General features: G+C 40.0%; 108 protein-coding genes, 4 tRNA genes, 1 rRNA gene, 1 pseudogene and 1 other annotated feature (1 of these 115 running past the window's edge). Of the genes and pseudogenes, 19 read left to right on the forward strand and 95 right to left on the reverse strand.

From position 1 onward, the window contains the following. A 16S ribosomal RNA gene (locus EDD58_RS06130) occupies window positions 1-97 on the reverse strand; the annotation flags it as partial. A gap of 697 nt (window positions 98-794) precedes the next feature. On the opposite strand from EDD58_RS06130, the gene EDD58_RS06135 reads away from it, so the two are divergent. Continuing rightward, on the forward strand, window positions 795-1,685 hold the full coding sequence (locus EDD58_RS06135) for a DUF3153 domain-containing protein (RefSeq protein ID WP_131923986.1): 891 nt from the start codon (window positions 795-797) through the stop codon (window positions 1,683-1,685). 55 nt (window positions 1,686-1,740) lie between these two features. Here the strand turns inward: EDD58_RS06135 and dapF are convergent, their stop codons facing one another. Together dapF and EDD58_RS06145 are read right to left on the reverse strand one after the other, a co-directional pair. Then, the gene (gene dapF, locus EDD58_RS06140; protein WP_131923987.1) at window positions 1,741-2,592 is read right to left on the reverse strand and encodes a diaminopimelate epimerase; all 852 of its coding nucleotides are present in this window, start codon (window positions 2,590-2,592) and stop codon (window positions 1,741-1,743) included. A 25-nt stretch (window positions 2,593-2,617) separates the two neighbouring features. Beyond that, complete coding sequence (locus tag EDD58_RS06145; protein ID WP_131923988.1) at window positions 2,618-5,362, reverse strand: calcium-transporting P-type ATPase, PMR1-type; 2,745 nt, start codon at window positions 5,360-5,362, stop codon at window positions 2,618-2,620. A 333-nt stretch (window positions 5,363-5,695) separates the two neighbouring features. On the opposite strand from EDD58_RS06145, the gene EDD58_RS06150 reads away from it, so the two are divergent. The 3 genes from EDD58_RS06150 (at window position 5,696) to EDD58_RS06160 (ending at window position 8,797) form a co-directional block, all read left to right on the forward strand. After that, a complete protein-coding gene (locus EDD58_RS06150) occupies window positions 5,696-7,417 on the forward strand; it encodes an Rqc2 family fibronectin-binding protein (RefSeq protein ID WP_131923989.1) in 1,722 nt (573 codons plus the stop codon). Window positions 7,418-7,776: 359 nt separating this feature from the next. Next, window positions 7,777-8,271, forward strand: a complete 495-nt coding sequence (locus tag EDD58_RS06155) for a DinB family protein (RefSeq protein WP_165875836.1) — start codon at window positions 7,777-7,779, stop codon at window positions 8,269-8,271. A 322-nt stretch (window positions 8,272-8,593) separates the two neighbouring features. Then, on the forward strand, window positions 8,594-8,797 hold the full coding sequence (locus EDD58_RS06160; RefSeq protein WP_131923991.1) for a hypothetical protein: 204 nt from the start codon (window positions 8,594-8,596) through the stop codon (window positions 8,795-8,797). 52 nt (window positions 8,798-8,849) lie between these two features. Here EDD58_RS06160 and pyrE read toward each other — a convergent pair whose 3' ends face one another. The 11 genes from pyrE to EDD58_RS06215 all read right to left on the reverse strand — a co-directional run bounded on the left by pyrE (window position 8,850) and on the right by EDD58_RS06215 (window position 21,245). Next, entirely contained in the window at window positions 8,850-9,440 is a 591-nt protein-coding gene (gene pyrE, locus EDD58_RS06165; RefSeq protein WP_131923992.1) for an orotate phosphoribosyltransferase, read from the reverse strand. Window positions 9,441-9,442: 2 nt separating this feature from the next. Further along, window positions 9,443-10,177: an orotidine-5'-phosphate decarboxylase gene (gene pyrF, locus EDD58_RS06170; RefSeq protein ID WP_131923993.1), complete on the reverse strand. Its 735-nt coding sequence runs from the start codon at window positions 10,175-10,177 to the stop codon at window positions 9,443-9,445. Between the two features lie 19 nt (window positions 10,178-10,196). Next, entirely contained in the window at window positions 10,197-13,415 is a 3,219-nt protein-coding gene (carB, locus tag EDD58_RS06175) for a carbamoyl-phosphate synthase large subunit (protein WP_131923994.1), read from the reverse strand. Further along, a complete protein-coding gene (locus tag EDD58_RS06180; protein ID WP_131923995.1) occupies window positions 13,408-14,496 on the reverse strand; it encodes a carbamoyl phosphate synthase small subunit in 1,089 nt (362 codons plus the stop codon). The genes carB and EDD58_RS06180 overlap by 8 nt, the downstream gene beginning before the upstream one ends. Next, window positions 14,496-15,815, reverse strand: coding sequence for a dihydroorotase (locus EDD58_RS06185; protein WP_131923996.1), 1,320 nt, complete (start codon window positions 15,813-15,815; stop codon window positions 14,496-14,498). The genes EDD58_RS06180 and EDD58_RS06185 overlap by 1 nt, the downstream gene beginning before the upstream one ends. After that, window positions 15,808-16,713, reverse strand: coding sequence for an aspartate carbamoyltransferase catalytic subunit (locus tag EDD58_RS06190; RefSeq protein WP_131923997.1), 906 nt, complete (start codon window positions 16,711-16,713; stop codon window positions 15,808-15,810). Before EDD58_RS06190 ends, EDD58_RS06185 begins: the two co-directional genes overlap by 8 nt. 23 nt (window positions 16,714-16,736) lie before the next feature. Beyond that, window positions 16,737-18,110, reverse strand: a complete 1,374-nt coding sequence (gene uraA / locus EDD58_RS06195; RefSeq protein ID WP_131923998.1) for a uracil permease — start codon at window positions 18,108-18,110, stop codon at window positions 16,737-16,739. Between the two features lie 147 nt (window positions 18,111-18,257). Further along, window positions 18,258-18,785 (reverse strand): bifunctional pyr operon transcriptional regulator/uracil phosphoribosyltransferase PyrR, encoded by a 528-nt coding sequence (gene pyrR, locus EDD58_RS06200; protein WP_131923999.1) that lies wholly within the window; start codon window positions 18,783-18,785, stop codon window positions 18,258-18,260. 220 nt (window positions 18,786-19,005) lie between these two features. Next, entirely contained in the window at window positions 19,006-19,947 is a 942-nt protein-coding gene (locus tag EDD58_RS06205) for an RluA family pseudouridine synthase (protein WP_131924000.1), read from the reverse strand. Then, complete coding sequence (gene lspA, locus EDD58_RS06210) at window positions 19,947-20,438, reverse strand: signal peptidase II (protein ID WP_131924001.1); 492 nt, start codon at window positions 20,436-20,438, stop codon at window positions 19,947-19,949. Before lspA ends, EDD58_RS06205 begins: the two co-directional genes overlap by 1 nt. Before the next feature lie 81 nt (window positions 20,439-20,519). Beyond that, entirely contained in the window at window positions 20,520-21,245 is a 726-nt protein-coding gene (locus EDD58_RS06215; protein WP_131924002.1) for a TraR/DksA C4-type zinc finger protein, read from the reverse strand. 382 nt (window positions 21,246-21,627) lie between these two features. Here EDD58_RS06215 and rsgA point away from each other — a divergent pair, with 382 nt between their 5' ends. Further along, window positions 21,628-22,698: a ribosome small subunit-dependent GTPase A gene (rsgA, locus tag EDD58_RS06220; RefSeq protein ID WP_131924003.1), complete on the forward strand. Its 1,071-nt coding sequence runs from the start codon at window positions 21,628-21,630 to the stop codon at window positions 22,696-22,698. A gap of 120 nt (window positions 22,699-22,818) precedes the next feature. Here the strand turns inward: rsgA and ileS are convergent, their stop codons facing one another. The 38 genes and pseudogenes from ileS to EDD58_RS06410 form a co-directional block, all read right to left on the reverse strand. Continuing rightward, window positions 22,819-25,599, reverse strand: coding sequence for an isoleucine--tRNA ligase (ileS, locus tag EDD58_RS06225; RefSeq protein WP_131924004.1), 2,781 nt, complete (start codon window positions 25,597-25,599; stop codon window positions 22,819-22,821). Between the two features lie 126 nt (window positions 25,600-25,725). Further along, window positions 25,726-25,954, reverse strand: a binding site (T-box leader). 62 nt (window positions 25,955-26,016) lie between these two features. Continuing rightward, complete coding sequence (locus EDD58_RS06230) at window positions 26,017-26,796, reverse strand: DivIVA domain-containing protein (protein ID WP_131924463.1); 780 nt, start codon at window positions 26,794-26,796, stop codon at window positions 26,017-26,019. After that, window positions 26,797-26,976: pseudogene (locus EDD58_RS06235) on the reverse strand (DivIVA domain-containing protein); the annotation flags it as partial. A gap of 101 nt (window positions 26,977-27,077) precedes the next feature. Beyond that, window positions 27,078-27,863, reverse strand: a complete 786-nt coding sequence (locus EDD58_RS06240; protein ID WP_131924005.1) for a YlmH family RNA-binding protein — start codon at window positions 27,861-27,863, stop codon at window positions 27,078-27,080. After that, on the reverse strand, window positions 27,860-28,135 hold the full coding sequence (locus tag EDD58_RS06245; RefSeq protein ID WP_131924006.1) for a YggT family protein: 276 nt from the start codon (window positions 28,133-28,135) through the stop codon (window positions 27,860-27,862). The genes EDD58_RS06240 and EDD58_RS06245 overlap by 4 nt, the downstream gene beginning before the upstream one ends. A gap of 27 nt (window positions 28,136-28,162) precedes the next feature. Next, window positions 28,163-28,564: a cell division protein SepF gene (locus EDD58_RS06250; RefSeq protein ID WP_131924007.1), complete on the reverse strand. Its 402-nt coding sequence runs from the start codon at window positions 28,562-28,564 to the stop codon at window positions 28,163-28,165. A gap of 21 nt (window positions 28,565-28,585) precedes the next feature. Beyond that, window positions 28,586-29,284 (reverse strand): YggS family pyridoxal phosphate-dependent enzyme, encoded by a 699-nt coding sequence (locus EDD58_RS06255; RefSeq protein ID WP_131924008.1) that lies wholly within the window; start codon window positions 29,282-29,284, stop codon window positions 28,586-28,588. Further along, window positions 29,284-30,117 (reverse strand): peptidoglycan editing factor PgeF, encoded by an 834-nt coding sequence (gene pgeF, locus EDD58_RS06260; RefSeq protein WP_165875837.1) that lies wholly within the window; start codon window positions 30,115-30,117, stop codon window positions 29,284-29,286. The genes EDD58_RS06255 and pgeF overlap by 1 nt, the downstream gene beginning before the upstream one ends. Before the next feature lie 51 nt (window positions 30,118-30,168). Next, window positions 30,169-30,453 carry a YlmC/YmxH family sporulation protein gene (locus EDD58_RS06265; protein ID WP_131924010.1) on the reverse strand — a complete coding sequence of 95 codons (285 nt, stop codon included), beginning with the start codon at window positions 30,451-30,453 and terminating at the stop codon, window positions 30,169-30,171. A gap of 185 nt (window positions 30,454-30,638) precedes the next feature. Next, window positions 30,639-31,940 carry a VWA domain-containing protein gene (locus EDD58_RS06270; protein WP_165875838.1) on the reverse strand — a complete coding sequence of 434 codons (1,302 nt, stop codon included), beginning with the start codon at window positions 31,938-31,940 and terminating at the stop codon, window positions 30,639-30,641. Between the two features lie 463 nt (window positions 31,941-32,403). Next, a complete protein-coding gene (gene sigG, locus EDD58_RS06275; protein ID WP_131924012.1) occupies window positions 32,404-33,180 on the reverse strand; it encodes an RNA polymerase sporulation sigma factor SigG in 777 nt (258 codons plus the stop codon). A gap of 70 nt (window positions 33,181-33,250) precedes the next feature. After that, window positions 33,251-33,973 carry an RNA polymerase sporulation sigma factor SigE gene (gene sigE, locus EDD58_RS06280; protein WP_131924013.1) on the reverse strand — a complete coding sequence of 241 codons (723 nt, stop codon included), beginning with the start codon at window positions 33,971-33,973 and terminating at the stop codon, window positions 33,251-33,253. 22 nt (window positions 33,974-33,995) lie between these two features. Beyond that, complete coding sequence (gene spoIIGA, locus EDD58_RS06285; RefSeq protein ID WP_131924014.1) at window positions 33,996-34,901, reverse strand: sigma-E processing peptidase SpoIIGA; 906 nt, start codon at window positions 34,899-34,901, stop codon at window positions 33,996-33,998. 393 nt (window positions 34,902-35,294) lie between these two features. Continuing rightward, complete coding sequence (gene ftsZ / locus EDD58_RS06290) at window positions 35,295-36,437, reverse strand: cell division protein FtsZ (RefSeq protein WP_131924015.1); 1,143 nt, start codon at window positions 36,435-36,437, stop codon at window positions 35,295-35,297. Window positions 36,438-36,494: 57 nt separating this feature from the next. Beyond that, on the reverse strand, window positions 36,495-37,733 hold the full coding sequence (gene ftsA, locus EDD58_RS06295; protein ID WP_131924016.1) for a cell division protein FtsA: 1,239 nt from the start codon (window positions 37,731-37,733) through the stop codon (window positions 36,495-36,497). 296 nt (window positions 37,734-38,029) lie between these two features. After that, entirely contained in the window at window positions 38,030-38,755 is a 726-nt protein-coding gene (locus tag EDD58_RS06300) for a cell division protein FtsQ/DivIB (protein ID WP_131924017.1), read from the reverse strand. A gap of 146 nt (window positions 38,756-38,901) precedes the next feature. Beyond that, complete coding sequence (gene murA, locus EDD58_RS06305) at window positions 38,902-40,158, reverse strand: UDP-N-acetylglucosamine 1-carboxyvinyltransferase (protein ID WP_131924018.1); 1,257 nt, start codon at window positions 40,156-40,158, stop codon at window positions 38,902-38,904. A 14-nt stretch (window positions 40,159-40,172) separates the two neighbouring features. Then, a complete protein-coding gene (murB, locus tag EDD58_RS06310; protein ID WP_131924019.1) occupies window positions 40,173-41,084 on the reverse strand; it encodes a UDP-N-acetylmuramate dehydrogenase in 912 nt (303 codons plus the stop codon). Between the two features lie 122 nt (window positions 41,085-41,206). Continuing rightward, window positions 41,207-42,313: an undecaprenyldiphospho-muramoylpentapeptide beta-N-acetylglucosaminyltransferase gene (murG, locus tag EDD58_RS06315; protein WP_131924020.1), complete on the reverse strand. Its 1,107-nt coding sequence runs from the start codon at window positions 42,311-42,313 to the stop codon at window positions 41,207-41,209. A gap of 21 nt (window positions 42,314-42,334) precedes the next feature. After that, window positions 42,335-43,435, reverse strand: a complete 1,101-nt coding sequence (spoVE, locus tag EDD58_RS06320) for a stage V sporulation protein E (RefSeq protein ID WP_131924021.1) — start codon at window positions 43,433-43,435, stop codon at window positions 42,335-42,337. Window positions 43,436-43,471: 36 nt separating this feature from the next. Beyond that, on the reverse strand, window positions 43,472-44,842 hold the full coding sequence (gene murD, locus EDD58_RS06325; protein ID WP_131924022.1) for a UDP-N-acetylmuramoyl-L-alanine--D-glutamate ligase: 1,371 nt from the start codon (window positions 44,840-44,842) through the stop codon (window positions 43,472-43,474). A 17-nt stretch (window positions 44,843-44,859) separates the two neighbouring features. Further along, window positions 44,860-45,876, reverse strand: a complete 1,017-nt coding sequence (gene mraY / locus EDD58_RS06330) for a phospho-N-acetylmuramoyl-pentapeptide-transferase (RefSeq protein WP_424321655.1) — start codon at window positions 45,874-45,876, stop codon at window positions 44,860-44,862. Between the two features lie 10 nt (window positions 45,877-45,886). Beyond that, window positions 45,887-47,275, reverse strand: coding sequence for a UDP-N-acetylmuramoyl-tripeptide--D-alanyl-D-alanine ligase (locus EDD58_RS06335; RefSeq protein WP_165875839.1), 1,389 nt, complete (start codon window positions 47,273-47,275; stop codon window positions 45,887-45,889). A 13-nt stretch (window positions 47,276-47,288) separates the two neighbouring features. Next, window positions 47,289-48,773, reverse strand: coding sequence for a UDP-N-acetylmuramoyl-L-alanyl-D-glutamate--2,6-diaminopimelate ligase (locus EDD58_RS06340; RefSeq protein WP_131924024.1), 1,485 nt, complete (start codon window positions 48,771-48,773; stop codon window positions 47,289-47,291). A gap of 129 nt (window positions 48,774-48,902) precedes the next feature. After that, window positions 48,903-50,819 (reverse strand): stage V sporulation protein D, encoded by a 1,917-nt coding sequence (locus tag EDD58_RS06345; protein WP_131924025.1) that lies wholly within the window; start codon window positions 50,817-50,819, stop codon window positions 48,903-48,905. Between the two features lie 98 nt (window positions 50,820-50,917). Continuing rightward, entirely contained in the window at window positions 50,918-52,684 is a 1,767-nt protein-coding gene (locus EDD58_RS06350; RefSeq protein WP_165875840.1) for a peptidoglycan D,D-transpeptidase FtsI family protein, read from the reverse strand. Between the two features lie 237 nt (window positions 52,685-52,921). Next, complete coding sequence (gene ftsL, locus EDD58_RS06355; RefSeq protein WP_131924027.1) at window positions 52,922-53,284, reverse strand: cell division protein FtsL; 363 nt, start codon at window positions 53,282-53,284, stop codon at window positions 52,922-52,924. Between the two features lie 189 nt (window positions 53,285-53,473). Then, entirely contained in the window at window positions 53,474-54,415 is a 942-nt protein-coding gene (gene rsmH / locus EDD58_RS06360; RefSeq protein ID WP_131924028.1) for a 16S rRNA (cytosine(1402)-N(4))-methyltransferase RsmH, read from the reverse strand. Window positions 54,416-54,422: 7 nt separating this feature from the next. Next, window positions 54,423-54,854 carry a division/cell wall cluster transcriptional repressor MraZ gene (gene mraZ, locus EDD58_RS06365; protein ID WP_131924029.1) on the reverse strand — a complete coding sequence of 144 codons (432 nt, stop codon included), beginning with the start codon at window positions 54,852-54,854 and terminating at the stop codon, window positions 54,423-54,425. 143 nt (window positions 54,855-54,997) lie between these two features. After that, the gene (locus EDD58_RS06370; RefSeq protein ID WP_131924030.1) at window positions 54,998-56,257 is read right to left on the reverse strand and encodes an adenosylhomocysteinase; all 1,260 of its coding nucleotides are present in this window, start codon (window positions 56,255-56,257) and stop codon (window positions 54,998-55,000) included. 159 nt (window positions 56,258-56,416) lie between these two features. Continuing rightward, window positions 56,417-58,057 carry a bacillithiol biosynthesis cysteine-adding enzyme BshC gene (gene bshC / locus EDD58_RS06375; protein WP_131924031.1) on the reverse strand — a complete coding sequence of 547 codons (1,641 nt, stop codon included), beginning with the start codon at window positions 58,055-58,057 and terminating at the stop codon, window positions 56,417-56,419. 91 nt (window positions 58,058-58,148) lie between these two features. Then, entirely contained in the window at window positions 58,149-59,507 is a 1,359-nt protein-coding gene (locus tag EDD58_RS06380) for an MFS transporter (protein WP_131924032.1), read from the reverse strand. An 80-nt stretch (window positions 59,508-59,587) separates the two neighbouring features. After that, complete coding sequence (locus tag EDD58_RS06385; RefSeq protein WP_165875841.1) at window positions 59,588-60,535, reverse strand: ketopantoate reductase family protein; 948 nt, start codon at window positions 60,533-60,535, stop codon at window positions 59,588-59,590. A gap of 109 nt (window positions 60,536-60,644) precedes the next feature. Next, a complete protein-coding gene (locus EDD58_RS06390; protein ID WP_131924034.1) occupies window positions 60,645-62,180 on the reverse strand; it encodes an acyl-CoA carboxylase subunit beta in 1,536 nt (511 codons plus the stop codon). A gap of 12 nt (window positions 62,181-62,192) precedes the next feature. Beyond that, window positions 62,193-62,969 carry an enoyl-CoA hydratase-related protein gene (locus EDD58_RS06395; protein WP_131924035.1) on the reverse strand — a complete coding sequence of 259 codons (777 nt, stop codon included), beginning with the start codon at window positions 62,967-62,969 and terminating at the stop codon, window positions 62,193-62,195. Between the two features lie 6 nt (window positions 62,970-62,975). Next, entirely contained in the window at window positions 62,976-63,878 is a 903-nt protein-coding gene (locus EDD58_RS06400) for a hydroxymethylglutaryl-CoA lyase (RefSeq protein ID WP_131924036.1), read from the reverse strand. 17 nt (window positions 63,879-63,895) lie between these two features. Continuing rightward, on the reverse strand, window positions 63,896-64,108 hold the full coding sequence (locus EDD58_RS06405) for an acetyl-CoA carboxylase biotin carboxyl carrier protein subunit (RefSeq protein WP_131924037.1): 213 nt from the start codon (window positions 64,106-64,108) through the stop codon (window positions 63,896-63,898). An 11-nt stretch (window positions 64,109-64,119) separates the two neighbouring features. Continuing rightward, a complete protein-coding gene (locus EDD58_RS06410) occupies window positions 64,120-65,451 on the reverse strand; it encodes an acetyl-CoA carboxylase biotin carboxylase subunit (protein ID WP_131924465.1) in 1,332 nt (443 codons plus the stop codon). Between the two features lie 273 nt (window positions 65,452-65,724). Here EDD58_RS06410 and EDD58_RS06415 point away from each other — a divergent pair, with 273 nt between their 5' ends. Next, on the forward strand, window positions 65,725-66,198 hold the full coding sequence (locus tag EDD58_RS06415) for an N-acetyltransferase (protein WP_131924038.1): 474 nt from the start codon (window positions 65,725-65,727) through the stop codon (window positions 66,196-66,198). A gap of 48 nt (window positions 66,199-66,246) precedes the next feature. On the opposite strand, the gene EDD58_RS06420 is transcribed toward EDD58_RS06415, so the two are convergent. Both EDD58_RS06420 and EDD58_RS06425 read right to left on the reverse strand, forming a co-directional pair. Beyond that, window positions 66,247-66,870 (reverse strand): RsfA family transcriptional regulator, encoded by a 624-nt coding sequence (locus tag EDD58_RS06420; protein WP_131924039.1) that lies wholly within the window; start codon window positions 66,868-66,870, stop codon window positions 66,247-66,249. Between the two features lie 343 nt (window positions 66,871-67,213). Continuing rightward, window positions 67,214-67,984 (reverse strand): enoyl-CoA hydratase/isomerase family protein, encoded by a 771-nt coding sequence (locus EDD58_RS06425; RefSeq protein WP_165875842.1) that lies wholly within the window; start codon window positions 67,982-67,984, stop codon window positions 67,214-67,216. A gap of 120 nt (window positions 67,985-68,104) precedes the next feature. Here EDD58_RS06425 and EDD58_RS06430 point away from each other — a divergent pair, with 120 nt between their 5' ends. Further along, window positions 68,105-68,329 (forward strand): DUF2626 family protein, encoded by a 225-nt coding sequence (locus EDD58_RS06430; RefSeq protein ID WP_131924041.1) that lies wholly within the window; start codon window positions 68,105-68,107, stop codon window positions 68,327-68,329. Window positions 68,330-68,435: 106 nt separating this feature from the next. On the opposite strand, the gene fabV is transcribed toward EDD58_RS06430, so the two are convergent. The 6 genes from fabV to EDD58_RS06460 form a co-directional block, all read right to left on the reverse strand. Then, window positions 68,436-69,635 carry an enoyl-ACP reductase FabV gene (gene fabV / locus EDD58_RS06435; protein ID WP_131924042.1) on the reverse strand — a complete coding sequence of 400 codons (1,200 nt, stop codon included), beginning with the start codon at window positions 69,633-69,635 and terminating at the stop codon, window positions 68,436-68,438. Between the two features lie 32 nt (window positions 69,636-69,667). Next, a complete protein-coding gene (locus EDD58_RS06440; protein ID WP_131924043.1) occupies window positions 69,668-70,777 on the reverse strand; it encodes a class I SAM-dependent methyltransferase in 1,110 nt (369 codons plus the stop codon). Window positions 70,778-70,824: 47 nt separating this feature from the next. Continuing rightward, on the reverse strand, window positions 70,825-71,697 hold the full coding sequence (gene resA, locus EDD58_RS15010; protein WP_131924044.1) for a thiol-disulfide oxidoreductase ResA: 873 nt from the start codon (window positions 71,695-71,697) through the stop codon (window positions 70,825-70,827). A 138-nt stretch (window positions 71,698-71,835) separates the two neighbouring features. Continuing rightward, a complete protein-coding gene (locus tag EDD58_RS06450) occupies window positions 71,836-72,549 on the reverse strand; it encodes a cytochrome c biogenesis CcdA family protein (protein ID WP_131924045.1) in 714 nt (237 codons plus the stop codon). Window positions 72,550-72,568: 19 nt separating this feature from the next. Next, entirely contained in the window at window positions 72,569-73,147 is a 579-nt protein-coding gene (locus EDD58_RS06455; RefSeq protein ID WP_131924046.1) for a TlpA family protein disulfide reductase, read from the reverse strand. A 352-nt stretch (window positions 73,148-73,499) separates the two neighbouring features. Then, the gene (locus tag EDD58_RS06460; protein WP_131924047.1) at window positions 73,500-74,126 is read right to left on the reverse strand and encodes an MBL fold metallo-hydrolase; all 627 of its coding nucleotides are present in this window, start codon (window positions 74,124-74,126) and stop codon (window positions 73,500-73,502) included. Between the two features lie 126 nt (window positions 74,127-74,252). Between EDD58_RS06460 and EDD58_RS06465 the strand changes: the two genes are divergently transcribed. Together EDD58_RS06465 and EDD58_RS15335 are read left to right on the forward strand one after the other, a co-directional pair. Continuing rightward, window positions 74,253-74,804, forward strand: coding sequence for a YhcN/YlaJ family sporulation lipoprotein (locus EDD58_RS06465; protein WP_243648665.1), 552 nt, complete (start codon window positions 74,253-74,255; stop codon window positions 74,802-74,804). Between the two features lie 291 nt (window positions 74,805-75,095). Continuing rightward, a complete protein-coding gene (locus EDD58_RS15335) occupies window positions 75,096-75,305 on the forward strand; it encodes a DUF2197 domain-containing protein (protein WP_131924049.1) in 210 nt (69 codons plus the stop codon). On the opposite strand, the gene EDD58_RS06475 is transcribed toward EDD58_RS15335, so the two are convergent. From EDD58_RS06475 to EDD58_RS06505, 7 genes are all read right to left on the reverse strand, one after another. Continuing rightward, window positions 75,290-75,577 (reverse strand): hypothetical protein, encoded by a 288-nt coding sequence (locus EDD58_RS06475; protein ID WP_131924050.1) that lies wholly within the window; start codon window positions 75,575-75,577, stop codon window positions 75,290-75,292. The genes EDD58_RS15335 and EDD58_RS06475 overlap by 16 nt on opposite strands. A gap of 35 nt (window positions 75,578-75,612) precedes the next feature. After that, on the reverse strand, window positions 75,613-75,900 hold the full coding sequence (locus tag EDD58_RS06480) for a YlaH-like family protein (protein WP_243648666.1): 288 nt from the start codon (window positions 75,898-75,900) through the stop codon (window positions 75,613-75,615). A gap of 20 nt (window positions 75,901-75,920) precedes the next feature. Then, window positions 75,921-76,754 (reverse strand): deoxyribonuclease IV, encoded by an 834-nt coding sequence (locus EDD58_RS06485; protein ID WP_131924051.1) that lies wholly within the window; start codon window positions 76,752-76,754, stop codon window positions 75,921-75,923. A gap of 73 nt (window positions 76,755-76,827) precedes the next feature. Continuing rightward, the gene (locus EDD58_RS06490; protein WP_131924052.1) at window positions 76,828-77,574 is read right to left on the reverse strand and encodes a glycerophosphodiester phosphodiesterase; all 747 of its coding nucleotides are present in this window, start codon (window positions 77,572-77,574) and stop codon (window positions 76,828-76,830) included. 11 nt (window positions 77,575-77,585) lie between these two features. Next, the gene (locus EDD58_RS06495) at window positions 77,586-77,897 is read right to left on the reverse strand and encodes an iron-sulfur cluster biosynthesis family protein (RefSeq protein ID WP_131924053.1); all 312 of its coding nucleotides are present in this window, start codon (window positions 77,895-77,897) and stop codon (window positions 77,586-77,588) included. A gap of 50 nt (window positions 77,898-77,947) precedes the next feature. Continuing rightward, window positions 77,948-79,438, reverse strand: a complete 1,491-nt coding sequence (locus tag EDD58_RS06500) for a leucyl aminopeptidase (RefSeq protein ID WP_165875843.1) — start codon at window positions 79,436-79,438, stop codon at window positions 77,948-77,950. Between the two features lie 488 nt (window positions 79,439-79,926). Then, window positions 79,927-80,118, reverse strand: coding sequence for a hypothetical protein (locus EDD58_RS06505; RefSeq protein WP_131924055.1), 192 nt, complete (start codon window positions 80,116-80,118; stop codon window positions 79,927-79,929). A gap of 429 nt (window positions 80,119-80,547) precedes the next feature. Between EDD58_RS06505 and EDD58_RS06510 the strand changes: the two genes are divergently transcribed. After that, window positions 80,548-81,174, forward strand: coding sequence for a YktB family protein (locus EDD58_RS06510; RefSeq protein ID WP_165875844.1), 627 nt, complete (start codon window positions 80,548-80,550; stop codon window positions 81,172-81,174). Between the two features lie 176 nt (window positions 81,175-81,350). Next, entirely contained in the window at window positions 81,351-82,811 is a 1,461-nt protein-coding gene (locus EDD58_RS06515; RefSeq protein ID WP_131924057.1) for an aminotransferase class I/II-fold pyridoxal phosphate-dependent enzyme, read from the forward strand. A 161-nt stretch (window positions 82,812-82,972) separates the two neighbouring features. Here the strand turns inward: EDD58_RS06515 and EDD58_RS06520 are convergent, their stop codons facing one another. From EDD58_RS06520 to EDD58_RS06530, 3 genes are all read right to left on the reverse strand, one after another. After that, window positions 82,973-83,101, reverse strand: coding sequence for a GapA-binding peptide SR1P (locus EDD58_RS06520; protein ID WP_424321657.1), 129 nt, complete (start codon window positions 83,099-83,101; stop codon window positions 82,973-82,975). A 296-nt stretch (window positions 83,102-83,397) separates the two neighbouring features. Continuing rightward, a complete protein-coding gene (locus EDD58_RS06525; RefSeq protein ID WP_131924059.1) occupies window positions 83,398-83,697 on the reverse strand; it encodes a DUF3055 domain-containing protein in 300 nt (99 codons plus the stop codon). A gap of 134 nt (window positions 83,698-83,831) precedes the next feature. After that, entirely contained in the window at window positions 83,832-84,266 is a 435-nt protein-coding gene (locus tag EDD58_RS06530; protein WP_131924060.1) for a GAF domain-containing protein, read from the reverse strand. A gap of 180 nt (window positions 84,267-84,446) precedes the next feature. On the opposite strand from EDD58_RS06530, the gene EDD58_RS06535 reads away from it, so the two are divergent. Further along, window positions 84,447-84,866: a DUF1885 family protein gene (locus EDD58_RS06535; protein ID WP_131924061.1), complete on the forward strand. Its 420-nt coding sequence runs from the start codon at window positions 84,447-84,449 to the stop codon at window positions 84,864-84,866. 194 nt (window positions 84,867-85,060) lie between these two features. Here the strand turns inward: EDD58_RS06535 and EDD58_RS06540 are convergent, their stop codons facing one another. Next, entirely contained in the window at window positions 85,061-86,380 is a 1,320-nt protein-coding gene (locus tag EDD58_RS06540) for a helix-turn-helix transcriptional regulator (protein ID WP_131924062.1), read from the reverse strand. 317 nt (window positions 86,381-86,697) lie between these two features. Between EDD58_RS06540 and EDD58_RS06545 the strand changes: the two genes are divergently transcribed. Beyond that, window positions 86,698-86,997, forward strand: coding sequence for a DUF3970 family protein (locus EDD58_RS06545; RefSeq protein ID WP_131924063.1), 300 nt, complete (start codon window positions 86,698-86,700; stop codon window positions 86,995-86,997). A gap of 206 nt (window positions 86,998-87,203) precedes the next feature. On the opposite strand, the gene EDD58_RS06550 is transcribed toward EDD58_RS06545, so the two are convergent. Next, entirely contained in the window at window positions 87,204-87,737 is a 534-nt protein-coding gene (locus EDD58_RS06550) for a phosphatase PAP2 family protein (protein ID WP_165875846.1), read from the reverse strand. A 120-nt stretch (window positions 87,738-87,857) separates the two neighbouring features. Next, complete coding sequence (locus tag EDD58_RS06555; protein ID WP_131924065.1) at window positions 87,858-89,039, reverse strand: M23 family metallopeptidase; 1,182 nt, start codon at window positions 89,037-89,039, stop codon at window positions 87,858-87,860. Between the two features lie 273 nt (window positions 89,040-89,312). Between EDD58_RS06555 and EDD58_RS06560 the strand changes: the two genes are divergently transcribed. Next, window positions 89,313-89,852 carry a hypothetical protein gene (locus tag EDD58_RS06560; protein ID WP_131924066.1) on the forward strand — a complete coding sequence of 180 codons (540 nt, stop codon included), beginning with the start codon at window positions 89,313-89,315 and terminating at the stop codon, window positions 89,850-89,852. A 101-nt stretch (window positions 89,853-89,953) separates the two neighbouring features. On the opposite strand, the gene EDD58_RS06565 is transcribed toward EDD58_RS06560, so the two are convergent. From EDD58_RS06565 to EDD58_RS14805, 14 genes are all read right to left on the reverse strand, one after another. Further along, window positions 89,954-93,634: a dynamin family protein gene (locus tag EDD58_RS06565; protein ID WP_131924067.1), complete on the reverse strand. Its 3,681-nt coding sequence runs from the start codon at window positions 93,632-93,634 to the stop codon at window positions 89,954-89,956. Between the two features lie 223 nt (window positions 93,635-93,857). After that, window positions 93,858-94,874, reverse strand: coding sequence for a hypothetical protein (locus tag EDD58_RS06570; RefSeq protein ID WP_131924068.1), 1,017 nt, complete (start codon window positions 94,872-94,874; stop codon window positions 93,858-93,860). Between the two features lie 181 nt (window positions 94,875-95,055). Then, entirely contained in the window at window positions 95,056-96,072 is a 1,017-nt protein-coding gene (locus tag EDD58_RS06575) for a hypothetical protein (RefSeq protein ID WP_131924069.1), read from the reverse strand. A gap of 182 nt (window positions 96,073-96,254) precedes the next feature. Further along, entirely contained in the window at window positions 96,255-97,271 is a 1,017-nt protein-coding gene (locus EDD58_RS06580; RefSeq protein ID WP_131924070.1) for a hypothetical protein, read from the reverse strand. Window positions 97,272-97,452: 181 nt separating this feature from the next. Then, window positions 97,453-98,472, reverse strand: a complete 1,020-nt coding sequence (locus tag EDD58_RS06585) for a hypothetical protein (RefSeq protein ID WP_131924071.1) — start codon at window positions 98,470-98,472, stop codon at window positions 97,453-97,455. A gap of 33 nt (window positions 98,473-98,505) precedes the next feature. Next, window positions 98,506-99,948 (reverse strand): Tle-like phospholipase domain-containing protein, encoded by a 1,443-nt coding sequence (locus tag EDD58_RS06590; protein WP_131924072.1) that lies wholly within the window; start codon window positions 99,946-99,948, stop codon window positions 98,506-98,508. Window positions 99,949-99,965: 17 nt separating this feature from the next. Next, window positions 99,966-100,580 carry a YIP1 family protein gene (locus tag EDD58_RS06595; protein ID WP_165875847.1) on the reverse strand — a complete coding sequence of 205 codons (615 nt, stop codon included), beginning with the start codon at window positions 100,578-100,580 and terminating at the stop codon, window positions 99,966-99,968. A gap of 30 nt (window positions 100,581-100,610) precedes the next feature. Next, window positions 100,611-101,069: a signal peptidase I gene (gene lepB / locus EDD58_RS06600; RefSeq protein ID WP_131924074.1), complete on the reverse strand. Its 459-nt coding sequence runs from the start codon at window positions 101,067-101,069 to the stop codon at window positions 100,611-100,613. A gap of 429 nt (window positions 101,070-101,498) precedes the next feature. Further along, window positions 101,499-102,512, reverse strand: a complete 1,014-nt coding sequence (locus EDD58_RS06605; RefSeq protein ID WP_131924075.1) for a S66 family peptidase — start codon at window positions 102,510-102,512, stop codon at window positions 101,499-101,501. 203 nt (window positions 102,513-102,715) lie between these two features. Next, window positions 102,716-102,790, reverse strand: a tRNA-Val gene (locus EDD58_RS06610). A 14-nt stretch (window positions 102,791-102,804) separates the two neighbouring features. Further along, window positions 102,805-102,880 (reverse strand) — tRNA-Ile (locus EDD58_RS06615). Between the two features lie 19 nt (window positions 102,881-102,899). Further along, window positions 102,900-102,976, reverse strand: a tRNA-Asp gene (locus EDD58_RS06620). 4 nt (window positions 102,977-102,980) lie between these two features. Next, window positions 102,981-103,056 (reverse strand) — tRNA-Met (locus EDD58_RS06625). Between the two features lie 71 nt (window positions 103,057-103,127). Further along, a complete protein-coding gene (locus EDD58_RS14805; RefSeq protein WP_165875848.1) occupies window positions 103,128-103,304 on the reverse strand; it encodes a hypothetical protein in 177 nt (58 codons plus the stop codon). A gap of 334 nt (window positions 103,305-103,638) precedes the next feature. Between EDD58_RS14805 and EDD58_RS06630 the strand changes: the two genes are divergently transcribed. Both EDD58_RS06630 and EDD58_RS06635 read left to right on the forward strand, forming a co-directional pair. Further along, the gene (locus EDD58_RS06630) at window positions 103,639-104,151 is read left to right on the forward strand and encodes a 2'-5' RNA ligase family protein (RefSeq protein ID WP_131924076.1); all 513 of its coding nucleotides are present in this window, start codon (window positions 103,639-103,641) and stop codon (window positions 104,149-104,151) included. Between the two features lie 17 nt (window positions 104,152-104,168). After that, window positions 104,169-104,606, forward strand: a complete 438-nt coding sequence (locus EDD58_RS06635; RefSeq protein ID WP_131924077.1) for a GNAT family N-acetyltransferase — start codon at window positions 104,169-104,171, stop codon at window positions 104,604-104,606. On the opposite strand, the gene EDD58_RS06640 is transcribed toward EDD58_RS06635, so the two are convergent. Then, window positions 104,603-105,442, reverse strand: a complete 840-nt coding sequence (locus tag EDD58_RS06640; RefSeq protein ID WP_131924078.1) for a PHP domain-containing protein — start codon at window positions 105,440-105,442, stop codon at window positions 104,603-104,605. The genes EDD58_RS06635 and EDD58_RS06640 overlap by 4 nt on opposite strands. A gap of 370 nt (window positions 105,443-105,812) precedes the next feature. Between EDD58_RS06640 and EDD58_RS06645 the strand changes: the two genes are divergently transcribed. Then, window positions 105,813-106,142: a hypothetical protein gene (locus EDD58_RS06645; RefSeq protein WP_131924079.1), complete on the forward strand. Its 330-nt coding sequence runs from the start codon at window positions 105,813-105,815 to the stop codon at window positions 106,140-106,142. A gap of 89 nt (window positions 106,143-106,231) precedes the next feature. On the opposite strand, the gene EDD58_RS06650 is transcribed toward EDD58_RS06645, so the two are convergent. The 7 genes from EDD58_RS06650 to EDD58_RS06680 form a co-directional block, all read right to left on the reverse strand. Then, a complete protein-coding gene (locus tag EDD58_RS06650; RefSeq protein WP_131924080.1) occupies window positions 106,232-106,954 on the reverse strand; it encodes an amino acid ABC transporter ATP-binding protein in 723 nt (240 codons plus the stop codon). Beyond that, window positions 106,951-107,616: an amino acid ABC transporter permease gene (locus EDD58_RS06655; protein ID WP_131924081.1), complete on the reverse strand. Its 666-nt coding sequence runs from the start codon at window positions 107,614-107,616 to the stop codon at window positions 106,951-106,953. Before EDD58_RS06655 ends, EDD58_RS06650 begins: the two co-directional genes overlap by 4 nt. A gap of 41 nt (window positions 107,617-107,657) precedes the next feature. Beyond that, complete coding sequence (locus tag EDD58_RS06660) at window positions 107,658-108,437, reverse strand: ABC transporter substrate-binding protein (protein WP_131924082.1); 780 nt, start codon at window positions 108,435-108,437, stop codon at window positions 107,658-107,660. Window positions 108,438-108,749: 312 nt separating this feature from the next. Continuing rightward, window positions 108,750-108,935, reverse strand: coding sequence for a hypothetical protein (locus tag EDD58_RS06665; protein ID WP_131924083.1), 186 nt, complete (start codon window positions 108,933-108,935; stop codon window positions 108,750-108,752). A 116-nt stretch (window positions 108,936-109,051) separates the two neighbouring features. Next, window positions 109,052-110,485: an SEC-C metal-binding domain-containing protein gene (locus EDD58_RS06670; protein WP_131924084.1), complete on the reverse strand. Its 1,434-nt coding sequence runs from the start codon at window positions 110,483-110,485 to the stop codon at window positions 109,052-109,054. Window positions 110,486-110,980: 495 nt separating this feature from the next. After that, the gene (locus EDD58_RS06675) at window positions 110,981-111,970 is read right to left on the reverse strand and encodes a 3D domain-containing protein (RefSeq protein WP_131924085.1); all 990 of its coding nucleotides are present in this window, start codon (window positions 111,968-111,970) and stop codon (window positions 110,981-110,983) included. Between the two features lie 407 nt (window positions 111,971-112,377). Further along, the gene (locus tag EDD58_RS06680; protein ID WP_165875849.1) at window positions 112,378-113,313 is read right to left on the reverse strand and encodes a VanW family protein; all 936 of its coding nucleotides are present in this window, start codon (window positions 113,311-113,313) and stop codon (window positions 112,378-112,380) included. 297 nt (window positions 113,314-113,610) lie between these two features. Here EDD58_RS06680 and EDD58_RS06685 point away from each other — a divergent pair, with 297 nt between their 5' ends. Both EDD58_RS06685 and EDD58_RS06690 read left to right on the forward strand, forming a co-directional pair. After that, window positions 113,611-114,954, forward strand: a complete 1,344-nt coding sequence (locus EDD58_RS06685) for a cytochrome ubiquinol oxidase subunit I (RefSeq protein WP_131924087.1) — start codon at window positions 113,611-113,613, stop codon at window positions 114,952-114,954. Then, on the forward strand, window positions 114,954-115,343 hold the beginning of the coding sequence (locus tag EDD58_RS06690) for a cytochrome d ubiquinol oxidase subunit II (RefSeq protein WP_131924088.1). 624 nt of this gene lie beyond the right edge of the window; only the first 390 of its 1,014 coding nucleotides appear in the window; it begins with the start codon at window positions 114,954-114,956; its stop codon lies beyond the right edge, outside the window. The genes EDD58_RS06685 and EDD58_RS06690 overlap by 1 nt, the downstream gene beginning before the upstream one ends.

The raw sequence follows: 115,343 nt of genomic DNA on the forward strand, positions 1-115,343 counted from the left end.
CCCGTTCGCCGCTAGGAGCCGAAGCTCCCCGCTCGACTTGCATGTATTAGGCACGCCGCCAGCGTTCGTCCTGAGCCAGGATCAAACTCTCCAAGCATAGTACTTCTTAGCGACCAGCTTAGAAGTACTTGCCCTCTATGAGGGAATGGTTGTTTGATTCTATGCTCTCAAAAAATTAACAGGTCATGGTTTCACTCTTTAGTTTTCAAGGAACACTTTTATATGAATCTCTTTTTTCATCACCATTTCGTGGCGACAAATAGAATAATATCATTATATCAAATCGAAGTCAATGGTGTTTTTACAAAAATCCAAGAAAAAAATACATATATATATATTATATGATAGTAGTATTGGAATACCCAACTGTTAGGAGTGCATCGATCAGCTAACCACATACCTACAATTTTATCTTTTACACCTATCCCTATTATGATAGAATAAATAAATAATTTTCTAGAAAAGGGGAAAGCAAGAAGATTTACACTTTTACAATGATCAAGCTATATCACTATTGAAATTGTATCGATTCCGTTTTCTCTAGCATAAAACTATGACCATAATTCAAGAGTAATTGCTCTATACATAGACTAAACCCCTTGTAAAGATCATTACACAGTCCGATTATTTCCTACTAGAAACCTATCATACCATTCAACTATCAATTCACTTCGATGATCTGCGCCACTCTAAGCACCTATAAATCATATAAAAAAAGTATATTTACCTATACTTTTATTTTGTAAAAGTTAGTGCATTCAATAAACTAAATATATCCTAAAGGAGACGCTGAAATGTTTAAATGGAAAAAGGCTAAAGTCATCTTGTTGTCTTTATTTATCGTAATGTTATTAAGTGGATGTGTTGATGCACATATGCATGTGAAGGTCAACTGGGATGGGTCTGGAGAATATGAAGTCAAGGTTTTAGCAAATGAAATGGTCCTATCTCAGTTCAATGAAATGAAACAAGAGCTGTTACAAGAGAATTACGAAGTCAAACCCGTTGATGAAGATGGAAAAACGGGTTGGATTGCGGTCAAAAAAGTAGATAATGTAATGAAAGAGCCACCTATGGAAGACTTTCAAAAAACGACTAACTCTGCAATCCAATGGTTTGAATCACGAGTAGCTTCATCTAGTGAAACTACTTATGTTAATGAACATCAAGCTCTAAAAGGGTTAACTGATGATTATAAGATTGAAGAAGGTTTGTTTTTTACCACAGTTACAATTGATACAGAGGCTGATCTATCTGACTTACTAAATCAAGGCGATTCATTCAATCAGCAGTTTGGTCAAATGATACTAGATCAGATCAATCTCAACTTCATGCTCACCCTCCCCATTGAAGCAGATGAACATAATGCGACCAAAGTCTCTGAGGATGGAAAAACCTTAACATGGAAGATTAAACCCGGTGAGAAAAACCCAATTCACTTGGTACTCTCCGTTCCTAACTTCATTACTTGGGGCATTATCATTATCGTAGCAGTCCTATTCTTCATTGTCCTGTTTGTCGTTATACTCATTTTAATGATTAGAAGAAAAAAGAAGAAAAACCAACTGAAAAATCATATGAACTTAAATTCCCAGATAAATTCACCGCAAGATTCAACGGAATCTACACCTTCTCCTTCCACAACATCAGAATCTAATGATTCTTTCCACTGGAATGATAAATAAATTAGAAAAGCAACAAGCTCACTTAATCAAGAGCTTGTTGCTTTTTTCTATGAACCTATCTCAATCCTTCAATCCATTCACCAGAAAAGACAAAGGCAGCGGGTCCAGTCATATATACATGATCATCCTCAACATTCCATTCAATTTCAAGTTCTCCTCCAGCTAAATGGAGAATCGCACGTCGATCACTTTTACCCGTTAATACTCCAGCGACTAAAGTGGCACAAGCTCCTGAACCACAAGCAAGCGTCTCTCCTACCCCACGCTCCCAGACACGCATAGTAATTTCGTTTGGAGTATGATAAGTAGCAAATTCCACATTGGTCTTTTGAGGAAAATACGAGTGAGTTTCTAGTAAAGGTCCCCATTTCTGTACAGGAAACGCTTTAGCATCAGAAACAGGAATCACAATATGCGGATTTCCCATCGAAACACCTGTAAATTGAAAGGACATATCCTTAATGGTAATGGACTGTGAGACAACAGGTTCTCCTTGTGATTCGATTAGAACTGGAATCTCAGCCGCTTTAAGCTTAGGAACTCCCATATCTACTCGGATTTGCTGAACAACTCCGTTTTCAGTGTGTAGCCAAACAGGCTGAATCCCCACTTTAGTTTCAATTAAAATCGTCTCTTTTTCCTTGGAAATACGTTCATAATAATATTTGGCAACACAACGAATCGCATTTCCACACTGTTCAGCTAGCGTCCCATCTGCGTTAAAAATTCGCATCGCAATATCAGCATCCGATGTAGGATACAAAAAGACTAATCCATCAGCACCAATTCCTTGATGGCGATTACACCACTGAATCGCCATTTTTGAAGCTACTTTGACCTCTGGTGGGTGATCTTGAGTAATCAGAATAAAGTCATTTCCTAGACCATGCATTTTTGTGAATTTCATAGATGATAAAACTCCTTTGTTGTCATCAGTTTCCTGTGAGTGGTTTTTTCAAACCCTCTTGATTCGGTTGTAAACGGTCAACCAATCCTGCAATCAGTACAGGGAACGTAGAAGTTACGATAATTAAAATCCACTCCCGCATTCCCACTGAAACTGTATGGAAAATCGGTTGAAGTGGTGGATAGTAAATAACCACAAGTAACAGCAAAGCAGAAATTAAGACCGCAAGGACCAGTGGCATATTTTCTATCGGAGACCGACTAAAAATCGAGCCATTACAACGACAATCAAAAACATATATGAGTTGGGCAAAGACTAGTGTAGCAAAAGCAACAGTTTGTGCTCGAACTAAATCATCAGGGGCTTCACTATAAGTCACCCAAAAAGCAGCTAAAGAGCAAAGACCAATCAGAAGTCCACGTGTAACAATTTTCCAACCTACACCACGGGCAAACACACTTTCCCGGCTATTCCGTGGCGGGCGATGCATCGAATTTTCTTCAGCAGGATCAACTCCCAAAGCCATAGCAGGAAGTCCATCTGTCACTAAGTTAACCCATAAGATTTGTATAGGGACTAATGGCAACGGTAAACCTGCTAACATCGCCAAAAACATAATTAAAATTTCGCCCACATTACTAGCCAATAAATAGCTTATAAACTTACGAATGTTATCATATATGCTTCGTCCTTCTTCAATGGCTGAGACGATGGTGGCAAAGTTATCATTGGCTAGGACAAGTGAAGAGGCTTCTTTGGAGACATCGGTTCCAGTAATCCCCATGGCAATCCCAATATCGGCTGCTTTAATTGCCGGTGCATCATTCACACCATCCCCAGTCATAGCGACGACATGACCTTCTTTTTGTAAAGTTTTAACAATCCGAAGCTTATGTTCGGGAGACACACGAGCATATACATCGATTTCATTTACTTTTTTCTGAAATTCTTCATCGCTCATATTGTAAAAATCTTGACCCGTGACTGTCAAACCATTTACACGTTTGATCCCTAACTCTGAGGCGATTGCAACTGCTGTCGCTTGATGATCTCCTGTAATCATTACAGTCTTGATGCCAGCTTGATGACAAGTTTTGATTGCACCTTTGACCTCTTCTCTTGGAGGATCAATCATACCAGCTAGTCCTACAAAAACAAGCTGACGCTCTAGTGTATCCTCATGATAGGAAGGTCGATGATCTAACTCTCGAAACGCAAAAGCTAGGTTTCGTAATGCTTCCCCTGCGAGTTCATCATTGACTCTCAATATTTCCTTCTTTTTCGCATCTGTCAGAGTTTGAATCCTACCATGGAGAGAAATCTGTGTACACCTTTGTAAAAGGACATCAGGAGCTCCTTTACTAAACAAAAGCCGCTTCCCATTAGGTTGTTCAACAATAACAGACATCATCTTTCTCTCTGAATCAAAAGGAACTTCTTTGATTCTTTGAAATGTCTGGGCAAGTGATTGAGTTGTTAATCCTGCTTTAGCAGCAGCTACTAGCAGTGCGCCTTCGGTAGGATCACCATCCATCGTCCACTGAACTTGTTTTTTCTTCAGACCACTCGATCCTTCTGAGGACTTTAATTGAGCGTTATTACAAAGCGCACATATTTCTAACAAGCGATGCAAAGTAGGTTCTTGATTAGGTTGAATCTCCTTTTCATTCAGACGAAATCGACCTTCAGGAGTGTAGCCTGTCCCCGATACTTGTATCAGATCTCCTTGTGCCCACACATGCGTGACTGTCATTTTATTTTGTGTCAACGTCCCTGTTTTATCTGAACAGATCACTGTGGCACAGCCTAACGTTTCTACAGAGGGTAATTTTCGTACTATCGCTTTTCGTTTAATCATTCGTTGTACACCAAGTGCGAGAGCTACTGTGACAATAGCTGGTAATCCTTCTGGAATCGCTGCCACCGCTAAACTAACTCCAGCCAAAAACATGTTATAGGCATCCTGTCCATGCAAAATTCCCGTTACAACCACGACAGCAGTCAAGATCAAAGCAACCACTATTAATATTTTCCCCAGTTGTTCCAATCTTCGTTGGAGAGGGGTTTCCATCGTCTCTGTGCTTTGAATGAGATGAGCAATCCGTCCCATCTCTGTAGCCATTCCAGTATGTACGACAATGCCGATTCCTGAACCTCTCACAACCATCGTTCCCATATAACCCATATTCTTACGATCACCTAAGGAAACTTGCGAGTATGGTAATGCATGACTCGTTTTGTTAACAGGTAATGATTCTCCTGTTAATGCAGATTCTTCTATATATAAACTCTCAGCTTTGATAAATCGAACATCCGCGGGGATTCGATCTCCACTCTCAATGAAAACAATATCACCAGGAACCACTTGATCAGCCGTCATGCGATTCCAATTTCCTTCCCGTAATACTTTAGCAGTAGGTGCTGACAATTTTTTTAATGCACTTAAGGAACGCTCAGCTCTCACTTCCTGCACAAACCCTAATATGGCATTGAGCAAAACAATGGCGATAATAGCAATCGCATCTGTATATTCGCCAAGTATGCCTGAGATCAAAGTAGCTACCAACAAAACAAGTACCATAAAATCTTTAAACTGGTCCACAAAAACAAAAAAAAGGGAATTCTTCTTGCCTTCCGATAACTGATTGGGTCCAGTTTTCTTAAATCGTTCAGAGGCTTCTCGTTCACCTAAGCCAGTAGTAGGATCTACATTCAAATGAGAAGCAACTTTTTCTCCTTCCCAATTGACCCAACGAGCTGAATCTCCCAATCTTCTTCCTCCTTTATCACATCTCTTTAGCCAATGTATTCAGACAGGCTATCAAACATGCGAGATTCATGGATTTTCGTACAGGAATCTCATAAAGATTGATGAGATGCTACTGACTGATGGAGGATAGAACCTATTAAACTCCAACACTCTAGGAACTAAGGTTTCATTGCCTGATCGACATCACTAACGATGCGTTTTATTATATTTAGGCAGTGGGCTATTTTTAAGGTAATATGGTAAAAGAGAGAATGAAGACGTATTTTTGTTTTTAATGATTACTAGTATGTTCACTTGGAATTTACTGTTGATAGAAAAGGATGAAAAAACCTTATGTCATTTGATGGAATTGTTACTCGAGCCATTGTTCACGAATTGAATCAAACCTTAGTGGGAGGTCGGATCACAAAAATTTATCAATTGAGTGATGCCGAACTGTTATTTCATATCCGTGCTCAAGGAACCAATCATAAATTATTGTTATCAGCCCATCCTGCTTATCCAAGGATACATTTGACTGATCTTCTCCAAGATAATCCGAAAGAGCCGCCTATGTTTTGTATGTTAATGCGAAAACACGGTGAAGGCGCCATTATCCAATCCATTGAACAAGTAGGTTTGGAACGGGTCATTCACTTTAACTTTCGAACCCGCAATGACTTGGGCGATGAGGTAAGTAGACGTTTAATTGTGGAAATTATGGGACGTCACAGTAATCTGATCCTCGTCGATCCTGAGTCAGGTACGATCTACGATGGAATTCGCCGTGTAAGCTATGCAGTGAGCCAATATCGACAGGTTTTACCTGGAGTTCGTTATATAGAACCACCAGCTCAAAATAAACAAAATCCTTTAGAAATGGAGTCCACAAAATTTATTGGTGGGTTTGACTATAATCAGGGGCAACTGGAGAAACAGTTAATGAACCGTTTCGTCGGGATCGGTCCATTACATGCGAAAGAGATCATCAGCCATGCAGGCTTAGGTGATCGGGATCAGTTATGGCTCTCATTTCACAATTTTATGCAACAAATTCAACAACACCAGTATCAACCTACTATTACTCAAACAAAAAATAAAAGTTATTTTTCGGCATTTCCTCTCACACATATCAATGGGGAAAGCCGGTCGTTTGTATCCATGAGTGAATGCTTGGAAACTTACTTTCAAGGAAAAGCGGAAAGAGATCGTGTTCGACAACAAACTCATGACTTGATCAAAAAGTTGAAAAATGAGATCGATAAAAATGAAAAAAAAGTAGAGATTCTACGCAAAGAATTAAGCAATGCCTCCAAAGCAGATCAATACCGAATCAAAGGAGAACTTTTAACTGCTTACTTGCATCAAGTTAAGCGGGGGGATCAACAAGTCAGTGTGGTGAACTATTATGAGCCTGAATCTCCAGAGCTTATCATCACACTAGACCCACTTCTCACGCCTTCAGACAATGCACAGCGTTATTTCAAGAAATATAACAAACTGAAAGCAGCAAAAAAGTGGAATAAAGAGCAGATAGACAAAGCCCTTCATGAAATTCAATATTTAGAATCCGTTCTCGTGCAATTAGAAAACTCCTCGTTACGTGAAGTGGAACAAATTCGTGATGAGTTAGAAGAGGAAGGTTGGCTCCGTCCTTCTTCTAAAAAGCAAAAGCGAAGAAAAGCAGAGAAACCCTTACCTACCAAACTACTCTCTTCGGATGGTACACCCATCTGGGTAGGAAGAAATAATAAACAAAATGACTACTTGACTCACCAACTGGCTTCTTCTCAAGATACTTGGCTACATACCAAAGAAATCCCTGGTTCACATGTAGTGATTCGTAGCCAAGCCTATAGCGAACAAACACTCATGGAAGCTGCGATGCTAGCCGCCTATTTTAGTAAAGCACGAGAATCTAGCCAAGTTCCGGTCGATTATACTTTGATCAAACAAGTGAAAAAACCATCAGGAGCTCGACCCGGTTTTGTGATTTATGAACAACAAAAAACCGTTTATGTTACTCCAGATGAATCGCAAATCCAACTTTTATTGCGATCCACAGATAAAAGTTAGTCGACAATAAAGAACCATCTCCCGATAGTTCTATCAAAAGGTGGTTTACTTCCTAATTACTGTTTTATACACCCGGATTATGGGAAATGGAGGGTGTAGAGTACATTATACTACGATACAAAAAAATCGAATCAGGAAAAATTTTAAGCATTCGCCAATGCAGAACCCTCACCTAATGTAGGCAAAATTCTTACAAAACGCCTGTTAAATGGATCCATAACCTCATTGAATGCCATCTATGAGAGAAGGAAGTTTATCATCCATAGAGAATAGGTAGATAGAAAATATGGCGTTTTCTTCATTGAAGAATGTCACTGGAACACAAATGACAAGGACATCAAAGGGAGGATTTTGATATGATGGATCTCGATCAAGTTCGCCAAGATATATGGGAAATTATTTTACCACTAAGTGATGAAATGATTAATCAATCAGTTGGGCACGATCAATGGACCATTGCTCAAGTGTTAGATCATCTTTATCTTGTTGAACAAGCGATCGTTGGTCAACTATCTAATGAGGATTATGAAGAGGTGGATGCTTCTTTCGTTCCAAAGCCACTTGATTTTATTTTGGATCGCTCCATCAAGGTTCCTGCAGGAGATACCTTTGTGTCTAAATTTGAATTTCAATCATTAAACTCCTTAAAATCTAAGTTAGATCAATCTCGCCAACAATTACTAGAGATTGCCCATCGTTTAGGTCCCGAACAGATACAGAAAAAAGCTCAACGCCATCAGGCTTTTGGACTACTTACCTTAAGTCAATGGATTGAGTTCATTGCCTTACATGAACAACGTCATCTTGAACAAATTAAAGAGATCTCTCAAAAACTCCAAGCAAAGGATCATTAAAGTCTCATTAGGTTTGCTTCTCTAGATCAACTTTCCATTTATTCACTATAAAAACTAAGATTTCTTTATAAATGGAATGATAATCTGTTTTGTTGATGAGAGATTGATTACCTACTTTCAGAGATCTAAAGCTCGATCTTCGCCCTTCTTGAGCTTTTCCCTTCCGAAGAAGAGAAGATCCAACATCCACCTTTAGGACTTAAAATTAGACATTTTTTTGTAATGGAAACGGGTAACGGCTCATATAAAGTTATGTTATTCTTATAATGTAAAACCTTTCCTCTCTATATTCACACGAACTAAGCAAGGAGGGAAATCAATCATGAGCCATCCCCACCATGCAGAAAATCTACTGATCCCGATCACTAAAGTAGAACCTTGTGCATATTGCGGTAAAGAAGCACACTATGTGGAGATTAGTTTTGAAACTCCCATCTGCTCCCCCGAATGCGCAAAACAGATCTGGAAAGAGTATGTTGATACACAACTATCCCGTAAATTTAAGCCTGTTCATCCTGACAAATAAAAGAGTCCCCCTTTGATCCATGATGAAAGGGGGACTTATTTATGAATAACTTTTACTTTCCAGCCACACTTTTACGACTTCCAGGCTTTACGAGCGGCTTTCCTTCATGACATAATAGACATTCCGTGGCAGGGTAACTAATAATATCCATGGGTATTAAAGCGCGATAGGGAACTTGAAATGGATGATTTCCCCCACTGCGATCCACGATTGAACCTACCCCAACGATATTTTTTGCACCTTCCTGTTCTAATAAACGGATCACTTCTAGCACAGAGCCACCCGTTGTGACTACATCTTCAACGACTAAAATTCGTTCATGAGGTTCGACGGAGAAACCACGTCGCAACTCCATCTTCCCATCCTTACGTTCCGCAAAAATATTACGAACCCCCAAAGCCCGTGCAACTTCATAAGCGATAATCACTCCGCCCAATGCTGGACCGACAACCACATCGATAGATTCATCTTGGAACAAAGCAGCTACTGCTTTTCCTGCTTCTTCTGCTTCTTGGGGATGTTGTAATAATTGTGCACATTGCATATATTGTCTGCTATGACGCCCTGAGGACAAGAGAAAATGACCTTCCTTTAAAACACAAGTTCTCTCTAACGCTTCTAAGATATTCCAAGACTGTGTCATATCTATTGTTCTCTCCTCGCATGTCTGATTTCATTTAAAATGTTTTCATAGGCTTGTCTTGGGTCTTTCTGTTGAGTAATCGGTCGACCCATGACCAAATAGTCAGCTCCTGCTTCGATGGCTGATCGGGGGGTTACGACCCGTTTCTGATCTTGCGTGTCGCTACCAATCAGACGAATCCCTGGAGTCACAGCTAGAAATGACGGAGCAGTTGATTGTTTAACCATCTTTACTTCCTGCCCTGAACAGATGACTCCATGAACTCCCGATTGATAGGCTAATTGTGCGTATCGAATGACTGTCTCTTCCATGCTTCCTTGAATGCCGATTTCCTTATTGAGAACTTGTTGATCTGTACTGGTGAGCTGGGTGACACCTAAGATTTTCATCGGAGATCCTGCTGAAGGAATCGCCGCTTCAACCGCTTTTTGCATCATTGCCTGACCCCCACCAGCATGAACGGTGAGGAAGTCAACACCTAAACGGCTGAGTGACTCTACTCCTTTCGCTACTGTATTGGGGATATCGTGTAACTTTAGATCTAGAAAGATAGAATACCCTTCTTCTTTTCGCTTTGCTACCCAGGAAGGACCCACTTGAAAAAAGAGTTGATAACCAATTTTAATAAAAGGCTTCGCTTCATTTTTGTCCCAATGGTTTAAAAAGATCTCAGCTTGAGGGGCCCCCGGAAAGTCGAGGGCTATGATGATCGGGTGTTCCGTAGTGGTCTTTGACATATAATTTCCCTCCATAGGATTAGTATGAGCTCGATGATCTTTGGGTAGCTGTTGGAGAAGCCAATGGTTCAGCCGTCAGATGAATCGATTCCAAGGTGGTCAATAATGCTTCCACCGTATCTAAAGATGTTAAACAAGCAATCCCATGCTCTACAGCCTCGCGTCGTATGCGAAAACCATCCCGTTCTGGTGTTTTTCCACGAGTCCAAGTGTTTACCACAAGATCCGCTTCTCCTTGACGAATCAAATCGAGAATATGAGGTGAACCATCTTTCAGCTTGTTCACCTGTTCGACGGGTAATCCAACTTCTCGTAAAATCTGAGCTGTTCCCTCTGTAGCAACAATGCGGTACCCCAACTGGTGGAATCGTTGCATAAATGGAATGGCTTCTTGCTTTTCTTTGTCGCCAATCGTGGCTACGACTGTCCCAAATCGTGGTAAGGAGATTCCAGCAGCAATCAAGCCTTTGTATACGGCACGAGCATAGTCCCGATCACGCCCCATTACCTCTCCAGTCGACTTCATCTCAGGACCTAAAGTGATGTCAACTCGACGCAGTTTAGCAAAAGAGAAGACAGGAACTTTCACAGCAACTTCTTCCGTCTCCGACCACAATCCTCCCATGTACCCTTGTTCTTTCAAGCTTTTACCTAACATGATCTGGGTAGCCACTTGAGCCATTGGAATTCCCGTCACTTTACTGAGAAATGGAACGGTTCTTGAAGCCCGGGGATTCACTTCTAGTACAAACATTTCACCTTTATACAGGACAAACTGGATATTGATTAACCCTTTTGTTTGCAAAGCTTTTGCGATTTTCGTAGTGATCTCAACTAATTCTTTCTTTTGTGCTTCAGTAATAAATTGTGGTGGATAGACAGCGATGGAGTCTCCTGAGTGCACACCAGCCCGTTCGATATGTTCCATAATCCCTGGAATTAGCACATCTTCTCCATCACAGATCGCATCTACTTCTAACTCTTTTCCCAACAAATAACGATCAATGAGAACTGGTTGATCTGGATTCACCTTGACTGCCTCTTGCATATAGGAACGTAATTCTTTCTCACTATAAACAATTTCCATCGCTCTACCCCCTAGTACGTACGATGGACGTACCAATACGGGATAACCTAATCGTGTCGCCGTTTCTACAGCCGACTCCATAGAAGTGACTCCCTGACCAGGTGGCTGAGCAATATGAGTTTCGCTTAACAGTTGTTCAAACTTCTTACGATCTTCAGCACGGTCAATCTCCTCTAGAGAAGTTCCTAAAATCTTAATGCCTTCTTCTTTCAGATCGCGAGCTAGATTAAGAGCCGTTTGTCCACCAAACTGGACAATCACACCGATCGGCTTCTCTTTTTCGATGATATTCATCACTTCTTCACGATAGAGAGGTTCAAAGTATAAGCGATCAGATGTATTAAAGTCCGTCGATACTGTCTCAGGATTGTTATTAATAATGATCGCTTCATAACCTGCTTGTTGAATCGCCCAGATCGCATGAACGGTTGCATAATCAAATTCAACCCCTTGCCCGATCCTGATCGGTCCGGACCCCAACACAAGTACCTTGGGGCGATCCGTTTGTACCACCTCATCTTCCTGTTCATAAGTAGAATAGTAATAAGGAGTTTTCGCTTCAAACTCTGCGGCACAAGTATCTACCATTTTGTATACAGGTTGAATCCCTGCTTCGATTCTTTGCTTTTTGACCTCTTTTTCTTTGCTACCACTTAAACGACTGATGGTGTAATCCGTAAAGCCCATCCGTTTTGCTTGAAGTAAAAGTTCATCAGAAAGGCTATCTGTTTGCTCTATTGTTTTCTCTAATTGAATAATTTTAGCAATCTTATACAAGAAGAAACGGTCGATCTTCGTTAGCTGGTAAACCGTTTCTAAATCATATCCCCGTCGAAACCACTCTGCGAGTAGGAAAATCCGTTCATCATCCACATGTTCGATCCGATGGGCTAATTCCTCTGTGGACAGTTGTGTGGCTTCATTTAAGAACAGATGATCCACTCCAATCTCTAGAGAGCGGATCGCCTTTAATAGAGATTCTTCTATGGTTCTACCTAACGCCATCACTTCTCCGGTCGCTTTCATTTGCGTTCCTAATTTGCGATTAGCTGAAACAAATTTATCAAAAGGCCAACGGGGAATCTTGGTCACTACATAGTCAATCGTCGGTTCAAAACAAGCGACCGTTTCGCCCGTGACGGGATTATCAATTTCATCGAGATGATAGCCAATAGCAATTTTAGCTGCGATCCGAGCAATGGGATAGCCTGTCGCTTTGGAAGCAAGTGCACTAGAACGGCTTACACGTGGGTTTACTTCGATCACATGATAGTCAAAGCTATGGGGATCAAGGGCAAACTGAACATTACAACCACCACGAATATCTAATGCTCGAATAATCTTAAGTGCGGAAGAACGAAGGAGATGATATTCACGATCTGACAAGGTTTGACTAGGTGCAAAAACGATACTATCTCCTGTATGAACGCCAACGGGATCAAAGTTTTCCATATTGCAGACAACGATACTATGATCCTTGGCATCACGCATCACTTCGTATTCAATCTCTTTAAATCCAGCAATACTTTGCTCAATCAAACATTGTGTAATTGGACTGTATCGCAATCCATTTTCGACAATCTCACGTAGTTCTGCTTGACTTTGTGCGATTCCGCCACCCGTTCCACCTAAGGTATATGCGGGTCGGACAATAACTGGGTAGCCGTTTTGCTCAGCAAAAGATACTGCTTCTTCAACGGTATGCACAATTTCACTGTTGGGGGTTGGTTCGCCAATTTCTCTCATCAGGTTACGAAATTGATCACGATCTTCAGCACAGGTAATAGCTCGTAAATCAGTTCCTAATAGACGAACTCCTTCTCTTTCCAAAACACCTTGTTTCGCTAATTCTACCGCTAAATTTAGGCCCGTTTGACCTCCCAAGGTAGGGAGTAAGCCATCAGGACGCTCTTTGCGAATCACTTGGGTTATAAATTCGGGAGTAAGCGGTTCAATGTAAACGCGATCCGCTATATGGGTATCTGTCATAATCGTAGCAGGGTTACTGTTAACAAGAACCACTTCGATTCCTTCTTCTTTCAAAGCACGACAGGCTTGAGTACCTGCATAATCAAATTCTGCCGCTTGACCGATGACGATGGGACCAGAGCCAATGACGAGAATTTTATTTAGACTAGGGTCTTTAGGCATGAATAACTACTCCCTTCCGATTAAATGAATCCATAAGCTTGATGAATCGATCAAAGATATATCCAGAATCAAGAGGACCTGGAGCGGATTCTGGTTGAAATTGAACGGTAAAGGCAGGGTGCTCGCAATGCTCTAACCCTTCAATCGTTCCACCGTTGATGGCTATATGAGTAATCGTAAGTAATTCTTCTGGAACAGAGTCTCTTGGTACCATATATCCGTGGTTTTGCGAAGTTATCACTGTTTTTCCAGTCAATAATTCTTGGACAGGTTGATTACCATGATGACCAAATTTCATTTGTGCTGTATCAGCCCCACATGCAAGTGCAAATAACTGATGTCCCAAAGAGATTCCGAACATAGGAACTTTACCCAGCAACTTTTGAATAGTGGCAACGGCCTCAGGAAGATCTTTTGGGTTTCCGGGACCATTAGAAAGGATCACCCCATCAGGGTTAAAACGTAAGATCTCTTCCGCTGAAGTATAGGGAGGAACTGAGATCACTTCACAATTTCGCTCAAAGAGTTCTCGTTGAATATTATGTTTAGCTCCAAAGTCAATTAAGACCACTCTTTTTCCATAGTTCGGCGAGATATGAATACTTTTTGTACTTACTCTTTGAACTTGATCTTGAGGGAGAGGGTGGGTAAGCCGCTCTTTTAATTCAGCTAAAGGCTCATCGCCTGTCGTAATGATTCCCTTCATCGTTCCCTGGTTCCTAATTTTCCGTGTTAACATGCGTGTATCAATCCCAGAAATCCCTAGAATTCCAAACTCTTTTAAAAAGGTGGAAATACTTTTTTCGTTCCGCCAGTTACTCGCATATTCTGCATATTCGCGAACAATCAGTCCATGAGCATAAGGACGTAATGATTCGTAATCGTCTCGAGTTAACCCATAGTTTCCGATCAATGGATAGGTCATGGTAATCATTTGCCCACAATAAGAAGGGTCGGTTAAAATTTCTTGGTACCCCGTCATACTCGTATTAAAGACAACTTCTCCGATCGAAGAGCCTTCAGATCCAAACGAAAGTCCTGTAAATAATGTTCCATCTTCAAGTAATAGTCTGGCTTTCATCAAATCCCCTCCACTCGCTCTAAATCAATCGATCCCCATACTTTAGAGTCTTGCCAAGTTATTTTCCCGTTCCATATCGTAAGAACTGGCCATCCTTTCACTTTCCAACCAGTAAAAGGTGTATTTTTTCCTTTAGAGAGGAAGGTGTCTGGATCAATATCCCGCTCTTGTTCCAAATCGATCACTGTTAAGTCAGCGACATGACCTACTTCTAATTTCCCATAGGGTAATCCAAAGATTTCAGCTGGTTTTCTAGTCATTTTATCAACTAAGTCAGTCAAAGAAAGAATTCCTTTTAAAACAAGGTGTGTGTATAGAAGAGGAAAAGCCGTTTCCAATCCAACAATGCCAAATGGTGCGCGTTCCATCCCTACTGATTTTTCTTCAAGGGTGTGAGGAGCATGGTCAGTTGCTATCATATCAATCGTTCCGTCCTTTAATCCCGCAATCAAAGCCGATTGATCTTGTCGAGAACGGAGGGGTGGATTCATTTTCCATAAAGCATTAGGACCTGGGATATCTTCATCACAGAGTAATAAATGATGTGGAGAAACTTCAGTCGTTACCTGTTGTCCTCTAGCCTTTGCTTCACGCACTAAGCGAACTGATTGTTCTGTACTGATGTGACAGACATGATAATGAACACCCACTTCTTCCGCTAGGAGAATATCCCTACCAACATGTATTGATTCCGCTGAATTTGGAATCCCTTGTAGACCATATTTCTCAGCAAACACTCCTTCGTGAACACAACCACCTTTAGCCAAAGTATCATCCTCACAATGAGCTACCACTGACAACCCCTCTCGCTTGGCCAATTGCATAGCTTCTTTCATCATGCGACTACTTTGTACCCCTACACCATCATCAGAGACAGCAAAGATCCCCGCTTTTTTTAATGCATGCATATCTGTCAATTCTCGTCCCAGTTGACGAATTGTCATCGCTGCATAAGGAATCACTCTAGCAAAACCGGCTTTTTCTGCTTGTACTTGCACAACTTCAACAGCTTCTACTGTATCGATCACTGGACGTGTATTAGGCATACAAGCAATGGTAGTATATCCACCACGAGCCGCCGCACGAGTCCCTGTCTCGATGGTTTCTTTCTGTTCGAAACCTGGTTCACGTAAGTGTACATGTGGGTCTATCAACCCTGGAATGATCAATCTTTCATCTACATCAATCACAACTGCATCTGAATGCGAGAGATCTTCACCAATCTCACGAATGATATTGTCTTCAATTAAAAGATCCTGTTTCCTAAGTTGTTGAGTACTAGAATCAAACACGATTCCATTTTTTAATAGTCTAAGCATTTATGATCCCTCCAAAAGCTCGTTCTAAAACAGCCATACGTATAAATACACCATTAGACATTTGCTCGAAAATTTTAGATTTGGGGTGCTCTACCAAATCATGTGCGATTTCTACGCCTCGATTAACTGGGGCCGGATGCATGATGATCGACTCAGGTTTCATTACTTGCAATCGTTCTGTTGTCAGTCCGTATTGACTTAAATAATCATCTGCACCTTGAAATAGCTGTTGATCATGACGCTCAAGTTGCACCCGTAACATCATGACTACATCTGCTTGGCGAATCGCCTCATCCATGGGTACATAAGGAGCCAATTGTTCACATTCAAGATCACGCATACTAGGTGGGCCACTTAGAATAACATCTATGCCAAACGCTCTTAATGACCATAAATTAGATCGGACTACTCGGCTATGAGAGATATCACCGACAATTGCCACACAAAGGCCTTGGCAGTTACCAAAATATTTTTTGATTGTATATAGATCTAAAAGGGCTTGCGTGGGGTGGGCCCATTTACCCGCCCCCGCATTAATGACTGCACATTGTAGTGAGTGATTAAATAACTCTTTGATCTCTTGAGGTTCTCGATGTCTGATCACAATTGCTTCAACACCGATCGCCTCCAATGTTTTAACTGTATCGATCAAAGATTCACCTTTAGTGGTACTGGAAACCGCTGTTTGAAAGTTTAACACTTGCATACCTAATCTTTTCTCTGCCACTTCAAAGGAGAAGCGGGTTCGTGTACTGGGCTCAAAGAAAAGGTTGGCGACAAATTTCCCTTGTAGGGGTTGAGGCTGATCTAAGTTTGCTTCCCAATAGGCTGCTCGCTCTAATATCTCTTCTAATTCTGTCTTACTTAAGTCAATGGTATCTATCAGATGTGTAGGCATGGAAACCCCCTCCTCGGTATTCTCTAAGCCAAGCTTTCTTCCCCAGTAACGGGATCAGTTTCACTTGCATCTTTGGGCAAGATAAGGTTTAAGAGAATCCCAACAACAGTTGCTAAAGCCATTCCTTCTAACTCTAGGTGAATATTGGCAAACCGCAGAACAGCTCCACCAATTCCAATCACAAGGATTACAGCTGAAATAATAAGATTCCGGCGAATACTTAAGTCGATTTTATTTTCAATCAACATCCGTAAACCTGCAGAAGCGATAATTCCAAATAACAGGATGGAAACTCCCCCCATCACAGGCGCTGGAATCGTTGAAATGAGAGCAGATAGCTTTCCTACAAAGGAGAAGCTAATAGCTAGTACTGCTGCACCTCCAATCACCCAGACACTAAAAATCCGTGTGATTGCCATCACTCCAATATTTTCACCATAGGTCGTCGTTGGAGGTCCTCCGATTAAAGCAGCGATGGAGGTAGCGATTCCATCTCCTAAGAGAGAACGATGAAGTCCAGGATCTTTCGTCAGATCACGTCCCATTATATTTCCAGTTACGATCAAGTGCCCAATATGTTCAGCCAGTACAACTAAGGTAACTGGCAAGATCACTAGGGCTGCTTTCCATGAAACCGTTGGTGTCGTAAAAGTTGGTAATGCGAGCCAGCTTGCTTGATAGACAGGAGTCAGATCAACTAATCCTGTGAGATAAGCGACAATGTATCCACCTATAATTCCAATTAAAATCGGGATGATACTTAAAAATCCTCGGAAGAATAAGTTAGCGATAATAGCAATGGCCAATGTTGCAAGAGCGACTCCAAAATGTTTGAGTGAATACACATGGACAGTAATCTCTTTTTTATCTGTATCTACATTTTTTACTGTATCCGTCACTTGACTCCATTCTGCTGAGTTAGTGGGCATCGGTTGTACCATATCAGTTTTGCTAGCCATATCAACTGCCACACCTGCTAATGCTAATCCGATCACGATAACGACTGAGCCAATCACCACAGGGGGCAAGATGTGATCTAACCACTTCACACCAAATCGATAGACGATCAGAGCCACAAAACCATACATGAAACCGACAAGAAGACAAGCGAATAAGGCGTCGCCTAAATGTTTACCACCTTGGGAGACTGTAATGATGGGAACGATGAAGGCAAATGAAGAACCCAAGTAGGAAGGGATTTTTCCTCTTGTGACAATCAAATAAGCAAGAGTTCCGATTCCACTAGACATGAGGGCGATCGCTGGGCTTAATCCTGTTAACATCGGAACTAAAATCGTGGCACCAAACATGGCAAATAGGTGTTGAAAGCTTAAAGCAATCCATTTTATAAGTTTTGGACGTTCATCTACATCCATTAGGATTAACTTATTTTTCATTTTCATTTCTCCTTTTTGGTTAAGGGTTGTTACAACAAACTGTAGGCATAAAAAAATCTCTTTGCCTATTCGACAAAGAGACGCAGTTTTAGACACAGCAAAAACGCGCACCCTTTGTCGGCCTCTCGGGACCGCCTTTAAAAGGGATCATTTTATTTTAATCGTAACTTCATCTGATACATCCACTTCAGTCAGCATCACAGAAACAATCTCATCTTTGGAGGTAGGTACATTTTTACCAACGTAATCAGGACGAATAGGTAACTCTCGATGACCCCGATCAATTAACACAGCTAATTGAATCATTTGAGGTCTTCCTAAATCAATCAAGGCATCCATCGCAGCTCGAACGGTTCGCCCTGTAAAAATCACATCATCCACGAGAATCACTTTTTTACCATTGATACTAGGAATATTGGTTTCTTTGATTTCTGGATGAGTATGTTTTTCAGTCAGGTCATCACGGTATAAAGTGATATCTAATTCAGCAATCGGAATCGAACATCCTTCAATTTGATAAATTCGTTCTGCTAATCGCTTGGCTACATGAACACCTCTGGTTTTAATTCCAATGAGAAGACAATCTTCTACACCTTTATTTCGCTCCAAGATTTCATGAGCAATTCGAGTTAGTGCACGCCGGATCGCAGACTCATCCATGATTGTTTTTGCCATTTACATGACCACCACCTTTGATTCATCTCAACAACTGGGCATAAAAAAGGCTTCTCATCCAGCTGGACAAGAAGCACACGCCTAGAAGGTTACTCGTTAAACGGGTAGCCCATATCGATCATGATCCGTGCCCTTGCCAGTCTCTCTGGACTGATTTAAAGGTTCATTCATCATTGGATTTATTATTACACTCCATGTATAGCTTGTCAATGAAAACAATTTATTTTTTCATACGTAAATTTTGGATTAACCGCTCCATATCCTCAGGTAACTCTGCTTCTACTCGAATTTGTTCACCTGTTCGTGGATGTTTAAAACCAATCACTTGGGCATGTAAGGCTTGACCTTCAATAGAGTAAGTATTTTTTTTAGGTCCATAGACTGGATCACCCACAAGAGGAAAGCCAATAGATTTCATATGTACCCGAATCTGATGGGTTCTCCCTGTTTCCAAGCGGCATTCTACAGATGTGGTTTGGGCAAAACGCTCACGAACCGAAAAGTGAGTAACTGCATGTTTACTATTCTGATGTACTACCGCCATTCGTTGACGATGATGAGGATCTCTTCCAATAGGTGCATCAATGGTTCCATGTTCATGGGGGATTATTCCCAGAACGACAGCTAGATAGATTCGCTCTACGGAATGCTCTTTCAATTGAGAAACAAGGGATTCATGGGCTTCATCATTTTTTGCAACCATTAATAACCCTGATGTATCCTTATCAATTCGATGAACAATCCCTCGACGTGTCACACCACCCATGGTAGATAAATGCTCCCCACAATGAGCGAGTAATGCATTGACCAACGTTCCAGAATCGTTTCCTGGACCTGGATGAACAACCATCCCTCTTGGTTTATTTACTACCAACACATCTTCGTCTTCATACCGTATATCTAGTGGGAAAGGTTCCGCTTCAACTTGTAACTCTTCCTCGTTCGGAACTTGGATCTGAATGTGATCCCCCATTTTAAGTCGATAATTTCCCTTTTTCGCTTGATGATTGACGGTGATTCTCCCATCACGAATCCAGTCTTGCACACGAGCTCGTGACCATTCTGAATAATAATCAACAATCGCTTTATCGATCCGCTCTCCCGTCCGTTCCTCATCTACGTCCCATTCGTATATTTCTGTATTCTTTAAGCTTTCTTCCATTATGAGTCCCTCACTCCAGAGATAGATTCTGGCGACTCAGTTTCTTTTTCAGAATGGAACAAAGTAATAATTACTAAGATCGTCACTCCAATTACAATTGCTGAATCGGCCACATTAAAGATCGGATAATGATAAGAACCAAATTGAAAATGGAAAAAGTCAACCACTTCTCCTGTTCGGATTCGATCGATCAGATTTCCAATAGCTCCCCCTAAAATAGAAGCAAATGCAAAAGACATCCATGGGTGTTTATTTTTTAATTGCCATAAGTAATATACAATAATCCCAATCACAACAAAGGTAATGACGATAAAAAGCCATTGTTGATTTTGTAAAATACCAAATGCCGCTCCACGATTGCGATGTGAGGTAAAATAAAAAAATTGATCAATGATCGCAATGGATTCATATAACGACATTTTTTTGACAACAAACCACTTGGTCCCTTGGTCTACAATCAGAATAAACAAAGCGATCCAATAATATCTCAAAATGGTTCCTCCTGTCTTTCCGAGTACCCGTTTGCAACTTTTATTCACCTGATTGTAGCATGCCAATAACTTTCAAACAAGCTACGGACGATCATATCCTTCCTCACCGATGAAGTCCAAATCCTCGTCTTCTAATTGTTCTTCTTTTTCTTTTCTTTGATAAGTATCAGTATGAGTAATCTCTGTGATTTCATCACTTTGTCCTTGAAGATCAGTAATTGAAAACCCTTCAGTTAAATCAACATATCCGCGTTGCTCATCCTGATCAATCACTAATTCATTATAATTACGTCCTTCTCTAAAAAAATCGGGAGGATTGGATGTTCCATACCGCTCCACTTCTTGCCATGCATCTTCACCATCATACGCATTATAATCTGTTCCATCTCTAAAATATTGTCGGTAACCAATTACTTTCTCCTCTACAGGTCGACGGATCGAAGAATGCTGCTCAGGATGATGTTCAATACAATACTCAGCTGCTGGAACTGCTTCTAATCTTTCAAAAGGGATTTCTTGATGACAAACCTTACAAATTCCATACTCCCCTTGTTCCATCCGTTGAATAGCAGCGTTGACCTCTTCAAGATGGTGTTCATCTGCGTCATTAAGAGCCAAATCTTTGCCACGTTCAAACATCTCTGAGCCCAAGTCAGCGGGATGATTATCATAACCAGACAACTCACCAATGGAGTCACTCATAGACTCTTCTAATCCATAATGATCTGTTTGGCGTAATCGTTGTTCCAACTGCTGTTTCTCCTGCATTAATTGTTGATATAACTGTTGCCGTTGTTGCGTATCCATAAAAACACCCTCATTCTTGTAATTTCATTCAATCTCACCTTCAAAGACCATTTGAAAATTAGCCTATCCTGAACGTGAAAAATTCATGTTCTCAATTAGAGGGAGCTTGTGGTAATCTATTTATGTAAGTTTTTCAAAAAAGAGTTATTGTATATAAAATGATTCCACATAAAAAAGTGGGGTCACTCTCACAATAACCAATCAAACCCTGTCTACAAGTCATTTCAAAGTTGAAATTTTGAAATGCTTCAATTTAAAAGGAGTGATGTCATATGAGAACAATGATGATTGCTGGAATTAAGGTTGTCAATCACTAACCACAGGGTTTCTGTTACAGAAAAAGGCGGATTCCCTGTGGGCAAACCCACAAGGAGGAATCCTATTGAATTTACTTTCATATGGTTGGAATCAACAAGTTGAACAGTTTGCAAATGAGACTACCTCACAAGGTCTTGAAGTGGGGAGAATCTTATTAGAACATAAACGTTTATACCGGGTCATGACCAAACATGGAGAAGTGTTGGCCCCTGTTTCAGGAAGATTTAGATATGAATCTCTAGACCGTATTGATTTCCCATGCGTGGGCGATTGGGTTGCTTTAACCGTGCAAGCGGATGAACAAAAAGGTACCATTCATTCTATTATGCCACGTGGAAGTCAATTCACCCGCAAAGCAGCTGGAACATCCAATGATGTACAATTGGTTGCCACTAATGTAGATACCGTCTTCTTAGTTCATGCACTTAATCAAGACTTTAATCTGAGAAGATTAGAGCGCTATCTAGTGATGACTTGGGAAAGTGGAGCTAGTCCCGTCATCGTACTTAGTAAGTCTGATCTGTGTGATGATGTTGAAGAAAAGCGCAACCAAGTAGAAGCGATTGCCATCAGTGCTCCGATCCATGTGATCAGTGCTGAATTTGGGGTTGGACTTGAGAAACTGTATGATTATCTAAAGCCTGGGCAAACCATCGCCTTACTCGGTTCATCCGGAGTTGGGAAGTCAACCCTCTCTAATAAACTGATCGGAAAGGAACATCTCGCCGTTCAGACCATTCGTGAACAAGATGGTAAAGGAAAACATACCACCACCCATCGTGAACTTGTTCCTCTACCTCAAGGCGGTTGTATTATTGACACACCAGGTATGCGTGAGTTGCAACTTTGGGAGTCAGATACTGGATTGGACTCAACATTTCAAGATATCGATGTAATATCTAAAGCATGCCGCTTTATGAATTGCTCTCACCAAAATGAACCTGGTTGTGCAGTCCAAGTTGCGATCCAAGAAGGAAGTTTGACCCAAGAACGCTTTGCTAGTTACCTTAAATTACAACGTGAGCTTGCCTTCTTCGAGCGAAAAGGTAATAAACGTCTACAATCGGAAGAAAAAAGCCGATGGAAAAAACAAACCAAAAGATATAGTCAATATAAAAAGCACAAAAACAAGTAACAATCTCAAGCCAAGTACTCATTATCCCTAGTGAGTACGTGTTTTTTTACTTTAGGTAAATCAAATTCCTATATAGAATATCAAAAGCTTGGCATCAATGATGCCAAGCTTTTGATCTGCTTAAGATTTAACAGGGGGTTGATCAATCCCCATCTCATTAACAATTGAAGCGCAACGATCACATAAAGTCGGGTGGTTTTCATGTTCACCGACAGAAGGTGAAACAACCCAACAACGATCACATTTTTCTCCATCAGCAGGAGTTACTTTTACAATTACTCTTTGCTCTTCAGAAACCTCTGAAGAAGCTGGATTTACCTTTACTTGAGAGACAATAAATAGTTGATCTAGCTCGTCCGCTTGTTGTAAAAGACTTGCAGTCGCTTGAGCTGGTGTTAATTCCACAGCTGCTCCTAATGAATTACCAATCACTTTGCCTGCACGTGCTTCTTCTAAGGCCTTAAGAACCTCATCACGCACTTCCAATAATTGACCCCATTTCTGTTCAAGTTCTGGATCAACATAAGATTGATTCACCTCAGGGAAGTTAGAGAGTTGAACACTTACTTCATTCACTCCCTGAATATGTTTCCACACCTCATCTGCGGTATGTGGGATAAGGGGACTAACCATTTGCACTAGAGAGACCAAAGTTTCATATAGGACTGTCTGTGCAGACCGCCGGATCGGTGAATCAGTCGGTAACACATATAACCGATCTTTTAACACATCTAAATAAAACTGGCTCAAAAATACGGTACAGAAATGGTGGATTTGACCATATACTTGGTGAAACTCATACTGATCGAAGGCTTTAGAGACTCGATCGATCAGTTGCTGTAATTGTGATAAAGCATAGCGATCCAATTCAGTTAACTCAGCTACTGTAACTTGGTCTGTGACAGGATCAAAGCCGTTCAAATTTCCCAACAAGAAACGGAAAGTATTACGAAGTTTGCGATACCCTTCTGCCGTTTGCTTGATAATCTCATCTGAGATACGTACATCTGATTGATAATCAACGGAAGATACCCACAAACGAAGAATATCTGCTCCATACTGGTTAATCACTTTGATCGGCTCTACGACGTTTCCTAGAGACTTGGACATCTTACGACCTTCTCCATCTAGGACAAAGCCATGACTTAATACTTCTTTGTAAGGAGCTTTCCCTTTCGTTGCCACAGCTGTAGAGAGTGAAGAGTTAAACCATCCCCGATACTGGTCAGAACCTTCCATATAAAGATCAGCAGGCCAGCTAAGACCTTCCCGCTGCTCTAAAACAGCTCGATGACTACTGCCAGAGTCAAACCACACATCCATCGTATCTGTTTCTTTGCGGAACTGATCACCCTGACATTTTTCACATTGTTGACCAGAAGGCATCAACTCATCTGCTTCCTTGGCATACCATACAGTAGAGCCTTCTTTCGTAAATAAATGAGCGATATAATCGATTGTCTCATCATTAATATGTGGATGACCACATTTTCCGCAATAAAAGATGGGTAACGGTACACCCCAGATTCGCTGTCTCGAAATACACCAATCCCCACGGTCAGCAATCATATTTTGTAAACGAACTTCACCCCATGGATTGACCCAATGCACTTTTTTAATTTCATCAAGCATCGCTTGGCGGAAGCGATCAATGGAAGCAAACCATTGTTCCGTTGCTCGAAAGATGACTGGTTTCTTAGTACGCCAATCATGTGGGTATTGGTGATTAATAAAGGTTAGCTTCAACAATAAGCCCAATTCATTTAGTTTTTCAGTTACTTTTTTATTCCCATCTTCATAGAATAAACCTTCAAAACCAGGAGCTTGAGCTGTGAAGTATCCTTTATCATCAATCGGGCAAAGAATATCTAAATTATGTTTTTTCCCTACATAGAAATCTTCTTCCCCATGTCCAGGTGCGGTATGTACACAACCCGAACCTGCATCCAAAGTAACATGATCACCAAAAACAATAGGGCTTTCCCGATCATACAGTGGATGGTTACAAACAACGCCTGCTAATTCATTTCCTTTATAACTAGAAAGAATCTCGTAGTCTTCGATGCCAACTTCTTGCATTACCTTATCAACGAGGTCGTTCGCCATGAGTAGTTTACGGTCTCCCACTTGAACCAGGCTATAATCTAAATCTTCATTTAAAGCGATCGCCATATTCGAGGGAATCGTCCAAGGGGTCGTTGTCCAAATCAATACATAACTGTTTTCCTCAGCGAAAACTCCATTTCCATCTTTAACCGGGAAGAGGACGTAAATAGATGGGGAGCGTTTATCATAGTACTCAATCTCTGCCTCAGCTAACGCCGATTCAGATGTTGGAGACCAATAAATAGCCTTTTTCCCACGATAAATATGTCCTTTTTTCACCATTTCTCCAAAAAGACGAATCTGTTCCGCTTCATATTCAGGTTGTAAGGTGATATAAGGATTTTCCCAATCCCCACGGACTCCAAAACGTTTACATTGTTTACGTTGTTCATCTACATAGGAAAGGGCATACTCTTTACACAAATCACGAAACTGAACCGGATTTGTATCTTTGCGGTTTACCTTTTTCTTGGTTACCACAGCATGCTCAATAGGAAGTCCGTGTGTATCCCATCCTGGAACATAAGGTGCGTCAAAACCTTTCAAAGATTTGTAGCGGACGATAAAGTCTTTAATCGTTTTGTTGAGTGCATGCCCAATATGAAGATTTCCATTTGCATACGGAGGGCCATCATGCAAAATAAATTTAGGGTTCCCTTGTCGTTTTTCCTGAACCTGACCATAGATATCAATCTCATCCCACCATTTTTGTAGATCAGGCTCACGCTTAGGAAGATTTCCTCTCATCGGAAAATCTGTTTTCGGAAGGTTTAATGTTTTTCCGTAGTCAGCCATCCATTTCACTCCTCTTACTTCATTTAGTTGTTGAATGATCTAGTAATAACAGTAGCTACAATCGTAGAAAACATGGAGCCATCTTTCGAGAACTTATTAATACAAAACAAAAAACCTTCTACATCCTCTAGGGACGAGAAGGTTTCCCGCGGTACCACCCTAATGGTTTGACATCACACACCTGTGTATCAAATCCACTCTACCATCCGTAACGTGGATGACGCGGTCGACCTTACTCCAGTTTCAGGTGACAGTTCCAGGGTGATTTTCGATAGAAACTCGGATTAGGCTTACACCCTCCCTAATTCGCTGAACACGAGCCCTTCTACCTACTCTTCCCTTTCCTAACCTTTACCCTATAACGATTGTTTAAATATTATACACAAAATCATTCACATTTGTGAAACACTTTATACATTAAAACATCGCTTTTTTCTTAAGTTTACGTGAAGTTCTTCTTTGTATTTCGCGTGGTGGCTCATCTTCATCTTCTATATACGTAGCAGATACTTCGTCCATAGAATTAGACTCATCTAAATGATTCATTCCATTTCCTAAGCCAGTGTTTAAAGCTGTGTTTCTAAAGTCAAGCTGTTGTGTATGAAAATCATTGTGTTGTTGGAAATCATTATGTTGCTGGAAATCATTGTGTTGTTGGAAATCAGGTCCTTGATTATGATCCAAAAGCAATGTTGGATCTTGATTGTGATTTGCATACTGCTCCAACTGTTTTCCACGCTCTTCCAAATTCGTTTCCAATTCTTCGAGCGATTCCCAATCAGTGTTTTCTAGAATATCCATATGAGACTGAACCAAAGTGCGGAACCGAGCACGGTAAACAGTCGCTTTTTGTTTGAGATCCAACAACTCGGTATGAATAGAACGAGCTTTTTGTAATGCCTCGTTGATGATCCGATCCGCATTTTTCTCAGCTTCTTGAAGGATTAACTCAGCTTCTTTTTTAGCATTTAAACGAACCTCTTCTGCCACTTCCTGTGCTACACGAATAGACTTGTGAATACTTTGTTCCATAGAACTTAAAGCAGCCACAGAAGGTTGTAGCGCATTCATTGGTTCAGGCTGAGCAAAACGAGGTTGTAATTGATGTTGTGGTGGTGCTGGTGGCATTGAAGCCTGTGGTGGAGCTGGTGGCATAGGTGTCTGTGGTCCTGTTTGGTACATGGCCTCGCCTTCCATGACCCGCTCCAGTTCCGCTTGCAGATCTTCCACCTGCTGTTCTAATTCTAGTTTTTCCCTAGTAAGTAATTCAAAGTCTTTAATAATCTGGTCAAGGAAGTCATTGACTTCATCAACATCGTATCCACGAAAGGATCTCTTAAACTCCTTATTGTGTATATCGTAAGGTGTTAGCGGCATAATCCGCACCTCCTGGTTAAAATGCATTCTTTTCTATTCGACAATATTACCAAATATCCTTCTTAAATTCTATAGTATACCGAATATAGGTAACTTGTGGATTAACGGTATGACGCAATTTCGACCATTTTTCTACCTTTTTTTGTTATTCTATCTAGTGTTTTCAATTGCAAACGCCCATAACCTCTGATCGAAATCATGTCACCCTCTTGAATAGTAAAACTTGGCTGTTCCACTACTTTCCAGTTCACTTTGCACTTTCCACTCTTAATTAACGCTGTCGCTTTAGTTCGAGAAAGACGAAATCCTTCTGAAATTAACGCATCTACACGTAATGAAACGACAGTAACAGTACGAAGTGTCATAACTGGTTGAAATATAAGCAGATCTTCATGTGAAATCTCTCGAAGAGTCACATGTTCTTTACCCACTTGTGTGAGATGCATGCGGATAAATTCACTTAACTCACCTACGATTACCACATCACAACCTTGATCATGTGGAAGGATATCACCTATTTTTTCTCTTTTCAACCCTAATCCCAACAATGATCCTAATACATCCGGATGTTCTAACATTTTTCCACTTGTTGTTTCCATCCGAAGAAAAGAGAGCTGAAATAGTTCTGGCTCTTCATTTAGATAATCAGGTCCCAAGACAACACGACTTCGCTCAGCAGTAGGAAAACCCCCATTCTTGAAAAAAACGACTTCTATTTGTCTACGAATTAGAGTTTCCAAAATGTGTTGTTCTCTTGGGTCTAAAAAAGGTGTGACTATAGGTTGATAACGAGTCATTGAGCGTTCGATCCAATCGGAGCACCGTTCTACAAAAGGCCGTTCCTCTTGTCGGAAATGAGCCATAATCGTAGAATCTAAGGGTTTCATGACATGATCATCCCGAATATCATACTCATAAGATAAAGAACCCCACTATGAATAAATCTCAACGCTAATAACGCAACGATCGGGGACAAATCAATCATTCCTAAAGGCGGGATAAATCTACGAAACACTGCTAAATAAGGTTCTACGACTCGACCGATCAATTGACCAACTGGGGAGCCCTGTACATTGGGCAACCACGAAAGTAAGATGTAAATGAAAATCAACATACTGTAAATATTAAACGCCCAACTAACAATCATAAAAATTAACATCGGAATCCGGTCACCTCAATCTGTTTCTCAATCGTCTTGCATGATTTCTGTGATCGTTCCATGAATATCGACATTGGCTGGTGTACAGATAAAAATATGCGGACCCAATTTGTTTATTTGTCCACCTAAAGCATAAACGGTACCACTCAAAAAGTCCACAACCCGCATAGCTTGGTCTCTACGAACTCTCTGAAGATTAACGACGACGGGGCGATGACTTTTTAAATTATCGGCGATTTCCTGAGCATCTTCATAAGCTCTTGGCTCATATAACACTAAACGAATGTTTTTCTGCGTATGCAGTGAGACTACATTTCCTCTCGATTTGGGTTGAGAAGAAATAGCCTGTCCTGAATCCACATGTTCTTCATATTGGTCCTCATCATCATTAGCACCAAAATACCCCATAATTCTATTCATCAGTGTCATTGAAACCGCCTCCTTAACTCTTTAACCTCCCCGTTGTCCTTTACCTACTAGCAGTGAGCCTAGACGAATCCATGTTGCACCTTCTTCAATCGCAATCTCAAAGTCTTGTGACATACCCATCGATAAATGTGGGACAGATAACCGGGGATGGTTGAGTCCTTGTAATTTCTGTTGTAAGTTCTTTAGTTCTCGAAAAACAGGTCGCACTTCTTCGGGCTTGTCCACAATCGGTGCCATTGTCATCAACCCAGCAACCTCAATAGAAGAGAAATTCGCCATCTCTATTGAAAAATCTTCTAATTCGCTCGGAGAAATTCCAAATTTAGACTCTTCACCGGAAACATTTACCTGAATAAAACAAGAAGTTTTAGTCTGTTGAAGTTGATTTCTTCGTTCGATTTCCTCCGCAAGCGAATAACGGTCTAGGGAATGAACATATTTAAATCTCCCAACGACTTCCTTTGCTTTATTTCTCTGTAGATGTCCGATATAATGCCATGTCCCCCGTTGACCAAGCATGTTCCATTTGGGTATTGCATCTTGAACCCGACTTTCACCAATATGGTCCAAACCCAAATCAAGTACGTGCTGAGTCGTTTCCAAATCTACATATTTTGTCACTGCTACGACTTGAACTTCATTTGAATCTCGACCGACTCGGTGACATGCTTGATGAATTCTTTGCTGAATATGTTCCCACCGTTGAATTAATTCGCCCATCAAGATCCCCTTTCCTTTTTTCCGATAAATGCAACCATCCGCCCTGTCCGTCCTTGATCACGGCGATGAGAGTAGAAATAATCTTGGTCACAGCTTGTACACCAAGTGGTTACCAAGATGTTCCTTTCTAGCACACCTACTCTTTGTAATAGCTTAACATTAGTTTTACGAAGATCAAGTTGCCATTTTCCCTGTTTTGTGCTGATCAAAACTTCTTGATGAGCTTGAATGTCATCGGGAAGGGCTTGATGCACAGCATTCATCACTCGCTCATCTACCTCGTAACAACATTGATCAATGGAAGGTCCAATGGCTACATGAAGGGTCTTAGGGTCAGCTCCTAATTCCTCTAACTTTCGCACCATTCGCACAGCCATGCCTTGAACTGTCCCCTTCCACCCAGCATGTGCTACACCAATCAAATCCAGATCTGGACTGTAAAAATAAAGCGGGACACAATCAGCGTAATAAGATGCAAGTAAAACATTTTCTTCTTTAGTGATCAATCCATCTGTATCTGAAAAAGCAGTGTCCCGTGTGAAGTTTCCTTTTCCCCGGTCAGTAGAAGTAACAAGTTGCAGATCAATGCCATGAACTTGTTCCCCACATGTCCAAGACTCTATAGACATCCCTACTTGATCAAGCAACTGTTTGCGATTTTCGACTACCATATCTGGTCGATCGCCTACATGAAAGGCATAATTTCGTTGATTGAGATCTTCGTCCTTACGACGTGCACTAAACCCAACAACCAGATGCGGAAATTCCTTTTCCCACCTCTCAAGGAAAAAACAGGGAATCGGTGACGTGTCTCGATATTTAAATGGTTCCATACACTCCCCTCCATTGATCATATTACCATATCTTTGACCATTGACAAAGTTCTACTTATGTCCTTCTCCAGTAGGAAGGCGTGTTCCCTGATATTCTTCAAATTTGCTTTCTAAACGAACCAGAATCACATCTGAACCAATTTTCACGATTTGTTTCCAAGGGATCACCCACTCTTGACCATTAGAAAACCAGCCAAATAGCTTCATTTCACTCGGAATGACAATCGACCGAATGGTCCCCTGTCGCAAGTCTAGTTCCAAGTCATGAATTTGCCCTAACTTTCGTCCATCAGCAATATTCACTACATCTTTGGCCTGTAATTCAGAAATTTTCACTAATCTCCCCCCCAGTTCCTCTCTGTCTTGTTATATGTATATGTCAAAAAAGGCGGAAATGTACAAGAACTATAGCATCTTGATCAAGAAATGCTCTTTGATTTATGGAGTCTCTCACCTTCGATGTAAAAAAAACAGCCACAACATCTGTGACTGGTCATGACAACATTCTTTTTGATCAATTATTAATTTTTTAAATCGTAGACTTTTTGCTTTTCAATCTTTTCGATCTCCAAAACTTTGTCGTAAAGTTTTCTTTTTTCCTTTTCCATTTCTTCGATTTTCCTTGACTGTAATTGATCCCGATATTCATCAAGCAAGATGAACCGATTTTGAGCTTTTTTATATACCTCACCAAACTCACTGGCAAATTCTTTTGAGATCTTCTGGTTCTCTCCGAGAAATTGAAGTGCCCACTTAATCCGTTCTTTCTCCCGCTCTCGAGCCACAAGAAATTTACTTTCCCCATGGTTCGTAAACCAATGAGTTAACTTGTATATTTTTTTCCTATGTTCTTCTTCTTGTTCATGTAATGAGCTCAAATTACGCAACTTCCAATGGGTAATGTCATTGGAGCGCCAAATATCAAACTTAGGCTTCATTTGTTTCCTGATCTCATCGCTAGAATTAGCTGAAGTAAATGACCCCCCTCCTGCTTTCGCTACTTCTTCTAAAACCTGTTTACTCTTAGCATCGAGATCAAATCCAATGATATTTACAACCGCTTTTACATCTGACTGATGTAAAGCCTGTGCTTCTTTAACTGGATCTCCACCACAAGTTTCTAACCCATCACTAACTACATAAACAATATTATTCGCCCCTATGTGATCCTTCCGCAAATCTTCGCCTGCTCCTCGAATCGCAGCAGCAAGAGGTGTCCAACCGACAGGGCGTAATTGATTCACCGCTGACTCAAAAGAGTTTGATTCATATTTACTCAATGCATATATTTCTTCGGTACTTGCACAAGAAATCGCTTTATCTTTTTCTTGATTGCTTCCCAGATGTCCATAAACTCGTAATGACACCTTGGTCTGTTCAGGTAAAGAGCTGGCGAACTCTCGAACTGCCCTTTGAGCCTCATCCATCTTCACCTTTCCATTGACCTTTCCCGCCATACTTCCACTGGCATCAATTACAATAGCAATTTGAGTCGGTTTCTTTTCATCTCTAGGTTTTAATAATTCTGCTGGTTCCTGAGTATTGGGGTCATAGTCTCCCAATTTACTAATTGTAAATTGAGGCTTTAATGCATCCGCTTCTTTCACGATCGCTTCATAATCTTCTGCAAATAACCAGATCAGCCTGTCGTAAACTTCATCCGCTGTTAAATCATTCGGGAATTTAAGTAGTTCTGCTTTTACTTTTTTCTCATCGAAATTATCTCCAGCAAATTTTCCAGGACCTTCTTTAATCATCCCATCAACAGTAGTGGCTGCTTTTTGAGGTAAGTCTGAATTCTTAGGATCTGATGGATCGCCCAATGAAAGAAAAGAACATCCATTCAATAAACTTATAACCAATACACACATAAAAATGGAATGCACTTTTATCACTTGTTTCATTCACCTCGTCTATATAATAAATCCCATTTTAATCTAATTATTACGAAATAGGAATAGGTTTTTATAATTTTTTGTATAATCGTTATAAATTTGAAATTAATCTCGTTCAAATCAGAAGTATTACACCATCAATATAAAAAACCCAATCACATCTTTAGTAATCGGGTGAAAAAATCATTATATATCATTGTCCAATCCAATTCATCTTCGAGCACTTGTCACCATAGTTCCCACACTTCTTAAACTATGGTGACTAAGCGTGGTGAAGATTTAATTCAGCATTAATCAGTCAACGAAGTTCATTGACCCATTTCACTCAAAGAACTTTTTGTTTATTTTGCACAGCCCTCGCTTGAGTTATCCTTTGCTTCTGTTCAAGATTTTAATGCACAAACTTATGCATTTGTTGGATCGCAGCCTTTTCTAATCGGGATACTTGTGCCTGAGAGATTCCGATTTCATCAGCCACTTCCATTTGTGTTTTTCCTTCAAAAAAGCGCATAGATAAGATCATTTTTTCCCGATCATTTAACCTTCCCATGGCTTCCTTCAAAGCAATTTCTTCGACCCATTGCATATCTTTTGTTTTCTCATCACTTAACTGATCCATCACAAAAATGGGGTCTCCACCATCTTGATAAACGGGTTCAAATAAGGAGACTGGATCTTGAATTGCATCCAACGCAAAGACTACATCTTCTTTGGGGACATTTAAAACTTTCGAGATCTCATGAATCGTTGGTTCACGCGAATGACGATTGGTCAGACTATCTCTTACTTGAAGAGCTTTATATGCAATATCTCTCAATGAGCGAGAGACACGTATTGGATTATTATCCCTTAAGTAGCGCCTTATCTCTCCGATAATCATGGGCACTGCGTAAGTGGAAAACTTCACATTTTGACCTAAATCAAAATTGTCGATCGCCTTCATTAAACCGATACAACCGACTTGAAACAGATCATCCACACACTCCCCCCGATTATTGAAACGTTGAATGACACTAAGAACTAGGCGAAGGTTTCCGTTGACTAATTTTTCTCGGGCTGTACGGTCACCAGCTTGATATTCCGTGAACAATTCACGCATCTCTAAATTTTTGAGTACAGGGAGCTTAGATGTGTCTACACCGCATATTTCCACTTTATTTCGCGCCATGAATTCCCCTCCTCAGGATGAATTATTGTTAAGTATCTCCTGAGGAGGAAAATTTATAATGGACATGAAATTAAACCATTTTATTGAATTCTTTACGCAATCTCTTAATGATTCTCTTTTCCAAACGTGAAATATAGGATTGAGAAATCCCTAGTAGATCCGCAACATCTTTTTGTGTTTTTTCTTCTCCACCATCTAATCCAAAGCGTAATTCCATGATTTTCCGCTCGCGATCAGACAAGTTTGAGAGAGCTGTGCGTAGTATTTTTTTATCTACTTCATCTTCAATATCCCGATAGATCGTATCAGTCTCCGTCCCTAGCACATCTGATAACAATAGTTCATTTCCATCTAGATCCGTATTGAGAGGTTCATCAATCGATACTTCTGAGCGAATCTTATTATTTCGTCGTAGAAACATGAGAATTTCATTTTCGATACAACGAGAAGCATAGGTAGCAAGCTTAATCTTTTTCGTCGGGTCAAATGTATTGACAGCTTTAATGAGACCAATCGTACCAATCGAGACTAAATCTTCAATATTAATCCCCGTATTCTCAAATTTGCGGGCGATATAAACGACAAGACGAAGATTTCTCTCAATAAGCATAGCTCGGACAGCTGTATCTCCCTTGGGTAAACGCTCTAGTAAATGCTCTTCTTCTTCACGAGTTAATGGTGGTGGTAATGCTTCGCTGCCGCCAATGTAATAGATTTCCTCACCTTTTAATCCAATTTGGATTAATAGACGATACCAAAATAATTGGATGAGTAATTTCCACTTGACGATCATGCATATGCCCCCCTTATCTTTTTTAAAATGATACACAAGATGGATGGATAATCGCTTGGTATGTCCCATCAGACGAAATACGCCCGACATCTATACCTATGAGAATTTTCTCTACTTTATTCCACTGATCCTCATGCTGAATCGCTACCTGATCTGGTTTGATCGCGATTAACATCTCAAAGTCTCTGCCCGCAGGGCGATACGGAATAATCCGAACTCTTTTCATCCATTCAGTAGACAGTCCTAACCAACCATTCTCCCAATCTTTCTTCATAATCATCTCTATCAATTCATTAGGTAGTTGGGAAGCCAGTGATTGAATCTCAACCATCATGACAGGTGCTCGTGTGATTGGATCACGTAACTGGTTCCCAGTATCAATCAATCCTGTACAAACAATCTCATCTCCTTGGAGTTGAATTTTAACAGGTGCAAGATACTGATTGATTCTCCGACGCTCTTCCAAAGAACGAAACGAAAATCGGGTGTACGCCCATACCAATGGAAAACCGACAATAATCATTCCCCAAGAGACTGGAGAACCCCAACCATTTGCTGTTTGTGTAAAAAAGATCCCCCCTGCTACTTGACTATCTCCACTCACTACATAATGAAGCGCAATCAAAGCTCCACCTGCAATAAAACAAACTAAATAAAAAACACCCAAATTACGAATATAGGAGCGAAAGTGATTCCAACCAAAAGCAACCCAAATCATAATCATAGAAACCAAGATTTTGATCGGTAAAAAATAAGCGACAGCAAAATGAGGCCAGAGATGAAGCATGGAGTAAAGTCCACCAATTATAGCGGCTGCGATTAGCCTCCAGATCGATGTCTGTTGCTTCCGAATCCCTGATGTCAGCCAGAGTAATAGAAAGTCTATGTATCCATTGAGGAGGAAAATAAGATCCGCATAAATAACCACCTATAGATCCCCTCCTGTTTTAGTGAGTTTAGTATATAGTAATCCTATTGCAATGTCTGTCAAAACTTGCCAGCAATGATTGGCTTTTTTCGTCGAACGCCAACCAATAATGTTCAAATAGGGTTCCTATTTTCTAATAGCAGAGATCTCAATAAACCTATTAGTCTATAAAAAAAGAGATGTTACCCCTGTAAGGGAAACATCTCAAAAGATTTAGGACAAATAGTGGTGGACTTGAACACCTATAAAAGTGGTGTTTTCATCATAAAGGGATGTTTCATATACAAACATCCCTTTCACTTTAGTTTTATGAACTTTTTTACTCTGAATCCTATTGCCTCATTCACTTTTTTCATAGCCCACAACATACTATTCACAGTGGGTTACATCATCTTACTTATTTTTCCCAATACGATTTCTTAAAAATGTAGGGACTTCAAGATCATCACCAAAAGAATGAGAGGGAGTTGGGTCAGATTGTACTTTTTTACTCCCACCAAACGTAGTTAACCCAGAACCATAGGAGGGAGAAGGTGTTTCATTCATACCAAATTGTGGTTTCGAACTGGCTGTTTCTTGTTTTTTGTGATCAAATCCTGTAGCGATCACCGTCACCATAATTTCGTCTTTCAGTTCTTCATTGATCACAGCACCAAAAATCATATTTACCTCAGGGTCTGAAGCTGAGGATACAATTTCTGCTGCTTCGTGCACTTCATATAAACTTAGATTCACTCCACCAGTAATATTCATTAAAACTCCACGTGCTCCATTAATGGAAGTCTCCAATAGTGGGCTACAGATTGCCTTTTTAGCTGCTTCTGTAGCACGATTTTCTCCTGTTGCCGAACCGATTCCCATCAATGCAGATCCTCTTTCTGTCATGATGGTTCGTACATCGGCAAAGTCCAGATTGATGAGACCAGGAACCGCAATTAAATCTGAAATCCCTTGAACACCCTGGCGTAATACATTATCTGCTTCTTGGAAAGCGGCAATCATCGGTGTGTTTTTATCCACAATTTCTAAGAGGCGATCATTGGGGATTACGATTAATGTATCTACATTTTCTTTTAAAGCAGCTACACCTGTTTCAGCTTGATTAGATCGTTTTTTCCCTTCAAATGAAAATGGCTTTGTCACAACTCCAACAGTGAGAGCTCCCAAATCACGGGCAATTGCTGCAATTTCAGGAGCAGCTCCAGTACCCGTTCCACCGCCCATTCCAGCCGTGACAAAAACCATATCAGCCCCTTTTAACACTTGTTCGAGATGTTCACGACTTTCCTCTGCTGCTTTTTTGCCAATTTCTGGTTTAGCGCCTGCCCCTAAACCACGAGTTAACTTTTCTCCAATTTGTAGACGAACAGGTGCTTTTGACCGATTAAGTGCTTGCGCATCCGTGTTAACGGCGATAAATTCGACCCCTTGTACTCCACCTTCAATCATACGGTTAACCGCATTGCTACCGCCACCACCCACACCAATCACCTTAATCTGGGCAATTGTTTCAACATCTAAGACAAAATCCAACATATTTGTCCCTCCATTACTCTATTAATCTCAGTGATGTATCTTCAGCTCAAACGCGTTCTATATAAATTCACTTAACCAATTTTTTACGCGTTCAAACGTTGACTGTCCTCGCTGTTTTTTCTGACGGGGAGGGTGAACCGATCTTGGTTCAGATACTTGCGAAATACCACGCCTTTGTAAATATTTAATCATCCCAATCCCACCTGTATATGAAGGCTCCTTCATACCAATATGTTGTGGAGTGGCAATACGAACGGCTGTTCCTAATTGCTTTTGTGACACTTCCAGTATATGGGGTAACGCCATCACACCACCAGTCAACACATATCCACCAGCGGGTTCGTCAGAAAAACCCATGGATTTGACTTGCTCCCGAACCAAGTGAAACATCTCTTCGACACGTGGTTCAATAATTTGTGCTAATTCTAGTTGGGTGACTTTCCTTTCTCTACTCGTGCCAATCGTTTGTACTTGAAATGTATCCTTAATTGATGCATGATCTTTACTTGCTACTCCATGCTGGCATTTAATTTCCTCAGCCAAGTCGGTCTGAGTACGTAGACCAATCGCAATATCATTGGTAATATACTCACCACCAACAGGAATGACTGACGTACCTGCGAGGTTTCCCTGCTGGAATACCGTCAGTGTCGTAGTGCCTCCACCAATATCTACCATGACCACACCTAAATTTTTCTCATCCGCCGATAAGCATAATTCACTAACCGCTAACGGTAAAAAAACCATTCCAGCTATATTTAAATTAGCTTTTTGTACACAACGGAGTAAATTATGTATGATCGTCTTTGCACCCGTGACAATGATGGCTTCAACTTCAAGTCGAACCCCAATCATTCCATGCGGATCACGAATGTCATCCAGTCCATCTACAATAAACTGCTTAGGAACCACTTCAATCATCGCACGCTCTGGTGGTAAGGCAATAACTCGAGCTGCTTGTAACACGCGATCGATATCATGATAAATAATTTCCCGATCTTCACTTGATACAGCGACTACCCCATGGCTAGATTGTAACGAAATATGATTTCCAGTGACACCCACATAGACCTCAGAGATCTCTATCCCAACCATCCGCTCAGCATGGTCTACCGCTTTACGGATAGATTGTACTGCTTGGTCGATATTGATGATGGCTCCCTTCTTCATCCCTTTTGATGCAGCCGTTCCAACACCTACGATTTGTGTGGTACCATCTGGGTTTACCTCTGCTACAATCACTCGAACTTGAGAAGTTCCGATATCTAAACTGATGATATACCCTTCATTGTTCAAACTTGGGCACCTCCTTGCCTTTGCCCGAGGGTCATTTCAATTAAATGATGATTAGGGAAAGAAGGAAAACACTTACAAACCATATTCAACAGGTAACAAGGTTTCCCCTTTTTCACTCTCAATTTTTTCTTTACTAGTAAATTGTATATTTTGCCATTATTAACAAAATCACTCGTTGCTATCAAGCAACTAATCTATCTTAACTACTCTTAGAGCCGAATTTCTCATCCAAACAGTTCAAAAAGAGGCGTGACACGAATCATGCAAGCCTTGATCCAGTAAAGTGGTATACCATGTTAATTTGATTCCTTCAACGGGGAAAACCAAATACTCTCAAGAAGATACAGTGTTCCGTGAGGATGTCTTGAAAAAGAAGGATAATAACCCATCTTTAGATGCAAATCAGAAATTCTCACAAAGATTTGATGCCCATGTTTACTTTGAATCTCCACTTGATCAGGATGATCCTGAACAGGTTGAATGGTCATCAGTTCACTTGTCATTGAACTTGGCAAAGCTGCAACTTGCTTCACTGCTTGTTTGAACATCTGGTCCTTTTGATTCCATCCTACAAAAACCAGTACATCCTTCGGATCAGAAACTTTCCGCTTAGTTAACACCATTCCATCTGACAAGATCGGGTGAAATTGTTGCTTAGAGGATGTTTGAAATGCGGCGATGATCTTTTTTTCTTTAACCTCTATGTATACCTCATTAGGGAAACTTTTCTTAATCGTCACTTTATCCACTTCGGGTAAAGCAATTAAAGCTGCTTCCACTTGTGACTGACTTGTACTAAAATATGATTTCCCTTTAGCCAGTTGTGCAGTTTTCAAGATTTCTTGCTCAGTTAACAAGGAATGACCTGTCACCTCAATACTTTGTATTTTACTTAAAGGTGATTGCAAGAATAGGACAAGCAACATTCCCATGAAAAATAAGAAGATGAATACAAATGCCCAAGGAGACGGTGGGCGTTTCTTTCCTGCCCGTGAGCGAAATGAGGGAACCCGTCCGTCCATGGTGTTCTTCTCCTTTCGTTCTTGACTTGCCTGTCTATCTAGTCAAATCGGCTAATCTTCCCTTTATATTATCACAAATCCGAAAGGGGAAAAGGCTTTTCATACAAAAAACAGTGGCACAATGAAGTGCTACTGTTTTTAATAGATCAAACCTTTTCCCTATGAATCGTCGCTCCTAGTTGCTGAAAAGTTTTTTCCAAATGATCATAACCTCGATCGATATGATTAACTCCCCGAACTACAGTTGTTCCCTTAGCCGCAAGCCCCGCAATCACCAAAGCTGCTCCCGCTCTTAAATCAGTGGCTTCCACATGTGTTCCTTGCAAATAAGAAACTCCACGTATGGTAACTAGGTTGTTTTGCGAATCAATATTTGCTCCCATCCGATTTAACTCTTGCACATGTTTCAAACGGGATTCAAATATCTTCTCAGACAATTGACTGATTCCTTTTGATATAGATAAAAGTGCGATCATTTGCGGTTGCAGGTCAGTAGGAAAACCTGGATACGGATTCGTTTCAATATGAGCCAATCCGTTGACTCGATCTGAGCTACGTACCCATAAGCCCTCATGTTCGACCTTAATTTCGATGCCAGCTTCTCGATACAGATCGATAACCTGTGTAAAATGCTCTGGAATCACACGTTCCAAAAAAAGTTCACCTGAAGTAGCTCCCACTGCTGCAATCAGAGTGCCAGCGACGATCCGATCTGGGATAATCTCATGTTTTGCAGCCTGAAGTTGGTTGACTCCTATAATTTGAATGACAGAAGTTCCTGCTCCTTGAACATTGGCTCCCATCTGATTTAAAAAGTTTTGTAGATCTACAATCTCTGGTTCTCTTGCAGCATTGAGAATCGTTGTTTTTCCTTCTGCTAACACCGCTGCCATCATTACATTTTCAGTTGCACCAACACTAGGGAAAGCCAATAGAATAGAAGCTCCAATCAGTCGTGATCCAGAGCAATGAATTTTTTCTTTCTTCTCCTTGATCTCTGCTCCTAATTGAGAAAGCCCTTTTAAATGAATATCAATCGGACGACTTCCAATGGCGCATCCCCCTGGTCGGGTAACACTAACTTGTTTTAGGCGAGCCAATATGGGACCCATCAAAAAGATCGAAGAACGCATCTGGCTCATTAAATCATCTGGAATGTGTGAATGTTGGATGGATGTGGTATCGATGCGAATCGTTGTGTGGGTTCGTTCAATAACTGCCCCTAATGCCTCCAAGATGTTACACATAGCAGCAATGTCTGTCAACTGAGGGACTCCCCGAATCTCATGTACTCCTTCTGCTAATACTGTAGCCGCCATGATCGGAAGAGCTGCATTTTTTGCGCCTTGGACACGAACGGAACCAGTTAGAGGATTTCCACCATCGATCACGAAGTGTTCCAACGTGCCACCTCCGTTTACCCTTCACCCACCACTTGAACTTCCGGTTGTAATGTAACTCCAAATTTTTCTTCAATGGTATCAATAATATGTTGAATTAATTGAAGTACATCCGTGGCTGTTGCCTGACCTCGATTAATGATAAAGTTTGCATGCAGAGTAGACACTTCCGCATCACCAATTCGATATCCTTTGAGTCCTGCTGCTTCTACTAATCTCCCTGCATGATCACCAGGAGGATTGCGGAACACACTGCCTGCACACGGAAATTGTAGTGGTTGAGTTTGTCTGCGACGATCTTTAAAATTAGCAAGTGCAGTTGAGATATACTCTCGATCCCCTTTTTGCAAAATAAATGTAGCTGCTGTCACAATTCCCTTCAACTCATTTTGCAAAATAGAGGTACGATAACGGAACTTTAGCTGTTCATTGGTTAGAGTCATCCACTCACCTGTTTCGAGAAGTACTTCAGCCGAGTGCAAAACACGGGAGATGTCGGAGCCGTGAGCTCCTGCATTCATATAAACAGCTCCCCCAACATTTCCAGGAATACCGCCAGCAAACTCTAATCCTGTGAGTCCTTGTTTGGCTGTCATGGAGGCAAGTAAGATCGTAGAGTACCCTCCACCCACTTTGACTTGGGTTCCATCAATTTCTAATGAGTTAAAACCTTCATCTAATTTAAAGACAACCCCTCGAATCCCGCCATCACGGACTAACAGATTGGAGCCTCGACCAATGGCACGCCATGGAATTTGATGCCGATGAACAACCTCCATCGCACTTTGGAGCTCATCTCTACTGCGTGGATAAATCAAAAGGTCGGTTGGTCCGCCCACTTTCCAAGTGGTGTGACGGGACAAAGGTTCATCCACTCGAACATCTTTCACATGTTTACTTGCTAGTTCCTCTAAAATGATCTTTTTCATATCGTGTCCCTCCTCACTGGATTTCGCGCGGATCCGATCCACCTCTATTGGTTACACATAGTTTATGCTAGTAAACCATTTGTGTGACCTGCCCAGTGGTTTATCATTCGTTTTATTCTTCATTAAGCTAACGAGATTTTTTCTAGTTCATCTACAATGATCTCTGCAGCTTGAGGCCGTCCAAGACGTCGTGCCGCTTCACTCATCGCATGGTGGATTTCAGAGTTTTCAATGAGGTCTTTGACTTCCCGCCAGAGATTTTCGCCATTACACTCCGATTCTAAGAGCATGCGTGATGCTCCTTGTTCCTCCAACCAGTGAGCATTTGCTTCTTGATGATTATTTGTCACATAAGGGGAAGGGATCAAGATTGAAGGTAGCCCCAAAGAAGTTAACTCGGCTAATGTAGAGGCTCCTGCTCGTCCCACTGCCAGATAAGTAGCTGCTAAAACATCAGGCATATTATATATAAATGGATAAACAGCGAGGTTCGAACATGCATGGGGATCAATCTTAGAACGAATAGCTTGATAGTGAACTTCACCCGTTACATAGACAAATTGAACATGAGGCATTTCTTTCATAGATGGAACCATTTCTAAAACAGCTTCGTTGATTGCTTTTGCACCACGACTTCCACCAAATAATAAAATAATCGGCTGATGTGGATTAGAAATTCCCAAGGATTGTCTACCGATCGCTGCATTGGCATGAACAACCTCTGTTGCACGTGGGTTCCCTGTAAAGACAATGCTTTGAGCCCGACTTAAATATTTTTGCGACTCCTCTAAGCTGATCGCAACGACATCAACAAAACGAGATAAAAATTTGGTCGTTAGTCCAAGAACCACATTTTGTTCATGAATCAACGTAGGAATTCCTAGCTTATGCGCTGCATAAAGAGCCGGACCACTCACATAACCTCCTGTTCCAACAACAACATCAGGTCGAAACTCTTTTATGTATTGTTTGGATCGATGAACCGCGCTTAGAAACATTTTGATTGTATTCACATTGTCCCAAGAGATACTTCTTCTAAATCCCTGGATTTCTACAGTCAAAAACCGAATATGGCCTTCTTTCGGAACGATTCTAGATTCAAGCCCATTTTCTGTACCTATATACGCAATCTCTACATCAGGATATCTTTTCTTAACAGCTCTGGCAATGGCTAATGCCGGATAAATATGTCCTCCTGTACCTCCACCAGAAAATAAGATGCGTTTCATCAAGTTCCCTCCAGAAGTGGTTTAACGTCTCGTTAATCGTGACAAATTTAATAAAATCCCCACTGCCACTAATGATAATGTGAGTGATGAACCGCCATAACTTAGAAACGGTAATGTAATTCCGGTTACGGGAAATGCACCCGATACGACACCGATATTAATCACAGCTTGGATCATAATCATCGCAGTAATTCCAGTAGCCAATAAACTCGTAAACAAATCAGGGGCTCCAATTGCGATTCGAACCCCTCGCCATACAAGAATCGCAAAGAGAATGATGACAGTAACTCCACCTAAAAATCCAAGCTCCTCAGCTAAAATCGAAAAAATAAAGTCCGTATGTGGTTCTGGTAAGTATAAATGCTTCTGCCTACTCATTCCAAGTCCTAATCCTAGTAATCCTCCAGGACCAATCGCAAACAACGACTGAATCAAGTGGTAACCTGCTCCCAGAGGATCTTGCCAAGGATTAAGAAAAGCAGTAATTCGTTTGATCCGATAAGGGGCAGCAAGTACTAGCCCTACAAAACCTGCTAACCCGATCATCATAAAACTCACCAAATGCTTATAACGAGCTCCTGCAACAAAAACAATCACTAAACATGTCCCTACTAAAACGGTGCCCGTCCCTAAGTCTGGTTGTAACATAATCAAGCCAAAAGTGATCCCAATCAAGCATAATCCCGGTAAAAAACCTTTCGAAAAATGAGCAATATCATAATCGTTTCGTGAAAATATCTTAGCAAGAAAGGTAATCATCGCTAGCTTCATAAATTCTGAAGGCTGGATACTAAACGCTCCGATTCCCAACCAACTTCTTGCTCCATTTCGTAAGATTCCTACACCTGGGATTAAAACCACAATCAATAATACACAACAGATGATCAATCCAAGTGTACTCCACTTTTTAAATTTCTCAGTATCCATGTTGGCGATCAGAAACATCAAAAAAACGCCCAAAGCGGCAAAGAGAAATTGTCGCTTCGCAAAATAGAAACTATCCCCATATTTGTGATAAGCAAAAGCAGCACTAGCACTATAAACCATAATCACACCAATAGTAAGCAATAAAATAATGGCGATAACGATCACAAAGTCAGGGGTAGATCGTATTTTGTTCATGGACGTTTTTCACCTCTTTACAAACTTAAACAAGCTCTATACATGAAGACTATGCACAGCTTGTTTAAATATGCTTCCTCGTTCTTCAAAAGAGGTGTACAGATCCCAACTTGCACAAGCGGGAGACAATAACACAATGTCCCCCGGCTGTGCCAACTTTTGTGCAATGGTTACAGCTTCAAAAACATCTTGAACCTCATGACGTTCTTGAATGCCAGCTTCTTTAGCACGTTCCAAAAAAATGGAGGCTGTTTCGCCGTAACCAACCACAGCTTTTACTTTATTTTTCAATTCAGGTACCAATTCTTTAAAATCTACACCACGATCTAATCCACCCGCAATTAAAACAATTGGTTCAGTAAAGGCTTGAATAGACTTTAATGCAGCTCGAACATTTGTCGCTTTTGAATTATTGTAGTACTTTACATCTTCGATCGTATCCACATATTCTAAGCGGTGTTCAACTCCTTGGAAAGTACGTAACGTTTCTTGAATCCCTTCCCATGGACATTGACATGCCATAGCAATTGCAATAGCTGCCAAAGCATTTTCTAAGTTAAAGTCACCTTTTAATGCTACTTCCGAAACTGGTAAGATCTTTTCATCCATTCCAGATAAGTTCGAAATGATCCAATCATCCTGGATATAAACTCCCGAATGTACGGGTTGAGTTCGACTAAACCAATAGATTTTACTATTTATTTTTTTAGCAAGCTCCACACAGACAGGTTGATCTGCATGAAGAACAGCAACATTGTCCTCGGTTTGATTTTCAAATATTTTACTTTTTGAGAAGATATAATCTTCCATCGTCTGGTGATAATCTAAATGTGCCTGATCAATATTGAGTAAAGCAGCTACTTGTGGTTGAAAATGAACAGTCCCCTTCAGTTGAAAGCTACTTAACTCAGCTATTAACCATTCATCTTCATGTAGATCTAGAATTACTTCCGTTAGAGCTTGTCCGATATTCCCTGCGACTCGATGCTGGACTCTTCCAGCTGTGAGCATTTTTCCTACCAGAGTGGTGGTGGTAGTCTTTCCATTTGAACCAGTGATCCCTACAATCGGGGCCAGAGACTGTTGACCCGCAATCTCTACTTCAGTCACTACAGGAATGTTCAAAGCAATCGCCTGTTGAACTGGCTTTGCTATGTATGGAATTCCAGGATTTTTGACAAGAAGGTCAATTCCTCCATGGACTAAGTCTTCTGGATGTTCACCACAGATCACTGGAATCCCCAGCTTCTCCAGTTGGCTCGCCTCTGGACATTCCAAACGCGATTTAAGATCATTGGCTACCACCTTTGCTCCTAGTTGATGAAGTAGTTTCGCCACGGCAACACCACTTCTTGCTAAACCAAGTACAACTACGGAGGTACCTTTCCACTCTGTTTGTTTACCCATTGATTACACACCTCTAATTATATAGCTAGATATACGCCTAAAGCAGCTAGTAAAAATCCTACAAGCCAAAAAGTTGTAACGACTCGCCATTCTGACCAACCAACTAGTTCAAAATGGTGATGAAGCGGACTCATTCGAAACACACGTTTTCCACGAAACTTAAATGAAGTCACTTGAATCATGACCGAAAGAGTTTCTACTACGAAAACCCCACCGATAATAGGTAACAATAGCTCTGTTTTGGTAATAACAGCAAGGGCAGCAAGGCCTCCCCCTAATGCTAACGAACCTGTATCTCCCATAAATACTTTCGCTGGGTGTGCGTTAAATACAAGGAATCCAAGTAACGCTCCCACAACGGCAATGGAGAAAATGGTAACTGTATAGTTACTTTGTAAATATCCAATAATGGCATAAGCGCCATAGGCACAAGCTGCGGTACCCGCTAATAATCCATCTAATCCATCTGTCAAGTTCACAGCATTAGATGAACCAATCATCATGAGTAGAAGGAGTGGCAAGTATAGCCAATTGAGCTGGATATTTAGATCTAAACCCGGTATGGTGAGATCAAAAATATAGTTATTATCGATCGCCCGTACTTCTAACAATACCCAGAATAAGACTAAGCCAATGAATAATTGTCCTAAAAGCTTTTGATTAGCGGTTAATCCTAAGCTTCGTTTCATCACAACTTTGATATAGTCATCAAGAAAACCAAGGATCCCATAGCCTAAAGTGGCAAAGATCAAGAAAAATAAGTCCGCATTAATCATTTTTTTACTTTCATCAAAATTGAAAAGCACAAAACTACTAAATGGAACAGCGGTCAACACAAGAGAAGCCATAATAATAACTCCACCCATAGTTGGTGTTCCCGCTTTTTTCAAGTGAGCTTGTGGACCTTCCTCACGGATGCTTTGTCCAAACTTCAAACGACGTAAAATAGGAATGATCATCGGTCCCATCAATACAGCAACCCCAAAAGCGACTGCTAGAGGGATTAAAATTAATCGAATATCTATGTTATCCATTTTGTCATCTCTACGCTCCTTCGGATAAAATTCTCACTGCTTGGTCTAATTGAACTGCACGAGATGCTTTGACAAGCAAGAGAACATTAGAATTTCCTTCTTCTTTTAATTCTTTAATTGCCTCTTCTAACGTATCAAAATGATGGATGTGACAATTTGGATTTTTTTCGACTTTTTTAGCCTGATCAGAAATCCACTTGCCTCTTTCTCCCATCGTATATAGACGATCCAATTTTTTATTTATCGCATATTCACCTAATTGTCGATGATAAATCTCTTCTTCATCTCCAATTTCAAAAATATCACCTAAAAGTGCCCATTTTTCCTTAGTAGGTTCTACTTCTGCTAGCAAATCTAGAGCTGCACGCATGGATGTAGGACTTGCATTATATGAATCATTAATGATTTCCATCCCATTTATCGCCTGGCAAACCTCTAAACGGTTTCCAGATAGTTGAACCTGTGCTAAACCTTTAACAATTTCCTCTTCTGTCAGACCTAATTTTCTAGCCACTACCATTGCAAATAATGCATTTTTGACATTATGGCGTCCGAGCAAAGGGAGCTGAAAGGAGGTTCCAAAAGTCCGTGATTGAAAGCGAAAACCCTTTAAACCTAGACTTTCAATTTGAATAGCACTTTCCTCATTCTCTTCTCCCCAGCCAACCGGAAATTGTGAATGGTCATCATTTTGAAGCAGGGATCGAAGCAGAGGTTCATCCCCATCATAAATCAGAGTTCCCTGTGCCTGTAAACCCTCAATCACTTCACATTTGGCTTCAGCAATCCCTTCGCGACTACCTAAAAATTCAATATGTGATTCGCCAATATTAGTAATCACTGCAAAATCGGGCTGAGCCATCGACGAAAGTAAAGCAATTTCCCCACGGTGATTCATACCCATTTCTATAACAGCTACTTCCGCTTGTTCAGACATGGATAATAAGGTTAAGGGGACTCCTATATGATTATTAAGGTTGCCCTCTGTTTTATGCACTTCATATTTAACCGCTAATACAGAAGCTAGTAAATCCTTGGTCGTTGTTTTGCCATTACTCCCTGTGACTGCAATCATTGGAATCGAGGTTTCCAATCGATAAGCTACGGCTAAACGTTGTAATGCCTTTAAGGTATCATCAACGAGAATGATTGGAACTCGCTTCTCGTCTGGTAAAGGATGATCCTTTTGCCAGAGGACTACAACAGCCCCTTGTTGGATCGCTTGATCAAGAAAAGCATGACCGTCAAATCGCTCCCCCACAAGTGGGATGTAGAGTTGATTCACCTCCAATTTCCTCGTATCAGTAGAAACCCCACGTACCCATAGATGACGTTCCATAGGGCCACCGATCCAAGTTCCTTTAGTTGCTTTGACAATCCAACTACAAGTTCGTTCCATCATGCATCATCCCTCATTTATCCGTTTGACTCAAAATTGCATGACGTGCTACTTCTCGGTCATCAAAATCATAGCGAACCCCATGAATCTCCTGATATGTTTCATGCCCTTTTCCTGCAATCAACACGACATCCTCTGGTTTCGCTATGGAAATTGCATGTGAAATTGCTTCACGTCGGTCTATAACCGTGACATATTTATCTAGGTCATTTTGACCTAATCCATCTATCATATCAGAAATAATCGTCTTTGGGTCTTCCGTCCGAGGATTATCTGATGTGAGTACTGTTAAGTCACTATACTTGACCGCAATTTTTGCCATGACTGGACGCTTGGATCGATCTCGATCTCCACCACAACCCACTACAGACAATATTTTCCCCTGTGCAAATTGTTGGATGGTCGTTAAGACATTTTCCAAACTATCTGGAGTATGGGCATAATCTACGAGAACAGTATATGGCTGTCCTACATGTACTGACTCAAACCGACCATTAACACCACGTAACTTTTCTAAACACTCTTTAATATCGTGTAGAGAAATTCCTTCAAGTAAGGCGACTGCTGTAGCTGCTAACACATTGTAGACATTAAATTTGCCTACTAAATGAAGCTCCATGTCAATGCTTCCTTTAAATGTGTTTAATGTCAATGATGTACCCTGAGAAGAAATTTTAATATTTTCGGCGCGAACATCAGCTGGCTGTTCAATTCCGTAAGTAACCACTTGAGCAGGTGTCATTTGTGCAAAATAAGTAGAGGCTTCATCATCAGCATTAAGTACAGCTACTGGGCTTTCTGAGGGATCATCTTGATACTGATTGCCAAGTTGACTAAATAACATCCCTTTTGCTTCTCGATACCGATCCATCGTCTCATGATAATCGAGATGATCTTGTGTGAGATTGGTAAATACCCCAATGTGAAATTGGCACCCTCTTGTTCGCCCCTGTTCAAGTGCATGAGAAGAAGCTTCAATCACGGAATACTCACAACCCTCGTTAAGCATGAGGTCAAAACTTTTCTGTAGATCAATCACTTCAGGTGTTGTGTTTTTCACTGGAAAAGAACGATCACCAATCTTCATTTCAATCGTTCCAATTAATCCAGTTTTACGCTCCATCTGATTAAAAATATGGTGCAACAGTTGTGACGTTGTTGTTTTGCCATTCGTGCCTGTGATTCCAATCAGTTTCAACTTTTGAGTCGGATGCTGGTAAAACGTTGCGGCAACCACAGCCATCGCACGCCGAGTATCAGGAACTCGTATCATAGGTACATCTACCATGATCTCTTCTTCAACTAAGATAGCTGCGGCTCCTTGATCAACGGCTTGGGACACAAAGCGATGTCCATCAACAGTAAATCCGCGTATAGCTATAAATAAATCTCCAGGTTGTACTTTTCGGGAATCCATCTGAATCCCCTGTATCTCTACATCCATCTTTCCAGTTACGTTATGTAAAATCAAAGGCCGTATTAATTCTTCTAAACGCATTGCAGCTCCTCCTCAAACCCATTCATCCAAACTGAAGTGATCACGTCTGTGAAAAAGGGGTGACAAGACAAAATGCCAGGTACATTCCTGGCATAAGTTTTTCACATACCTATTTTAATCTCCTTTCTTTTATTTGTCACCCAAATAGATTTGTATGTGTGATCCCTTTTTCACTCTTTGTCCAGGTTTTGGAATCTGATCGATGACTTTCTCCCCATCACCATACACATCTAAAGAAAAATGAAACAGGCTTGTTTTAATTTTGTCAATATCTTGACCAAGAAGATTGGGAACTTCTACAATCGGTGTGGTTAATGGAGTATCTTCTGGCATGATTTGGTCTTTTCTTTTTTTCACTCCCATATAACGAAGACTGTCATCAATCATATTACCGACGATTGGTGCTGCAACTACACCCCCAAACTGAATTCCTTTAGGATTATCTACAGCGATATAAACAACAATCTCAGGGTCATCTGCGGGAGCGAATCCGATAAATGACACGATATGATTATTAGTGAGATAACGACCATTGGGACCCACTTTTTGTGCAGTTCCTGTTTTGCCGCCCACTCGATATCCATCGACAAACGCTCTTCTCCCCGTTCCCTTTGCAACCACACTTTCCAAAGCATAGCGGATCGTTTTTGACGTTTCTTCAGAAATCACTTGTCGCATAACTTTCGGTTCATTTTGCTCTACTATTTTTCCTGTTTCGGGATCTACCCACCCCTTAGCCAAATGGGGTTCCATCAACTTTCCACCATTGACCGCTGCTGAAACAGCTGTTACTTGTTGAATCGGAGTCACTGATACTCCTTGACCAAAAGACGTAGTGGCTAGTTCAACAGGACCCACTCGACTTTCCCGGAACATAATTCCTTTCGCTTCACCATTCAGATCAATCCCCGTCTTTTGACCAAACCCAAATTTTTTTATATAAGAAAATAATGTTTCTTTACCTAAACGCTGTCCTAAATTCACAAACCCTGGGTTACAGGAGTTTTCCACGACCTCTAGATAAGATTGATGACCATGTCCTCCCCCTTTCCAACATCTTAATCGAGCACCGCCCACCATAATAAAGCCAGGGTCACTAAAACCTTCTTTTAAGTTCACCTTTTTCTCTTCCAAAGCTGCCGCAAGAGTGATGATTTTAAAAGTTGAGCCCGGTTCATATGTTTTCCAAATCGGTAGATTCCGGTTATAGATCATCGGATCTGTTGTCCGATATTGATCTGGGCGAAATGTTGGGCGACTACTCATCGCTAAAATCTCGCCTGTTTTGGGATTCATGGCGATCGATAATATATTTTCTGGCTGGTATTGTTCCATCGCTTGGTCCAGTTCCCGTTCCATAATATTTTGAATGTTATGGTCAATCGTCAACATTAAATCGAGTCCATCACGTGGAGGGGTATAATGATCTACACCGCCTGGCAATTTCTCTCCTTTGGCATTTGCACTAAATGACACAAAACCTTTCTTTCCTTTTAAACGTTGATCATAAACAAGTTCCAAGCCAGCCAAGCCTTGATTATCAATTCCTGTAAACCCCAATAAATGAGCCGCTAAAGTCCCATAAGGATAAAATCTTTTACTATCCTCTGTAATCGCTATTCCTGGGAGACGCAGACCCTGAATTTCTTTCGCTTTCTCTTCTGAAATCTTTCTTCCCCAAGGATTGATGCCCATGATCAGCTGACGCTTTGTAATGAGTTCATAAATTTTCTCTTCAGGTGCTTGTAAGATTTTGGCCAGCTGTTTGGCGGTATGGGTTGGATCTTTCACTTGCGCCGGGATCGCAACAACAGAGGGGGAGCTAATATTATAAGCTAATTTTCTTCCATGTCGGTCTAGAATTTGACCTCGCTTTGCTTCAAAGGGGATGTCTCTCGTCCACAGGTCTTGTGCTTTTTTACTTAGCCAAATACCTTGTATCAACTGAACATAAGCAAGACGTCCTCCTAAAACACTCAGAATCAAAGTAGCCATAATAAACATAATAAAAAGTCTCTTACGGACTGTTGTATTCAAACCACGCATCGAAGCTCCCTCCTTTCGAGGTTGTTTACAAGACAAGCCTATTCAACCTTAGGAGAAAATATGAAAAAAGATGCCCCATTTGGACATCTTGGCGTTTCCTATTTGATGGAATCGGCTGCTTCTTTATTTGGTTGAATCCCACGTAAAGGAAGGGTCATTTTTAAAATATCCCTGGCTACAGGTGCTGCAATCGATCCCCCTGATACATTTCCGTAAGTTGCGGAAGGTTCATCTAGAGCCACATAAACAACTAACTCAGGGTTCTCATATGGCGCAAAGCCTACAAATGATACTACATACTTATCTTTATGATACCCTTTTCCCTCTGGATCAGGCTTTTGTGCGGTTCCAGTTTTCCCTGCTACTTGAAAGCCAGGAACCTCTGCCTCTCGAGCAGTTCCATTTTTCACCACTCCACGTAATAATTTTCTCACTTGTTGAGCGGTGCTAGGCTGAACAATACGATGCCCTTTCGGCTTAAAACTTTGAATCACCTGATTTTGTTTGGAATCCCAAATTTCCTTCATCAAGTGAGGCTCATTCCATACCCCATCATTGGCAATCGCATTAATTGCAGCCACTTGTTGAATGGGAGTGACAGAAATCCCCTGTCCAAATGCAGTAGATGCCAGCTCACTTGGATATAATCGACGATTAAAAAAATAGCCTCTTCCCTCAGCCGGCAAGTCAATCCCCGTTTTTTTTCCTAATCGTTCGTTCACATTACCGAATCCAAACTGATCCACATATGAGACTAATTTTTTTTCACCTAATTGTTGTCCAAGCTTAACGAAAGCCACGTTACTCGATAATTCAACCCCTTGACGGTATGTAATCGTTCCCCATCCATCCGTTTTCCAATCACGAATCGTACGATCTCCGACCTCAATACTTCCTGATTCAAATGTTGCTTCTGGTTTAAAAAGACCTTCTTCAATTCCTGCAGCTAGCGTAACGATTTTAAACGTGGAACCTGGTTCAAATTGACTCTCAATCGCTCGATTTCTAGCATTTTCATCATTGAGCGTTTCGGCATATTTATTAGGATCAAACACAGGCCGACTTGCCATCGCCAATATTTCTCCATTCTTCGGATCAGAGACGATCGCAATCGCCCCTTTGGCTTGGTATGTCTCCATTGCTTGATCTAGTTCACGCTCCACTTGGTTTTGAATTCGTGCATCAATCGTGAGCACAAGATCTTTACCAGGTACTGCAGGACGGTTCTGATCTCCAAGCTCTTCAGAGATTTTGACTCCACTTTTCGAACTAATATATTTTGCATAGCCTTCTTGACCCCGTAACCACTGATTATAGGTTTTCTCCACTCCACCTACCGCTTGATCATCAGCATTCATGAAGCCAATAATATGGGCAGCTTCTGATCCATGGTACTGACGAGTTGTTGTAGAATACACATGAATACCTTGGATAATATCTTTTTTTTGTAGCTCTTGAATCTGGCGAACTACTTCTTCAGGATATTTAAACTTTGCCCCATGACGAAACTCTATATCACGCTTCTGCTCGATCCTTTGTTCTAATTTTTTTTGGAGGATCGATTCGTCAATCTCTAAGATCGGCGCTAATACTCTTGCCGTCTTTTCAGGATCTTTGATCTTCGTATGATCAGCGATGAAGTAATAAGCGTCTGCTTCCCATGCGAATTCGTGCTTTTTTGAACGATCAAAGATGACACCCCGTTTGGGTCGGAGCATACTTTCTTTGACATAGATACTTTGTGCCTCAGTCAGATATTCATCCGATTGAACGGTCTGAATCCAGAATAGACGAATGATAACAACACTAAAGGCAAGTGTAAAGACGAGTCCAATGAGAAGAGAACGCTCCTTACTCGTTCTCATAGACGAACCCATGAATCAGCCTCTCTCCACTAAATTCTTTATTTATCTCTAAATGAGCATTTTAGTTTACATATGGATCCAAATCGTCGGGTCGTGTTTCTCTGTCTCACTCTCATAGCAAGTTCGCAAAAGTCGTTCGTCAGAGAAACATCTCCCATCCTAGGTTCATTGGATCAAGCCACTTGATTTCCAATTCATTCAATTGTCTTTGCTCAAGTCGAGGTATATACAAAATATTTAAGGTCCAATGGAAGGTAATACTTGAGGTGTTGTTAATTCAAGTCCTTTACTTTCTGCAAACTTCCGAATCCGCTCCACGCTCTCCATTTTCTTCTTTTCCGTTTCAAGTTGAAGGTTGACCTTTTTGGTCTGATCTATTTTCTTGTCTACTTGACTCATTGCAATATTTAACTCTGTGACCTTTGCGTACTGAGAAATCACAGCCACTGCCAGTGTTACACATACAATAACACTAAACAGATAGACCAACTTCTCCCCCACTGGAACTCCTTTGAGTAAAACACGCTTTCTTTTTTTAGTTTCAACCGTGGAGGATGGATTTAAGGGTCTAGCAACTGTGCTATTCCAATTTTGCCTCATCGTGAATCCTCCTTACGCTACCCACTTCTTTTAACTTTTTTGTTTGTTTTTTTATCTCTTTCTAAAGCGTCGATTCGATGGCAATTACCAATCCTCTAGTCCCAAGATTCAATTTTCACTCGCCCTCTAAGCGAAAGATCGACTCCCTAACCATTAGTTAATCGACACTGTTGAGTTTCTTTTATATATCTATATCTTTTCAGCGACCCTCAATTTAGCTGACCTAGCTCGTTGATTTCTCTCTATCTCATCCTCTGTCGGGATGATCGGTTTTTTGGTAATGATTCTCATAATAGGCATTTGATGACATGTACATACCGGAAAACTAGGTGGACAAATACATCCACGTGCCTGTTCTTGAAAAAACTTTTTACATATACGGTCTTCTAACGAATGGAAAGTGATCACACTGATGCGTCCTTCAGGCTTCAAGATCGAAACGGATTGTTCCAATGCTTGACGGAATGCATTTAATTCATCATTAACTGCAATTCGAATCGCCTGAAACGTTCGACGTGCGGGATGAGGTCCCGTTCGTCTAGCTGGAGCCGGAATCGCTTTCTTGATTATTTCTACCAGTTGTAGCGTAGATGTAATAGGTTCTTTCGTTCTTTGCTGGATGATTTCTCTGGCGATTCTACGGGAAAACTTCTCTTCCCCATATTCAAACAGGATTCGTGCTATTTCTTCTTCCGTCCACTCATTCACTACATGATAAGCACTGAATTCCTGGTCTATATCCATTCTCATGTCTAATGGAGCCTCTTGATGATAGCTAAAACCTCTTTCTCCCAAATCTAGCTGAGGAGAAGAAACTCCTAAATCAAACAAAATTCCATCCACTTTGTTAATCTCGAGTTGATCAACAGCTTGTTGGATATGACGAAAATTGGTTCTTACTAAGTAGACTTGACATGAAACTCTCTGTAATTTTTCCTTGGCATGTTCGAGGGCATAAGAATCTTGATCTAACCCAATCAAGATTCCATTCGAGTTCAACTGCTTTGCGATGAGTTGGGAATGGCCTGCCCCTCCAAGAGTACAATCTACATAAATCCCATCAGGTCGAATATCAAGTCCATTTACAGCTTCTGTCTTTAGTACGGTTTCGTGGATAAACACTGTCTTCATCCTTTGTCTATAAATCCAAATCTACAATACTTTCCGCAATCTCGTTAAACGAATCCTCTGAGCTAGCATAATAATCGTCCCAACGATCTTTACACCAGATCTCGATTCGAGTGGAGACACCAATGATGACGCAATCCTTTTTCAACTGAGCGTAGTCACGTAAGTTAGCTGGTAATAAGATTCTTCCTTGCTTATCCAGATCCACTTCACATGCTCCTGAGAAAAAGAACCGTGTAAACTTACGGGCATCTGCTTTGGTGAATGGGAGTGTTTTTAGTTTCTGCTCTAATTGTGTCCACTCTGAGCAAGGGTATGCAAAAAGGCAGTGATCCAGTCCACGGGTGATGATGAATGAATGACCCAGGCTTTCTCTAAATTTCACTGGGACAATGAGCCGACCTTTATCGTCTACCGTGTGACGATATTCACCCATAAACATACCACTTCGCCCCCCTTGGCTCCCCCTTCCTTCCCACTTCCCTCCACTTTCCACCACATTGTAAATTATACCACATGGGTATTAAAAAATCCTGCACATGGAGTGCAGGATTTAACACTTATAAATGAATATTTTGCCATATATTACAATTGCCAACTAGCTAAATATCTCTTTTGTTCCTCAGTAAATTCATCCACCACAATCCCATTGGACTCCAAGAAATAACGAGCCACTTGTTCATCCAATTGATAAGGAACTTCAATCACACGAGCTCCAATTTCTTGATAATTATCATGAACAAACAGTAAACATAACGCTTGTAAAGCAAAAGTCATATCCATAATTTCAGCCGGATGACCATCTCCAGCAGCCAGATTGACCAAGCGTCCTTCAGCCAGCAAATAGATCTTGCGACCATCTTCTAATGTGTATTGTTCAATATCTTTTCGTACGGTTTGTTTATGAACGGATAACTCCTCTAAAGTCTCGATATCGATTTCAACATTAAAGTGACCTGCATTTGCTAAAATAGCTCCATCTTTCATATGAGCAAAATGCTCACGATTGATGACACCTTTATTTCCAGTCACTGTAACAAAGAAATCACCATATTTTGATGCTTCTTCAGTCGGCATCACAGTAAAACCATCCATATGAGCTTCTGTCGCTTTAATCGCATCCACTTCTGTCACGATCACTCTCGCTCCTAAGCCTTTCGCCCGCATAGCAACACCGCGACCACACCATCCATATCCGATCACCACCACTGTTTTCCCTGCAACAACCAAATTTGTCGTACGATTAATTCCATCCCATACTGATTGTCCAGTACCATATCGGTTGTCAAATAAGAACTTAGAGTACGCATCATTAACTGCTACCATCGGGAACCGCAATTCACCTGATTTTTGCAATGCACGTAAGCGTAAAATTCCAGTTGTCGTTTCTTCACATCCACCTTTTACATTTGCCATGAGATCAGGACGCTCAGAGTGAAGAATACTAATTAAATCCCCGCCATCATCAATAATTAGATCAGGCATTGTTTCAAGTGCTTGGATGAGGTGGTATTTATATTCTTCTGGTGAAGGATTGTACTTTGCAAATACAGTTACACCTGAACTTGCCAACGCAGCACAGACATCATCTTGAGTAGACAATGGATTACTTCCTGTAATCGTTACCTCCGCACCTGCATCACGTATTAATTCAGCCAAACATGCTGTTTTTGCTTCTAAGTGAAGAGAAATCACTACTTTTTGTCCAAGCAAAGGTTTTTCAGTAGAAAGTCTTTCTCGCAAACGTCTTAACACAGGCATATGATCCCATGCCCAATCCATTTTCAGTCTTCCTTGTGGTGCCAAGTTGATATCTTTAATGATACTTCTTTCGATTGAGTTCATTAACAAATCCCCCTCATTCATTTCAAATTCTAAGTATCTCTCACTACCCATTCATCAATCCATACAAAAATCCCTTATTTGATCCTAACTCCAATCCACAGATTTTCATCTGTCTACTGTGGTTATTATACCCATATCACACCCAATGGGAATAGCTGATCAAAAGATAATGCAATAATGTTTATGCTCTTGATCTTCTTGAATCAGTGGGGTATTTAACATCAGCTCAATCCAATCTAAACCGTATTGATTCCAAATTTGGATCAAATTATATACACGTTCTTGGGGTTGATCATTAGGAAAACATGTAAGCGCAATCTCTTCCCAATGTCTTAAGGTCGTTTGATATTTCAATTCAATCGCTTTTTGAGCAAACAAATGCAAATATTGAATCTGTTCTTCAATTTTTTGCATATTTTTCACACCTATATCACGAAGATTCATCCCAATTTCTTGATCTAAAGTTTGAATCAGTGGTTGGTGAACTTCACTGATTTTTTGCTTTACTTCCGCAAACAGAGCATCCAGATCTAAATTGTGCTGTTGTTGTAACCACTGTTCTTTTTTCTCAGTCAACTGAGTGAACAAATCACTCCAAGATAATGAAAACTCTTGCATTCGCTTTTCGAGTCGCCGATCCATAAAAGTAAACTGTAACCGTGGGTAAAGGATTGGCATTTGAAGTCCCATGGTCTCAAAAGTTTCTTTTAGCAATCCCCAGTAAGCGATTTCACCCGGTCCACCGACAAAAGCTAGAGTTGGAAAAAGATACTCTTGCATCAAAGGACGAGTAAGCACATTATTGCTAAATCGCTCTGGCTCTTCCTCAACTAGATTGATCAGCTCCTGTGTAGTAAATTGAGCTTCTCCTTCACGAGTCATCCATCGATCTGCTTCTTTAAAAAGAGGGAGACGTTTATGATCAATCTCAATGAAAAGATGTGCTTGATTTGGTTTTAAGTCAACAGGTTCTGCATATCCCCACTTTTTAAATAGCTTGGAAGCTTCCCTAACTTTTTGTTGAATCGATTCCATGTTGATAATCATCTGTTTAAAAAAAGGAGCCTCAATCCTTCTTAACTGAGGATCACCTGAATCAATCACTAAAAGACCCCATTCGGCAAAAAGATCACTGATCCACGTAGCAAAATAATCACTCCAAGTGGTCGGTTTCGTTATCAATTGTTTACTACGGAGAAGCCACTCTTTTTTATACTCACGATCTGGCAACAAAGTGGCTAGCTCATCCAACCAAGCATGAAGCGATTCAGGCTCCAACACCAATCGTGATACAGACCACTTCTCAGGATATGACTCCTTATAACGTACTTTCCGGGGTTGATCTTGTTCATCTTGAATCCATACATGATCAACCTCATCGTAGTCATGATCTTCGCCTGCAATCCAGAATACTGGGATCACAGGTCGACCTAACCTTTGTTCCTCTCTTTGAGCTAACTGGATAATAGTCACTGCCTTATGAATAGTATAAAGGGGCCCCGTCAGTATACCTGCTTGCTGTCCACCAATGACTACTAGACTATCTAGTTGATTCAATCTCTCTAACTGTTTTTCAATCGCTTGAGGTATGGAGGAAAGGTCATAATAAGACTTCATCAACTCAACAAGTGACTCTCGTGAAGCACTCCATCTATTTTGTACAAGCACCTCAGATCGTTGTACAAAACTTTGTCCATCCCAAGGATCATATGGATAAAGGAATGAAACAGGTTCACGAAATGTGTAATACTCCCTTGCAAAAGGGGATAACTGGAGACAAGATACTTCTTCTATTTTCATCTAAAGCGTAAGCTCCTTCGCTGATCATCAAGCTTCTTATGTTTTTCAACAATGACCATCTACTTCCCTTGTTATAACGCCATCCACTTACTTATCTCTTTTTCAATAATAAGCTTAAACTTAAGATCCAACCGATCCATCCACTTATTGCTGCCAAAACCAATACCTTACGAAATGCTACTACAGACAATACATCCCCCAAAGACCATGACCAAGGTTGAACAAATGGAGAAAAAGAGTAGTATAGCTGCGCCATCACTACCAGTCCAATCGCTCCACCAGCAGCAATAAACATTCCAAAGGTCATAAATGCATTTCGAATTTGCTTCATATGAACCCATTGAATAAAGAGTTTATGAACAGGAGCAGCAACCGTAAAGCTTAAACCAATCCCCAGTAAAATCAGGCTAGAGAAAATAAACCATAAATTAGGCTCTAAGAATAACTGAATATAAGCAGTGGAAGCAAATAACAAACCAATACTTGATAGCATTTGATAGTTAATTTTTTCAGATAACCGCTTCACAAGTGGCAAAAAACAAACTGACACGAAAAGAATAAAGCTTAGAATCCCTCCCAGCGATTGAGTAGGCAAAGATAATAGATTTCGAACCCACCCAGGGACAAATAGTAACCCCATCCAACTAAAACCGATACAAGCAGCTTGTCCATAGAGCAACCAAAACTGCCAATTGGCAAAGAGGTGTGGTTCAAAAAAAGGATATTCGGTTTGCCGTTCAATCATAAATAAAGGAATGAACAGCCCCAAGGATACGAGCCATAGTGGCATGACTTGGGGATCAATAAAAGCTTGCCAGCCATGCAAAAAGTTCGTGTTTGTCACTGCTAACATCAAAAATAAAATCATAAAGCTAAATAATAATATGCCTGACCCATGTGCGTAAACAACCCCACTATTCAAAGCAGGTAAGCGGACTTGTCGCGAGACAAAGTAAACGAGTACAGCCACAAATACATATAATAAAAACAATAAACGCCAAGTCGTCCATTGAGTAAACAATGATGAAAAAAGTGGAGACACGATGAGTATGGCAAATAGAACGAGCAGGATAAACTGTCGATATTTATGAGTCCCCTTCGAAAAATAACGATACGTATAAAATGAGACTAAGGGGACAATTCCTCCAGCTCCAATTGCTTGTATTACCCGCCCTCCAATGATCCAAACCCATTTAGATGCAAAAGCAACTGTCAAAGATCCCAATGCAAAAATAGCCAAGGAAAAAAGAAAAACTGGATATCTTCCTTGTTGACATGCATACTTCTCCATCAACGGGAGTGAAAAGGAAAAAAAAGCTAAATGAATGGATATCATCCAAACTCCCCAATGGGTTGAAATCTCATACTGTTGTAATACGGTTGTCAGCACAGGAGTGACATATAGAATATCTAAAGCACTTAAATAAATCGCAATGACAAACGTTTCCATAGGAAATATTTTTGCACCTGACAAGGGATCCCCTCCACCAGTCCTACACTCATTACACAGATCTATTATATCATTTGCAATTAGACTCGTTTGGATTGAACCTCGTATTCTAATCGGTGAATCTGTTGAACCATCTGTTCATTGACAGGAGTAGGAATATGTAACTTTTTACCCAAACTTACGATGATTCCATTGATATGGTCAATCTCAGTCCGATTTCCTTTAAGTAAGTCTTGCAACATCGATGATTGATTCTGTGCAGTCCTTCGACACACTTCAAGCACTCGTTGGAACATCGTTTCTTCATCCAACTGAAAACCCATCTGATTGATTACACCTATAGCTTCTGCAAAAATGGCTTTCATCATTTCATCATACTTACCTGATATTAATTCCCCATTTTTCACTCTATAAAAAGTGGTTAATGGGTTAATGACGCTATTAATCGCTAATTTTTCCCACATTCTTTGTTTAACCTTCGAGTCATATTGGATAAAGTCACTGGTTCCTTCTTGTTGAAACACCTGTAAGAAGGGTTGTATGAACGTGTATGATTTTCCCTCTTCATATGGAAAGGATCCGATCCAAGCTTCGCCCTTACCTGTATGACAAACTTCAGTTGAACTTTTCCGCAAAGCCCCTTCAGTCGTTACGACTGCATATGTTCGTGTACGTTGTTGTAATTGAATAATCGACGACTCGTGTCCCATTCCATTTTGAAAAAATAATAGAAGTGTCTTTTCATGAGAGCATCGTTGAAGCAACGGAATCACTTGTGGCAAATGTAATTGTTTGACTGTCACCAAAATCAGATCGAAAATAGGAAGATCTTGTTCTCCCATCCAAGTAGCTATGACCTGAAATTTCTTAGTTTGTTTAGACAGTGTGGTAATCGTAAGTCCTTGTTCATTAAGTTTTTCTTTTTGCTCGATGGTTCGAGTGATGAAGGTAAGCTCATATGGGAGCTCTGCTAATCTTGCACCCCATAGTAAACCGAGAGCGCCTGCTCCTAAGATGGCAACTTTCACTATTCGTAACTCCCTTCGTTTGAAATAAACAAAAGGAGCCAACACGAGGCTCCTCATAGATGTCAAAAGTAATCAAGCTCATCATACTATGTTTTTCTTTTCTTTTCATCTAGACTGGATAAACAGGATGTTTACGATGACTAAAAGTAAGCTGTTTCGATTCATAGGCAGTGAATCGCTGGATCAGTTCCATACGAAGGGTGTCAGGTTGAACGATCCCATCAATAATCAATTCACTCGCTAATCGATAGATATCGATATCTTGTTGATATTCCTTCCGTTTTTCCATTACAAATTGGGTACGTTCTGGTTCCTCTAACTCAGCAATTTTATTACTATAAACAGCATTGACAGCTGCTTCTGGCCCCATCACAGCGATTTGTGCGGTTGGAAGCGCCAAACAACAGTCCGGTTCAAATGCAGGTCCTGCCATCGCATACAGCCCAGCTCCATAGGCTTTTCGGACAATCACAGAGATTTTAGGTACAGTTGCTTCAGACATGGCAGAGATCATTTTAGCTCCATGACGAATGATCCCAGCTCTCTCTACCTGAGTTCCGATCATAAACCCAGGTACATCCGCCAAAAATAGTAAAGGGATATGGTAAGCGTCACACAGAGTAATAAATCGAGCTGCTTTATCTGCGGTGTCTACAAATAAAACTCCACCCTTCACTTTGGATTGGTTTGCAATCACCCCAATCACTTTTCCATCCAAACGAGCAAACCCGGTGATTAGTTCTTTGGCAAAAAGTTGCTTAATCTCGTAAAATGATCCTTCATCAATAAAGCTTGTAATCAACTCCATCATATCGAATGGAGCATTCTGATGATCAGGTACAATCTGCGAGATTGGACGAGCGGTTGGAAGAGGTAGCTTACTTTCAACTGTCTTTGGTTTTTGCTGAAAGTTCGTTGGGAAATAGCTGAGCAGACGACGCGCGGAAGCAATCGCCTCTTCTTCACTGCTAGCCAACACATCCCCACACCCACTTACTGTACAATGCATGCGGGCGCCTCCCATTTCTTCCAATGAAACTTTCTGACCAATCACCATTTCGGCCATCCGAGGAGAGCCCAGGTACATACTTGCATTTTTGTCTACCATGATGACCGTATCACAAAAAGCTGGGATATAAGCCCCACCAGCCGCAGACGGGCCAAATAAAATACAAATCTGTGGAATAACCCCTGATAGCTTCACTTGATTATAGAAGATTCTACCTGCACCTCGTCTACCTGGAAACATCTCAATTTGGTCAGTAATCCGAGCGCCTGCTGAGTCAACAAGATATAAAAGAGGCACTTTTAACTTTTCAGCCGTTTCTTGAATACGGATGATTTTTTCTACCGTCCTTGATCCCCATGAACCTGCCTTCACAGTGGAATCGTTTGCCATCACACAAACCGTCTGACCGTGAATTTTTCCAATGGCTGTGACCACACCATCTGCAGGTAAATCATTCGCCATCACATTGGCAAACAATCCATCCTCTAGTTGAAAATCATCATCAAAGAGTAATTCGAGTCGTTTACGAACAAATAATTTATTTTGACTAGCTAGCTTTTCATGGTATTTGGGAGCTCCACCCGCTTTGACTGAAGCAGTTTTTTCTTCTAGTTGTTGAGTCCATGTTTCTTTCATGATTTCTTCTCCTCACTCTCCATGGTAATTCGGTTTTCGTTTCTCTTTAAATGCCGCTAGGCCCTCTAACCGATCTTGGGTAGGAATTAATATTTCATATGCCTTCGTTTCAAAAGCTAAGCCCACACTGAGTGAAACCTCTAACCCTTGATCGATTGCCGATTTAGCCTGCATCAAAGATAAGGGGGCTTGTTGCTTCATCACTTCAGCCATCTGAAGAGCCACTTCCAGAGATTTTCCTGCAGAAGTGACTTGATTCACTAATCCCAATGACTCTGCTTCATGAGCCGTCACCTTTTTTGCCATAAAAATAAGTTCCTTGGCCTTCGCTTTTCCGATGAGACGTGGAAGACGTTGAGTCCCACCTGCTCCAGGTATAATACCCAGAGAGACCTCTGTCAGACCCATCACCGCTCTTTCATCTGCCACTCTTAAATCACAAGCAAGTGCCAACTCCATCCCGCCACCTAAAGCGAGACCATTGACAGCAGCAATCACTGGTTTAGGCAACTGTTCAATCTGGTTGAATGTTTCCCGAATCAAACGAATATACTGCCTTACCTGATCCTCGGTGAAAGTCCGTCTTTCTTTAAGATCCGCTCCAGAACAGAATGACTTTTCGCCCTCACCCGTGATGACAACAACTCTTGTGGTGCGATCATGACAAAGCTCCTCGAGGATCTGTGAAAGAGTTTGTAATGTCTCTCGATTAAGACAATTGTAAACCTCGGGTCGCTGGATGGTGAGAATCGAAATCCCATCATTTTTCTCCCATTGAACCACGGACACTTTTGATCAACTCCCTCTTTGTTCTTTTTTGCCTATGATGCTCTTTAATACTTTAGAAGGGAGTTGTTTCCCAAGTTTCTGTTCCACCCAAGCACTTGTTTCACAAAGCAGTTCCAAGTCAATCCCTGTTTCGATCCCCATCCCATGTAACAGATAGACTAGATCTTCTGTAGCAAGGTTTCCTGCGGCTCCAGGTGCATAGGGACATCCACCCAATCCACCAAAAGATGTATCTAGGGTAGTCAGCCCTGATTCCAAAGCGGTATAAGCATTAGCTAAACCCGTTCCATGTGTATCGTGAAAATGTCCTGCTAAGCTTCCCGCAGGAAATTGGGTGAATAACTTTTTTAACACTTCTTTGACTTGTATTGGAGTAGCCACTCCAATCGTATCCCCAAGTGAAACTTCATAAACCCCCATCTGAAACAGTCGCTCACATACCTTCGCTACTTGAGAAATAGCAACTTCTCCCTCATATGGACAACCAAAGACAGTCGATACATAGCCACGTACTTTTTTCCCATGTTTAATAGCCTCTTCTACTACTTCTTGCAATACTGGATACGTCTCAGTGATTGATTTATTGATATTTTTAAAATTATGAGTTTCACTCGCTGACATAAATATCGCAAATTCGTCAACCGAAGATTGGAGGGCTCGTTCCAACCCTTTACGATTTGGAACGAGCGCTCGATAGGTGACTGCGGAATGAAAAGGAAGATCTCCCGCCAATTGCTCCGCATCTGCCAACTGTGGAATCCAACGTGGATGAACAAAAGAGGTAACCTCCATGTGACGAATTCCCGAGCGAATCAGTCTATCTAGAATTTCTCGTTTGATTGCAGTATCAAGGATCTGGTCTTCATTTTGTAAACCATCACGTAAACCCACTTCCACTATGGTGATCATGGCGGACCTCCTCTAAACTACTCAAGCTCTAGAAGAGCTTCTCCATCTCCGACAAAAGAACCAACCTCAACCTTGACCTCTTTGACAATTCCACCAGCCTCAGCTTGAATGGGCACTTCCATTTTCATCGACTCTAAGATCACAACATCCTGTCCCGCCTCTACAGAATCTCCTGGGTTTACCAACACTTGTAAAACTGTTCCTGCCATATTTGATAAAATTGAAGCCATTTTCAGTCACCTCATCGTTTTATTTTATGAATCAATTGAGTATCATATTTCCCTTCAATAAAGAAAGGATGATCACAAATTTCTAAGAGTAATGGGATATTTGTCTTAATTCCCCCTATTTTGAACGAATGAAGAGCCTCTCTACTTTTTGCTAAACATTCCGCTCTATTGGAACCGCTTACAATGCATTTCGCAATCATGGGATCATAAAAAGGAGACACCTGATTTCCCGCTTTGACACCTGCATCAATTCTTACTCCATCTCCCGTTGGTGGTTCAAAAGAAGTGACAAGTCCTGGGGATGGCATCATGGTTTGTGGATCTTCAGCATAAACACGGAACTCCATCGCATGACCTTTAGGAGTGATCTCTGCTTGTGAAAAAGGAAGTGGTTTACCTTCAGCTAAATCTAATTGAAGATCGACCAAGTCCAATCCAGTAATACACTCCGTCACTGGATGCTCCACTTGTAACCGCGTATTCATCTCTAAGAAATAAAAATTTTCTTCTTCATCCACTAAAAACTCAATGGTCCCTGCTCCTGTATACATGACAGCTTGAGCAGCTTCCACCGCTGTAGCCAATAGTCGCTGTCGAGTCTGCTCCTTGATCGAAGGAGACAAGCTTTCCTCAATCACTTTCTGGTTCCTTCTCTGAATCGAACACTCCCGTTCAAATAGATGCAAAACTTTTCCTGCGGAGTCTGCAACAATTTGCACTTCAATGTGCCGGGAACTTTCAATCCACTTTTCCATAAATAAAGTATCGTTTCCAAAATAAGCTTTCGCACGTGCTTGTGCAGATGGGAAAACCTTCTCCAATTCGTCCACCTGATGGCAGACGTGCATTCCGATTCCACCACCCCCTGCACTTGCTTTAATCATAATGGGATAACCCATCTGTTCGGCAGCCAGCTTTGCTTCCTCTATACTATCTAAACCATCTGTGCCAGGTACAACTGGAATCCCTGCTCCCATCATCACCCGACGAGCAGTCACTTTATCTCCCATATCTGCAATCACTTGGGGTTCAGGCCCAATCCAATTGTAACCGGAATGTTTAACCTTTTCGGCAAAGATGTGGTTTTCAGATAATAATCCATAGCCAGGATGGATGGCATCTGCTCCTGTCTTTTGAGCTACCCGTAAAATCGTATCCATCTGCAAATAGCTTTTTGCCACAGGCGGGGGACCGATGCAGACTGCTTCATCAGCCGCATGAACGAATGGTAAGTCTTGGTCAGCTTCTGAATAGATCGCCACGGTTTTAATCCCTCGTTGTTGACAAGTACGAATGATCCGTAACGCTATCTCCCCTCGATTTGCAATTAATACTTTGTGAATAGCCATAGGTCACCTCATTATAAAAGAATATTTCTTGGGGATCTCTCTGGGTAAAAACATAAATCTATTTGAAGATGTTCGACAATCACTCTTTTTAATCCTTCTTAAATGAAAACCTTTTCATTTTGATTTGTTTTTAAGAGGCTGGTAATCATTGGATGATCAACACGACTGCTAAAGCCTCATGTTATCAAGCACTGGAGTCGATTTATCTAACAGGCTTTGATACAATAAAAAAGAGCAAATTCCCCTTTTATGATGGGAGGCAATGAGATGACTCCGTATAAAGTAGAACAACTCAAAATCAATTATAAGACATTAGAAGAATTTCAAAAGTTCCGAGAGTATGGTTTACCAGAACTGTCCATGTTGGAAGACCTACAAGCAAATATTATAGAAAACGATAACCGCTCCCCTTTTTATGGAATTTATCAAGATGGGCACCTAGCCGCACGAATCAGTCTCTATCACATTGATGCTAAATATGATCGTTACTTTGAACCAGCTCAAGACTATTATGAGATTTGGAAACTTGAGGTGTTACCACAATATCGTCAGCAAGGGATGGGGTCAGCTCTCATCTCCTACACAAAAAATTTATCACTTCCAGTGAAAACCAACGCACGCCATCGGTCTGATCCATTTTGGTTAAAGATGGGTTTTCAGCCGGTTCATTATAATCCGGTCAGAGATCGTGGAGAAAGCCCTTTTGTCTGGCTTCCTTCAGGGGTCTCATTAAAAGATTGAAGTGATAAAAAGACCCACGGTCTCCAAGATTGTGGGTCTTTGCTTTCGTTATTTTTTTTCTACACGCTCTAGATTCCCGTTTGCTTCCATTCTGAATTTAGTTTGATTACTAGCTTCCTCTTCATTCACAAACAGAGCCATTTTACGAGCACGTTCCATGATTTGCACTAGAGTTTTATAGTCATCATTAACCAATCGATAATCACTCTGTACGTGGTTCAGTTGACTCTTCATCTCCTTATTCTCTCGCTCAAGCTTTAGCATTCGTAACTCTCTGTCTTCCAACTCTTTTTCTAATTGCTTTTGTTGTCTTCGTAAATCGTTCACTTCGTTTTTATGTTGTCTCAAAAATCGAATGATATGGTCAAGAGAGTAACTAGGATCTTCCATCGAACCATACTCTTCTTCATGTGTCCGAAAAGAAGAAAGCCTACCTCTTTCTTGACTTTTTTTGTGCCTTTGCGACTTAGCAATCTGAATCGCCGCTTCATATTTTTTGCGAACAGTGCTATTCCAACGGAATCCACAAGCTGCAGGAGTTCTTCCGAGCTTTTCGGCAACCTCCTCAAAAGCAGACAATTGTGTACCTCCGTCACGAATATGTCGCAGTGTAACCTCTGCTAAGATCATATCATCATCAGGTGTCCATGCATCTTGGCGTTTGACAACCATGCTAGTACCTCCTATCATGCCTCTAGCATACATAGTCCTATAAACATCCGTACTTTACTGTATGCAAATGATATAAATCATAGTATATAGCTCTACTAATTTTTATTACCAAGAGCAGCTGGAAGTATACCTGATGAAATCTATTATGAACATTTTCAGTCACATATTGATCCAAACTCCGTCGGGTCGCTAGTTCTCTGTCTCGCTCTCGGATCGAATCCACAAAAGTCGTTCGTCAGAAAAATACCTCTCCTCCGAGGTTCATTAGATCATGTCTGATTCTCTCGGATTTTGTGCACCCATCATTTTTAAATCTAGTCCACGTTTTCTTTTAGGAAAACTATCATGTCTTTTTTCGAGTCCTCTGCAAGAAAGATTCCACCGCTTGGTGGTGTTCATCACTCTCCCAACAGCGGGAGCAATGAGTAGCTTCCAATTGGTATAAAGGTTGGTTGAGTTGAACGCCATCCATTTGATTCGTTAAGTTTTTATAAGCTTGGATTACTGAAAGAGGAGCTTGCGTAAATTTTTTGGCATACTGCTCAATCTCATCTACAAAGGCATCAGAGCCCACCAGTGAATCGACTAATCCAATCTGTTTGGCCTGTTCCGCTGATATCTTTTCACCTGTAAGCAACATCTTTAACGCTTCACTTTTTCCCACTTTCCTGATCAATCGAGTCGCACCACCCCAACCTGCCGTAATGGCTAATTTCACTTGGATCATGCCAAATTGAGCAGATGGAGAAGCCAAACAAAAATCACAGCTTGTTACAATTTCGCAACCCCCACCAACTGCTACTCCTTCCACCGCAGCAATCGTCACTTTCTCGGATTGATTGAATCTCTCTAGGATCCTACCCATCCGTTCCATCACCGGATAGATTTCTTGCTCTGTCTTTAGTTGATGAAGTTCCGCTACATCTCCCCCAGAGGCAAATGCTTTTGAATCGCCAATGAGAACTAACACTTTTATTTCTGGATCTATAGACCATTCATCCAATATTTGTTCCAACTCTGTCATCATTTGTTGATTGACAGCATTGCGAACTTCCGGTCTATGAAAGCGAATCCATCCAATTCCATCTCGTTTTGAACAAATAAGTGTCTGCATTTTGAACATCCTTTCCGTATCGCTTGATACACAGGTAGGTGAAAGGTATAATAAATCTGTATTGACAGTGGAAGACGACTCAATTTTTACGTCAGCATCACAAAGGAAGGAGTGGGACAATTGGGCCGCATGTTCCGCGTACTAGGTTTTTGGACCTTCGTCATCGCACTTTTATTTTTAGCGGGTGGCATGTATATACCTGCAGGTCTCTTTTTAGCGCAAACGATTGCATTTGTGGTATTAGGCTACCTCAACTTCACTGAGAAAACCTATATGTACTTATTTGGCGGGTATATGTTCGTTTCTTTTTTAGCAATGGTAGGTTATTCTACTTTTATGATGTAAGACAAACAACCGCCTATGATTTATTTCAAGCTCCCATCGATGGGGGCTTTTTATTTAAAGAGAAAAAGGAGCCAGTCCTAGCTAGACTGACTCCTCATCAGATGGGTTATGCCTCAGAATGAATGCTAGGAATTTGAACTGCTGGCTCTACATCCGCTTCATAATCTACAGCTTCATTTTCAAAGCCAAATAGTTGGAAAAACTCACGACGATACCCTTCAATGTCTGAGATCTCAGATAAGTTTTCACTACTTACTTGCTCCCACCGCTTAACCACTTCTTGTTGAATTTCTTCAATCATTTCAAGGTTATCGACTCGAATCCGACCTCTTTCATCAACACGAGTCTCTTTTTCACCATACAATTCTTCTGCAAACAGTCGGTACATTTGTTCAATACAACCCTCATGTAAACCTTTCTCTTTCATTACATCAAAGAGAAGAGAGATATAAAGAGGAACAACAGGAATTGCTGAGCTAGATTGGGTCACAACAGCTTTATTCACGGAGACAAATGCTCGTCCTCCACGTGACTTTAACTTATTAGAAATTTCATGCGCTGTCGCCTCCAAGTGATCTTTTGCCTTCCCAACTGTCCCCTCGCGATAAATCGCATGAGTAATTTCGGGTCCAATATAAGAGTAAGCAAGAGTCGTCACCCCGTCAGCCAATACACCCGCTTCATCTAAAGCATCGATCCACATTCCCCAATCTTCGCCACCCATTACAGCAATGGTATTTCGAATCTCTTCTTCCACGGCTGGCTCTAAGGTAAGCTCTGATACTTTTCCAGTATGAAAGTCAACCGTTTTATTGGAGTATGCTTCACCAATCGGTTTAAGAACAGATGAAAAAACCTCCCCAGTTACTGGATGAACCCGCTTCGGAGCTGCTAAGCTATAAATAATTAAATCGACTTGACCCCAATCTTTTTTAATCAGATCGATAGTTTGCTGTTTAATTTCGTTAGAAAAAGCATCTCCATTAATACTTTTCGCATATAATCCTGCTTGTTGCGCAGCCCCTTCAAATGCTGCTGTATTATACCAACCAGCTGTGGCTGTACGATTGCCTGAACTAGGTTTTTCAAAGAAAACACCAATTGTCTCTGCTCCAGCACCCATGGAAGCTACAATCCGAGAAGCAAGACCATAACCAGTCGAAGATCCAATCACTAACACTTTTTTAGGTCCTTCAATATGTGGTTGATTCTTAACATATGCAATCTGTTCATTTACCTCTGCTTGACAACCAGTTGGATGAGCAGTAGTACAAATAAACCCACGAAACTTTGGTTTGATCATCATCAAATATACAACCTCTTTCATCTTAAATTCAGTTAACTTTCTTTCAGGACAATATTTTTCACCTGTAAATTTGCGAGAAATGCCTCTCCCATCGCATGAGGATGGATCAATTGATGGACGACTCTCATTTTTTTGGCTTCTTGACTAAAAGGATCTAAAATCGGCTCCCTTGGCAAATGATCTAAGATCCCTGTCCGCAGTAAAAATTGGCTTTGTGAAAGGGTAAAAATCGTTTCAAGACCTACCTCTTTCCCCCACTTTTCCAACCATTCAAAATTAACATTTGCGGTTAAGTCAGTTTCACCTGGATCTTGTAACCAATTGTTATGTAACTGATGCTGGCGAAAACCACGTAAAGTCCCATCTGAACGTACCAACAAATCTTGAGTACATCCCCCGTAATCAACGGTTAACAGATATCCTTTTTCCATCCATGTGGCAATTTCTTTGAGCCAACGGCGTGCCTCGATGTGGATTTCTAACACTTGCCCGTCAGCCCCTTCGATCGGAGTCTCTTGCAGAAACTCTACCAACTCTTGGGAAGAAAGCTCATTCCAACTCTCATAAAATGATTGTTGAGATGAATCCACAACGATAAACGATTCTAGCCATTGTCCTCCTTCTCTTTTTATCCGATAAACAGGGAAGGCGTCAACTAGTTCGTTACTATACAGAATACTAAAAGGAGAAGGAGGAATCTTGGAAATCTGTTCCACCCATTCGATCTCAACAGGACAAGTAGCCAACAGTTCTTGTTGTAAACGGCGATGGTAAGAACTTGTTTCTACGATAATCACTGAGAGTTGAGAGGGATTTTGTCCCGCTTCTAGTAAGCCTCGAATCACCTGCTCCGTAAGACGTCCATCTCCAGCACCCATCTCCACACATGTCCAAGCTTGATCATGAGCTTCAGGCTTCTGTAGACGATAAAACCAGTGCCCTAAAACTTTTCCAAACAACTCTCCGACATGAGCATTGGTGAAAAAGTCCCCATTTTTTCCGAGCTTCTGTTGTTCCCGGCGATAATATCCCCATTGCGGATGGTAAAGTGCCAGTTCCATAAAACGTTTACAAGAGATCCGATGGTGTGGGTTCTGATTCATCTCGTTTAAGATCAATGAATGAAGTGGATTCGCATTCATCGTAGTCTCCTCTCATGCGAAAGGTTCATTAAATATTACACACTATACTACTTTGTTTCAACAGGTCCCGTCCACTCCAGCATACCGCCTTTTAGATTATGGAGATTCTTAAAGCCTTTCTTAGCTAAAATCTCTGCTGCGATCACACTGCGATTACCACTACGACAAACAAGTAATATTTCTTTATCTTTATACTGAAGTAATTCATCCGCTCGTTGTTCCATTTGATCATGAGGAATCAGAATCGTATTAGGGATATGTCCTTCTTGATACTCTTTTTCCGTCCGAACATCCACCCATACATATTGATTCCGTTTCTCCTCACTCACTTGGCTAAGTTGACTCGCCTCGATATCCGTATACGAAGACATAGGCGCCTCACCTTTCTGGTTTCTTGGTAAAATCGGATTAATATATAGCTCTAACTGACTAGTATCAAGCTCTCCATTCACCTTTCGAACAATCTTCCCTTCTGCATCAATAAAAAATGAGCTAGGGATGGGTCCAATATGGTACAGATCTACGATATCCCGATCTCGATCCATCCAGATGGGGAACGTAAGCCCTAATTGTTTGGCAAATGAAGCTGCTGCTACATCGGTTTCACCAATATTTACGGCAACAATTTCGAGCCCCTGATCTTTATATTTCTCATAAATCTCTTGCATCGCTGGCATTTCTGTCCGACAAGGTCCACACCAGCTACCCCAAAAATTGAGCATCACTGCTTTTCCGCGTAGTTGACTCAAACTCATCTCTTTGCCATCCAAAGTGGTAAGTGTGAAATCAGGGGCGACATCCCCAACCTGTGGTTGTTTTTGATTACCACCTTGGATCACTTGATAAAGGGCAACCCCGACCAAAGCAATTAAAGCGATAAAAATAATTCGACGCACCCAGTATCTCGTTTTCTTGTTCATTGTATCACCGTTTCCTTCCCCCCACTTATTGTATCAAAAAAAGTGATCCCTGACCCTATATCCATAATCAAGTCTTAACAAGAAACAACAAGCTGATCGGGCTCTCCCACTCAGCTTGTTGTTGTTTCCACTGTTCACTTAGAACCCTTGAAACCCTGTAAGTCTTATAAACCAAGCACTGATTGCAGCCATTTGATCTGTATAAAGTAAAATCCCTAAAAGGATCATAATGGCTCCACCGATCTTCATCACTTTGGACGAATATTTCAGAACCCAGCGTGACTTTCCTAAGAAAAAGGCCATCGCTAAAAAGGGAATCGCAAAGCCAAGTGTATATGCAGTAATATAGACAAATGCTTTTTCAGGGTTTAGAAAAGACATGGATAAGACCGCCGTTAAAATAGGACCTAAACAAGGAGTCCAACCAGCCGCAAAACCAATTCCTACTAATGTCGTACCAAAATAACTAATCCCTTTTTTAGAAACATCCCATTTCTTTTCTCTCATTAAGAATTTGGGTTGGAAAATGCCCATAAGGAACAAGCCCATAGCAATGATAAGTACAGCACTTAACATACGAATCAGATCTTTGTAATCGCCAAAGAAGCTTCCCAACCAACTGACTGTAAATCCTAAAGCGTAGAAAACGAGTGAAAAACCCAAAAGAAAAAAGAGTGCATGTACCATCAATAACTTCTGGATTTCACGTTGTCGTCCATGGTCTCTGATTTGTGATACTGATACTCCTGTAATATAGGAGAGATAGGAAGGGTACAACGGTAAAACACATGGAGAAATAAAAGAGAGAACACCAGCCCCAAAGGCTAGCCACAGAGTTACTTCAGAACCCACAAGTCTCCCCTCCTTTTATTTATTTGTTGATCACTTGTTCAATCCATTGCTCAAGCTCTTTATTACTGGTATAACCTACTTTTTTGTAGGCAACTTTCCCATCAACATCGATCACATATGTGAATGGTACTCCGATCACCCCATATTGACTTGCACCCACTGTTTTGTTTTTGTCATCAGGGCGATCGATCAATGCTGGGAATGTAAACTTTTCCTCTTGAAGATATTGATAAGCAGCTTCATCATCAAATTCTAACGCGGCTTCATTAATCATCAGAAAATTGACCTGATCTTTGTACTTTAGATACGCTTCTTGAAAGTCGGGCATTTCTTGTCTACATGGCTCACACCAAGAAGCCCAAAAGTTGACAACGGTAGGTTTACCTTGATGTTTATATAATTCTACTTGTTGCTTCCCATCTAGTGTAGGTAAAGTAAAGTTCGGAGCACAATAACCTTGTTCAGCACGAACTTCACCCTTACAGTCTGCCTCTTGCTTCGTCACTGTCTGCGAAGACTCAGGCCAATTGAACCAAATTGTGATCAAGGCGATGATGATAATCAGTGCAAAAATAATGCCATTTCTCCACTTGCTCATGTACGTTCCTCCCTTTATCTTAAACAAGAAAGCGGTTTATTTCTTGATTAATTATGAAACATTTGTTTCACTCTAATAGAACCTTATTCACACAAAACTTCGATTTTAGACCCTTGACTTACTTACAACAAACTTTATATCTAAGCCTTATTCATATGATTAAACAAGATGAACTTAAAATAAAAAAGATGAGCACTCATCAACTCATCTTCATCATACCACCAAACCTTTCACCAACAAACATTTAAAATGATTCTAATCTATCATGATCTTTTTACGAGTTGATTCAACTTAAAGCGAACACCAAAAAGCCCTTATCTTTTTAAGAAAAGAGCTTTTTGGGAACCAATCCCTATGTTAAAAATGGATTTGACTTTTGTTCTCGTCCAATCGTTGTTTTATCTTGATGGCCAGGATAAACATTCGTTTGTGGAGGCAGTTTCAATAAATGATCGTGAATCGAATTCATCAAAGTTGCATGATCTCCACCAGGTAAGTCTGTTCGTCCAATCGAATCCATAAATAAAACATCTCCACTAAAAATCGAAGAACTGTGTAAGAAAGAGATGCTACCTGGTGAATGTCCAGGTGTGAAGAGAACCTTAAATGTTTCACCTAAAAACGTTAATTCTTCATTCCCATGTAAAAAGTGATCAGCTGGCTGACATACAATCGAAGGAAATTCAGGCCATCTACTAGATCCATTCAATTCAGGATTCGTTAACCACTCCTGCTCGTTCTCATGAATGTAAACTGGAGCTTTAGTTAGATCACGAACTTCTTCCAATCCTCCAATATGATCAAAATGGGCATGGGTTAACAAAATCGCTTCAATATGTAAATTCAACTGTTTCACTCTAGAGATCAGCGCTTGTGGGTTCATTCCTGGATCGATGATAATACCATGCTGATTGTCTTCACTCAATAACAGATAAGCATTTGTCATAAAGGGACCTAAAGCAAAGGTCTCTATTTTCATTTTTATCACCTTCCTTGGATTTATTGTAGCAGTTCAGCTCCTTATGTACATGCTTTTTTTGGAGCAGGACACACTAATCACCAAGCACTATTATCACAGAAAGGACGACAGGAAATGATCAGGAAAATGAAGTTATTTAGTTTATTCATCGGAATTACACTTGCTCTCATTGGATGCCAACCTGCTAACAAACCACCAGCGAATCAATCCGCTCCTGCCCCTGGACAAAAAATCTCTTATACTGAACGCGTCAAGCAGACTGCACCTGAACCTAAATATAACCAGTCTTCTCAAGCGATCTCTCGGCGAATGGTGCAAATTGCCACCCAGATGCCACAAGTCCGTAATGCATCAGCCATCTCTATTGGAAAATATACCTTAGTGGGGATCGATGTGGACTCTACTTTAGATCGGGGTCGGGTGGGAACAGTTAAATATACAGTAGCCCAAGCACTCCGAGAAGATCCTCAAGGAGCCAATGCTTTAGTCACCGCCGATGTTGACATCGTTCAACGAATTCGTGAGCTGAATGAAGATTTAAGAAATGGTCGTCCGATCGGAGGCGTTGTAGAAGAGCTAGCAGACATCGCGGGACGAATTACTCCTCAACCCTCGAAAGAGGTAAAAAAGAAGGAACAAAATAAGAATCAAATGAACCAACAAAAGATGAACCATTAATATCAACTAAATATGGGAATTAATTGTGAATGTCGAGGGGTTGAATGGTGATCACTTGAAGATTGCTCTTCAAGTGATCACCAAATATCAAATATGACTTCACTTTTTTTAGAATGGACTGTCTAAGGTTGATCTTCCTATAGTATACTAACAACTATAGGAAATTTGACATCTTTCCAACAGACGATTGGAACCAGTCTCTCACCACTGTTGAATTCCCTTCCTGTAGCAGAAGAAGTAGTGATATATCAAAAAGCTTGATCCATTTTACATAGAAAGGCTACGGTAACTATGAGAGTGGTCTGTATTCTTTGTGATCAATCATTTGTTCCAGATAAACTTACACAAAAAAAATTAATCAAACACCCTCACCGCATTCAAATCTGTCCAAACTGTTATGAAAGAATTACTAAACAAGTATTAGAGCGAAAAAAGCAAATGTACTCCTCTTTTGAACAACTGGACGCTACTTGCGAAATTTCTTCTCACTCAAACGATTGATTATATTTAGGTTCTGCCAAAATGTCTTTCAACAACTTTTCGGCTGTCTCAATGGGAAATGTGTGTGATTCCGTTTCCCCTTGTTTTTGATAAGTCACCACATACTGTTGATCCTCTTTTTTCTTTTCCAGTTCTAACTGTTCAATTTGATGGTCTTCACGAAGCATTTCTTCAAAAAAATGAACTGTATCCCGTGCAGAACGATCACTTGGTCTCGCTTGCCACACAATTTTAATTTGAATCCAATTAAACAATGCGTCCGTAAGTTGCATTCGACTTCCCCTTTCCGATTATTACCAGGATCAAATTATTCTTGTTTTGCTTGTTTTGAACGATTATATGATAGACGAACACGAGTCAGTCCAATAATAATCGCAGTAATAAATAAGATTTGAATGATAGGGAATCGTAAAATCTGCATAAAGGCTAATAGAAAACAACCGATTGCCAGAGATAGATAAACTAAGGCACTTTTTAATACAGGTAATTCTCTAGCAAAAGCAATCTTATATATCATAGCTGTTAAAACTAAAACCATGACATAAACTCCCCAAAAGGGAAGCTGATTCAGCCAGGTGATAATATCTCCTAACAATTCATTTCCTCTCCTTTCCTTTATTGTTTACGTAGGTCGTGTAACATTTGGATTTCTGCTGCATACTCTTTTTCATCATCAACAGGTGTTTCCAAGATAATCGGTAAACCCTCAAATGCTGTTTCTTTTAAGAAAAGAGAGAGTGCATCTATCCCAATTTCTCCTTTACCCACTTTTTCGTGCCGATCTTTTCGACTTTGATAAGGGGCTTTACTATCATTAAAATGGATCGCCACTAGATCTTTCAAGTAGCCAGTGGACTCCATTTGTTGCAGTAATTCGTCAAATGTATCCAAAGACCAAATACCCGCTGCAAAAGCATGGCAGGTATCGAAGCAAAAACCTAGTTTTTCTGGATAATCACATGCCTCTCGGATCTCAACCAATTGTTGAATGGTCAATCCAAGTTCAGTTCCTTGTCCAGCCGTATTTTCCAGCAATAGTTTTACGTTACCCTTATGATCCTCCAAAATGAGATTTAGCGTCTCAATCATCCGCTTCACCCCATACTCTTCCCCTTCACCTACATGCTTTCCGCAATGAACAACAGCTCCAATCGCACCATAAGCATCAGCGATTGTTAGATCTTCCTTAATGGAGCGAATCGTCACTTCATGAAGATCCGATTTAGGGGTAGATAGATTTGTAATATATGGAGTGTGAGCCACAAGGGTGATCCCGTTCTCTATACAATAGGTTCTCCCTGCTTCCGCATCCGGCTCATTTATTTTTTTGGGTCTCAAACCTCGTGGATTTTTTGTAAACACTTGAAATGATTGAGCACCTAACTCATGGGCTCGTTTGGCTGCTTTATGAAATCCCTTAGCTACACTAATATGACAACCAAATTTCATGAACGACTCCTCCTATTAAGAAAAAAAGCGCCCTTCATCGAGGCGCCTATAATCAACATCATCATATCATTAATTATTCATCCACCGCAACTTGCCTCTTTTTCAACTGTAAAAGTTGATCAGGGACATTGGTGATAATAGCATCCACACCAATGGTCAGTAAATCCTTCATCACCTTTGGATCATCTACGGTATAAGGTCGGACTCGAATCCCATGTTTATGACATCCTTCGATGATCGTTTCTGGAGCAGCTAGATAAAACGGATGGATCGCTTGAACACCTAAATGTTTAGCATAAACCCAAGGTTCAAATAAACCTAATTGATATAGAGCACCTAATTGGTAGTGAGAACGATATAGATGTAAGTGACGAAGAGAATAATGGTTAAAAGAGGACAGAATCACTCTCTCACTCATCCCATAGCGTTCGATCTCTTTCACCAATTGTTCTTCCAACCCTGCATATTGGACAATATTATTTTTTAACTCTATATTTATTTCGAGAGATGTATCCATCAGTTGTTCAAGGACTTCGGCAAGAGTAGCGATCGTTTCACCGACAAAAGGAGATGAAAACCAACTTCCCATATCTAACTCTTTCAATTGGGACAAGGTGAGATTTTTTACCCAGCCTGTCCCGTTGGAGGTACGATCAACTGTCTCATCATGGATTACAACTAATTCACCATCTAAAGTCATATGGACATCTAACTCGATACCATCTGCACCTACTTCGATGGCTCGTTGAAAAGCTGTAGATGTATTTTCTGGTGCAATCGACGAAAATCCTCGATGGGCAAACACTTTCGTTTGGCTCATCCATTCATCACCTAGATATAAATTTGATGTAAAAAGATTTGTTCTCGGTTTTTAACAGAAAAAGAACCTTTTGCTTGGTCAAAAGAAATCATAAGTTCTGGAGCGAACACATTTAAGCTATATGGATCCATAACCACTGTCAATGAATCGCTAATCGCAAAGCGCCGATCAGAAGGTTGTAAATGATCCCAGAAGAGTTCAAATAACTCAGTGGTTACAGCACCTAAATCTACAGCAATAGCAGCGACTCGCAACGTAGCATCACTATCTGGCTTTTTCTTGTGTAATGCTTCAACAGCTTCTGGTGTTACAATGACTCTCAATTCATTCGTACCTCCATCAACTTTCTTGTTGAAGACTTACTTTATAATTATCAGCCAAAACGAATTGCTAATTGAGTAAGCGTTCTCACAGCTATACCAGTCGCTCCCTTTGGATGAATTCCCTGTTCTTTAAGGGACTCTGAAGTTCCAGCAATATCCAAATGAACCCAAGGTGTATTTTCAGCAAATTGTTTTAAGAACATACCCCCTTGAATACAGCCTGCGATCGACCCATCATCATTCTTCACATCAGCAATATCACTTTTTACATATTCCTCGTACTCATCATACATGGGCAATTCCCACACTCGTTCTCCTGCCATGCGGGCAGCTACCTTTACCTTGTTACTCCAATCTTCATCATTCGTCATCAGACCTGTGGCCTCACGACCTAGTGCGATGAGAACCGCCCCTGTCAAAGTGGCAACATTGACCAACTTGGTAGCGCCTAATCGCTTGGCATAAGAAATACCATCAGCTAAAACCACTCGTCCCTCAGCATCTGTATGATGAATTTCAATCGTTTTTCCACTATATGAGGTGATCACATCACCAGGACGATAGGAGTTTCCATCCACCATATTTTCACAGGTTGGAATGACTGCAATCACATTACAATGAGGGCGTAATGTACCAATTGCATCCATCGCTCCCAAAACTGCAGCAGCCCCTCCCATGTCTCCTTTCATATCGTCCATCCCTTTATCAGGTTTGATTTGGATCCCACCACTATCAAAAGTAATCCCTTTACCTACTAACCCTAAAACCTCATCACTTTCAGGTGCTCCCAAATAAGAAAGTACAATCATATAAGCAGATTCTTGGCTTCCTCTAGCAACTGCAAGAAGAGCTTCCATGCCCTCTTCTTTTAAACGATCTTCTGTCAATACATCTAAGCGAAGACCCCGTTTTTCTGCAATTTGCTTCGCATATCTAGTCAGTTTTTGGGGAGTTAGTCGATTTGCTGGCTCGTGAACTAAAAATCTGGCAAAATTAGTACTTCGTGCAAAAACTCTTCCTCGTTCACTTCCTACTTCAAATGCTGACTCTGAAATGGAAGAAGATGAAAGAAAAATCGTTTCAATTTTTTTATGTTTTTGATCGGATTTATAAGAATGATGTTGATATGATCCTAACTCGACACCTTCAACAATTGCTTGTACCACATCAACCGAATTGTATCGTTCAGTTATTTCATTAAGGCAACCAATTCCAATATGTTTTAGTCCCATTGAAGTTATTTTTCTAGCAGCAGCGGCTACCGCAGATTTTAAGCGCTGAAGATCTACTTTGGTCTCTTTTCCAAGTCCAACAACGAATACGCGACCCGATGGGATTTTACCCCAATTATGCAAAATGGTTAGCTCACCCAAAGTTCCAGTAATCTCTTCTTCTGTAATGAGACGAGAGATTCTATTTTCAAGTGCGTTGTCTATTTGGCGTGTGTAGCACTGAGTTGATTGCTTATCCTCAATATGAAAAACAATTAATGCATCTGTTGCTAATGACACTATAGGTTCTCTAGTTAATTTCCACTCCATCACAATTCCTCCCATCAATTTGTTCGAAACAATAGTGTCGATCAGGCAATGATACACCTTTTTGGATCTTCACCTTTCATGAGCACACTGATCTCAGGTAAATGATCCATTTCTGACGCATAGTACATCGACACTATTAGCTTCAACCTATTTTCTCTGTGTATGACCCACATCACCATTGAACTAGCATACTTCTCATTTGACTGACTCTCATTCATGAATGCACGTTCTATGACAAGGTCTCTGATAGTTTAGCGAGGTTCCGCTCGAAATAGTTTTAAATGTTTTTTGAACTATTTTATTTGAATTTATGCATTTCGTAAAGGATCTAAACAAAATAAGCTCCCAGCCCCCTTGATGAGAAACTTCTTTGTTCCCAATCCATAAAAAAAGAACGTGCATCTTTATCATAAAGATACACGTAAACCTTCGACATTTTAACTCTCTTTTCCTTTAGATTTTTATTCATCTAAAATAGACAGAATTGTTCAAAGCGCTTCTAGCATAAGCATCTCACGGCGTAATTCTTCAAGTCTTTCCTTACATTGCTCCATTTTATATTCGTTATTTTCTTGCATAGCCTCAAAAAGAAGGGCAAGTTCGTAATCCAACTCAAGTCTTAACACAGGAATACGCTCTTCAGGATCGCAGCATTTATAGGCCTTCATTACATCCTCCATGGTCACCACTACTCCCCTTATCTCCTTCCATTAGGTTAATTTGCTTCCACACCAATATTTGGAAACATAAACTTGGCTACAGGATGCCCGCTTGAATCAGGGTTTAAACCGGGTTGATAAAGTTAGAATTATCCCCCGATTCCAAGGAGTCAAATGAAACTATCAATTGTAATGAGCTTTGATTTACAAAGTAATTTGAGGTGATTCATCGTCTCCCAACTGTCAGATTCGTTCGATCTAAAACACTCTAACTATATTTCTATTATTTTAAATATTCTATGTAACTATACTTTGAATGGGAACGGTGTTCATTCTACTAATTTCTATTATTTCATAGAAGCTAATTAACAAAATCCCACAATGTTTGTTTCCGACGAGGTTGTGATAAGATAAGGATATTAAACTAAAGACATCGGGATGGTGAATCGAATGACACTCCCTGTACTAACTTCAGAGGACTTTGCAGTTTTTCAGATCGCTGGATTGGAAAATCGGATGGAATCTTTAAAAAGACAGATTCGACCCAAATTCGAAATCATCGGTGAACAAATGTCACCCTTCCTTACCATGTTGGTTCAAGAACCTGTCTCAGTACATATCGCCAAGCATGCTCGACGAACTGTAAACCCACCCGAAGAGACTTGGTTGGCTTGGTCTACCAATAAACGGGGGTACAAAGCTCACCCACACTTTCAGTTTGGATTACGTGATACATATGCTTTTATCTGGTTCGCTTTAATCTACGAATGCCAACAAAAAAGCTCTTTTGCCCGCAATCTAAAGTCTCAGTTCGATCAAGTTTGGCATCAGATTCCCGATACATTTTATATATCCCAAGATCATACCAAGGATGAAGTAATTCAGAAAAAAGAGATGAACGATGAACAAGTTCATAAAATGTTAGATCGATTGGAAAAAGTAAAGAAAGCTGAGTTTTTATGTGGACAAGTCATCTCAAGACAAGAAGCGACACAATTAAATGGAGAGCAATTATTAAAAAAAATAGAAAGTACCTTTCAAACTGTTCATCCACTATACCAACTCTCTTTTGTATGAGACAGAAGCTCATGGAAATCATTGGATCATATACAAGCCGAAACCCCCTAAAGATAAGGGGTTTTTTTATGTCCATATAACATTACTTTTTTAGCATAATTTTTTTCTTTTGTTCTGATATGGATTTTGTTATACTATCCGTCGTGCATATTAATTGATAAAGGTAGGCAAGCCTCATGATCGACCGTCAACATCATACACCCTTATTTACGAAGTTAAAGGAACACGCCAAACGAAATCCTATTCAGTTCCATATTCCTGGACATAAAAAAGGACAAGGAATGGACCCTGAGTTTCGAGACTTTATAGGTACCAATGCTTTGTCTATTGATCTTATAAATATTGAGCCTTTGGATGATCTTCATTTTCCACACGGCATTATTCGAGATGCTCAAGAACTGGCAGCTGAAGCTTTTGGTGCCGACCACACCTTTTTTTCTGTTCAAGGTACAAGCGGTGCCATTATGACCATGGTAATGGCTGTCTGTACACCTGGAGATAAGATTATCGTTCCCCGTAATGTACACAAATCAGTTCTTTCTGCCATCATCTTAGCAGGAGGGCACCCCATTTTTGTTCATCCTGAAATGGATGAGCGTTTGGGGATTGCTCATGGAATTACAGCCGCTGAAGTAGAAAAAGCTTTGGATCGACATCCTGATGCGAAAGCTGTTCTAGTCATCAATCCCACTTACTATGGAGTAGCAGGGAATTTGAAAGATATTGTTAAGCGTGTACATCGTAGAGGAATTCCTGTACTCGTTGATGAGGCCCATGGAGTTTTGACACATTTTCATGACCGTCTTCCGATCTCAGCGATGGATGCAGGTGCAGATATGGCTGCGACGAGTGTTCATAAACTTGGAGGCTCTTTAACGCAAAGCTCGATTCTTAATCTAAAAGAAGGTCTCGTCAACCCACGACGTGTACAATCAATTATCAGCATGTTAACCACCACCTCAACTTCATATCTCTTGCTTGCTTCTTTGGATACAGCACGTCGATATCTAATGATCGAAGGTCAACAAGTGATTGAAAAAACACTCCAACTAGCTGATTATGCGCGTAGGCAGATCAATGAAATCCCTGGTCTTTTCTGTGTAGGTCGTGAGTGGCTAGATGGAGATGATCGATATGATTTAGACGAAACCAAATTACTCATTCACCTGGAAAACATGGGAATCACGGGCAATGATGCCGAGCGATGGTTACGAGAGCATTACAACATTGAAGTAGAACTCAGTGATTTATACAACATTTTGTGTTTGATCACCTCTGGAGATAGTGAAGAAACAATTTCAATCTTAATTCAAGCGCTACAGGATTTATCTAGACACTTTTATTCACCAGACCGTTCACTTCAAGTGCATATTCATTTACCTGAGATTCCAGAGCTCGCTTTATCTCCCCGTGATGCGTTTTACAGTGATACGATTTCCGTTCCATTGACTCAATCAGCAGGGCAAATTATTGCTGAATTTATTATGATTTATCCGCCTGGAATTCCTGTTTTATTACCTGGTGAACGAATTACGCAAGAAAACATTAATTATATTTTGGAGCATATTGAAGCAGACTTACCTGTTCAAGGCACTGAAGATCCTTCCTTACAGATGGTCAAAGTGATTAAAGAGTGAGAGATCATAGCATCACAAAAATAATGATTAAATAATAAGCCACTAGGATTTTCATTCATCCTAGTGGCTTATTTAATTTTAAAAGTGTAAACAATCCTTATATATATGTGCTAATTACTTGAAGTGTATCAACATTTTGTGAAGAACAACTCATCAGACCACTATGCTACGCTATTACAAGATGATTGCTCCTCTCTTTTAGAACAACCCTGACATATTCCATAAAGAGTCCCCACTTTTTCCGCTTCTACATACTCAATAACTTCATCACAACATTGACAAACAATCACTTCCAACATGATTCCTCCCTTCACCCAAGCATTTTATCCATCGTTACACTTGCATTTTCTGATAAATTTACACTCCATTTAATTAGAATCTTTATATGAGTATTTTTTTCATTAAAACAAGCTACTTGATTTCTAATATATTTAAGTTGTTTCACACAGGGTCGAGTAGAATGACATAAATAGTATATTAAGATATACTATTTATGTCAATAATAGCAAATGTGTTAGGGTTATATCACTTCATTAACATAAAAAAGACCAAATCACTAAGGATTTGGTCCAATAATAGTCATGGATCACTCTGCTTCTGCTTCCATCGTAGCAGGCGGAAGGTTATTTTTGAAAAAAACAGCAATCTCTTCCGCTTCACCCATTGACCGCAGGTTGAAAATCTTCTTGAGATACTCTAAATTATCAGCATCTTCTAAAGATAGTAACGAGGAGCGACCTGTTTGCATACAAATCACAAGAGGTTTACCGAAAAACATGCGAGTATACACGATCCCGAAGTCATAACGTCCATTTTCCGAAATAAACCCGACAAACCGTACCTGAGAATGTTCGGATTCGTCATATAAGCGTTCATAAAAACTCATGGCATTCTCCTCCTCGCTGGATTTTAGAAGATATTTGACTGAGTAAACAGAATGACCCTAACGACCACAAATTGTTTACTAAGTTAGATATTTTAATATATTTTACCACATGGGGAACATGATGAAAACAAGTTTCACGATTCTTTCACCTTCGTTTCAAACAATGAACCCAATTCACAAAATAAAGAAACATCTTCATCATCAATGAGTCCACCTGGCTCCCCTACAACTACGATTTCTCCAAGTAAGTGATGTCCATGATAAAAAGGGACAAAAATCATAGTTCTTAACCCCACTCTTTCTCTTACAACACTTCCTCGAACAGCAGCCATACTAAAATATCCTTCTCCAAAAGGAATCTGTTCAGGTAATAATTTTTTTCCTTGATGAAAACGCTGTTGAAATTGTTCATCTTCAGTAAGATAGATACTGACACTTTGATACACATCTACTTTTTCCACCAGAACATCGCATACAAATTGATATAACCGATCCAATTGACCGAAGCACTGGTCTGACACGACGCCAATCTCAGAGCGTAACTCGTCCAATAGATCCGCCTTACGCATCAAAAACTCCTCCACATTTCGTAATACCCTCAAAGTAAAAAAAGTTTATCATATGATTTCACCGAAAACAATCATATAAGGAATTTTCCCTAAATACAATCAACGTATTTGCGCTAATATTCACTCACATGCTAAGATGAGTAGAGACGAAATTGCTATTTCGTACAAGGAGAGATCAGATTGAGTAAAAGCGCATATATCCGCTTGGTAAAAGGTTCAAAACAAAGCGAAATTACCTTAGATGAGGTAAAGCAACTTTTAATACATTACCAAGAGATGACAGGTTATACAGGTCAACAGCTGTCTTGGGATTATCAACAAGCTGCTTTTCCTTATGAAATGACTGAGAAAGAGCAAGAGGGAATTTGTTATCTCGTTTTAAAAGGGAAGAACCCAGAGGAAAATAATTACTTAATGATCGGTCACGGACAAGAAGAAGAGTCTGGTACTCAATATGTACAAATCGTCTTACCTGACCGTGCAACGCATGGGGATCTTGCCAAAGCCAATGAGTTTTCCAAATATCTAGCTAAAAAGCTCGCTGGCGAACTCCAATTACTTAACGGTCGAATCATGTATTTTAATCAACGAAAAGGTTAATTCTATTAAAAAAAGAACCCCAGCATTCTATGTATAATTTGATTGCTGGGGTCACACTACACAAACATATTTAAAGAAGCTGTCCGTAGAGGAATCAAACGGGATCATTATGTTGACATTTCATAGAGCTTAGAGGTCCGTCAGTTAGGCCCGCTAGCCACCTGGCGGATCATCACTCAAGCGAACTTGACGACTCATACCTGTTCACCTCCTTTCAATAACAAAACTTCTACGTGATATAATCTTTCGACACACTTTCTAAATTGTTCAGGATCTTTCTTTTCCCAACACTGACCTAGTTTGATTAAAACCTCATGTTCCTGATTATGAAAACCATGTTGTTGAGACTGTTCCAATGCTCTGGAGTACGGGACAAGTGCTTCGTTGATCAATCCTTGTTTGAGAAAACAATCTCCTAAAGCGATTAGCGCCTCATTAAAGCGAAGGGCGTTATTTGTTCTTTGACCGATTTGTAACGCTTCTTCTAACACTGATTGCGCCTGACACCACTTATTTTGTTCTAGATAAACAAGCCCCAACTGAGTATATACTGAGATATATAAATATTCCTTTCTCATTTTTTCCTTTAAATTTAATGCTGTAAGAAAACAATTTTCCGCCTCATCCAGATCTCCTAACTTAATATACGTACTTCCTAAGGTTGTCCACAATTCAAATGATCGCTCATACATCTTATTAATTCGCGCCAGTTCAATCCCTTTTTGTGCATAAGAAACAGATTCCTCAAGCAGCTTTAACTTTTGTAAAATAATCGCTCTCATTTCATACATGGTCAAGATGACTTCTATATTCTCGATTTCATGGATTTGTGACCACATCGCATCCAACCATCGTAATGCTTCTTCAGTTCGGTTTAGTTTCTCTAAATAGATCACTTTACAAACTAAAAGCACATGCTTGTAATAACACCTTTCCCCACCTTCGACAAATACCTCCAATCCCTCATCTACATATTTAAGCGCCTGGTCCAAATCATTGATAAAATATAATATTCTTGCAATTTCATTTAGACTACCCGCCTTAATATTTGTTTGTTTTAACTCAGCTGTTCGCTCAACAAGACGAATCGATTCAAAAAAATAATTTTGTGCTTTCTGCCAATTTTTCTTTTGAAAGTAACATTTTCCCTTTAAAAAATAAATAACTGCCGCTAATGGATGAGAACTGTGAATAGAAATCGTCTTTAACTGTTCTAATCCTTTATCTGCACCCATCAAATCAATGATGTTTTCAATATATATTAGCCGTGTTTTTATTTTTTCCTCTTTTTCTTTCTCCTCAATCATCAGTTCAGGTAATTTCTCCAAACATAAGCCTAATTTATTGGCAAAGTAGTTGACTTTTTCATCATTCACATTAGGCATTCCCCGCTCAATATTACTAATCGTTGATGGGGAGATCTGTTCATCGGCCAAGTCTTCCATTCTCAAACCAAGCTCTTTTCTCTTTTTTCTTAGAAGTTCACCAAGCTTAATCATATTTAAATGTGTCACCGACTCACCCCTTCAAAATTAAATCAACACCAATATCCTTCTACATGAGGCTATTTTTTCCTCTGTTCAAAATTGATTTTTGCAATTGCAATGGACACTTTTACAATTACACTCATTTGAGATATTGGCACTTCGATTTTGATAATATTTTCAAGGGAAAGCCACTTAATGGGTAGATTTTTTATTATTTGATAAATTTTTACAAATAGCTTATACTTATAATCAACCACAGAAAAAGAAATTTGTCAATGAACAATTTCAGAACAAATGTTCTATGAGTGTTCTCTAATCCATTTACAGAAGAGGTGTTGTACAAAATGCTAAAAATAAGAGTTATGGGAAAAGCCGATTTACTTAACCATTTTATGAGTGACTTTAAATCACATCCCCAGTACCAGATTAAGTTAGAATCAAAAAGCTATCCCTGCACCCCCAATAATGAAGGGATGGTATTTGCCAACTTTGAATTTAAACCTCGACATCGCCGCTCATTAACAGTAACTTTATTTACCACAAACAACAAAGAATTAGAGCTAAACCTATTAGATGGACAAGCTGTCGAAATAGATCAAGGAGTTACTTTTATTAATGGAAAAGTGCTCGACATCTTCTCTTAACTTCTTCTTTTCTCCTAAAATAACGCTATTATTACTGCATAATCTTCGTTCTAAACAACCTACTCTCTTTTTACTTTTCATCGTCCTGGTCGTCTACATATGACACCCCTAATCATTTAGCTAAGCAATCTCTTTTTAGGACTCAATCTCTCAAAACTAAATGAAATAAAGAAGCGCCCTTCCGTGGACAGAGGGCGCTTAAATTTTTATAAAATTTCAAATATAAATGCAGTCCCCCATGCACATCCACTTCCTATAAGAAATCCAATAAATACATCAGTCGGATAATGGAGAGCTAAGTACATGCGTGAAAAGCCAACTAGAATGGCATAAGGTAGTAAAATCGTAATAAGCATAGGCGCATGCGAAATAAATGTAGTAGCGATTGAAAAGGCAGCCGTTGTATGCCCTGATGGAAAAGAATAGTCTGTTAAAGGATTTGGGAAGGTATGCAAATGGTTTAACTGAAGATAAGGCCGTAAACGTGGTAAAACCATTTTCAAAAAACGAACTACTAGATGACTCCCTACTAATGATACCATTCCCTCAATCGCCCACATGCGGTAAATACCTGGCATGAAGAAAAACCATAAAACTAAGATTGTCGTCGTGGCAGTCGCTCCACCCATATGTGTAAAGCGTGGCATCAGCCAATCAAAAAATCGACATTTCCAATTACAATTAACAAACTGAATCAGTGATTGATCATAGCGGACCAACCAAGATGCAATACTTTTCACCATCCCCCATCCCCATCCCTAAATTTAAATTCTATTTTATGTTAAACAATCTTCATAAAGTAAAAGTAAATAAGGTGTTAATCTTCAATTGAAGAAGATTAACACCAGAGACCAAAAAACTTACTTGCTGTTAAACACCTGCTCGAGGATGTAGAGACGCTCATCCATCGAATAATCCTTCCAAAACCACTCTCCATAAATAAACAAATCTAAATGTAAGTGTAGACCTTTATCATTTCCAAGAGCCCCATCACTAGTGCCTGAGTTACCCACATATCCAATCCGTTCACCAGTTCGAATCCGTTGGCCCACTTGAATCTGATCTGAAACCCGATCTAAGTGTACATATCTAGCAAGTACACCATTATCATATTGAACCCAAACAGAGCGTCCTCGTAGTTTATCCAATATGTAGGCAGGTGTTTGCTTATCATTTTTGACACCAATGGATAATAAACGATTGCGTTGTGATGTTGTCATCTCTTCATATCCAAGATCTGCACGAACAACAATCCCATCCGCCATGGAAACTACAGGTGTTTTCTTCGTGATGCTAATTCCAGTATCATTACTATACCAGTCTAATCCTTCATGAACTCCATTCCGATACGTGCGAGGTGCACCTGGGAGTGAAGAAGCTCTTTTCGTTACATGTGCTCCCTCAATGGGTGTATTCAGAAAAGATAAGTATTGAGCCATCTGTTCTTTGCTCAGTTTAGATACCTTTTCTGGTTTTGCACTGGCTGGTATTATATTTGGGTCAAATTGCCAATAGGCAAATTCCCCATTTACTTTGATATTCTGTTTCCATTCCTGTTGAAAAAGCGAAATAGGAAGCCATACTTCATCATTTTCATCGAACATAGGTGCTTCTGCTAGTGGTACATGTATTCCATTTTTATTTAGAACTGGGACATCACGTAATAATTGATAGGTACTTTGAGCCAATTGAAGCGTGATTTCCCCATTCTTTTTGTCAACATTTGCTTGGATCGGCACATGTTTGACTATATCATCTAATTTTACGTAGGCAATCCCTTTTTGGTTTTGAGCTTGAACTGAGAATGAAGAAGGTAATGGCTTGCTTGAGGAGGCTACCTGAATCCCCTGTTTAGAGCTGATCGACTCCTGATCCAAACCTGGGTGATCTTTCCCTCCATCCATTTGTGGAAGCGAAGACTCTTGCGTATTTTCTGGAAGAATCGCTTCCCATTTATAAAGCCATGCCTTGTTACTAGGTGGTAAAAATACAATCATAAAAGTCATTACAGCAGTCACAATCAATAAAGATGGCTTATTCATTAAAAGTCTCCCTAAAATGTAACTTTAGCTATTATAGTAGTATAACATTAACTCTCTACTATAAAGCCCTACTATATTTTCAACATTTTAGACGTCTTTAGTGTACCTGATCCGCTTATCAATTACAATACTTACCTTACTGATGCTGATTCTTCATCAAGTATAAAATTAACCCAAAATTCCATTGACAATCCTCCAATCCTATAGTAATCGAACTATTAATATAATATAATCAATTGAAATTATATGTATTACTATGAAAAGAGGATACCCATGAAAAATAGAAGATCCATAAACACGATTATCTCAAGTATTTTACTACTCCTCATCAGCATTCCAACAACCCTTTTTCTTTCATCTCTACTGTTTACACAGTATGAAGCTCTTGAAAAATTATGTACTCCCATTTTAGGTTGTATCCATGTAAATAAAGGGGCACTTTACTACTTCTTCCATTTAATCCTCTTTGGATTATTACCATTGACATCAGCGATTGGAACTCTCATGAGAAAAGCTTGGGGCTGGTGGTTATCACTTTTCTTCTATGCAGCAGTACTATTATCAACAACAACCAAAATCATATGGAATATACTAGATGGCTCAACCGTTCATATCATTAGCTGGATTCTTTTCCTTACATGTTTGATGTTTATAGTACTCTTCACCAGAAAAAATATCGTACATTTATTTCAAATCAAACTTCAACGTAAAATTGTCATTTACATCCTCTTATTCATCATTGCTGTTATGATCTACCTTTTCAATGAACTAATCATATTTCTCTCCATGAACCCCCATGTTTATGGTAATTAACAACACAAAAAAGGGAACTAGGCACAGCCTGTTCCCATCATCGAAAAGGTTAAACACCAGATCGATCTAAATGTTTCTATTTACGTAAGGTTGATTCACATCTATGATCTCTTCCTTACAATCCCTGATTCCATTTCCAGAATCACTTCAGATAACTGTAACTTCTGCCCCTGAAGCTGTTCAAGATCCACCTCATCAGATAAAGCATACAAAATACTTTCTACATACTGCTCACACTCTCCGATGGCCTCTTGTTTAAATTGCTCGATGGAAAGTGTCCATTGTTGTTGGTAATGTTCATAAAGCGCTTGCTGTTGATGGTTTAATGCAAGGGAGATTTCATTTTCTAGCTTCTTTTTCATCGCCTCTTGTAAGATTTCTTTCTCATTTTTCTCAAAGAAAGATTTCGCATCCTTATATAATGCCAATTCTTTCCTCATCGAATCTACTTTCATCTCAGCCATAGGCTCTGAAAAAAGAGGTGCCTGAAACATAGACTCAGGCGAAAAATGGATAGGGAACTCTGAATGAATCGCTACACAAGTAGAAGTCAAGTCTTCAGCACAAAGATCCAACTGAGTAGTTAACCAGTTTTCGATCCGTAATGAAGTTGCTCTAAGTTCTTGAAGAAGATCATGCTTTATAAAATCAAGAAGTTCCTGTGCACAAAGCCGTAACCTCTGCTTTTTAGAGCCACCATCTTCACGTAGTGTTGTTGGATTGAAAAATTCTCTGAAGACATCATTATATCTTAGAAGAAGCCGTTGTTTTACATAATAAAGCAACTCTTGAATCTCTTGCTGTAAAGCCCGCTCTGTAGTTGTCGTAGCAAGCTGCTGAATTTGTTGTAATAATTGACCTTTTTCTGCTTCGATCTGGGTTTGAGCACGTTTTTTCTCATCGTTTCCTTGTGTTGCTCGTTGAATCATCTGTTGAACTACTTGCGTAGCTTGTTGAATCTGATGAAGTAAACCATAGACAGAAACCATCAATAAATCATTCATTAAAAAGAAAGAAAATGCTTTCTCCACTTGGCTCATTCCAGAGTCCGTTAAGCCAGGTATATGAGTCTGTGTAGTGACTATCCCTTTCTTTTCTTCTAATCCCATCAAACTAGAGACTGCAAATAAACGAGCATTTTGGATACCGAATTGACGCAATTGACTTTCCAAATACTCTTGAACCGATGATAGTTCGTCTTCGGTATGAGCAAGATCAGCCGCATTGATAATAAAAAACATCTTGTCCATCGCAAATGAATCTTTGACTCGACCCAACTGAATTAAAAACTCACGATCCGCTCGAGAAAAAGCATGATTATAGTAGGTGACAAAAAGAATCGCATCTGCATTTTTTATATACTGAAATGCTACATCCGTATGGCGAGCATGCATCGAATCTGCACCTGGTGTATCGACGAGCGTCACTCCTAGTTCTGCCCAAGGTGAATCATAGTAAAGTTCAGCTAGTTCAACAAAAGATGAAACTTCTTCATTCGCCACATAATCCGCAAACTCTCCAATAGACAGGCGCTTGGTCTGACCTAAATCATCAGAAAACCGCTCAAATCCTTGATGGACAGCTTGTAAAAAGGGAAAGGATAATTTCTGTCGATCTGTAAAAGTAGCTTGTGACAATAGTTTCGGAATCTTTTTCAAGCCTTCGTTCAAGGAGTTAATTTTCTGTTGAAATAAGGCAAACACTTGTTGCAAGTCCTGATAAAGTGTTTCACTAGATTTAAAATGAATCAATGCCGTTCCATGAGGATACGCTTCCGTCGGTGGACAAATTCGATTAATCGTGGCAGTAGTCGGATTAGGTGAAACCGGCAACACAGAGTCCCCCATCAAGGCATTAGCAAATGAGGATTTACCAGCACTAAATGCTCCAAATAAAGCGACTGTAAAAGCTTTATTCTCCACACGCTTTCTTTTTTGAACCAGCTCTTCATAAATCGTTTGTAAACTAGGTTGATGAGAGATGATTGCTTCTGCTTTTTGAACCTGTTGAAGAATTTGCTGAACTGAAATGCTCGCAGGTTTTTCACTCGTCTGGATTACTTCCTCTTCTTTGCGAGTTTCTTCAGAAGCTATTGGGAGTTCATACCGTTGATGAGATACAGATGGCACTTCTTCATTTAAATATATACTCACATCAATCGTTAGTTCAGGAACCGATTTCTCTGTTAAGAAACTGTATAGCCTTTCTGCCGACTCTTCCTGCTCCTGTTGCCTGTTGACAGAGCGCTCGATCACTTTTTGAATACTAAGTTGATGCTCTAATTGCCGTTTCAAACTCTGTTCTTGATCTCTCAACTTAGTCTTTAACTCTTCACTAAAAGTATTAAAAAGCCGCTCCGATCCTTGCCGATATCTTCTTTTGATCTCATTAGCTAGATCTTCGGTATATTGCAACACATAGTTACCGGTAAGCCCCGCTCCTGATTTCACCACTTGCTTTAATAGGTCAGGACTTAACTCGATGGTTAACCCATATACTTCTTGTCCCAATTTTTCAGTATAAACTTCATTCTTTTTCAGATACTGTGTGATTGTTTGTTTGAGATGCGTTTCGATCTGTGTTGAAACCGTTTGCTTTAACTTTTCATAAAAAGCTTCCAGACGTCGTTCTCTCTCTTTCTCCGTCTTCCCTCTAGAAAAAAAGAAACCCACTTTAAAGTCTGACTTTTCCGTTTCTAAAAATTGATGCGCCAACTCCCTCACTTCATAAGGCATTAGATACGCATTTTTTAGAATATGATCAATCTCGGAAAGAAAATTCGGCAGTAATAGATCGATTTGTTCTTTGACTTCTTGATATTTTTGCTGTGATTCTTCCACCTTTTTCGTGATCTCAGCTAATGTAGGGCGATTTTCTACTTGAATCTCTTTTAACTCCTGTGTGATCTGTTCGTCGATACGTTCCTTCCATCTACGTACATACTCAGAGAGCAGATAATTGGCTTCGTTTTCGATACTTTTCCGGATGTGAACATCTCGATCTTGGATCATTTGTTGAACCGTATTTTTAAACAGATCTAAATCATTATGAGGTAACATCGGATTACGAAGAGAGGTGTAGAAGTAACCATCGATTTCTAGATCCCAATTAGCAAACGATTGCTTTACACTTTCTTGATATTGTACAAACGAAATCTCTTCTTCTCGATGCTTGTCAATCTGGTTAATCACCAAATAAACGATTTTGCCTCTTTGCTTTAATTCCTTGACAAATTGCAAGTTCACTTCGGATTGCACATGATTGTAATCCATCATATAAAAGATAATATCTGACAGATGGATCGCTGACTCTGTCGCAATACGATGCGCATCATCGGTAGAATCAATTCCAGGTGTATCTAATAAAGCCACACCCGTTGGAAGCGGAGCATCATGTCGATCCAGATCAATAGCAATCACTTCATCTCCATTTTTAAATAACTGTTTCAACTCTTGCTCCGAATAAGCACCCGCGTATGTATGACTTTGTCCATTCGTAAACCATAGAGTCACTTGATCCGATCCCTTACGAATCTTAACTACGTTGGCACTAGTAGGAATCGGACTTGTGGGAAGTACATCCTTTCCAAACAATCGATTAACCATCGTCGATTTCCCTGCAGAAAAGTGCCCGCAAAATGCAATACTAAACTCTTGTTGGTGTGCCTTTTTTAACAAGTCCACCATCTTGTTTCGTAAATCTTTTTCCTGGTCTAACTTCTCCATCATATGAATGATTTGTGCTAACCTGTCTACCATCTGAGGTTGTTGAATCTCAATCATCACGGAACTCCTTTAAGAATAATCAATGACTGTATTGCTCAATGATGTAACCAGCTCTATACTCATCAACTATATCGTAAAACAGATATTGAAAAAAAGTAAGTGTAAAAACCACTCCATAGTAGGAGTGGTTGGATAAAACAAAACCAAATGAAAGAGTAATTATTTTACACAGAAACTGCAAAATAAAGTAAATAGATCTACCACTCCAAGCCACTCGCCCCTACTTCACATCCATCCCAAGCCGTTCTTCCAGATCTTCAACCGTTTTAATCTTCGAAAAGTCGTAATCGAGAATTACTATGAAATTCTGTAGATGCTCTGCATTTGTGTAATTTTTCGTCCCCGTTTTTTTCAGAACCTCGTCATAAAAATTAATATCTATTTGTGATCTAGAAACATTTTGTGATTGGAGCATTTGGACAAAAGATAAAACCTTTTCCAGTTGTTCATCTTTATTTTCTTGATTGAAGTTTTGTATAATGTTTATCTCAATATAAGGAATCATATATTCTGAGTCATTCCTTAATGCATCCTTTAAATCAGGGACCTTACCATCAATTAACTTTTGTTCATTCATTTCGCCTCTATATGAGATACTTATTCTATTGTCAAATGTGGTTCCAAACGTTTGAGCAATCATAGGATTCCACTCCTGTCGAGCTTGCTTAGCCCAAACCTTTGAGGAGTACGTATCTCTAAAGTTTTCTTTTGAATCTCCTGTTACAATAAAAATCATTTCTGGTTGTTCTTTAGGGCTTACTTTAAAAACGTATCTATCTACCATATAGTTCACTTGCATCACAACAAACTCTTCTTGGTACCTTTCTTGCAGATATTCGATGACTTCTTTGTTCAATTCTGAATCATTAACTTTAAAGTTTTGTTGCTCTTTCACTGCTTGATTAAATACTTGGATGAAGGCGAAGCGAAGCCCAAGCGTACAAAAAGCGAGAATAACAACTGAGATCCCGATTCGGATTAATGACTGTTTCATGGTCAAAAAAGATCGACTAGAATCCTGTGTAATCCTCCATGCTGTGTATGCAGCATCAATCACCACTACAATAGTAAACAGTAATCTCCATTCCCAGACAAGATTACCTTTCACAAAGTTAAGCCAATCCATAGGTATGCAGACCAGAAATAGGAGGACCGCTTTCCAGGTCTGACGATTATACATTTGACCGAGTCCCGGATAGATCACCGATAAGGCACTTGAGATTAGGATTGGTTTCATATGAGGCATCATCCTCTTCAAGCGAATGATTACGAAAAAACAAATAATGATATGTAACACTTAACCCACCCCATTCTATTTGGGTGGGTTAAGTGTTTTTTAGTTATCACTGGTTCAAAGACTGTGAGTAGCCCGTCCGATGCTTAAAGTAAATTGATTATGACTCTAAGTCACCTCCAACCTACTTCACATCCATTTTAAGTCGTTCTTTTAGGTCTTCAACCGTTTTGATTTTTGAAAATTCATCGTCTAGAATGAGTACGAAGTTTTGCAGATGCTCCGCATTTGTGTAATTTTTGGTACCCGTTTTTTTCAGAACCTCGTCATAGAAGAGAACCTTTACTTGGGCTTTCGTTACATTTTGCGATTGGAGCATTTGGACAAAAGATAGTACCTTTTCTAGTTGCTCTTCTTTATTTTTTTGATTTAAATTTTGAATGGTTTGAATCCTAATATAAGGAGTAATATATTCAGGATTTTTCTCTAATGCATCCGTTAAATCTGAAATCTTTCCATCTGCAAGTTCCAGTTGTTCAATCTCATCTGCATAGGAGATATGAAGATTATTATCAAATGTAGTACCAAATGTTTGATCGATCATAGGTTGCCAGCTTTGCTCAGCTTGTTTGGACCAGAAAGCGGCAAAGTACGTATCACTGAAGTCTTCTTTTGAAGTTCCTGTGATCATAAAGTCTTGATCCGGTTGACCATTAGGAGCTGCTCGAATCACATAGGTGTCCATCATAATGCTGGTTTTTGTTACTGTAAACTTTTGTTGATATTTCTCTTCTAGATATTCGGTCACTTCTTTATTCAACTCAGGATCCTCAACTTTAAAGTTTTGTTGCTCTTTCACCGCTTGATTAAATGCTTGAATGAAGGCGAAGCGAAGCCCTAATGTACAGAAAGCGAGAATAACAACTGAAATTCCGATGCGGATGAATGACTGTTTCATGGTCAAAAAAGAGCGACTGGAGTCTTGGGTGATCCTCCACGCAGTATATCCTGCATCGATCACCGCCACAAGGGTAAACAATAATCTCCATTCCCAAACTAGATCATCTTTCATAAAGTTAATCCAATCCATGGGTATGCAGATCAGAAATAGGAGGACCGCTTTCCAGGTCTGACGATTATACATTTGACCCAGTCCCGGATAGATGATCGATAGGATACTTGAGATTAAGATTGGTTTCATCTGAGGCATCATCCTCTTCAAGCGAATGATTACGAAAAAACAAATAATGATATGTAACACTTAACCCACCCCATTCTATTTGGGTGGGTTAAGTGTTTTTTAGTTATCACTGGTTCAAAGACTGTGAGTAGCCCGACCAATGCTTAAAGTAAATTGATCCCTTACCCCAAGTCACCTTAAACCTACTTCACATCCACTCCAATCCTTTCCTCCAGATCTTCAACCGTTTTGATCTTTGAAAATTCATCTCCTAGAATGAGTACGAAGTTTTGCAAATGCTTTGACCTAGAATAATTTTTTGTCCCTGTTTTTTTCAAAACTTCGTCATAATAATTAAATTCTATTTGTGCTTTCGTTACATTTTGTGATTGAAGCATCTGGACAAAAGATAGTACCTTTTCTAGTTGCTCATCTTTATTTTCCTGATCGAAGTTTTGAATAATGTTTATCTCGATGTAGGGAGTAATATATTTAGGATTTTTCTCTAATGCTTCCATTAGATCCGAGATCTTTCCATCTGCAAGTTCCAGTTGTTCAATCTCATCTGCATAGGAGATATGAAGTTTATTATCAAATGTAGTACCAAATGTTTGATCAATCATAGGTTGCCAGCTTTGCTCAGCTTGTTTGGACCAAAAAGCGGCAAAGTACGTATCACTGAAGTCTTCTTTTGAAGTTCCTGTGACCATAAAGTCTTGATCCGGTTGACCTTTAGGAGCCGCTCGAATCACATAGGTGTCCATCATAATACTAGTTTTTGTAACTATAAACTTTTGTTGATATTTCTCTTCTAGATATTCGATCACTTCTTTATTCAACTCAGGATCCTCAACTTTAAAGTTTTGTTGCTCTTTCACCGCTTGATTATATGCTTGGATGAAGGCGAAGCCAAGCCCTAATGTACAGAAAGCGAGAATAACAACTGAAATTCCGATGCGGATGAATGACTGTTTCATGGTCAAAAAAGAGCGACTGGAGTCTTGGGTGATCCTCCACGCGGTATATCCTGCATCGATCACCGCCACAAGGGTAAACAATAATCTCCATTCCCAAACTAGATCATCTTTCATAAAGTTAATCCAATCCATGGGTATGCAGACTAGAAATAAGAGAATTGCTTTCCATGCCTGACGATTATACATTTGACCCAGTCCCGGATAGATGATCGATAGGATACTTGAGATTAAGATTGGTTTCATATGAGGCATCACTCTCTTCAAGCGTATGATTATGAAAAAATAAAAAATTCTATGTAACACTTAACCCACCCCATTCTATTTGGGTGGGTTAAGTGTTTTTTAGTTATCACTGGTTCAAATACTGCGAATAGGTTCGTCCAATGTTTAAAGAAATGGATCTATGAATCCTAGTCACTCCAACCTACTTCACATCCATGCCAAGTCGTTCTTCTAAATCTTCAACCGTTTTGATCTTTAAAAATTCATCGTCTAGAATGAGTACAAAGTTTTGCATATGCTTTACCTTTGAATAATTTTTGGTCCCTGTTTTTTTCAGAACTTCGTCATAAAATTTAATATCCACCTGTGCTTGCGTTACATTTTGTGATTGGAGCATCTGGACAAAAGATAACACCTTTTCCAGTTGCTCCTCTTTATTTTCCCTGTTGAAATTTTGTATTATATTTATCTTAATGTAGGGAGTGATCTGATAAGAATCTTTTTGAAGAACTTCGCTGACATGGGGCATTTTCCCATTTTCTACTTTTCGTTGTCTGATCTCCATTGAATTAGTAGTAATATCTATTTTATTGTCAAATGTAATACCAAAGGTTTGATCGATCACTGGTTGCCAGTTTTTCTGAACTTGTTTGGACCATAATGCCGAGTAATATGTGTCTATAAAATTTTCCTTTGAAGTACCTGAAACTGAAAACTTTACATCAGGTTGTCCTTTAGGAGCTGCTAAAATATCATACTCACCTACAAAAGTATTTGTCTTTAATATCTCGAACTCTTGTTGATATTTTTCTTCTAGATATTCGGTCACTTCTTTATTCAACTCAGGATCCTCAACTTTAAAATTTTGTTGCTCTTTCACTGCTTGATTAAATGCTTGGATGAAGGCGAAGCGAAGTCCTAATGTACAAAAAGCGAGAATAACAACTGAAATTCCGATGCGGATGAATGACTGTTTCACAGTTAAAAAAGAACGACTAGAATCTTGGGTGATCCTCCATGCTGTATATCCTGCATCGATCACCGCCACAAGGGTAAACAATAATCTCCATTCCCAAACAAGATCATCTTTCATAAAGTTAATCCAATCCATGGGTACGCAGACCAGAAATAGGAGGACCGCTTTCCAGATCTGACGATTATACATTTGACCCAGTCCCGGATAGATGATCGATAGGGCACTTGAGATTAAGATTGGTTTCATGTTGATCTTCCTCACCTAATTAATTTACTCATTTTATCTAGGAACGATGTTTTCACCATCTTTGAAAATGATTTCAAAATTCTTATCCATTCTTGCATTAGGACTACCATTTGTTGCTTTTCTTTCAAGATCCGTAAAGTTACCAACCCTATGATTAGGTAAACCTTCCCATTCTACAATCGAGTGAACAAAATCCCCCACACCTGTAAATAATTTACCTGCTCTATCGTAAAAACTGTGACCCCAACTATAGTCATCTGCTTTTTCTATCTTTAATTTTTCACCATCTATATCAAGGTTGTAAGACTCTCCAAGATGTTGATTAATGCTTCCAATTGTATCTCCATTAAAGGTATAGTTCCGAACCAAGTTGTTATATTTCCCCGCTTGATTAGCCTGATCCTGATCCTTTCTAGTAGAAAACTCCTTAAAAAGAGGATCTTCACTATCGGAAAAATTAAGACCTGGGCCATTAAAGGTAATAGTTGGAACATGGTTTTGTAATGCCATATATTGTGCTACATGTCCTCCTAATGAATGACCCGTCTGTATTTTTTGATAATCTCGGTAATCTGAGTCATTGGATAATTCTTCATAAAACTCTTTAGCTAATACATATTGAACATTATGCGGATAACGACTAATACCCAAGCTAGCATCTGGACCTATATAATCATAAAATTCATCAGAGCCTCGATAAGCGATAACTAGTTCTCTACTTTTTTTGTTGGCGAATACTTTTACTTGGAAGCCATGGTCTAATCGCCCCTCTGTTTCATTATATTTTCTATAGTAAGTATCTTCTTCCCACCCAAGTTCCTGAACTTTATCTGTTAATTGTTCAGGTGTTAGTACATCATCAAAATCACTGTATGCTAAATGAGAAAATCTCGCCAGCTGTAGGTCTGTAAGTCGTACATCTTTTAAATTCCCATAAGGTCGTTCAGATGTAGGCATATAATTATTTGTCGATGGTCCTAGAGGCTCTTTTAATGATAATTGACTATATAGATGCTTTGGAGAAAGAATCGAACAAAATTCTCCCGCCGCACAACCGGGCTCAACCACTCCACCTATTTTTCCTGCTTTTAGAAAATCATCTGAAACATTCCCACCAAACATGGGAAGTCCTGCTAATAGTGTTCCGTTTCCTAGTGGATGATCCAAGGGATTGGAGAAGAGTTTGTCTAGAAATCCATCTTTGGCTGGACTCTTCCCACTCCCATTACTACCATCTGAACCTCCAGCAGAAGATTGAGCAATTTCCGCTTCTCCCTGGATCGCTTGTTCTACTTTTTGTTGAATGCTTTCTTTTATCGTACCATTTTCAGTAAAGTACGTGTATAAAACACCAGCAAAAATCACTGCTACACTGATAATAATGATGTACTCCATCGTGGAAGATCCTTGGCGGCGGTTGATAACTGAATCATAGGCTTGTCCCCATTGAAATAAGGGTTGTTTTTTCTTCGTCATGATGTGTCCCCTTCACCTTATATCAAAATATTGAGAATCAAGTTGACAAAAACAGAGATGGCGATGAGTCCGATCATACTTAAGATCACTGCGCCCAGAGCTTTTCCCGTTGTCATCTGATGAATCTCAGAACAACCTTGGATCAATGTAAAGTAATAGAAAAAGATCAACACTAGCTTAGCCACAAAGGTCACCATATAAATCACCATCAGCAATATGCTACTTTCAGCGATCGCTGTTGAATTCGTGAAGATTTCACTTCCAAAAAAAAGAATACAGATCACCGTGATGACCAATTTGAAAATCGCTGGGATACTGGCGATGGCTACCAACTGGCGAGTCTCTTCTTGATCGACTTCTCCACCAAGTAATCGTGCTGAAATCCCTAGTAGAAATGACATGATGAACCAGTAAATAACCCCGATCAATGGCCCAATGCAAATAGCTCCAGCTACAATGATAAGTAATGGTAATAAATCGCCCAATAACAAGCTACTCGCCATATCAAAAGCTACGCTGACTCCAAATAGGCTCACTAAGATCAGGTAACTCCGCCTAGAGCTCTCTTTCATCAATTGCGGGATGATCTGGCGAGGACGAGTCACAAGTGATCCCGCTACTTTAAGTTCCATCTTCATTTTCCCTCCTTGCCATTCCAACGTTTATTCAAAGACGACCCTTCCTTTGAGATCTTTAACTGGTATAAATCCCATATGCCTACTATCAATACTTTGGGAGCGATCATCCCCTAAGACAAAGAGGGTCTGTTCAGGCACAGTGATGGGGCCAAATGATTCCATCTGTTTTTGCTGTACATAAGGCTCTCGAAGTGGCTGACCATTCACATAAATTTGGTTATTCTTCACTTCAATCTGATCCCCAGATACACCAATCACTCGCTTGATATAACGAAGTGATCCATACTGAAAATAAACAATTTCACCTCTTTTTACTTGGTCTGTCTTTTCCACTACAATTACTTCACCATTTTGAAACGTTGGCTCCATACTAGTTCCAATCACCTCTACTAAAATATAAAACTGTGTGACTATAAAGAAGCCAATCATAGCACTAACAATAAGGACACCAAAAACAACCCATTTCCGCTGAATTTTTTCCATCTTTTTACCTCGTTCATCAACTGATTCGTTGTAATATTAATCGTTTTAAAACATTCATAAATAAACTAATTTAAAACAATGAATAAGATATACTTAAATATGTAGTAAATGGGCAAATAAAAAAGAGCGGTTAATTTTTCATTATAAAAAAATTAACCAAACTCTAATAATTTATATGATAATTGACTAAATCTTCTAGGTCAATACTTTTTACTGAAAATATGGATAAAAGTATACAATCTGAGTTTATTTAGAAAATATATTTATCTAAAGTCATTTCGAATATTAATACGAATACTTCCTAAAAATTTCGAGCAACTAGTAGATCAGACAATGGATCCACATACCCATGAAGAAAGAGCAATGCTCCAACTCAAAAATCACCAATAAAAAAGCTGGAATCACCCAGCTTTTAATAATAAACACAGATCAATTAAAGTGTTGCAATATAGTCCCCTTACCATCAGCTACTTTCACTTCAGCAGAAGCACCATTGATGAATGTGATTTGTGGAGGGACATGACCACAATCAATATCATAAATAATTGGGATTTGGAGTTCTTCAGAAAGCTCTTTATAGACATCTTCGATTGTATAGTTATCAACTGACATATTCGCGCTACTCCGACCCAACATGATACCTGAGCAATTTTCAAACCAACCTGCCAACTTCATTTGAACGAATGACCTTCGTAAATCTGTGGTTGTTAGTTCACAATTCTCAAAATACCACAATACAGGCTCTTCATGAATTATGTCCTTTCTGAAACTTCCCACATCACCAAATGGCGTACCAATTAAATGTCTGATTACATCTATACATCCACCAAGTAACCGCCCTTGGATTTTCACTTTATTATTTGAAGTCGTTTTCCATTCCGTTTGTTCAGTTAAATGAAAAACACATGGCGTAGGGTTATTGTGTTGCCATTCCTTTTGATATTTGACTGATGAATGTTGAAGAACAGATGATCCAGCTGAAGTCGATAAAACTGCCTGCCACATTGCTGTGGTATCATCCGAATATTCTCCTCTTAAATCGATCAAATTCGTTCCATGAGCAGTCGCTATACCTGTTCTTAAAGTGATCGCCAATAACAATACACTTGTGTCTGAATAGCCTAAGATCCACTTTTCGTTTATATGATCAAAATCAATATGTTCCAGCATTTCAATTAATAGCTCTCCACCCCAAGGCGGGATGATAATATCAATATTTTCGTCTTTCATCATTGCATTAAACTCATCTGCACGTTTTTTGGCGGGTGCTGATTTTGCCTTATTTTGAGTCCAAACCGTATCTCCACAAACAGTTCTAAACCCTTTCTCCTCCATCCGACTACATGCAAGCTTAAACATATCATGTAATTCAGTTGGTACCCCTGATGAGGGCGCTGTGATCCCAATCGTTGCTCCTTTTGTTAAAAACGGATATCTAATCATCTTTATACAGTTCCTCCAAACATTTTATATGATTTTACCAATACCATGTTAGCTAAACAAGATCTATTTCTCCCTTCAGCTCATCTACTTTTTCAGTAAAAAAAGAAAGGGAGTACCACTATGGGTGGTACTCCCTTTCGTCTTAACACTTATTTTTCTAATTAAATAAAACAAAAACCCTTGAGAAATCAAGGATTTACCTTTGGTGGGCAGTATAGGAATCGAACCTACGACCTCTACCGTGTCAAGGTAGCGCTCTCCCCCTGAGCTAACTGCCCATATGTATATATCATGGTGGGCCCAACAGGACTCGAACCTGTGACCGATCGGTTATGAGCCGACTGCTCTACCAACTGAGCTATAGGCCCTCTTAAAGTTGGTAATGAATGGCGGAGCTGACGGGATTCGAACCCGCGATCTCCTGCGTGACAGGCAGGCATGTTAGGCCTCTACACCACAGCTCCATATTGGTTGCGGGGGCAGGACTTGAACCTGCGACCTTCGGGTTATGAGCCCGACGAGCTACCAACTGCTCCACCCCGCGTCATTGTTGTTCCGCATCAGCGACAATTAATACTATACTACATCCTAATAATTTGTGCAAGCCTTTTTTATTTATTTTTTTTTCCAGATGTAACGAACCCCATACTGACCGCTTTTTGAGCGAAACACCTCTACTTCTTCAGGACCGTCATAACCATATAACCACCAATCTTCTTCCATGCGGGCAGCTAAACAATTGGCTTGAAATCGAGACCGATACAATTTTGCCCAATAAATCCACTTACCCATCCCAAATCACTCCCCTTTCTTATCAGTTTGTCATTTTTATCTGATTTTCATGCTCAGGGGGCAGGAGCATATTTTTCTGCATGATATAACGGGCTCCTTCCTTTAAGCATATGATGTACAAACAAGCACACCACTTGTTAATCTCATTTTTATCCCTGACATATGTTCCCTCCTCTTATATCAGCCGAGTGCAGAGATGTACTCGGTTTTTCATTTATATGATAAACTTTAGGAATAATTTTATGATTGTCAACGTGATTTCATAGAGAAGAAAAGTTATAATAGTATTACTTTCTTATATTTGACTCTATCAACTAAATCGGGAGGCGTTTTTATGTACTTTGGTATCTCTGTTTTCCCCCATAAATCTGTTCAAGACTTTGCTAACTCATATCGTAAAAGATATGATCCTCATTACCGACTGATCCCCCCTCACATCACTCTCAAGGAAAAATTTTCTGCTGAAGAGGCAGATCTTGAGGAAATCGTAAACAAGTTAGAGGCTGTTGCTACAAAAACAAGCCCATTCACTATTTCCTTTAATAAAGTAAGCCACTTTCATCCAACAAGTCCTACCATCTATTTAGTACCTGATTATAGTGAACCACTGATTGAGTTACACCAAAAAATAGCAGATCGTTTTGATCCCGTTGATTCTCCATATGACTTCATTCCTCATCTAACCATTGGACAAAAAATGCTTGAAGATGAGTTACATGATGTATATGCGAGTGCAAGAATGACCAAATTTGAATTAGAGACAAAAATTGACCGTTTTCATTTACTATATCAATTAGAAGACGGCACTTGGAGTGTATATCAGTCCTTTTTATTAGAAGAAAAGTAACAAGTGAGGTACAGGTAGTGACTGAGTTATGGTTAAAGACAGTTTCATCACCCAAAGATTTGGAACATGCTTTTATGGTCCGGCGAGAGGTTTTTATGTTGGAACAAAAAATCTCTGAAGAAGAAGAATTAGATGAGTTTGATCAAACGGCCATTCATCTACTCGCTTTTAAGGATGATGTTCCCATTGGTACATGCCGGATGAGATGGATCAATTCTTCGATAATCAAAGCGGAACGAGTGGCTGTCCGAAAAGAATTTAGACAAACAGGAGCAGGGAGAAAGCTAATGCTTCATCTTGAAAAAGTTGCCCAGCAACAAGGCGCTCAAGCGATTATGCTGAACGCCCAAGTACAAGTGGTTCCTTTTTATCAGAAGCTAGGCTATCAACCAACTGGTGCCCCTTTTTATGAGGCAGGAATTGAACATGTTCCGATGACGAAAGTGCTGAACTAGCGGTTAGCCGCTTGTTTCAGCGCTTTTACTTGTTCATAAGGTACAGTGCATGTTCCTAAATCGGCATGATACATAGACCCATGCCTCTCTCCATGAAAATCAGAGCCGGCAGTATAGATGAGATTCCAGTGATCAGCCATCGCTCGGTATCGATCTTTGGCCTCTTCATCATGATCGGGATGGTTATATTCAATACCATCTAACCCTCGGGAAACAAGTTCAGAAATGAGTTCATCAAAATCATATAATCCTGGATGAGCGAGTACAGCCACACCTCCACTTTTGCGGATCAAGTCTATGGCCTCATGTGGAGTGATTCGCTCAGGAGTGATATAGGCTTGTCCATCTCTTCCTAAATAACGATCAAACGCTTCATTCATATTCATAACAATTCCTTTTTCAATGAGTACCTCGCCAATGTGAGGACGTCCTACATTAAGTGTTCCTTTTTTGCTGCGACTTTTTGCGATGACTTCATCCATCGTAATCGAAATGCCTAATTGATTTAATTTGTCGATCATCATCTGATTACGAACCTGGCGAACATTGCGTTGGGCCTCTAATCTCTTTAGAAGTAGTGGATCATGAATATCAATAAAATATCCTAGCATATGAATCTCACGGTCTTTCCACAATGAGCTTATTTCAACTCCTGGTACAACTTCTACGCCTAATTCCTCTCCAGCAGCTTGAGCTTCTTCAATTCCAGTTACGGTATCATGATCGCTAATGGCAACTGCTCGTAATCCTTTTTCCTTGGCCAAATGAACGATTGCAGTAGGCGAAAGTAAACCATCCGAAGCTGTAGTATGAGTGTGCAAATCGACTGCATCCATCGTTGATTCCTCCTAGTATCAAACAATTAAAAGCGAACGACTGACTAATCCAACTTAATCACTCAACTGGATCAATACAACTTGAATGAATGGGAAATCAAGTTACTCGATCCAAGAACGCTAGGAAACAGTGACCCCGACGGGATCTGGATCCATATGTGACTAAAAATGCTCAAGTCGAGTTAAAAATATCTCTTTTATTATCTATCTTCATTAGAAACTTTATCATATAAAGTACATTTACTTCGACCTATCAACATTTTTCTATAGAAAAGGACATAACATTGAGTTACAGAGAAGAGTAATTTAATGATTTATTTTTATCTGAAAAGGGTAATGGTTTGATAACTTGTTATAAGGAGGGCTAGATGTGAAGTTTCAGTCGAAAGCGCTTCACGGAATTGTCCGACCCTATAATCAAATGGACCAGATGCTCAAGTCTCAAGGTTTTAATAGTTGTCATAATCAACCACCTGTTTATCACCTACAGATCAAGGATGTTGGCACAGGACTCACTTATCGCTTACGTGTACCCACCTCAAATCCACAACCATTAGCCAAATCAGAATACTTACGGTTAGAATCTTCTTTGATTGAACTTGAACCATTAGATAAAAGCTCTGAAGAGTTCGTTCCTCAATCAGTATTACATGCCGTTCATCATAAAATGGAAGAAGTAGCATCCTATCTACGTTCATAACTTTAGTAAAGAAGGCTTTTCCTTTAAGAGGAAAAGCCTTCTTCCATGTTTATTACAATCGGAAATCATTCCCAAGCCAATTTCTCAGGTTACAAAACCTGACTTAAAAACTCTTTGGTTCGCTCCTCCCGAGGAGATTCAAATATCTGCTCTGGCTTCCCCACTTCAATAATCCTTCCCTCATCCATATATACCACTAGATCTCCAACTTCTCTGGCAAATCCCATTTCATGAGTGACAACGATCATGGTCATTCCTTCCTGGGCTAATTCTTTCATCACTGTTAGTACTTCCCCAACCAATTCGGGATCTAAAGCAGATGTCGGTTCATCAAACAACATCACCTGAGGTTGCATTGCCAATGCTCTTGCAATCGCAACTCGTTGCTTTTGCCCACCAGATAAAGTATGAGGATATACAGAAGCTTTATCAGCCAAGCCTACTTTTTCAAGTAAGTCCATCGCTATACGCCGAGCTTCCCGCTTTTTAACCTTTTTCACATAAACAGGCGCTTCCATAATATTTTCTATCACAGTGCGATGGGGAAATAAGTGAAAATGTTGAAAAACCATCCCTACTTTTTGCCTGATATGATTGAGATTATCTCGATGAGGATTAATCCGTTCCCCTCCTAAAAAGATTTCCCCCTCATCTTCCATTTCCAAGAAATTCAAACATCGTAATAAAGTACTCTTCCCAGATCCGCTGGAACCAATCAAAACCACAACGTCATTTTCTTTCACATATAAATCAATGTCTTTTAATACATGTAAGTCTCCATACCATTTATTTAACTTTTTAACATGGATCAAGCTAACTCTCCCCTTTCCTCAACACGAAGTCTATTTTCTAATTTTTGGAGGAGATAGGTGAAGATTAATACAAGTACCAAATAATAAAGACCATTGACGATATACGTTTCAAACTGCTTAAAGTTATCAGCTGCCGCGCTTAATGCCATTGACCATAACTCCATTCCACCAATATAGGCAACTAACGAGGAATCTTTCAAACCAATAATAAATTGATTCCCTAAGGCTGGAATCGAACGACGAAATGCTTGGGGTAGAACAATCCGACGCATGGCTAAAGGGTGGTTCATTCCCAATGAACGAGCAGCTTCCATCTGCCCCTTTTCAATCGACTCGATCGCCCCACGGAAAATCTCAGCAATATAAGCCCCTGAATGGATCGCCAATGCAATCACACCCGCTGTAAATGTATCCAAAGCTACGAACTCCGCCAATCCAAAATAAATAGTAACAATCTGTACAATTAAGGGGGTTCCTCGGATCACAGTAATGTATAAATTCCCGATCCAGTTGAGCAAACGATTCTTTGCTAATTTAAGAAAAGAAACAAAAAGACCGATCACTACTCCTAATAATAAAGACCAAAAGGTAATTTGAATTGTCATCCACGCCGCTTTAGAAAAACCGATCCAGGTAGTTTGCAAAATTTCAATAAAATCCATCTGTGATGTCCTCACTCCTTATTTAAAGTAAATGATTTATTTTATTCTTCTCCATCAATCAGAATATTCCGATTAAAGTATTTGTAGCTGATCCTTTCATACGTTCCATTTGCGATTAGAGTTTCTAATGCTTGATTCAGCTGTTCTTGCAACTTTTGATCTTCTAGATTAACAGCGATTGCCATTTCCTCCATCGTCAACGGACTTCCAACATCTTGGATCGGATAGTTCATTTGTTTCATGGCATATAATCCTACGACTTGATCTGTAATGACTGCATCAAGTCGTCCCGTAGGGAGATCTTGTAATGCTGTGATATCACTAGTGTATTCAACAATATGGGGAGAGTATTCTTTAGCGTGATCAATAAAAGTACTCGCTTTGACCACACCAATTTTCTTTCCTCTTAAGTCATCAGGGGTACGGATCTCCTGATTTCCTTCTTTGACAAAGATTTGAGCTCCTGAACGATAATATGGACGGGTAAAACTTACCGCTTTTTTTCGATGCTCAGTAACTGCCATACTTCCTATAATGGCATCATACTTTTGGGCCTGTAAACCTGCGATAATCGTTTCCCATGGTGTGGTTACTGGTTGTGCCTTTAATCCCATTTCTTTAGCAAGAGCCTGCCCAATCTCCACATCGAATCCGGAAAGCTTTCCATCCTGTTTAAAATCTTTATAGTTGAAAGGTTTGTATAGACCACTCATGGCAAAAGTAAAAGTGTCCTTATGAATAGTTAACTGATCGGGGGGTTTTTGTGGGGTACAAGCAACTGAGAGAAGAAAAATCACTATAAACAGACTACCTATACTCATCTTTTTAAAATTAATCAGAAAAACCTCCTATTAAGTTTAAGATCGATGAATCACATCAGTGTGTAGTAACCTCTACATCTTTGCTTTTTCCCTGCTCTAGATCAAATAAACGTGTAATTTTGATTTTCGGACAATTAATTGAAGGGAAAATGCTTCAATTGATGGAAACCGCTCATTCGGTCTAGCAATCGGGGATCTGTAAAACCAGTGGTTGTTTTTAATTCATAGTACATCAACGGATGTCAAAAAAGAAATAAACGGCAAAAAGGACACCTGTTTAGGGTGTCCTTTGATCCACTCATTCGCTTGGGCTTAGGTTCGCTTTTGAATTGCTTTCTTCATCCGCTGGGCAAATTGTTTGGGGTCCTCGTTGATTGAACGAGTATTTTCGTCAACCCCAAGCTCTTGACCAACCTCATTCATCAGTTGATCAAGATTTTCTTTTTTCGGAGTAAGAGTGTTGCCATGTCTTAATTTATTTTCAGTTTTACGATACATGATTTTACGCCCCCTTTTTCAAGCTGATTGAGTGTAATCTTAGTATGGAGTGTGAGCCTAAACTTATGCAAAAAAGTCATAAATAAAAGCAGCCAATTAGCTCCAATTGGCTGCCTTTAATATTTACTATTAGATACTTGAAGTTGCTTGTCCACCAGAATAACAGGATAAACCCCTTCTACTTTTGAAAATTGACACCCCTTCGAATCGACCTGAATAGCACCTTTAATCCAGAAGCGGATCTCTGCCCATTCTGAAGGAAATCTCTCCATTTGCACAGGAAGCCAATGATCCTTAATATACGCAACAGGACCGGTGGAAGAAACCCCTAATTGATACACTCCAATGGATTCATCTGCATGCCCAATCTGTTTATTTACTCCATACTCCATCATCCATGTCTTAACCTTTGCTGTTGCTGGCAGAGTTCGAATCAATAATACATACACCTTTTTAAAGTTTTCATACACGTCACTAATCTCTTCCTGTTGCAACCAACGGAATAGGTATTTCAACGTATTAAGAAATATTTTTGATCCGTTTGGAGTCACTTTACCTTGATCTAAGTACCAAACACCTAAAAAACGTGAGAGAGCATCCTCATTTAGTTTTTCCCAGTTAAAAGACTCTCCATAGCGTTGTGAAATATATTTATACAAAAGGAAAATTGAGTTTTGGTAGTATGAACGAGTTTTTTCGTGAAATTGCTCTACAAATTCATTAAAGAACTCTTCCAATTGACGAGTGATGTGCTTGGGTAATGTTTGATCGACCGTCGTAGGTTCTACAGCTGAAAAGAAGGGGGTCTCTTTCATCCCATCTTCTAAGAGCTCGGGCGGTGTTGAAACAAGTTTTTCTATTTTTTTCATCTCTTTTGCCCGATTGATCGACCAGCCAAGTACCTGTAACATATGATCTTTTTGATGAGTATATTTCTCTAGTTGCACGAGTATCTCCCCTCTCATCTCATGCACAAAAACTTTGTAAGGACCGAAGAGTTCATATTGATTTCCGAGACGAATGAGTCGAGTAAATACGATCGAGGGGCAAACCAAGGAACCCCCTTTTTTCACCTCATACTCCTTGCCGTCCATTAACGACTGGAAAAGCATGCTCTCTTCCTTTATTTCCTTAATCTCGTAGACACTAAACTGTGCCTCACAAAAACTACGTGCTACACGTTCTTTTGCAGGTGAATTTCGAATCGTTTTCATCCAAGACTCGACAGGTCTTTTTCCTTGATAACATGGAGAATCTAATAATAACCACAGCCGAAACAAGGAGAAGTTTTCTGGAATGGATTGGTCTAGAGGAGTTTGGAGTAATTGTTTGTAAGTTTCCCCCCATTGTTGGTGCATTTCAGGCGAGAATCGTTGATTGAACCAAAGACTTAATTTAAACAATAATTCCCTTTTCAAGCGTTGATCTCTTTGCTCTCTAGCTTGCTCTGCAATGGAAAAAGCGATGACTCTTTCACAACATTTTTTATACTTTTTACCGCTACCACAAGGACAAGAATCATTTCTACCTACATCATTCCGACCTACCATCTTCACACCTCGGATGCAAAATTCCTTGATCTAAGTATAAATGATATAAAGAGACAAAACAAAGGAAATTTGCAAAAAAAACCAATTTGATGACAAAATTGCAAACATTGCTAGATAAAACCACTCTAAAACCTCGCAGGTATGATTAAACGTTTGGCGCGAGAGTTGATTAATGAAAGGCAACAAGCTTGAGGTATATATAAAAGGTGATCACTTCACCAGATTGAAACTTGGTAATCTGGATTGGAATCAGCCGAATTTGTTGCGGGAAGATGATGTCTAACTAAAAAAACGACATCTTCATCTTACAATGAGGAAAAAGTGGAGAAAACTTAGTTAAGCTTTCATTCAGCCTGAATCAATATCATCACAAACAGGCTAGATTTATTGAATACAGTTTTTCAACATATTTATTTAGCAAACTGTTATTATTATAGGAAACATTCGCCGTCCATAAAAAAAAACCTGCAATGATTTTCACATTGCAGAGTTTTTTTATTTGAGTATTTGAATGGTAACGGTGCGACGTCCCCAATTACGGGCTTCAGATCGTGTTTCAAAGAACAGGTCGATAATATTACCTTTCACTACACCACCTGTATCCGCCGCAACACCATATCCATAACCTGGAATGTATAGTTTAGTTCCCAATGGGATCACCCGTGGGTCTACCGCAATGGTCCCCCTACTGGGATATGTGCCTGTAGCTGTTTTATTGCCAGTATGTGTATAACCTGTAGCTTGAACTGTTAGATTTCCAGCTGAAGCCAATTTTGGTTTTTCTTTTTCAGCCAGTTCTTTGTTCGTTCCAATCTTTACAAGTTTATCTACTGGTTTGATGGTGTGAATGAGCTCTTCTTTCACCATTGGCTTTCCATTTTCGAGAATCGGTTTTCCGTTTTTATACAGCATCACAACTTCGTAAATCTTCTTACCTTCTTTACCTTCCTGATCGGTCACTTTTTTCCCCTCAGGCATCTTATCATCTTTTTCTTCTTTGGTTTTGTAAGATAAGACTTCAACACGTTTTTTCAGACGCTGTTCAACCCGATCTACAACAATGGTCATTCCATCAGTAATCTGTTTATCTAATGGAACTTGTAACTCATCCCACTCTGACAATTCTACCTTACGTTCCTTTAAAACATCAGCCACAGTCGGTTGTAATGTTTCAAAGGTTTCAACTTTTCCTCCTGCAATTTGTAAGGAGACATTACATTTGCATTTTAATAACACTTCTTTTTGTCCCTTGAGCTTCTGATCCCAAGGAATTGAAGGCTCATATTTCTTCTGAAGATCTGCAAGTTGATATCCCTGCTCTTTTAAAGCGTCTGAGAGAGTATCACCTGAATTGTTAAAAGTGATCGCCTTATTCGTATCACTAAATGATACTTTGACTTCCTCTGATGATGAACAGCCTGCCGCAGATAAAACAAATAGCGGAATGACAAACATCGCAAGGCCGTTTCGAAGGAATTTTCGCATTTAGAACCTCCTTCTGAATTTGCCCTGAATATTGACCCATTATATCAGATATTCCTCTATGAATCTATGAAACTTTTAAGAAGAGACATCCTAATCATTAACTCTATATGAGCATTTTTTAACAATATATGGATCCAGATCCTGTCAGGTTGCTGTTTTTCTGTCTCACTCTTGTAGCAGAACCGCAAAAGTTGCTTATCAGAGAAACACCTCCCCGCCTAGGTACTTTTAAATCAATCCACTTGATTTCCAATTCATTCAAGTTGTTTTGCTCAAATCAAGTCATTAACAAAAACTCCTTCCTGTCAATCAAGGGAGCAAATCTGGGTAATATTTTGTTGGAATCAATCTTTGAAGGAGATTTTTTATATCCTTATGTGAAGAGGGTTGCCTTTATTCAAGTGCTTCTAAGAAGAAGGGATCATGCGTGGCTTAAATTGAATGGTTTTGGGACCATAAATCATTACTTTCAATCCACCGTTTTTCATAGTTGCCACAATTAAAATAGGCTCGTTTAGTTGGTTTTGAAATTTAAAATCAGGTCCTCCCCAAGAGACTGTCGCATCTCGATGTTTAGGTACATAAGTCACCTGCTTACTATGACTCACTCGTTGCACAATATGAAGTCCTGCTTGATCCACGCCATTAAATAATGTAGAGGATGTTTGGCAAATGCCACCCCCAATTCCCTCACTGAACTCCCCTTTCACAATCACTCGTGCAGGGCGGTACCCCTTTTTAATGGAACGTGGTCCAACAACTTGATTAAATGAAAAAATTTCTCCTGGCAATAAGACCACATGATCAATCGCATCGGTTGAAAGACGTATATTATGGGAGCGATTTCGGTTATTAGGGTTGTAATAAGTCACATAAGAACCTAATAACTGTTGCTTCAAACTTTTTAATTTATCTGTAGTTAAAGAAGGTTGCAGCCAAATCACAGGTAATTCCACTGGTTGTTGAAGATAGTCATGAATGGAGTCAAGCCATTGCCAAACTTGATCGCGATCCACTTGCACTCCTAAACGATGAGGGACCAGCTCCCGATTTTTATAGTGAGCGGATTGTGGAGTTCGATTCACTTTTTTTTCAACTTCAAGGCGTAACCAAGTCATAAATGCCTGCCGATCAAGGGTAGTTGGATCAATTCCATCAAAACCCACTTGATGTAATGGAAGCTCCCATTGTTGGTCTCCAAAGCGAATCGTCAATGTAGGTGATAGTGGAGAGTTATGTAAATGATCTAGGTTGGATTTCCCAACCACTGGAGACTTCCATCCAAAGATCAATAGTGACACAGTCAGAGAAAATACAAGAAAAAATCGAATGAACCATTGCACAAAAATCCCTCCTAACATTTGATCTTAGTTTGCATCAAAAGTGGAGGTTGTATGAACACGCTTTTACCGTTGGGAAAATGATTGTGGCATCTCATTTGGAAGCCATTTCGCAACAATCCAGATAAAATACATTAAATTATGTCAAAAAAATAGAGAAATAGTGATAAAAAAATATATAAAATGCAACAAAGAAATGGTCATTTTACGACTAATCAGTGAAGCAAGCTATTCATTTGGACAGTCTGCCGTATGATAGAGATGAAAGAGAGTTCAAGGTTTGACTAAGGAGGGAGAGTTATGGATTCGGTTTTTTGGAGCCGGATGCTTACAGAAGAAACGTTAGCCTTTCATATTATTTGGGCTACAATCGGCGTGGGAGTTCCATTATTTATTTCAATCGCAGAGTTTATAGGGATTAGAAAAAAAGACCCTCATTATATATTAATGGCTCGGCGTTGGACAAGAGGATTTTCAATCACGGTAGCCGTGGGAGTTGTCACGGGTACTTGTATAGGTCTATTGTTATCCCTTCTCTGGCCTCAATTTATGCAATTGGCTGGAAATGCTATTGGCTTACCCTTATTCATGGAAACATTTGCTTTCTTCTTTGAAGCTATTTTTCTAGGAATCTATCTCTATACTTGGGATCGCTTTAAAAACCCCATCATTCACTGGTTGATGTCGATCCCTGTTGTGATTGGATCTACATTTTCAGCGGTTTTTATTACCATGGTGAACTCGTTTATGAATACTCCAGCCGGAGTCACTCTAGATCCAATCACAAACAAGATCCTGAGTATTGACCCCATCGCAGCTATGTTTAACCCAGCTACTCCATCTAAAGTATTTCATGTACTCTCATCTGCTTATTTGACAAGTGGCTTTCTATTAGCAAGCATTGCTGCTTTCTACCTCTTACGTGGACGTACCCATGAATACTACAAAAAAGCACTCAAGCTAACGATGATCCTTGGCTTTATTCTTTCGCTAGTCACTATCGTTGCAGGTGATATCTCTGGTAAATTTTTAGCCAAGTATCAACCAGCGAAGCTTGCCGCTGCTGAGTGGCATTTTGAAACACAGACTCACGCTCCACTCATTTTTGGGGGAATTTTAGATGAAGCCACTCAAGAAGTGAAGTACGGGATTAAAATTCCTTACGCTTTAAGTATTTTAGCAGATAGTAAGCCATCTACTGAGGTCATCGGCTTAAATGATATCCCCGCCGATGAGCGACCCCCGTTGTATATCCACTATCTTTTTGACGCAATGGTTGCCATCGGAATGTATCTACTCCTGATCTCAGCCTGGTTTCTCTATAAATCGATTCGCAAAAAGCAAAGTATGTATCACCCATGGTTGTTACGAGCCATTGTATGGGCTGCACCTCTCTCTTTTCTCGCCATTCAACTGGGATGGTTTTACGCTGAAGTAGGTCGACAACCATGGATCATTACGGGTGTCATGCGCACAGGGGCAGCAGCAACAACAGCAACCAACGTAGATACTATGTTTATTCTATTTACCGTTCTCTATGTTGCTCTAACCCTAATGACATTTGGTGTATTGATTCGTCTCTTCAAAAACCGCCCTGCTGAAAAAGAGCTCAAGGAAAGAAATTACAGTAAGGAGTGGGAGTGATGCAACTAGAATGGATCGGCATAACTGTCCTATGGGTATTTCTTTACGGCTATTTAATTGTTGCCTCGATCGACTTTGGGGCTGGATTCTTTTCTTACTACAGTATGTTAACCAAGAAAGACCACATTACAAACAAAATTATTGAACGCTATCTCTCCCCTGTATGGGAAGTAACAAATGTTTTTCTAGTCTTCTTTTTCGTAGGAATCGTTGGCTTCTTCCCAGATACTGCTTATTATTTTGGGACTGCCTTACTCGTTCCTGGAAGTATTGCTTTAATTCTGTTGACAATTCGGGGTTCCTTCTATGCTTTTGCTCATTATGGAGTCCGTAAAAACCGAATCTATATGTTTTTATATGGACTCACAGGGCTATTTATTCCAGCTTCT

It is taken from the genome of Hazenella coriacea, from assembly GCF_004341825.1.
Taxonomy (GTDB): Bacteria; Bacillota; Bacilli; order Thermoactinomycetales; family Thermoactinomycetaceae; genus Hazenella; species Hazenella coriacea.

Coding starts and splice junctions, on each gene's coding strand:
- EDD58_RS06570 (WP_131924068.1), bottom strand. CDS start 94,874: ATGAAACCAATCCTAATCTCAAGTGCCTTATCGGTGATCTATCCGGGA.
- EDD58_RS06215 (WP_131924002.1), bottom strand. CDS start 21,245: ATGGATACGCAACAACGGCAACAGTTATATCAACAATTAATGCAGGAG.
- EDD58_RS06605 (WP_131924075.1), bottom strand. CDS start 102,512: ATGATTAGATATCCGTTTTTAACAAAAGGAGCAACGATTGGGATCACA.
- EDD58_RS06685 (WP_131924087.1), top strand. CDS start 113,611: ATGGATTCGGTTTTTTGGAGCCGGATGCTTACAGAAGAAACGTTAGCC.
- EDD58_RS06190 (WP_131923997.1), bottom strand. CDS start 16,713: ATGCCTACACATCTGATAGATACCATTGACTTAAGTAAGACAGAATTA.
- EDD58_RS06660 (WP_131924082.1), bottom strand. CDS start 108,437: ATGAGTATAGGTAGTCTGTTTATAGTGATTTTTCTTCTCTCAGTTGCT.
- EDD58_RS06505 (WP_131924055.1), bottom strand. CDS start 80,118: ATGGAGGATGTAATGAAGGCCTATAAATGCTGCGATCCTGAAGAGCGT.
- EDD58_RS06585 (WP_131924071.1), bottom strand. CDS start 98,472: ATGAAACCAATCTTAATCTCAAGTGCCCTATCGATCATCTATCCGGGA.
- fabV (WP_131924042.1), bottom strand. CDS start 69,635: ATGATGATCAAACCAAAGTTTCGTGGGTTTATTTGTACTACTGCTCAT.
- EDD58_RS06530 (WP_131924060.1), bottom strand. CDS start 84,266: ATGCGTAAGGCGGATCTATTGGACGAGTTACGCTCTGAGATTGGCGTC.
- bshC (WP_131924031.1), bottom strand. CDS start 58,057: ATGAAAATAGAAGAAGTATCTTGTCTCCAGTTATCCCCTTTTGCAAGG.
- EDD58_RS06370 (WP_131924030.1), bottom strand. CDS start 56,257: ATGAACTCAATCGAAAGAAGTATCATTAAAGATATCAACTTGGCACCA.
- ftsZ (WP_131924015.1), bottom strand. CDS start 36,437: ATGTTGGATTTTGTCTTAGATGTTGAAACAATTGCCCAGATTAAGGTG.
- EDD58_RS06560 (WP_131924066.1), top strand. CDS start 89,313: ATGAAAAATAGAAGATCCATAAACACGATTATCTCAAGTATTTTACTA.
- EDD58_RS06465 (WP_243648665.1), top strand. CDS start 74,253: ATGAAGTTATTTAGTTTATTCATCGGAATTACACTTGCTCTCATTGGA.
- EDD58_RS06565 (WP_131924067.1), bottom strand. CDS start 93,634: ATGATTGAGATTCAACAACCTCAGATGGTAGACAGGTTAGCACAAATC.
- rsmH (WP_131924028.1), bottom strand. CDS start 54,415: ATGAAGACAGTGTTTATCCACGAAACCGTACTAAAGACAGAAGCTGTA.
- EDD58_RS06250 (WP_131924007.1), bottom strand. CDS start 28,564: ATGACACTGATGAATAGAATTATGGGGTATTTTGGTGCTAATGATGAT.
- ftsL (WP_131924027.1), bottom strand. CDS start 53,284: ATGAGGCAAAATTGGAATAGCACAGTTGCTAGACCCTTAAATCCATCC.
- EDD58_RS06390 (WP_131924034.1), bottom strand. CDS start 62,180: ATGAAAGAAACATGGACTCAACAACTAGAAGAAAAAACTGCTTCAGTC.
- mraY (WP_424321655.1), bottom strand. CDS start 45,876: ATGGATAACATAGATATTCGATTAATTTTAATCCCTCTAGCAGTCGCT.
- EDD58_RS06590 (WP_131924072.1), bottom strand. CDS start 99,948: ATGACGAAGAAAAAACAACCCTTATTTCAATGGGGACAAGCCTATGAT.
- EDD58_RS06455 (WP_131924046.1), bottom strand. CDS start 73,147: ATGAGCAAGTGGAGAAATGGCATTATTTTTGCACTGATTATCATCATC.
- EDD58_RS06475 (WP_131924050.1), bottom strand. CDS start 75,577: ATGCAACTTACGGACGCATTGTTTAATTGGATTCAAATTAAAATTGTG.
- EDD58_RS06400 (WP_131924036.1), bottom strand. CDS start 63,878: ATGATCACCATAGTGGAAGTGGGTTTACGTGATGGTTTACAAAATGAA.
- pyrF (WP_131923993.1), bottom strand. CDS start 10,177: ATGTCAAAGACCACTACGGAACACCCGATCATCATAGCCCTCGACTTT.
- EDD58_RS06545 (WP_131924063.1), top strand. CDS start 86,698: ATGCTAAAAATAAGAGTTATGGGAAAAGCCGATTTACTTAACCATTTT.
- murD (WP_131924022.1), bottom strand. CDS start 44,842: ATGGGTAAACAAACAGAGTGGAAAGGTACCTCCGTAGTTGTACTTGGT.
- EDD58_RS06135 (WP_131923986.1), top strand. CDS start 795: ATGTTTAAATGGAAAAAGGCTAAAGTCATCTTGTTGTCTTTATTTATC.
- EDD58_RS06665 (WP_131924083.1), bottom strand. CDS start 108,935: ATGTATCGTAAAACTGAAAATAAATTAAGACATGGCAACACTCTTACT.
- pgeF (WP_165875837.1), bottom strand. CDS start 30,117: ATGGAACCATTTAAATATCGAGACACGTCACCGATTCCCTGTTTTTTC.
- EDD58_RS15335 (WP_131924049.1), top strand. CDS start 75,096: ATGAGAGTGGTCTGTATTCTTTGTGATCAATCATTTGTTCCAGATAAA.
- murG (WP_131924020.1), bottom strand. CDS start 42,313: ATGAAACGCATCTTATTTTCTGGTGGAGGTACAGGAGGACATATTTAT.
- EDD58_RS06350 (WP_165875840.1), bottom strand. CDS start 52,684: ATGAGAACGAGTAAGGAGCGTTCTCTTCTCATTGGACTCGTCTTTACA.
- EDD58_RS06300 (WP_131924017.1), bottom strand. CDS start 38,755: ATGGACGGACGGGTTCCCTCATTTCGCTCACGGGCAGGAAAGAAACGC.
- EDD58_RS06245 (WP_131924006.1), bottom strand. CDS start 28,135: ATGTTAATTTTTATGATTGTTAGTTGGGCGTTTAATATTTACAGTATG.
- EDD58_RS06490 (WP_131924052.1), bottom strand. CDS start 77,574: ATGAGCCAAACGAAAGTGTTTGCCCATCGAGGATTTTCGTCGATTGCA.
- uraA (WP_131923998.1), bottom strand. CDS start 18,110: ATGAAAAATAAGTTAATCCTAATGGATGTAGATGAACGTCCAAAACTT.
- EDD58_RS06335 (WP_165875839.1), bottom strand. CDS start 47,275: ATGGAACGAACTTGTAGTTGGATTGTCAAAGCAACTAAAGGAACTTGG.
- EDD58_RS06150 (WP_131923989.1), top strand. CDS start 5,696: ATGTCATTTGATGGAATTGTTACTCGAGCCATTGTTCACGAATTGAAT.
- dapF (WP_131923987.1), bottom strand. CDS start 2,592: ATGAAATTCACAAAAATGCATGGTCTAGGAAATGACTTTATTCTGATT.
- sigG (WP_131924012.1), bottom strand. CDS start 33,180: ATGGCGCGAAATAAAGTGGAAATATGCGGTGTAGACACATCTAAGCTC.
- EDD58_RS06180 (WP_131923995.1), bottom strand. CDS start 14,496: ATGAAAGCCAGACTATTACTTGAAGATGGAACATTATTTACAGGACTT.
- EDD58_RS06655 (WP_131924081.1), bottom strand. CDS start 107,616: ATGGATTTTATTGAAATTTTGCAAACTACCTGGATCGGTTTTTCTAAA.
- EDD58_RS06575 (WP_131924069.1), bottom strand. CDS start 96,072: ATGAAACCAATCTTAATCTCAAGTATCCTATCGATCATCTATCCGGGA.
- EDD58_RS06230 (WP_131924463.1), bottom strand. CDS start 26,796: ATGGAAGGCGAGGCCATGTACCAAACAGGACCACAGACACCTATGCCA.
- EDD58_RS06510 (WP_165875844.1), top strand. CDS start 80,548: ATGACACTCCCTGTACTAACTTCAGAGGACTTTGCAGTTTTTCAGATC.
- EDD58_RS06420 (WP_131924039.1), bottom strand. CDS start 66,870: ATGGTTGTCAAACGCCAAGATGCATGGACACCTGATGATGATATGATC.
- mraZ (WP_131924029.1), bottom strand. CDS start 54,854: ATGTTTATGGGTGAATATCGTCACACGGTAGACGATAAAGGTCGGCTC.
- sigE (WP_131924013.1), bottom strand. CDS start 33,973: ATGATCGTCAAGTGGAAATTACTCATCCAATTATTTTGGTATCGTCTA.
- pyrE (WP_131923992.1), bottom strand. CDS start 9,440: ATGACACAGTCTTGGAATATCTTAGAAGCGTTAGAGAGAACTTGTGTT.
- EDD58_RS06460 (WP_131924047.1), bottom strand. CDS start 74,126: ATGAAAATAGAGACCTTTGCTTTAGGTCCCTTTATGACAAATGCTTAT.
- EDD58_RS06595 (WP_165875847.1), bottom strand. CDS start 100,580: ATGGAACTTAAAGTAGCGGGATCACTTGTGACTCGTCCTCGCCAGATC.
- EDD58_RS06440 (WP_131924043.1), bottom strand. CDS start 70,777: ATGAATGCGAATCCACTTCATTCATTGATCTTAAACGAGATGAATCAG.
- EDD58_RS06515 (WP_131924057.1), top strand. CDS start 81,351: ATGATCGACCGTCAACATCATACACCCTTATTTACGAAGTTAAAGGAA.
- EDD58_RS06160 (WP_131923991.1), top strand. CDS start 8,594: ATGAGCCATCCCCACCATGCAGAAAATCTACTGATCCCGATCACTAAA.
- EDD58_RS06155 (WP_165875836.1), top strand. CDS start 7,777: ATGGATCTCGATCAAGTTCGCCAAGATATATGGGAAATTATTTTACCA.
- ileS (WP_131924004.1), bottom strand. CDS start 25,599: ATGGCTGACTACGGAAAAACATTAAACCTTCCGAAAACAGATTTTCCG.
- EDD58_RS06345 (WP_131924025.1), bottom strand. CDS start 50,819: ATGCGTGGTTTGAATACAACAGTCCGTAAGAGACTTTTTATTATGTTT.
- lepB (WP_131924074.1), bottom strand. CDS start 101,069: ATGGAAAAAATTCAGCGGAAATGGGTTGTTTTTGGTGTCCTTATTGTT.
- EDD58_RS06425 (WP_165875842.1), bottom strand. CDS start 67,984: ATGCAGACACTTATTTGTTCAAAACGAGATGGAATTGGATGGATTCGC.
- EDD58_RS06500 (WP_165875843.1), bottom strand. CDS start 79,438: ATGGAGTGGAAATTAACTAGAGAACCTATAGTGTCATTAGCAACAGAT.
- EDD58_RS06525 (WP_131924059.1), bottom strand. CDS start 83,697: ATGAGTTTTTATGAACGCTTATATGACGAATCCGAACATTCTCAGGTA.
- pyrR (WP_131923999.1), bottom strand. CDS start 18,785: ATGGCAAAAACAATCATGGATGAGTCTGCGATCCGGCGTGCACTAACT.
- EDD58_RS06580 (WP_131924070.1), bottom strand. CDS start 97,271: ATGAAACCAATCTTAATCTCAAGTATCCTATCGATCATCTATCCGGGA.
- EDD58_RS14805 (WP_165875848.1), bottom strand. CDS start 103,304: ATGGGTAAGTGGATTTATTGGGCAAAATTGTATCGGTCTCGATTTCAA.
- spoVE (WP_131924021.1), bottom strand. CDS start 43,435: ATGAACAAAATACGATCTACCCCTGACTTTGTGATCGTTATCGCCATT.
- EDD58_RS06405 (WP_131924037.1), bottom strand. CDS start 64,108: ATGGCTTCAATTTTATCAAATATGGCAGGAACAGTTTTACAAGTGTTG.
- EDD58_RS06670 (WP_131924084.1), bottom strand. CDS start 110,485: ATGGTAGGTCGGAATGATGTAGGTAGAAATGATTCTTGTCCTTGTGGT.
- murB (WP_131924019.1), bottom strand. CDS start 41,084: ATGAAAAAGATCATTTTAGAGGAACTAGCAAGTAAACATGTGAAAGAT.
- EDD58_RS06240 (WP_131924005.1), bottom strand. CDS start 27,863: ATGAAACCCTTAGATTCTACGATTATGGCTCATTTCCGACAAGAGGAA.
- resA (WP_131924044.1), bottom strand. CDS start 71,697: ATGAACAAGAAAACGAGATACTGGGTGCGTCGAATTATTTTTATCGCT.
- carB (WP_131923994.1), bottom strand. CDS start 13,415: ATGCCTAAAGACCCTAGTCTAAATAAAATTCTCGTCATTGGCTCTGGT.
- EDD58_RS06675 (WP_131924085.1), bottom strand. CDS start 111,970: ATGCGAAAATTCCTTCGAAACGGCCTTGCGATGTTTGTCATTCCGCTA.
- EDD58_RS06640 (WP_131924078.1), bottom strand. CDS start 105,442: ATGGATGCAGTCGATTTGCACACTCATACTACAGCTTCGGATGGTTTA.
- EDD58_RS06185 (WP_131923996.1), bottom strand. CDS start 15,815: ATGCTTAGACTATTAAAAAATGGAATCGTGTTTGATTCTAGTACTCAA.
- EDD58_RS06415 (WP_131924038.1), top strand. CDS start 65,725: ATGACTCCGTATAAAGTAGAACAACTCAAAATCAATTATAAGACATTA.
- EDD58_RS06485 (WP_131924051.1), bottom strand. CDS start 76,754: ATGAAATTTGGTTGTCATATTAGTGTAGCTAAGGGATTTCATAAAGCA.
- EDD58_RS06555 (WP_131924065.1), bottom strand. CDS start 89,039: ATGAATAAGCCATCTTTATTGATTGTGACTGCTGTAATGACTTTTATG.
- EDD58_RS06340 (WP_131924024.1), bottom strand. CDS start 48,773: ATGCGTTTAGAAGAATTAATACGGCCTTTGATTTTACATAACGTAACT.
- EDD58_RS06380 (WP_131924032.1), bottom strand. CDS start 59,507: ATGGAAACGTTTGTCATTGCGATTTATTTAAGTGCTTTAGATATTCTA.
- EDD58_RS06255 (WP_131924008.1), bottom strand. CDS start 29,284: ATGGGCGAATTAATTCAACGGTGGGAACATATTCAGCAAAGAATTCAT.
- EDD58_RS06205 (WP_131924000.1), bottom strand. CDS start 19,947: ATGGAAGAAAGCTTAAAGAATACAGAAATATACGAATGGGACGTAGAT.
- EDD58_RS06630 (WP_131924076.1), top strand. CDS start 103,639: ATGTACTTTGGTATCTCTGTTTTCCCCCATAAATCTGTTCAAGACTTT.